We start from the raw sequence: 114,904 nt of genomic DNA, 5'->3' as shown, positions 1-114,904 counted from the left end.
ATGCCGCCGAGCGCGCCGGCTATCCGCGTTCGACAGCACGCGCCTTAGGTCCTTCTGATCGCCGCGCTGATGCGCGCCATTCCATCCACGAGGCGACGCCCGCGCGGTTGCGCAGGCAGGCGCAAGCGCAAGCCTTTGCGCGTGCGCCGCAGCAACGCCTACCATCGACGTTTTGCCGTTGCGGGAATTCTCGATGAAGCTGTGTCACGCCGTGCTGCCCCTGTGTCTGTTGGCCGCCTTGCCAACCCTTGCCGCCGCGCGCGGTTTCGATGTGCGCGACATGGTCGCGCTGGATCGGGTGTCCTCGCCCACGCTCAGCCCCGATGGCGGCGTGGTGGTGTTCGCCAAGCGCCAGGCCAAGACCGCCAATGGCAAGCCGGCCACCGGCCTGTGGATGCGCAACCTGCGTACCCGCGATTTGTCGCCGCCCAAGCGGCTCACCCCGGAAGGCTGGAACGTCAACAGCCCGGCGCTGTCGCCCGATGGCAAGACGGTGTACTTCCTCAGCAGCAAATCCGGCAGCCAGCAGCTGTACGCACAGCCGCTGGCTGGCGGCACCCCGCAGCAACTCACCGCGTTTGCGGTGGACGTGGACAGCTACAAGCTTTCCCCAGACGGCAAGCGCATCGCCTTCAGTGCGGGCGTGTTTCAGGACTGCGGGTCGGACCTGGACTGCACCAAGAAAAAGCTCGCCAGCGTGAAGAATGCCAAGGCCAGCGGCGTGGTGTACGACCAGCTGTTCGTGCGCCATTGGGACACCTGGAACGATGGCCGTCGCAACACCTTGTTCGTCTCCGAGCTGCCCGCAACCGGCGCCAAACCGGTGGTCGGCGCCTCGGCGATCAGTGCCACGCTGGCCGGCGATGCGCCATCCAAGCCGTTCGGCGGCAACGACGATTACACCTGGTCGCCAGACGGTGCCAGCGTGGTCGCCAGCGTGCGCATCCCGCAACCGCATGGCCCAGAGGCCGGTAAGAACGCCAAGGCCGCCACCAAGCCGACCGGCAACGACGAGCCGTGGCAGACCAACTTCGACCTGTATCGCCTGGATGCGGCCGGCAAATCCGCGCCGGTCAATCTGACCGCCGCCAACCCGGCCTGGGATGCCGGCCCGGTATTCAGTGCCGATGGCAAGACGCTGTACTACCGCGCGATGAAACGCCCCGGCTTCGAGGCCGACCGCTTCGGCCTGATGGCGATGGACGTGGCCAGCGGCAAGACGCGCGAGATCGCGCCGAAGTGGGATCGCTCGGCCGGCGAAATCGTGCTGGGCGATAACGGCAGCAGCATCTATACCAGTGCCGACGACCTGGGCGAACACCCGCTGTTCAAGATCGACATCGCCAGCGGCGACGCGACCAAGCTGGTGGGCGAGGGCAGCGTGCATGCACCGACGCTGGCTGGCAACACGCTGGCGTTTACCCGCAACTCGCTCAAGAGCGGCGACCAGATCTTCGTCAGCGATGTGCAGGGCCAGAACCTGCGTGCCATCACCCAGACCGCTGGCGAGCAACTGCCCGACGTGCAGTTCGGCGACTACGAGCAGTTCCAGTTCAAGGGCTGGAACAACGACACCGTGTACGGCTATGTGGTCAAGCCGTACAACTACCAGGAGGGCAAGACCTACCCGGTGGCGTTCCTGATCCACGGCGGCCCGCAGGGCAGCTTCGGCAATGGCTGGAGCAACCGCTGGAACCCGCAGACCTACGCCGGCCAGGGCTATGCGGTGGTGATGATCGACTTCCACGGCTCCACCGGTTACGGCCAGGACTTTACCGATGCGATCAGCCAGCACTGGGGCGACCGCCCGCTGGAAGACTTGCAAAAAGGCTGGGCTGCCGCGCAGAAGCAGTACGGCTTTCTCAACGGCGACAAGGCCTGTGCGCTAGGTGCCAGCTATGGCGGCTACATGGTCTATTGGATGGCCGGGACGTGGCTCGATAAAGACGGGAACCACCCGTGGAAGTGCCTGGTCGATCACGACGGCGTATTCGACAACCGCACCATGGGCTACGCCACCGAAGAGTTGTGGTTTTCCGAGTGGGAAAACGGCGGCACCCCCTGGCAGAACCCGGCCGGCTACGAGAAGTTCAACCCGGTGCTGCACGTGGACAAGTGGAAGGTGCCGATGCTGGTGATCCATGGCCAGCAGGACTTCCGCATCCCGGTCGAACAAGGCCTGGCTGCGTTCACCGCGCTGCAGCGCAAGGGCATCGATTCCAAGTTCCTGTACTTCCCGGACGAGAACCATTGGGTACGCAAGCCGGACAACAGCATCCTGTGGCACGACACGGTCAACGGCTGGTTGAAGCAGCATATCGGCCAGTAATGCTTTAAAAAAACCGGCATGCCGCCTTGCCGCGGCGTGCCGGTTTTTTTGTGTCGCGAGCATCGACCTGCAGTAGGCGGATGCTGCTGGCGATCGACGATTGGGCAACTGCGTATCGTCCGGAAATGCGTCGTGTCGAGTTAGATCAGCCAATAAAGCGACCGTGCTCACCACCAGGCGGACGCGGCCGGTGCTAGGTGCTCGGTGCGGCATGTCCCGCTCGTCCGCTCCGGTTCCTGCGCGCCGTCCACACCTACCTGAAGGCTGCGCGCTCCGTTGTATTAGCCGCTTTTAGACAGCTGGAAATGGCGGTTGCTGCAGCGCTCGCTCAAGCAAACCGGTGTGCGGCCGATAAGCCCTCAGTCCAGCGTGCTTGTGATCTGCCGTTGGATAACCGGCGATGAAATGGCGGCTGATCGGGCGCCGGCACCATCGCCCTGGCGTCCTGTCGGCGTGTCAAAATAGCGCTTCTTTAACTTTTCCAATCCCTGCCAGGATCGCAAGGATCTTTCGCATGCGCACATTCGTCCGCCCTGCCGTCCTGGGGCTTGCCCTGATTTTCAGCCCTGCCTGGAGTGCCGCACCGCGGCCTGCGGCGACTGTGCCTGCACGCGCGCCGGTGGCAGCTGCGCCCGTCGCTGCCAACGCGACAGAGGCCGCCAACAGCGAGCTGCTGGTGCCGTTGCCGGCGAGCCTCAAGCCTGGCATGAGCTACCGTGCGTTTTCGCGGGCGATCGCCGAGCAGGGCTGGCAGCCGGTCGACCCGCTGGCAGCGGACAGCTGCATGGCCGCGGGCGATTGCGAAATCGAATTTGTCGCGTCCACGGCCGGCGCGCGTCTGCGCGTGCAGGTGGGGTCGCAATCGGGTGCGGCAGTGGTGCATACCTGGGCGGCGCGGCGCACGCCGGCCGATCGCATGGGCGCCACCAGCGCGTCCATCGATGCCCCGAAAGACGCCTCGGCTGCTGCAGTCACAGGCACCTTGGCCGAACAGCCGCGCTGAGCGCCTGCAAGCCAAGCGACAGGCGCGGCGTATCATGACGTTGCGCACCGGTGGTGTGTGCAGACGCTGGTGCGTCGCTACACCGCTGCGCCTCTCCTGGCCCCGAGTCCATCGCACTGCATGAATTCTCTCGCATGAAGAGCATCGATCCTGCCGATCTGGAAGCGTTGTTCGATGCCGTGCCGGACGTGCTGTTTTTCGTCAAGGACCGCGAGGGTCGCTACACCCACGTCAACCAGACCATGTTGCGGCGCCTGGGCCTGAAGTCGCGCAAGGAACTGATCGGCAAGCGTGTCGCCGAGGTCTACCCGAGCGGTCTCGGCACCAACTACGCCAATCAGGACGAGCAGGTGCTGGCCGGTGAGGTGATCGACAACCTGCTGGAACTGCACCTGTTCGCCAACCGCGAGCCGGGCTGGTGCCTTACCTGCAAACGTCCGCTGCTGGTCGACGGCAAGGTGCAAGGCATCATCGGCATCTCGCGCGATCTCGGCCCGCAGGACGGGCACGAATCGCAGTACGAAAAACTCCGGCTTGCGCTGGCGTATCTCAACGCCAATTACGCGCAGAACGTGCGCATGCAGGCATTGGTGGAGATCACCGGGTTTTCAATGTCCAAGCTGCAACGCTCGTTCCGCAAGGTGTTCCAGCTCACCCCGCAGCAGGTGCTGGCCAAGTTGCGTTTGCAGATGGCCATGCATTTGCTGCACGGAAAAAAGAGCTTGACCGAAATCGGCCATGCCTGCGGCTTCAGCGATCAGAGCGCGTTTGCGCGACAGTTCAAGCAAGCGGTGGGTATGACGCCGCGCGAGTACCGCGCGCTGGCGAGCACGACGCCGTTTCCTGCCGAACCGTCTTAGCGCATCTGACAAAACGACTGCTCAACAGCGGAGTTGGTCGAGCACGCGCTTGTCTTGCCGCTTGCGGGGTACTGCGTGAGTCCATCGAGCTCGAATTCCGGCGTCGTTGAGTGGAGACGGGTAACAGCCCTGTAAGTCGAGCGCGCGGTGCCCTTACCGCTTGCGGGACACGCCGTGAATCCGTCCGTGGAGGCTCCTTGGCGGCATCCATGCCGCCAAGGGTCCCGCAAGCGGCGAGGGCACCGCACCAGGAAGTTTGCAGGTGGCTTTGTTGAAAGCCCGCCTGTTGGTCGGCTTGCGAGGGGAGACGTTTATCGGCGGTTCCATTATCCGAACAGCGCGCGTCATGATCTTCTCCTGACCATGCACACCGACCATCTCGACGGGTCCTTGCCCGCTCACCGTTGCGGGACTATGCGGCATGGATGCCGCATAAGAGCCTCCAGGGATGGATTCACGGCGTGTCCCGCGGTGGTGGGCGGGCAAGGACCTTGCAGCCGAGCCGCAGATCGGCCGCGTTGTGCCTGATCTATCCGCAGTGTCTAGGACCCAGGGCAACACGCCCGACGCAATCGAGACTTCAAACCATGCAGCGCTTGGGCGCGATCAGAGACCTAAGCCAACGCTCTCAGTGAGTCGAGCGCACGGTGCTCTCATCGCTTGCGGGACATGCCATGCATCCGTTCCTGCAGGCTCCCTGGCGGCAAGACCTGCAAGCGATGAGGGCACTGCGCCAGCACGTTGGTGGGTGGCTGAATGAAAAGCTGGCTGTCCTGTCGGAGACGTTAGTTTACTGCTGGGGAAGAATTGCTGCGTGCAGAAGCGACGTGGGCGCGAAACGACGTAAACGTCGCTCGCGCCCAAGCCTGCGCAGGCTGTGCGGATGCGCTTACGCCAACAGGCGCACCTTCGGCTCGCGTGCCCACTGGCGGGTTTTTGCTGCTGCGATGAAGGCCTTGGTGTCGGCCGCGGGGACAATGCCTGGATCCTTGCCGACATTGCCGGCCTTGAGAAGCAGTTGCGCGCCGTCGTCGAAGGCAATCGCCTTCAGATGCGCCCAGGCATTGCTGACGAAGTCCAATGCCGCCGATTCGTTGGTCAGCAACTTCGCCGCTTCCGACGACAGCAGCACGGCCACGGCATCGAACACGATCGACGGCGTGCCCGCCAACTGGCCGTCGGCGGCCAACTGCTTGCCATCGCTGAGCTTGGCGCCGCCGCGTTTGGGCGCGACGATTTTTACTGTGGCGCCGGCTGCTTCGGCGGCCTTGCGCACGGCCTTGATCGCTGCGGCATCCGAACCGTCATGGATCAGAATGCCCACCGTGCGGCCCTGCAAGGTGTCCTTCATCTTGCCGATCAATTGCAGCGCGGGCGACAACGGCATGTCGGTTGGCGCAACCGCTGCCGGAGGTGCAGGCGGCAGCTTGGTCATGCCCATGCCGTCGGCCACGCGCTGCGCCAGTGCCGGGTCGACATGACGCAGATGACCCACGATGGCCTCGCGCACGTGCGCGGTGTCGACCTTGGACAGTTCAAACACCAGCGCCGAGGCCAGATGCGCCTGTTCCGGTGCGCTCTGGCTGCGGTAGAACAAGCGTGCCTGGCTGTAATGATCGGCAAAACTCTCTGCGCGCACGCGGCTCTTTGCGCCATCTTCGGCAGGCGTTGCATGGCTGGGGAATCCACGCGGCGCTTCGCGCGGCGCGTCGGCCTGCAGCGAGCTGGGTTCGTAGGCGACGCGGCCCTTCGGCACACCCATCTGCATATGCCCGTCGCGCTGATTGTTGGCGAACGGGCATTTGGGTGCGTTGATCGGAATCTGATGGAAATTCGGCCCGCCCAGACGGCTCAGCTGCGTATCCAGATACGAGAACAGCCGGCCCTGCAGCAACGGGTCGTTGCTGAAATCGATGCCCGGAACGATGTTGGCCGGGCAGTACGCCACCTGTTCGGTTTCGGCAAAGAAGTTGTCCGGCCAGCGGTCCAGCACCATGCGGCCGACGATCTGCAGCGGCACCAGCTCTTCCGGAATGACCTTTGTCGAATCCAGATGGTCGAACGGAAACGCCTCGGCCTCCGCTTCGGTAAACAGCTGCACGCCAAGCTCCCACTCGGGGAAGTCGCCGTTTTGAATCGACTCGAACAGATCGCGGCGCTGGAAATCCGGGTCTGCACCTGCCAGCTTCACTGCCTCGTCCCAGATGGTCGATTGCAGGCCCAGCTTCGGGCGCCAATGAAATTTGACGAAGGTGCTGTCGCCGGCCGCGTTGAGGAAGCGGAAGCTGTGAATGCCGAAGCCTTCGATCATGCGCAGCGAGCGTGGGATGGTGCGGTCGCTCATCGCCCACATGATCATGTGCATCGATTCGGGGGTGAGCGAGATGAAATCCCAGAACGTGTCATGCGCACTGGCAGCCTGCGGAAAGCCGCGGTCCGGCTCCATCTTCACCGCATGGATCAGGTCCGGGAACTTCATCGCGTCCTGGATGAAGAACACCGGGATGTTGTTGCCCACCAGATCCCAGTTGCCTTCCTTGGTGTAGAACTTGACCGCAAACCCACGCACATCGCGCGGCGTGTCCACCGAGCCGGCGCCACCTGCAACGGTCGAAAAACGCGTAAACAATGGCGTCTTTTCGCCCACTTCGGTGAAGAGCTTGGCGGTGGTGTACCGACTCAGGGATTTGGTCAACTCGAAGTAGCCATGCGCGGCGCTGCCGCGTGCATGCACGATGCGCTCGGGGATGCGCTCGTGATCGAAGTGGGTGATCTTCTCGCGCAGGATGAAGTCTTCCAGCAACGTCGGCCCGCGCGGCGTGGCGCGTAGCGAGTTCTGGTTATCGCCAACCGGGATGCCCTGGTTGGTGGTCAGTTGCGGATGCGAGCCGCCGGCTTTCTGATGCAGTTCGTCACCAGTGCCGCGCAGTTCCTGCGCGCTGGCGGAACTGCCGACAGAAGGAACCTGTGCGGCTTTACTTGGGGACTTGTCCATGGGGGACTCCACGTTGGCGGGCTGGGGTGCTAGCGATCCAACCGAGCCTGGGAGTGGCGCCGTTAAATGGGTGTGTCTACATGCGAACGAACACTCACACGCTTGGGTCGCGCAACGCAAAGCGTGCGCTACCGCGCGCTGTGCAATGCCAACTCAACCACACGCATGATGCGAACACCGCCGCATACGCAATATGCATGTGCTTGCGTGTGGTGTCGGAACTACAGCAGATCCAGCGGCTGTCTGCGCGTTGGCGGCGGGAACGCGCGATCCAGTGCGGCAAGGTCCTGCGCATCCAGCTGCAACGTGCACGCCGCAGCGTTTTCACGCACGTGTGCGGGCGTACCCGATTCGGGGATGGCGATCACCCGGCCGCTGCGGATCGCCCAAGCCAATGCGACTGCCGTGGCTGCCACGCCATGCCGTGCACCGATGGCATGCAATACCGGGTGATCGAGCAATGCGCGGCTGCCCAGTGGCGAGTACGCCATCACCGTCACTTCATGGGCGGCGCACCACGGCAGCAGATCGAATTCGATACCGCGGCTGCCGGCGTGATACAGCACCTGATTGATCAGGCAGCGCTGCCCGCCATCGATGCGCCACAGGTCCTGCATGTCGTCCACATCGAAATTCGACACGCCCCAGTCGCGGATCTTGCCGGCGTCGCGCAAAGCTTCGAACGCAGCGACCACTTCGGCAAGATCGCTACCGCCGCGCCAATGCAGCAGATACAGATCCAGGGTGCGCACGCCAAGCCGCTGCAGGCTGGCTTCGCAGGCACGCGCAATGCCGCGCGCGCTCGCATTGCTCGGCAACACCTTGGACACCAGGTACGGTGGCTGTGCGCTGTCGATGGCCTGGCCAATCAACTGTTCGGAACGGCCGTTGCCGTACATCTCGGCGGTGTCGATCAGCCGCATGCCCAGCTGCTGACCGGTCTGCAACGCCTCGATCTCCTGCGGCGATGGATGCCGGCCCTGGCCCAGGTTCCAGGAGCCCAGGCCAAGCGCTGCGACGCGACGCCCGGTGCGCAGCAGCACCTCGGGGCAGGGGGATGACGTGGATGTGGACATGGAGCACTCCCGTAACGTTGATTGCGTGTCACTGAGCGAAGCCGGTACGTGTGGCACGTCGCCTCTGCGTCATCGGCTCGCTTCGCTGCATCTAGGACACGCTCATCGTTGACCATCGCGTGTGAGGCCCGGCTGATGCTGTTGCGAACGCGCAGGCAGCGGAGCTGCAGCGGCCTGCGCATGCGCATGTGCATCCCAGAACGCGCAGCGGTGCCGCTGTACGAAGTCGGGTGTGGCACCGATCCTGTGTGGCGACACCGTCAATGGTGTGTCGCCATCGAAGCGCGGCCACGGTGGTCGCCCACCGCCATTGGGATCGCCAGTGCGGGCGAACGCGCCCCAATAGTCCTGCAAGGTGTTGGAAAACGCCTGTTGCGCGGCACTGAACTGCGGGTCGCCACTGAGCACCCAGGGGCGCTGAAACAGATATACCAATTCTGAGGCGTGATATGCGCCCAAGGGGCGCGAGAACGGCAAGCGCCACAGGCCGTACGGCGCCTGCGGGTCGTCGAACTCATAGGCATACACCGCAGCATGCGTGCGCAACGCCTGCCCAAGCCGGCGCGTGGGGCAGGCGAGGCCGCCGTCGGTGACGATGTCGGCAAACGCTTCCCAGCGTGACTGCGCCGCGACATCTGCGTAGTGCGCCATGATCGGTGCCGGTGCCGCATACATGCGCTGGATGCGCGCTTCATAACCGCTGCGCAGCGTGAGCTTGCCGATGTAGGACAGCAGTTGGGCGAACAGGCGTCCTTCATCGCGGTTGCTGCCGATCAGGACCGGGACCTGCGCATGCTGCACGTTGGCAATCGCTTCGGCAGGCATTACCGGCAGCACATCGCCGCCGGCCATCGGCGCCCAGGCATCGTTGCCGGTCAAGCCGCGGCGCTGCGGTGTTGCATCGGCCAACGCCTCTGCAGGCAGTGTGCGCAGGCACGCGGCCACATCGCTTGCCCCCTCGCAGCCAAGCGTCTGTGCCATGCGCGTACCGCCGCGCTCGGCCTCGGCGCGCGTCACGCTCGAATCGGATGCAAGGCAGCTACCGCTCTGCAGAATCGCGCGCTGAAACAGGCCGCGCGCGCCTGGCGATGCGAGCTGGTAACAGATGCTCCACGCGCCGGCGGATTCACCGAACACGGTGACGTTGTGCGCATCGCCCCCGAAGGCGGCGATATTGCGTTGCACCCAGCGCAATGCGGCCTGTTGATCCAGCAGTGCATACGCGCCTTCGCCTTGGCCACGCAGACTCGGATGCGCGAAGAATCCGAAGACGCCCAGCCGATAGTTGGGTGCCACCACGATCACATTCTGCCGCGCCGCCAATGCACTCAGGTCGTAGTCGGCATTGCTGCCCAGCTCCAATGCTCCACCGTAGATCCACACCATGACCGCGCGCGGGTGCGCGGGCGCAGGGCCGGGCGGTGCGTAGATATTCAGCGTGAGGCAGTCTTCGGAGACCTGCTTTTGCCCGAAGCGATAGTGCGGCAGGCAGGCGGGCCCGGCCCGTGTTGCATCGCGAACATCCTTCCAGGCCGCTGCCGGTTGCGGTGCACGGAAGCGCAACGCGCCCACCGGCTGCGCGGCGAACGGCACGCCCAAAAACGCCTTGCCGTGTGCGCTGGCCACACCGCGCACCGCACCGGTATCGGTGCGTACCACCTCACCGCGCGCATCGGGCGCATGCACCAGGGCTGGAACCTCACCGGGACGACGTGGCGCGCAGCCGAGTAGCAGGGTGGCTGCCAACAGCAAGGTGCCAAGATGTTTCAGTTCAAGCATGCGCAAGGGGCTGCCATGTTGGGAGGCGTTCGCCATCATGCCTATTACACGTGTAGGCGAGGCAAATACACGCGCGAAATAAGTGCGCGGCATGCGTCGGTCGCTGCGATCGGCGATGGCTTCGAAGCGAGATATTGCTTACCCACACGCTCTGCAAGTGCAGGTTCAATGAATGCTAGTAGCTCCAGCAGCGGCTCCGGTAGCGTCGGTGTCGCTGCCGGTATGTCGATACGGCGCGATCACTGGCAGTGCTGCAACCGGTACTCGGTCGTCATCAATGTCACCCCTCTCGTGCATCTGGCTCGCATCGCAGGACGCAATAAAAAAACCCGGCCGTCTTACCGGCCGGGTTTGATGGTGACCGCGTCTGCAACGTTGCTCAGACCTCGGCATCTTCCTTGTACGCATCCACCGGTATGCAGGCGCACATCACGTTCTTGTCGCCATAGACGTTGTCCACGCGTGCCACCGGCGGCCAGTACTTCTGCTGCTTGAGGCTGGGCAGCGGGAAGGCGGCCAGCTCACGCGGGTAGGCATGGGTCCACTCGCTGGCCGACACCTGCGTGGCGGTGTGCGGGGCGTGCTTGAGCGGGTTGTCGTCGCGGTCCAGGCGGCCGTCTTCGATGGCGCTGATCTCTTCGCGGATCTGGATCATCGCGTCGATGAAACGGTCCAGCTCGTGCTGCGATTCGCTTTCGGTCGGCTCCACCATCAAGGTGCCGGCGACCGGGAAGCTCAACGTCGGCGCGTGGAAGCCGAAGTCGATCAAACGCTTGGCGATGTCTTCGGCGCCGATGCCGCTGGTCTTTTCCAGCGGCCGCACATCCAGGATGCACTCGTGCGCCACCAGGCCATTACGGCCGGTGTACAGCGTCTTGTAATGCGGTGCCAGCCGCTTGGCGATGTAGTTGGCGTTGAGCAATGCCACCTGCGTGGCCTTGCGCAACCCGCCACCGCCCATCATGGTCACGTACATCCAGCTGATCGGCAGGATGGAGGCCGAGCCATAGCTGGCCGCGCTGACCATGCCCACATCGCCTTCGCCGAACTTGGATCCGCTGCCATGGATGGCAGCTGTTTGATTCTCGCCGGCACGGACGCTGGCAATAGGAAGCGTCTTGGGCAAAAACGGCGCCAGATGCGATTTGACCGCACACGGGCCCACGCCCGGGCCGCCGCCGCCGTGCGGGATGCAGAAGGTCTTGTGCAGATTGAGGTGCGACACATCCGAGCCCCACTTGCCGGGCTTGGCCACGCCGACCAGGGCATTCATGTTGGCGCCGTCGGTGTAGACCTGGCCGCCATGCGCATGCACCGCTTCGCAGATCGCCACCACGTCTTCTTCGAACACGCCGTGCGTGGACGGGTAGGTGATCATCAGCGCGGCCAGACGATCGGAATACTTCTCCGCCTTGGCGCGGATGTCTTCGACATCGACGTTGCCGTTGGCATCGCACTTGGTGACCACCACCGTCATGCCGCACATCTGTGCAGAGGCCGGGTTGGTGCCATGCGCCGATTCGGGAATCAGGCAGATGTCGCGATGCGCCTCGCCACGCGAACGGTGATAGGCGCGGATCGCCAGCAGGCCGGCGTATTCGCCCTGCGCGCCGGAATTGGGCTGCAGGCTCACCGCGTCGTAGCCGGTGCACTCGACCAGCATCGCTTCGAGTTCCTCGATCAGCTGCGCATAGCCGGCCGATTGTTCTGCCGGCGCCAGCGGATGGATCGCGCCGAATTCCGGCCAGGTCACCGGGATCATTTCGGCGGTGGCGTTGAGCTTCATGGTGCAGCTGCCCAGCGGGATCATGGTGCGATCCATCGCCAGATCCTTGTCGGCCAGCGAGCGCATGTAGCGCAGCAGTTCGTGTTCGCTGTGATGGGTGTTGAATACCGGGTGTGTCATGAACGCGCTGGTGCGCAGCAGGCCTTGCGGCAACGCATCGGCAGTGACGGCATCCAGCGCATCGATATCCGCCTGGGCACCGAACAACTGCGCCAGCGCCACCACATCGGCGCGCGTGCTGGTTTCGTCCAGGCTGATGCCCACCGCTTCGCTGTCGATCGCACGCAGGTTGATGCCGGCCGCGCGCGCACGTGCATGGATGGCATCGGCATCGATCGTCTTGACGTGCAGCGTGTCGAAGAAATGCTCGCCGACGCTCACGCCAGCGCTACGCAGCGCGGCAGCCAGGATCGCGGCCAGACGATGGGTGCGACGGGCAATGCGGGTCAGGCCATCGGGGCCGTGGTAGACCGCGTACATCGAGGCCATCACTGCCAGCAGTACCTGCGCGGTGCAGATGTTGGAAGTGGCCTTTTCGCGGCGGATATGTTGCTCGCGGGTCTGCAGGGTCAAGCGATACGCGGGGTTGCCGGCGGCATCGATCGATACGCCGATCAAGCGGCCCGGCATCGAGCGCTTGTACGCATCGCGGCAAGCCATGAATGCCGCATGCGGACCGCCAAATCCGAACGGCACGCCAAAACGCTGCGAGTTGCCGACCACGATGTCCGCACCCCATTCGCCGGGCGCGGCGATCAGGGTCAGCGCCAACAGATCGGTGGCCACCGCCACCAGGCCGCCCTGCGCATGCACCGCATCGGCCAGCGCGGCGTGGCCGCCGATGGTGTCGAAGTGAAGCCGGCCGAAGCTGTCCGGGTACTGCAGCAGCACGCCGAAACACTCGGCCTGCAATGCTTCGTCCAGGGTGCCGACGCGCAACACGATGCCCAGCGGCTCGGCGCGCGTGCGCAACAGTTCCAGCGTCTGCGGATGCACCGCGTCGTGCACGAAGAAGATGTCGGATTTGGATTTGGCCGAACGCTTGGCCAGCGTCATCGCTTCGGCCGCAGCGGTGGCTTCGTCCAGCAACGAGGCGTTGGCGATCTGCATGCCGGTCAGATCCGCGCACAGGGTCTGGAAGTTGATCAACGCTTCCATGCGGCCCTGCGAAATCTCTGCCTGGTACGGCGTGTACGCGGTGTACCAGGCCGGGTTTTCCAGGATGTTGCGCAGAATGACCTTGGGCGTGTGGGTGCCGTAATAGCCCTGGCCGATAAAGGTGCGCTGCACCTGATTCTTGCTGGCGATGGCGCGAATCTTGGCCAGCGCTTCTTCTTCGGTGATCGACTCGGGCAGCGCCAGCGCAGCCGGCGACTTGATGTTGCCCGGCACGATGGCGTCGGTCAGCGCATCCAGCGAGGCGTGGCCGACCACGTCCAGCATCTGCGCGATTTCTGCGTCGTTGGGGCCGATGTGGCGTTCGACGAACGCGCTGTGGTGTTCGAGGTCGCGCAGGGAAGACGAGGTCTGGGACATGGCGGGCATCCGGGGCAGGGGGCAGACGAATGGTCGACACGCCCCCCGACCGGCCCGGCGCGCACGCGCACCACGGCCCGTCGCAGCGACGGTCTTCCTCGCGCCCCTCTGTCCTTTTGCCTGAGAGTTTAAAAACGCGGCCTGGCCATTGGCCTGCCTGCGTTCCGTGCCCCTTCGGCGCCGGCATCGGCCGGTCTCTCCAGAGTTGTACTGCGGATGGTATCGGGCCTGAGCGATTACGGGCTGTTGCGCCTTCGGCAGCGGCAGTGCCGCTTCTCCCACCGTGTTGCCTGGATAGTATAGCCAGCCCCCCACCGGTTGGCGAAGCGCCTTGCTGGCGCCACGTCGCCATGATGACTGGGCGAGTCGCCTCGCCCAGGTGTCCGGTTCGAGTTATCGGCCGCGGCTTGTCAACGGGGCGTTCCGGAGGCGGCAGCGCCTGCTTGCTGCTGGCCGTGAGCTGCGATCAGCCCTTGAGCGGGGGATGTGGCGGTTTTTTCGGGTCGTGACGCGTATTTGGGCCGGCCGGCGGGTAGTCGCCACCGCCCACATGTTTCCACAGACTCTTGTCCAGCGGCTCGATCCTGCCCTTGGATGCGGCTGTCTGCCGCAGCGAGACTGCGCCGTTGGCTTTTGCTTGGTTCGATAGGTTCATTAATCGACGTCCTCTCTGGTTGTGCCCTTCGTGTGCAGCGTCACGCCGCCCGAAGGGACGGCCGCGTGACCGCATCGGCCACGTCTTCGGTGGCCGGTGAGACGAGAGTGGTCGCTGGGCATCGCGGCGCGCGCCGACGATGTCGTGAGCCTTCACCCCAGCATCCACGGTTGCCAGGTGCCTGCAGGCTTGGCGCACGATGGCATGTGCTCGCGACCGAAGGTCGCATCCAGCAGGTGTGCTGCGGTTGCCAAGAGCGTGATGGCGATCGCAGCGCAAGTCGCCCAACGCACTACCCGATCGGCGGCATTCGCAAAGCGCAGCGCGTTTGCGCAACGCGTCCGCTGGGCTTGCCCTGCGCTATGCAACGCTGACTACCCGCGTCGCGCCGGCTTCCCGCCGCGAGCCCGAAGCAACCGACTGATCAGGACAACGCTGCGACGTGGATTACCATTTCATCTCCGGGTTGCCGCGTGCGGGCTCGTCGTTGCTGGCGGCGTTGCTGCGGCAGAACCCGCACGTGCACGCCGATGTCACCTCGCCGGTGGCGCGGCTTTATGCGGCCATGCTGATGGGCATGAGCGAGGAACATCCCTCCAATATCCAGATCGACGATGCGCAGCGCGTCCGCCTGATGCGCGCTGTGTTCGACGCCTACTACCAGGATCGCCAGGGCGTGCGCACGGTGTTGGACACCAACCGCGCCTGGTGCAGTCGCGTGGCGGGGCTGGCGACGCTGTTCCCGCACAGCCGCATCCTGTGTTGCGTGCGTGACGTCGGTTGGATCGTGGACAGTTTCGAACGGCTGGCGCAGGCCCAGCCGCTGCGCCTGTCGGCGCTGTTCGGTTACGACCCGGAGGACTCGGTGTCGATGCGCGCGGACCTGCTGGCCGGGTCGCGCGGCGTGGTGGGCTATGCGCTCGATGGACTGCGCCAGGCGTTCTACGGCGACCATGCCGATCGCCTGCTGCTGGTGCGCTACGAGACTCTGGCGCAGCGGCCGGCGCAGGCGATGGAACAGATCTATGCGTTCCTGCAGCTGCCCTTTTTCGCCCACGACTATGCCGGGGTCCAGGCCGAGTCGGCGCATTTCGATACCGCGCTGCAGAGTCCGGGGCTGCATCGGGTACGTTGTGGGGTGAGCTACGTGCCACGCCGCAGCGTGTTGCCGCCAGCGCTGTTCCATCAGCTGCAGCAACTGGTCTTCTGGGAGAGCGGGCCATCGCACGGAGCGCTGCTGGTATGAGCGACAGCGCGCCTTGCGAGCACGTGCGGGCGTGGCAGAGGCACCGCACTGCCCGCGCGCCGCGTGCCCGGCTGCGGTTGGTTGCGGCCGGATGACGTCGCTGTTTCGGCGCGAGGCGATGGACCACCGGCAACGCAGTGGGCTCGGGCCGGTGGTGCTTCGCCAGCATGGGCCGCTGCGTTGGTGCGTTGCAGTGCTGGTGGCGTCGGTGCTGCTCGTGGTGGTGGGATTCTTCAGCCTGGGATTTGCACGCAGCCAGACCTTGTATGGCGCGGTCATCCCGGCCGAGGGCATGATCGCGATCACCACCGCGCGCTCGGGAGTCGTGGTGCAGGTCGCCGTTGCGCAGGGACAGGTGGTCGCGGCGCACCAGTTGCTCTTCGTGGTGTCGTCCGAGCATCGCGATGATCAAGGGCGGCCGACGCAGCAGGCCGCCGAGGCGATGGCGCAGCTCAGGGCCCAGGCCCGCCTGCAGCAGCAGACGGCCGAGCAGGCCTTGGTCAGTCTGCGGGCCCGCCAACGCCTGCTCGATGCCCAACTCGGCTTGCTGCGCCACCGGCAGCAGTTGAGCCAACAGATCGAGCAGCGCTACCACACCGCGCTGACACGCGGTCTGGTCAGCCAGCAATTCGTGGACGAGAAGCAGGCCGACGTGTTCGACCAACGCGTGCGGACACTGGAACTGGAGCGCGAACGCAGCGCCCTGGCCGATGCGCTTGCGCAGGCGCAGGCCCAATTGGTGCAGATGCCGGTGGCCTTGCGTCAACAACTGGCGGTTGCGGGAGCCGTGCTGCAGGAGGACCGGCGTGCGGCGATCGAACAGGCGGCAGAATCGCGCTGGGAGGTGCGCGCACCGCGCGCCGGTCGTGTCGCGTTGCGGCCGCTGCAGCGCGGGCAGGCGGTCGGCCAAGGCCAACGGCTCGCCGATCTGCTGCCGATGTCCATCAGCAAGGAAATCGAGTTGTATGCGCCGTCCCGGGCCGCAGGGTTGATCGGGCCAGGGATGCAGGTGCAACTGCGGTTCGATGGCTTGCCCTACGAGCACTATGGTCAATTCGCCGGGCAGGTGGTCGAGATCGCCGCGGCACCGGAGCCCGCCAGTGGCGGCACGGCGTCGGCAAGCGAGCCGTTGTACCGCGTGCGGGTCCGCCTGGCCGGGGATGCGGCGACGCGGGCAGGACTTGCGGCGGTGCTGCGGCCAGGCATGCGTGTGCAGGGCACGCTCGCGTTGGAATGGCGGCGTTTTTCGCAGTGGGCGTTCGAGCCGTTGTTCAGCCTGCGAAACACGCTGCGATGAGCCGCTGGGTGGCGCAGTTGCGCAGAGTCTTGGGCGCGCGCGCGGTGCCGATGATCCTGCAGGGTCAGGTCGGTGAATGCGGGTTGGCGACCATGGCCATGGTCGCCCACTACCATGGTTGCCACATCGGTCTGGCCGAGTTGCGCCGCCGATTCCTGCTCTCGCGCCAGGGCACCAACCTGGCCACGCTGGTGACGATTGCGCAGGCGCTTGGGCTACAGGCGCGCGCCCTGCGGCTGGACATGGACGCGTTGGCGGACCTGCAACTGCCCTGCATCGTGCATTGGGACCTGAACCATTTTGTCGTGCTCACACGGGTGGGCGCGCGCCGTCTGCAGATCCACGATCCGGCCAGCGGGCCGTGCGCGTTGACGCCTGGCGAATTTGCCCGGCATTTTTCCGGGGTGGCGCTGGAATTGAGCCCGACCGCCGACTTCCGTGCGCAGCCTGCAGCGCCGCCAGTGGCGCTGTCCTCGTTGATCGGTCGCGTCCACGGGCTGGCGCGGTCGGCTTGGCAGGTGCTGGCGCTGGCATTGGCGCTGGAGGTGCTCAGTCTGGGGATGCCGTTCCAGCTGCAGTGGATTATCGATCAGGCGGTGCCGTCGGCCGACCGTGGGTTGATCCATGTCCTGGGTGCAGGGTTCCTGACGTTGGTCGTCCTGCAGTCGTGCATCAACTTGCTGCGGGGGTGGTTGATCGCCAGCTTCTCGGCGCAACTGGGCTTTCAATGGATGGGGCAGGTGTTTGCGCACCTGCTGGCGCTCCCGCTGGCGTATTTCGAGAAGCGTCATCTGGGCGGAATCCAGTCGCGCTTTGCCTCCATCGCGCAAGTACAGCGCACCTTGACCACCGGTTTTGCGCAGACGCTGGTCGATGGGGTGCTGGTGCTCGGTACCTTCGGCCTGATGCTGGTCTACAGCATTTCGCTCAGCGCAATCACCATGGCGGCGGTGGCGCTGTATGCGGCGACGCGCTTGCTCTGGCTTGGCCGGATGCGTGCGGCAGCCGCCGAGCAGCTGTTGTGGGACGCGCGGCAGCACACCCATCTGCTGGAGAGCGTACGTGGCATTCAGGGGGTGCGGCTGTTCGGTCGTCAGCATGTGCGGCGCATGGATTGGACCCACCTGCTTGCCGAGCAGACCAATGCACAGCTGCGCCTGGCGCATGGCGAGGTCTTCCAATCGGCGCTGAGGCTGTTGCTGTTCGGCGTCGAGCGGGTGTTGGTGATCTGGCTGGCCGCGTTCGCGATTCTGCGCGCCGAGCTCTCGCTCGGGATGCTGCTTGCCTTCATGGCCTATCGCGAGCAGTTCGCCACGCGCTTGTCCGAGCTGATCGACCGGCTTGTGGAGTTCCGCCTGCTGCGCGTTCATCTCGAACGCGTGGCCGACATTGTCCACCATCCGCGCGAGGCGGCCGAACAGCACGTGGACATGCCGCCATGGAGCGACACCGGCATCGAACTGTGCGGGATCGGCTTCCGCTACGCCGACGATATTCCTGCGGTGCTCGAAGACATTAGCCTGCGGATCGCCAGCGGTGAGTGCGTGGCCATCACCGGTCCGTCCGGGTGCGGCAAGACGACCTTGGTCAAGCTGATCCTCGGGTTGCTGCAACCCAGCGCCGGTCAGGTGAAGATTGGCGGGCGTCCGCTTAGCCCCGCAGCGTTGGCGCACTATCGGGCCATCGTTGGCACGGTGATGCAGGACGACCTGTTGTTTACCGGTTCGGTGGCCGAGAACATCAGCTTCTTCGACACGCAGCCGGACCAGGCCAACGTGGAACGCTGCGCACGCATCGCAGGCGTGCACCAGGAGGTGGAGCAGATGCCGCTCGGTTACGCCTCGCAGTTGAGCGACGCCAGCACGGGCCTGTCGGGTGGGCAGCGGCAGCGCGTCCTGCTTGCGCGCGCCCTGTACAAGTCGCCGCGGATCCTGGTCCTGGACGAGGCAACTAGCCATCTGGACGTCATGAACGAACGCCGCGTCAACAGCGCGATCCAGTCGATGCAGGTCACCCGGATCATCGTGGCGCATCGGCGCGAAACCGTGAGCATGGCCGCGCGCGTCATCACCCTGGAGCGCGGACAGGTGGTGAGCGATCAGCCCATCGCCGAGTGGCAGCGCCTGCAGGATCTGGCCGCAGCCGAGGTGCCGCGATAGCGGCCTGCCCATGGTCCTGCGATGGCATCGCGTGGCGATGGCGTGCGCCTCCGCCGCCCCCTGCGTGCGCTTGATCGACCGGCCGGACTGGCGGCAGGTCAAGCGTGGCGGCCTCGACCGCGCGTGCGTGCTCGTACGCCGTTCGACCCACTCGCCGGTCTCACGACGCGGCAATTGACGTAAAGTGGCGGCTCTTTTTGCACCCGTGCGCGCCGTTGCGGTCGTTGGCGACTGATGCCGTCGTCGGCGTGCTGGTGAGTCCTCCGGATACCGTTGCGCATGACCTCTGCTGGTGTTTCCACCCGTCGCATGGCGCTGCTGCTCGCCGGGCTGGCGATGTTCGGCCCGTTCTCCATCGACACCATCTTCCCGGCGTTCTCGCGGCTCAGCCGCAGCCTGGCGGTGGACCAGGTGGCGATCCAGCAGACCATCAGCGTCTACCTGCTGGCTTACGGCGTGATGAGCATCGCGCATGGGCCGCTCTCCGATGCCTGGGGCCGCAAGCGGGTGATTCTGGGCGGGCTGGTGTTGTTCATCGCCGGCTCGATCGGCTGCGCGCTGTCGCAGGATTTGCCCACGCTGCTGGCCTTCCGCGCGCTGCAGGGCCTGTCGGCGGGCGTTGGCATGATCGTCGGGCGGGCAGTGATCCGCGACCTGTTCCACGGCCCGGACGCGCAACGGCTGATGAGCCAGGTCTCGATGATCTTCGGCATCGCGCCGGCCATCGCGCCGATCATCGGCGGCTGGATCCTGCTCAGCGGTGCCGGCTGGCCGCTGATCTTCTGGTTTCTGGTGGTGTTCGGGCTGGTGCTGCTGATCGCGACGATGACTTGGCTGCCGGAAACCCACCCGGTGGAAGCGCGCACGCCGCTGCAGCTCAAGCGCCTGCTGCACGACTATGTGCGGATCGGCTTCAACCCGCGTTTTCAGCGCCTGGCGGCGGCCGGTGCGTTCAACTTCGCCGGCATTTTTTTGTACATCGCTTCGGCGCCGGTGCTGGTCATGCAGCACCTGCATCTGGGCGAAGGCGACTTTGCCTGGTTGTTCATTCCCACCATCGGCGGCATGACGCTGGGCTCGTTTTTGTCCGGGCGCATGGCCGGAAAGATGAACCCGGTGCGGCAGATCCGCATCGGCTTCATCTGCTGCGGCGTGGCCGCGCTCGCCAACCTCGGCTACACCTTGTCGGTGGCGCAGATCGCGTTGCCATGGGCGGTGCTGCCGATCTTTCTGGCCGGTGTCGGCATGGCGTTGATCTTCCCGATCCTGGCACTGGCGGTGCTGGACATGTACCCGCAGCAGCGCGGCCTGGCGTCGTCGCTGCAGGCCTTCACCCAGCTGATGACCAACACGGTGGTGGCCGGGGTGCTGTCGCCGCTGCTCAGTGAACACCCGCGGCACCTGGCGATCGGTATGACCGGTTTTTTCCTGCTGGGCTGGCTATTCTGGCGCTGGGAGCGCCGCAGCGGCCGCCGTCTGCGGCACCGCCAGGCCACCGAGGCAGTGCCTCTGGAGCCGGCCGACCATCTTTGACCCCACAGGAGCCCGCATGTCCACCGATTCCAAGTTGCGCCGCGATGCCCGCAAGCGTGCAACCGAGCGCCAGCGCAACCAGGCCGCCGCCAAGGCCACGGCCGAATCGCCGATCGAGGCGCATGCCGAGCTGCGCGACCAGCAACGCACACTGCTGGCCGGCATCGTCCGCCGCGACGGCGAATGGGTGCTGGGCATGGACGGCCGCATCGCTGGCGAAAGCACCAGCGCCGCGCAGGTGTTGACGCTGATCATGCGCGCCGCCGAACTGCACGAACGCCAGGGCACCCCCGTGCGCCTGACCTACTCGGACGCGCTGAAAGATGCCGCGCATGCCGAGGCCCAGGCCGATGGCATGGAGTTCGAGCAGTTCAAGGCCCGGTTGAGCGAGCGCTTGCAGAGTGGCGCCAAGCTCAACTGAGTCACCCGCGCAGCGTGCCTTCGCTGGCGCGCGGAGGTGCGCGGCGTTTTGGGCGGACACCGAGCGAGCTGCCGTGCCTGCCGCAAGGGTGTGCAGCAGGTAAGCCTTCGGTCTGGTGCGTCCGCGCTGCCCGGTAGATGGGTCGCGCATCATCGGCGGCTACCCATGCGCATCGTTCCCGATTCAGCACACGGGGCCAACTCAGGGGTTGGCCACACGTGTGATCGAACGCGTTCGATCTGGGGATTCAGGTGCAACCACCCGGCGCGTTCTCAGCGCGTCTGCGCCTGTCGCTGCGCTTCCTGCTGGGACACCTGCGACTGCGCAGCAGCATCGCGCTCCGTGCCGGGTTCCAGCGCCTGCAGACGCTGCAGGCTGGCGGCAACGGGCTCCTCCTGCACCGCCTTGGCGTCGAAGCTGCCGCGCAGATGCGCGGGCGAGTCGAGTGCTCCCTGCACCACAAAGCCACGCGCAGGATCGTTGCCAAGCACCACGTGATCGACCCGTTGCAAGCCATGCTCGCGTGCGGCCACCACCGCCCCCAAGGCCAGGCGTTCGCTGTCCATTCCTGCGGCTGGGCCGGGTGCGGCTTGCAGGCGCTCCACTGCCGCGGTGGATTGCTGCAGCAAGGCATGATCCGGGTGCGCTGGATCGCGCGGGTCCGGGAGCGCCGGGGTGGCGTCCGTCGGCCGTGGCAGGACGGTGGCATCGACACGCTGCAGCTGGCCGTCGTACGCGCCATCGGCACCGTCGGCGATACGCTGCAGCCGCTCGGCAAACCCATAAGGCGATCCACCCACGTTGCGGGCCATCGCGATCGCAAAATGCTCGGGCGACTGCGACGTGCCGTTGCGATCGCCGAGCAGCGAGGTCAGCGCGCTGCCGCCGATCTTGCTGGCGTCGGCGCTGGCTCGGGTCTGTTTCAGCAGCGCCTGCATCTGCACTTCGCTCAATTCCAGCGTGGTCTTCTGCCCTGGCGCGATCGCGCCGGTGCCCGTCATCTTGCCGTCCAACGCGCTGTTGAGCGTCTGCGCGATCGCCTTTTCTTCGCTGGCCTCGTTGCGTCCGCCCAGGCGTTGCAACCAGCCCGGCGCGGCCACATCGCCATCGATCTCGAAACGGTAGCTGCGCTGCTCCACGCGTTCGGCATCGTTGCCGTCGTATTGGCGCACGATCGTCAGCGGCACGTTGTCGCCGTACTGCAGCTGTTGCACCACGGTGTAGCCGTCCTGGCCCGGCGTGCTGATGCGCACCTGGCTGCCTTGGTTGCGGTTGCCGGCAACATCGGCGCTGAGCGGGCCCAGTTCCAGCTGCAGACGCTGCTGCGAGCTGAAATTGATGCGCTCCAGCGTCTGCATCTCATCGACACCGGGCACGCCCGGTGCAAGCTTGCCTTCGCGTACGAACTCGCCCATGGCCGCGCGCGCACGCGGATCGGCCAGATCGAACTGCGCGCTGTGCACTTGCGACTGGCCCAGGGAGTCTGCGCGCCCGAGCAGGGCCTGCGCCGGTCCGGCCTTGACGCCAAGCGCATTCACCGCCTCGATGGCCGCGTTCGGCCCGGTCACCACACGCACGTGGCGCTCGTCGACGCGTTCGATCATGTAGCTACGGCCGCTGGCTTCGGTGATCTTGCTCTGCGTGGCGAGCCCTCGCAGACTCGCCGAAGATTCGCGCTGCACAAAGGTTTGGGTGTCCATTACCGCACGTGCGCCGATCGGAAGGCTCTCCGGCTGCAGCGGATTGACCTGTCTGGCGGCTTCCAGCGGTTGATCGACACCGGGCAGGGTCAGTGCGTAGCGCATGCGCTGCCCGGTACTGGCGCCGGCCTCGATGCTTAGCTTGCTGTCGCCAAGCGTGGACTGCAGACGTTGTTGCTGGCCGGTCTGCGCGTCGGCTTCAAGGCTGAAGGTGGTGGTCTTTGCGTTGACATCGCTGAGACTGCCGGCGCTCAGCGAGCCGCCGCCACGCAGGCTGATCTCGCCCAGCGGCTGCGTCGGGCTGCCGCTGCTCTTCTGGCTGGTTTGCGCATACTTGGCCGACTGTTCTGCCGGGTTGACCGAGACGGTGCTGCTCCCAACTTTCGCGGCGTATTCGCTGTTGGAGCTGCTGTAGATCGGGTTGAATGCGCGATCGTTCGCGTCGTCGATGACCTGCTTGTTGCGGTCCACATCACGCGCGTCCGGGCCGGTGGAGGCGTTGCTCATTGGAATGCTTCCTGCATGCTGCGCCTGTGCAGCGGGCGCGCAGTATATCGCCGGCATTTCAGGCGTTTATCAAAGGAGTGTTATGCGGCGGCCTGGGTGATGGCCGTCGCATGCTGCAGGCACAGCGGCGCGTCAGTGCAATGCGGCAGGCGCAGGCGCGTTACTCGCGGCAGCAGGCGCAGTTGCTTGCCAGCCGCACAATTGGCCCTGATTCTGCTGCTTGAGCCATTCGCTCATCGGTGCGAAGTACTCCAGCATCGGGCCGGCGTCGAGTTTCTCGCTGCCGGTGAGTTCCTTCAGCGTGGTCTGCCAGGGCTGGCTCGATCCACGTTGCAACATCGACCAGAATTTCTGCCCTGCATCCTTGTTGCCGTAGAAGCTGCACTCATACAACGGGCCTTGATGCCCGGCCGCATCGCACAGGCCCTTGTAGAACTGAAACTGCAGGATATGCGCCAGAAAATAGCGCGTGTACGGCGTATTGCCCGGCACGTGATATTTGGCGCCGGCATCGAAGAAGTCTTCGCCGCGCGCGGTCACCGGCGCCACGCCCTGGTACTTGGCTTTGAGTTCCCACCAGGCCTGGTTGTAGCGCTCCGGCGGAATCGAGCCATCGAACACGCCCCAGCGCCAGCGGTCGATCATCAAGCCGAACGGCAGGAAGGCGACCTTACTCAAGGCCATGCGCATCTGCGAGTTGATCAACGCTTCGCGCCCGGCCTGCTGTTCGCCGACCATGCCGATCGACTGCAGATACTTCGGCGTCATCGCCAGCACGATGGTGTCGCCAATCGCTTCGTGGAAGCCGTCGTTGGCGCCGTTCTGAAACAGCGGCGGCAGCGGGTTGTAGGCCAGGTCGTAATAGATGTGGCCGAGCTCGTGATAGATGGTGGTGAAGTCTTCTTCGGTGGGCTTGATGCACATCTTGGTGCGCACATCGGCGCCGATGTTCTGGGTCGGCTCGCCGCCCATGTTCATGTCCCATGCGCTGGCATGACAGACCACATCGCGGTCCAGCGGTTTGATGAACTGCGAGCGTTGCCAATAGGTGTCGGGAAGCTTAGGCATGCCCAGCGAGGTGTAGAAATCCTGCGCGCGCTCGGTCATCTGTTTGGCGGTGCGCAGTTGCGCCTCGCGCTCGGCATTGAAGCGTGCCGCCGTCCCGCCGTCGCCACCGGTATTCCGCGCCAGTATCGCGCTCAGATTGCCCTGGTACTGCTTTTCCAACGCGGAGGTGATGTCCAGATCGCCGGCGCCGGGGTAGGGCTGTAGCAGATCCCACAGATTGCTCCAGTCCTGCTGCCACATATTGCCCATCAAATGCGCCGGCAACAGGCCGCCGGCCACTTCGCCCTTGTCCTTGCCGTACTGCGTATCGAGCTTGCCGCGCGCATAGCACTGCAGCTGCGCATACAGCGGTTTGACTTGCTCCCACAACCGGTCGGTCTCGCTGGCCAGTTGCGCCGGCGGCATGTCGTAGCCGCTGCGCCACATCACCCCGACATCGGCAAAGCCATTGCCGCGCGCGCCTTCGTTGGCCAGCTCGACAAAGCGCTGGTAGTCCTTGCGCATCGGCTGGGCGGTGCTATGCCAGCCCTGCCAGGCATCGAGTTGTTCGGTGTAGTCGCGGCTGCTGGCCAGCACCTGTTCCAGCTCACCGAGCTGGCGGCAGCGACGTTGTTCGCCGTCGCCCACGCAGTAACTCCCGGCGCCGTAGTCGCCTTCCATCTTGGCGGCGATGCGGGTGAGTTCTGCCAGTTTGGCCGGGTCGCGCGGCGCGGGCAGGGCGCTCATCAGTTTGAGCAGCTGCAGTGCGCGTGCGCTGTCTGCCGACATCGGCGTGCCGACGTAGTGTTTGGATTGTTCGATCCAGCGATCCAGCTGCGCCAGCGAACGCTCGTTGGCCTTGGCGGCCAGCAGCTGCGAGTCGCCGTTGATGTAGGTCGACGACAGCCACTGCGCGGCAGTGACTTCCGGGTAGGCGGCCTTGTACTCGGCGCTGATGCGTGCGACGAACTGGTCGGCGCTTTCGGCAGGCGCGGTGTTGGTCGCGGCGGGTTTGGCCGGTGTCGGGGCATCCTTGCGGCAGGCCGACAGCGATAACGTGCCGGCGGCCACAGCCAGTGCCAGCCACAGCAAACGAGGATTCACGGGTGGTCCTTGCAGTGAAGTCCGGCGAAGGCTAGAGCGCGCGAGGCTTCAGGGCAAGCAGTGTTTCAGGTCCAGCGGCGCCGCTGCGGATGCCACGCAGCGGCGACCGATCCCGTCCTTGGCGGTGCCATAACGCTCAGCCTTTCCCGGTGCACTGCGCAAATACATCGCGCTCGCGTGCATACACGCTGGTCTTGACCTGCATCAGGCCCAGTACCGAGGGAAACAGCGCGTCCTGGTCGGTGTATTGCCCGGCGCGGTGGCGCAGGCAGGTCTCATCCAGGCCACGGTCGCGCGCAAACTCCGGCGAGAACCACATCACCATCGGCACGTGGGTCTGCTCCTTCGGTGCGATGGCATACGGCACGCCATGCAGATACAGGCCCTTCTCGCCCAACGATTCGCCGTGATCGGAGAGATAGATCATCGCAGTGTCGTAGTCGGACAAGCCGCGCAATGTATGGATGGCCTGATTGAGGAAATGATCGGTATAGCCGATGGAATTGTCGTAGGCGTTGACGATGCTCTGGCGGCTGCAGCTGCCCAGGTCGGCGGTCTTGCATACCGGCTTGAAACGCTCGAACTGCGCCGGGTAGCGTTCGAAATAGCTGGGCCCGTGGCTGCCGAGTTGATGCAACACCACCACGCGGTCGCCGGGCTTGGCACGCACTTGCGCCGCCAGATCGCGCAACAGGATTTCGTCCATGCAACGGCCATCGGCGCACAGCTCCGGTGTGGTGGCATCGTCCAGCTTCTGGATCTCCAGCCCGTCGCACACGCCCTTGCAGCCAGACTGATTGTCGCGCCACAGCGTGGAGATGCCGGCGTGTTCAAGCACGTGCAGGAACGACTGGTGGCCGCGGATCATGTCTTCGTTGTAATCGCGGCGGCCGAACGGCGAGAACATGCAGGGCACCGACACTTCGGTGCTGGTGCCGCACGAATGCATGTCCGGGAAATTGATCACCCCTGCCTGCGCCAGCTCCGGCGTGGTCTGGCGCGCATAGCCGCTGAGGCCCCAATTCTGCGCACGTGCGGTTTCGCCCAGCACCAGCAGCAACAGACGCGGGCGGCTGCCAGCAGCGCGCGGGGTGGCGATGGCATCGTGTTCGATGGGTTGCTTGGGCGCGTGCTTGATCGGCGAATCGGACTTGAGGTTCTGGCGCAGTGCGACGATGTAGTTGATCGGCGTGGCCAGGTAACGCACTTCGCGGTGATTGCGCATCAACGCCGAAATATCCTGCGACGACAGCATGGTACCGGCGGCACCCACCACCGCCACCGCCAGCAAGAAGCCGACCCGCACCAGCAGCGACTTGACTGTGCTGCGTGCACGCAAGCGCGTACGCCACAGCAGCACGGTGGGAATCAGGAAGTAGCACACCAGCGGGAAAATCAGCCCCGGCGTGAGCAGCTCGCGCGATTCCTTGTGGTCGGTATGCAGCACGTTGCGCAGCATGTCCGCATCCAGATAGACGTTGTAGCTGTCCATGTAGTGCGCAGCCAGCGCGGTGGTGAACAGCAGCAGGGTCAGCAGCGGTTTGGCGTTCCATTGCCACACCAGCAGACCCAACAACAGCGCGTGCACGGCGACCAGCAGCGCCATCAATGAAATGGCAAACCCGATACTGCCCGGGTGCGTGGCCATTGCCGTGCGCCAGAACAGCTGATTGCATACCAGCGCAAAGAACAGGCTCGACAGCAACACCAGCGCTTCGGTCGACACGGTCGGCCGGGTACTCCATGTCAGCGCACGCGCGCTGGTGCGCCCGCGCGGTTCCGGTAACCAGGTGCTCATGCTGCATCCCCCGATGCCAACAGCGAATCAGACGCGCGATGCGGACGCGCCAGCATCACGCAGTACAAGGCCAGTGCCGTCAGCCAGCACACTGCCAGCGACCATACATCGTGCGAGAGGAAATGCGCGCCACGCAGTTGCTGCGCAACGCCGAAAATGAGACCTGCCACCAACCCTATCAACAAACCTGGGAAGCGCCACGCAGGACGCAGCGACAACGCACAGAAATACAGCGCGACCCACGCATACCCGGCACTGGCATGGCCGGCCGGAAAACAACCGGACGCGGCAATGCCCTGGCGCGATTCGAACAAGCCGATCATCGCCTGCGTGCCGCCATACCGGCTCAGATCCCACGGGCAATCCATCGCCGTCCACGACTTGAGCAACGACACCAGCGAGGTCGACAACGCGATCGATGCGGCCAGGTAGGTGAGCGGCCAACGCAGCACACGCAAACGCGGCTTGCACCAGGCAACCACCGCCAGGATTACGACGCTGACACCCGCAGCCGTGCTCAACCATTTGCCGACGCGATGGATCACGCCGCTGGTGAACCAGTGGTCCTTGAGCAGCCAATGCCCGCCTTCCAGCCGGTACAACGCATCGGCAATCCACTGGTCGCCGCCTGCGCCCATCAACAAGGCGCTGACCAACAGCACACCCGCCAGCGGCATCCACAGATGGCGAACGAAGAAACGCGCCTGCACATCACGGGCGGTGCGCGCCAGAACTGGCGCATGGACGGGAAGCGTGCTCATCAAGATGTCGGCCTGTGTCATTGCCCGGCATCTTCGAAACCCGGATGTCGGAGAGCGGTCGGACTGAAGTTGCTCAGTCGTTAACCGACTCCGAGCATTCAGTCTGTATCGCCATCGCTACCGGTTTGTTCGGTGTCGGACGCCGTGGTGATGCAACCGGCGTGCCACGCGGTGCCCGGCACCAATTGCCATTGATTGCGATTGGATTCGCCGATATCGATGCGTTGCGCCGGATCGATACATGCCGGTACAGCCTGCTTGAGCACGAATAACCAACGTTTTTCTGGCGCCTGCGCAAGCCACGGGCCTGCCTTGTCCCACTGTTGCTGCCAACTCGCCTTGAAGCCGAAGTCGGTCACCGCGCGGTCGGCCTGCAGCAGGTTCTGCTCGCGCCAGGCCAGCATGCCCAGCTCGGCATCCGGGCCGATACGCTGGCCGACGCGCTGCATCAGCCGCGCGGACGAACTGTAAGGGTCCAGCGCGGGCATCAAGCCCAGGCCGTACACGCTCCACAGCGCCGCGGTCATGACCACCACCGCGGTGCCCGCGCGGCGGCCGCGCGACCACGCCATCACTGCAAGGCCGACGATGCCAAGACCGATCAACCAGAACCCCACCGACTGCAACGACGCCAGCTCCATGCCGCGTTTCAACGCGGTGTTTTCGGCCCAATGCAGATGCAGCGCGATGCCGCCACCCAGAATCAGACCGGCGAGCGCAAGCAGCAGCACATAGCCGTTGAGCAGCACACGCACACCGCGACGGCGCAGCAGCCCGGCCAGCAACGGCGCCGCCGCCATGCACAGCGCGGGCAGCATCGGGAAGATATAGACCTCGCGCTTGCCTGGGCTGGCACTGAAAAACAGCAGCACCAGCACGCTCCACGCCAGCAGCAGCACATAGCGCGGGTCGCCGCGGCGCAGCCGGCGCCACCATGCCGGCAACAGCCACGGCAACAGCAGGCAGCCCGGCAGCCACAGCGTGGCGATCACCTGCAAGTAGTACCAGAACGGCTTGACGTGATGCCAGGCGTGCGCATAGCGCGTGCCGGTCTGCTTAAACAGCAACTCGTGCGCGTATGCATGCAACTGCGGGTTATCGCTATGCAGCAGGGCGATGCCCAGCGGCCCCAGCCAGACTGCAGTGCCAGCCAAAAATGCCGGCAGCACCAGCAACCAGCTGCGCCCGGTCTGCGCACGCGCCGGCAGCACGCTCCAATGCCGGCGCGGCAACGCCATCCATGGCAGCAACAGCAGCAGCGGCAGGAAGCCGACGCCCTTGGTCACCGTGCCGACGCCAGCGGCAAACAACCCCAGCGTCCACGCACGCCAATCCGGCCCGCGCAGCACATGCCGCAGCATCCCCCACAGCGACAGCGTGGTCAGCGCCACCAGCACCATGTCGATCTGCGCGCGCTTGGCCATGAGGCCGAACTGCAGCACCGCAAACAACGCCAGCACCGCGTAGCCGGCCACGCGCCGGTTCCACAGCCGGCGCGTCATGTCCCAGGTCAGCCACAGCGTTGCCAGCGCGGCCAGCAGCGAGGGCAACAGAAACGCGACAGACCAGTGCGGCACCAGCTCATAGCTTGCCGCCTGCAGCCACATGAACACCGGCGGCTTTTCTGCATACAGCTCGCTGCCACGGTGCGGCAGCAGCCAATGGCCGCTTTCGACCATGGTGCGTGCGGCCAGCACAAAGCGCGGCTCGTCCGGCGGATTGGGTTGGCGTAGCCCGAGCCCGGCCAGCAGGCTGACAACGATCAGCAGCAACGCGGCAAGCAGCGCGCGCCGACGAGGGAGAGAGGCAGAGCTGGCAGGCGACACGTGCATGCCCTGATTAAAAGGGGCAGAACGATAGCTGGCAAGCGGGTCGGAGTTTTGTCGGAACGCGCGCCGAGCCGCCTGGAGCGGTCGGGTTCGGCCCGGCTCGGTTAGGATGCGCACACCGTCCCTGTCGGGCTGTTCTGGAAACCGCCATGCGGCTGCTGGTCATCGAAGACAACCGCAACATGGTTGCCAACCTGTTCGACTATTTCGAAGCGCGCGGGCACACCCTGGACGCAGCGCCCGATGGCGTCACCGGCCTGCATCTGGCCACCACCCAGCAGTACGACGTGCTGGTGCTGGACTGGATGATGCCGCGCATGGACGGGCCGGAGGTGTTGCGCCGCCTGCGCGAGCAGCATCAGTCCGAACTGCCGGTGATCATGCTCACCGCGCGCGACGAATTGCCGGACAAGATCGCCGGCTTCCGCGCCGGTGCGGACGATTACCTGACCAAGCCGTTCGCGCTGCCCGAGCTCGAAGTGCGCATCGAGGCCTTGCTTGCGCGTGCCAATGGCCGCCGCCGCGGCAAGCTGTTGCAGGTGGCCGATCTGCGCCTGGATCTGGCCACCCTGGAGGCCACCCGCGACGGACAGGTGCTGCACCTGTACCCGGCCTGCCGCAAATTGCTGGAGGTGTTGATGCAGGCCAGCCCGGCCGCCGTCACCCGGCAGCGCCTGGAGCAATCGTTGTGGGGCGACGACCCGCCCGACGGCGACATGCTGCGCTCGCATATCTACGAGCTGCGTCGCAGCGTGGACGGCCCGTTCGCGCAGAAGCTGATCCATACCCTGCCACGGCTTGGCTACCGTTTGGCAGAACTCGATGGCGCCAGCGAACCGACGAGCAGCGATCGCGCCGATGGCTAAGCCGCGCCCGTTGGGACGTCGGGTCATGGTGTGGTTGTTCGGCTACACCTTGCTGATGACGTTGGCGGTGTTCGGCACCGCGCAATACCTGCACGAGCGCGCCGAGCATGGCGTGTGGCGCTCGCTGCTCAACTCGGAACTGGACAGCATCCTGGACAGCAGCGCGCAAAGTCCCGGTTATCACTGGCAGGATTCGGACACCTTGCGGTTGTATCGCCTCGATGGCAGCAAGCCCGTGCCGCCGGTGTTACGCACCTTGCATCCCGGCCTGCATGAGCGCGACGTCGATGGCCGCCCGAGCGCGTTGATGGTGCGCGACACGCCGCATGCGGGGCGCCTGGTGCTGGTGCTGGACATCACCGATTTCGAAGCGCTGGAAAAATTCCTCACCCGCTGGATGTTGGCCGCCGGCGTCGCGTTGATCGGCATCACCTTGCTGATGGGCGCCTATGCAATGGCCAGACTGGTGAGCCCGTTGGTGGAGCTGGCCCGTGACATCGGTGCGCTGCGCCCGGAACAGCGTGCGCAACAGGTGACGGTGGACGCGCAGGGCAGCGCCGAGCTGTACGTCATCGCCGATGCGCTCAACGATTATCTGGAGCGCAACGGCCAGTTCGTCGAGCGCGAGCGCGCCTTCATCGACAGCGCCAGCCACGAGCTACGCACGCCGATCGCGGTGATCGGCAATGCGGTGGAACTGGCGTTGGAGCAGCCCGGCACGCCGCCGGCGGTGCGCCACCAGTTGCAGCGCATCGCACAGACCAGCGCATCGGTGGAGCAACTGATCACCTTGTTGCTGGTGCTGGCAAAAGACCCAAGCCGGCTGGTGCGCAGCAGCGATACGTTGCGGCTGGATCATCTGATTCCGGACATCGTCGCCGACCACGCGCATCTGTGCGCAGACAAGGATCTGCAGCTGGTCATCGAGCCGTTGCCGCCGTGCAGCCTCACCGCGCCGGTCGCCATCGTACAGACCGCCATCGGCAATCTGCTGCGCAATGCGATCGAAAACAGCGACCGCGGCATCATCCGAATCGCGCTATCGGCGCCCGGCGTGGTGCGCATTGCCGACCCGGGCCACGGCATGACGCCGGAAGAAATCAGCGCGATCTACGCACGCCTGGCACGCGGCAATGCACGGCAAGGCAACGGCATCGGACTGGAGCTGATCGGCCGGCTGTGCGAACACCTGGGCTGGAAGCTCAGCCTGGAATCCGATGCAGGGCAGGGCACGGTCGCAACGCTGGATCTGTTCGGTGCCGTGGCCGCGATCGAGCCCCCACACGCATAGCCATCAGCGTGCGCACTGCCTGCATCGCAAGATGGTGCAGTGCACGGCGCACGTTGCGACGGCATGTTGATCGCGCACGGTGATCCGCAGGCACAGGCAGTCGTCCTTAGCCTGCACCCCAAGCCACGCAAGCGTCTTGCCCATTGGTAGGAGCCACAGCGCACACCGCGCCATCATGCAGCCAGCTCAGACCGGCAGCAGCCCGCGTTCGTGCAACCAGCGGCGCGCGTTCTCCGCATCCTGCTCGAACCAGGCACGGGTGGACCCCAGTCGATAGGTATAGCCCCAGGCATCCATGTCGGCCATCAGCCGCGCACTGCCCACGCCCGGTAACTGGTCGGCCAGCAGAATCTGCAGGTAACAGGTGGCGTCTTCCTCGTCCACCGAATCGGTGGCATCGGTATGTACGGCGGCACGTTTGTCGGTAGGCAGCACGATCAGGTGCCCGGCTTCATGCAGCATCGAATGCACCGGCGTGTCGTCGCGCACATAGACATCGCAGCCGATGATGCCCGCTTCCGGTTCGCCCCAGAAACTGCCTGGAATCGCTGCGCCCGCGTCCACGCGATGCAGGCGCAGGCCATACCGGCCCAGCAAGGCCGCCGGTGCGTCCAGGCCGATATCGGCCACGCACAGCACAGCGGAAGCATCGGATGCGGAAGCAGGATGTGGAATCACGCGCAGTGGCTCGCGGTCGGGCGCGCCGCAATGGCGCGCAGTGGGACAGAAACCAAAACGGCACCGTGCAAACACGGTACCGTCAGGAGGGCGATGCGGAGGCGCCACACAGCGCGCAAGCGTCTACGGGCTGCACGCTGGCGGCAACGACCGCATTACTTGTCGCCGTCTTCCGGCAGGGCGACTGAAATATCCAGTACGTCGTGCTCGCCGTCCTTGACCAGATCCACCCGCACCGCATCGGCGTCGATGTTGACGTACTTCTTGATCACTTCCAGCAATTCGCGCTGCAGCAGCGGCAGGTAATCCGGCCCGCCACGGTGGTTGCGCTCCTGCGCAATGATGATCTGCAGGCGGTTCTTGGCCGTCTCGGCGGTGTTTTTCTTGCTCTTGAGAAAATCGAGCAGGCCCATGATTAGCCTCCGAACAGCTTGCTGAAGAAGCCTTTCTTCTCCACGGATATGAATCGCATCGGGCGCTCTTCGCCCATGATGCGTGCGACCGCGTCGTCGTAGGCCTGGCCGGCCGGGGACTCGCCATCCAGGATCACCGGCTCGCCCTTGTTGGAGGCGTTGAGCACGTCGCCGGACTCGGGAATCACGCCGATGGCCTTGAGCCCCAGCACTTCTTCCACGTCGGTGATGCTGAGCATCTCGCCGCCTTCCACGCGGCCCGGGCTATAGCGGGTCAGCAACAGGAACGCCGGTACCGTCTTGCCTTCTTCGGCCTTGCGGGTCTTGGAATCGAGCAGGCCGATGATGCGGTCGGAGTCGCGCACCGAAGACACTTCCGGGTTCACCACCACTACGGCGCGGTCGGCGAAATACATCGACAGGAACGCGCCTTTTTCGATGCCGGCCGGCGAGTCGCAGACGATGTACTCGAAGCCGTCGGCGGCCAGGTCCTTGAGCACCTTTTCTACGCCGTCCTGGGTCAGCGCATCCTTGTCGCGGGTCTGCGAGGCAGCCAGCACGTACAGGTTGTCGAAGCGCTTGTCCTTGATCAGCGACTGCTTGAGCGTGGCTTCGCCATGCACGACGTTGACGAAGTCGTACACCACGCGCCGCTCGCAGCCCATGATCAGGTCCAGGTTGCGCAGACCGACGTCGAAGTCGATGACGGCGACCTTCTTGCCGCGCCGTGCCAGCCCGCAGGCCAGGCTCGCGCTGGTGGTGGTCTTGCCGACGCCGCCCTTGCCGGAGGTGACTACGATGATTTCAGCCAAAGGATTTCTCCGAATATTTCTGTGGTTGGGCCGCGTCAATCAAGCGCAGCGATCTTGATCTGATCCTGCTCCAGCCAGACCTGGACGGCCTTGCCACGCAGGTCCATGGGAACATCGTCCAGCACCTTGTAGTGGCCAGCGATGGCGACCAGTTCGGCGTGGAAGTCGCGGCAAAAGATGCGCGCGTCCGGGTTGCCCTGCGCGCCGGCCAGAGCGCGGCCACGCAGGGTACCGTAGATATGGATGCTGCCGTCGGCGATGACCTCCGCCCCGGCGCCGACCGTATTGAGTACGGTCAGGTCGCAGTTTTCCGCGTACAGCTGCTGACCCGAACGCACCGCATTGCGTTGCATGCGGCCCGGCGCCGGGCGCGCGGCCGGCGCTGCGGGTTCGGCGCGTGCCGGCGGCGGCGGTGGAGGCGGTGGGCTGACCGCGGTCGGCTCGTATTGCGCGCGAAATTTGGCCAGCAGCGGCACGCCAAGCTGCTGGGAGAGCAGGTCGATCTCGCTGGTGCCATAGGCCAGCGCCACCGGCAGCACGCCGGCATCGCGCAGGCCGTCCAGCAGCGCCTTGGCGGTGGCCACGTCCGGCACCTGCGACAGACCGCCAAAATCCAGGATCACCGCCGCCCGCCCGAACAGCTTGGGCGCACGGGTCACGCGCTCGCGCATTTCCTGCACCAGGCGCGGCACATCCAGCGTGCGCACGCGCAGGTTGGCGATGCCCACCTGGCCGATCTTGAGTTCGCCGGCCTGTTCAAAATCCACATTCACACTCGACACGCTCAGCTCCCCGTCGATGGGTTGTCGGTGGCGGCGGCATGCCGCGGCCGGCCGACCCACGGCAATTCTTCGGGCAACTTGCCGCCGTAGGTCTCCTTGACCCACGGATAGCTGCTCATGTCCTTCATCAGCATGCTCGCGCGCACCTCCACGTCGGGCATGGTGTTCTGGCCGACCTCGCGGAAGCCGAAGCTGCCATGGAACAGCAACGCCGCATCGGCGCCGTGGTCCAGGAACACTTCGCAGGCCAGCTGCGGGTAGCGCAGCTCGGTATAGCTCTGCACATCGGCATAGAACGCCCGCCCGACACCGCCGCCGCGACGGCGGCTGGCGACCACGATGCGGTCGATGTAGAAGAATTCCGGATGACGGTCCCGGAACCAGGCGAAGTTGCTGCTGTCATGGGCACTGCCGCTACCGAACCCGACCAGGAAACCGGCCAGGTTGCCGTCGCGCTCGGCGACGCGGAAATATTCGGCCTGCTCGTAGAAGCGTTGCAGCTTGTTTGAATCCAGCGGCAGGATCGCCAGTCCGGCATTGTTGTTCAGGGCCAGGACGGAATCGAGCTCGTGCTCGCGCACGTCGCGGATGACGATCGACATTGGGACTCCGTGGGGTAACGCTCTCGATCCGAAATCGGATCTGCGTCGGATTATTACATGCGTGGCCTGAAGCGGCGACCCGCCGCGTGCTCCCCGGCGCGCACGGCGCCTTCGCGCAGGGCAACGCAGATGCGCAAATCCGGCCGGGCCGGCAGGTGCGTGCAGGCGAACGCGTGCATGCATGACTTCCGGCAAGAGGGCAGCGGCGGCGCTTGGGCCTAAGATGCCAGCATGTTGGGATACCTCAGTCATACGCGCGTCCTGCGCTTCGCCGGCCTGTTCACCTGGGCGATGATCGCCATGCCGTTGGTGTTCATCTACTGGGCGCCTGCCGAAGATGGCGACCACCGCAGCGTGCTGGAGGCGGCCACGATGTCGGCGTTCTTCGTCGGCTTCGGTGTCAGCTATTTCTGGTTGACGCGCGGCTTGAGCAGTGGCGGTCATGCGCATTGGTACGACCGACTCATCCTGCTCTTGCTCACGGTCTGCGCGTTGGCGGTCAGCTATCTCACCCGAACCGGCCTCGGCAGTATCTTGATGATGGTGGCGGCCGGGGTGATCCCCTGGCTGTTGCCGCTACGTGTGGGCGTGGTGTGGCTGGTGCTGAGCCAACTGGCGGTGCTGCCGGTCTACCATCTGCTGCTGGGGTTCCCGGTCTCAGGCGCGCTGATGCAATCGCTGCTGTACGGCGGCTTTTCGATGTTCATCTTCGTCACCAGCCTGGTCGCCCGGCAGCAGACCGAGGCACGCGAAGAACAGCGCCGGCTCAACGCCGAACTGCGTGCCACCCGCGCGCTGCTGGCCGAAAGCGCGCGCATCAACGAGCGCACCCGCATCTCGCGCGAACTGCACGATCTGCTCGGTCACCATCTCACCGCGCTCAGCCTCAACCTGGAAGTGGCCGGTCACATCACCGAAGGCCAGGCGCAGGAACACGTGCGTCAGGCGCACACCCTGGCCAAGCTGCTGCTCACCGATGTGCGCGAGGCGGTCAGCCATTTGCGCGACAGCGGCGCCATCGATCTGGAGGCGGCGCTGCGCCCGCTGGTGACCCAGGTCCCCTCGCTGGACATCCACTTGGATATCGCCCAACCGCTGACCCTGGACGACCCCGAGCGTGCGCACGTGCTGCTGCGCTGCACCCAGGAGATCATCACCAACGCGGTGCGCCATGCCGGCGCGCGCAATCTGTGGATCCAGGTGCGACGCGACGCGGACACCGTGCTGATCGACGCCCGCGACGACGGCCATGGCGCCGATGCGGTGGCGCCAGGCAACGGCTTGCGCGGCATGCGTGAGCGGCTCAGCCAGTATGGTGGGAAGCTGGAAATCCAAACCCGGCGCGGCGACGGCTTCGGCCTGCGCATCTGCGTTCCAGGCGCGCCGGCACTGATGCCTGCGGCCGTTACTCAAGGAGTGTTCTGATGATCCGTGTGTGCCTGGTCGACGACCAAACCCTGGTGCGCCAGGGGATCCGCTCGCTGCTGGCGCTGGACAACGGCATCGAGGTGGTGGCCGAGGCCTCGGACGGCAAGCAGGCGGTGGAGCAGATTCCGCAGATCCAGCCGGACGTGGTGCTGATGGACATGCGCATGCCGGTGATGTCCGGCCTGGAAGCCCTGCAGATGCTCTCGCGCAACGGCACCCTGCCGCCGACCATCATCCTGACCACCTTCGACGACGACCAACTGGTGCTGGCCGGGCTCAAGGCCGGCGCCAAGGGCTATCTGCTCAAGGATGTCTCGCTGGAACAGCTGGTCGGCGCGATCCGTACCGTGGCCGACGGCGGCTCGCTGGTGCAGCCGGCGGTGACCCAGCGCCTGCTCTCGGGCCTGGAGCACATGCGCAACGAGTTCGTCAGCCTGGACCGGCCCGATCCGCTCACCGATCGCGAGACCGAGATCCTACGGTTGATGGCGAGTGGCTTTTCCAACAAGGAGATCGCCAATTCGCTGGGCGTGGCCGAGGGCACCATCAAGAATCACGTGTCCAACATCCTGTCCAAGTTGGGCGTGCGCGACCGCACCCGCGCGGTACTCAAGGCCTTCGAGCTGCAGCTGGTCTGATAGCAGGATGTCCCGCCCGGCGCAGCGCGCCGGGCGTTCGCGGGCGCGCAAGCCTGCGGCTTGCAGGCAGCGCCTGCTCACCCTGTCCAAGTTGGGCGTGCGCGACCGCACCCGCGCGGTACTCAAGGCCTTCGAGCTGCAGCTGGTCTGACGGCCGTGCTGTCGTAATGCGATGCCGGCGCGCAGCGATTGCTGCGTGACGCGGCATCGCGATCCTGCACGCACTCTGTTACGCAGTTGCGCCGCGCCGAATAGGACGGTGATACGGCCGTGCATACCTCTAACGGACGCGGCATCACACGCACGCAGCGCACGATGTGCATCATGACTGCGCGCAATCGGCGCAAACCCTTGCGCAGGCTGGGATTGCGCGGTTTCGCAACGGCGTTTCGCGCGCTGGATGACACCGCAAGACCGCGCTACCCGTCGCACAACTGAACATCTTTCTCGAAGCCTGCTAGGATGGTGGCTTCGCTTCACTCAACCCGGCCGTGGGATCGGCCCCGGAGACCTCCTGAATGACCCGTATTATCGAGTTCCTGATCGCCTTGGGGATCGTGGCTGGCTTGTTTGTCGTGGTGGGCTTGGTGTTGCCCTCGGAGCGGCAGATGTCCGAGAGTGTTGAGACCAACCGCAGAATGACGATTGTTTACGACACCGTGAACAGCTTCCGTCGTTTCAAGGATTGGAACCCGCTTGTGCTGCGTGACCCGAAGATTCAGCTGAAGCTGGCCGGCCCGGAAGAGGGCAAGGGTGCACGCGTCGAATACAGCTCCACCGAGGGCTATATCGGCAACGGCAGCTGGGAAATCAAAAACACCGTCAAGAACGAGCGTGTTGAGATCGCGATCGAAGATCCCACCAAGGGCTACGACAAGGTCACCAATTTCACTCTGGCTCCGACCGGCAAGAACAACAAGAACGTCAAGATCACCCAGGATTACAGCGTCAAATACGGCTGGAACCTGTTCGGTCGTTATGCCGGCTTGTATGTCAGCCGCCATGTGGGCGACGACCTGAAGCTGGGTCTGTCGCGTCTTGCAACCGCACTGGCCACCGTGCCGAACTTCGACTACCGCGCGCAGCTGGATGGCAAGCCGGTGTTGAGCGATCTCAAGATCGTCGATGTGCCGGCCGAGGACCTGCTGGTCGTCACCGCGGGCAACATTGATCGTGACAACGAGACGATCAAGAAGTCGATCAAGGACAACCAGGAGTGGATCAAGCGCGTGATGGACGCCAATGGCCTGGAAGCTGTTGGTCCGGTCCGGATCGTCACCACCGACTTTGCCAGCGACAAGTACGCGTTCGACGTCGTGCAGCCGGTCCGCAAGCGTGCCGGTGGCGCGCCGAAGGCCGATGCCAAGACCGACACCGCCAAGACCGATGCCAAGAAGGACGACGCAGCGGCTGCTGCGCCGGTCGATGCGACGCCGGTTGCCGCAACGGGCGAAGAGCTCAAGCTCAATATCCCGTCCGAAGCACCGGTGAAGTACGAGCGCACCAAGGCGCACCGTTCGGCATTTGCAACCTACGCAGGCCACATGGCCGGCCTGGATGCAGTGCGTAGCTCCCTGCGCGCCTGGGCTGCCACCAGCGGCAACGACGTGACCGAGCGTCCGTACGAGTCTTGGAAGGGAGGCGTGGACAAGTCGTTTACGCAGGACGGTACCTATGACGTCTACTGGGCCATCAAGTAATCGTTTCACCACGATGATCTGATCCAGACGAAAACGCGCCGCAGTCTTGCGGCGCGTTTTTTTTTGCGCCACGGCGCCGCAACGGAAAATGCCCGCATGTCTTTAATCGAACGTCGTAAGAAACATCCCTCGTTGCTGGCCTTTTGCGGCAGCTTGCTGGCCGCCGTCGCGGTGGGGTTGTCGGCCTATGCTTCGCACGGCGTGACCGACGCGCTGGTGCAGTCGCGGCTGCAGTTGGCAGCTCTGTACGCATTCGGCCATGGCGCTGTGCTGGTCGTGCTGGGCGCCACCGAAACGCGCGCGCTCGCGCGCGTCGGGTTGTATCTGTTATTGCTGGGCACGTTGCTGTTTGCCGGCAGCCTGGTCGGTGGCGCCTTGCTGCACTGGCCGACCAGCCTGGCACCGATCGGCGGGGTCGGCCTGATGCTGGGCTGGGTGGTGCTGGCGATCGGCGCATTGAGGCGTTGAGATGCCACGGCATGCCCGCGGATTCGATGTCGAGGCAGCGTTCGCGCAGTTGAGCCGGCGCGACCGCGCGCTGGGTGCGTGGATGAAGCGCATCGGCCCCATCGCCCCGCAGCCGGGCTGGCGCAAACCGTTCGACCCGGTGGACGCGTTGGCGCGTGCCATCCTGTTTCAGCAACTCAGCGGCAAGGCCGCATCCACGATCGTGGCGCGGGTGGAGGTGGCGATCGGATCGAGCCGGCTGCATGCCGACACCCTGGGAGGCGTGGACGATGCCGCCCTGCGAGCCTGCGGCGTGTCCGGCAACAAGGCGCTGGCACTGCGCGACCTTGCCCGGCGCGAAGCGCTGGGTGAAATCCCCTCGCTGCGCAAACTCGCCTTCATGGAAGACGACGCCATCGTCGAGGCCTTGGTGCCGGTACGCGGCATCGGCCGCTGGACGGTGGAGATGATGCTGATGTTCCGCCTGGGCCGCCCGGACCTGCTGCCCATCGACGACCTGGGCGTGCGCAAGGGCGCCCAGCGCGTGGACAAACAAGAGCAGATGCCCTCGCCCAAGGAGCTTGCCGAGCGCGGGCAGCGGTGGGGTCCGTACCGCACTTACGCCGCGTTTTATTTATGGAAGATCGCCGACTTCAGCGTCGCGACCAAGGTGCCGACCCCGCGCTCGCAGGAGTAGGCGCGCGCATCGCGCCGCACCTGATTGCGGCACGCATCAGGCCGCGTGCCACCGCCAATGCCAGGGTTCGTAGACGATGCCATGCGGGTTGTCGCGCGGATAACTCAAGCGATAGCCGAACTGGCCCGCGTGACTGCGCAGCCACGCAAACGCAGCGGTCGCCTCGAACGATTCTTCGGCCGGCGGTTCGCCCGGAGTGCCGATATCGAGTGCATCGCCGCTGTGGTGTTCGCTGAAGCCCGGTGCGGCATTGACCGCCAGAATCTGCTCCAGCGTCAGCCCGTGTGCGAACTTGCGTTCGAAGATGCCCAGTTGGTAATCGTGGCTGCGGTAGCCGGAGATCGCATCGAGCACGATGTCCGCACGCAGCGCAGCCGCACGCATCTGCTGCCACGCACGCACGGCACCCGCGCTGAGCCAGAGCGGCCGGCCGAAGCGATCGTGCCCGGCGAACTGCAACGTTGCCGGTTCGGCGATCAGGCGCAGGCCGGTCTGTTCTACATAGTCATCTGCACCAAGCCCGAGCTGTGTGAGGCGATGTTGCAAGCCGTCGACCGCAAGAACGCCCTCGTCGCCTGGGCTGGAACGCGCAGTGGCGCCCTGCAGCCGGTCCAGTGCCTCGTCCAGACCAGCTTCGCGCGCAAGTCGCGGCACCAGCGGCATCAGCCCGTGCGGCAGCTGCGCGGCCAGATAGCGCCCATCCCATTTGCGCCGCAGTAGCCAGTCGGCCTGCGCCAGTACGCGCGCATCGGCATTGCTGCGCGCGCGCATGATCGCGGCCGGCACCAGTTCGATGGCGGTGGTGTTGAGCAGCAGGGACAGTCTTGGGCGCATCGCGACAGGGTAGGGCTAAGCGCGTTGCGCGGCCAGTTGCTGTAGATCCTGCAGCAGCTGGCGCGGCTGTTCGGGACTGAGCACGAGCACGCTGCCGTCCTTCAGTGGGAGGGTCAGCACGCGGGCCGATTGGGTGATCAGATAGAACCCCGGGCCTGCCTGTCTGCTGCGGTAGTACCCGGAATGGAAACCCGGATAGCCAAAGCCCAACGACTTTCGGCCTGGCTTGAAGGCAGGGTGCTCGGCCAGATCGACCACGCGCGCCGTGTCCAGCCGCATCTGGTCGACAGGTACCTGCTTGGTGAACAGTGTCGAGCGCACGATCAAGCGGTCGTCCTGCAGTCGGATACCACGTCGCGCATGCGCGGCGGTGCAGCTCACTGCGATTGCCAGCAGCAATGCCAGGTGGGCGTACAGAGCGGCAGGATGTCCACTACGGACATTGTCCGCATGTACCACGACGATCACGCACGCGACAGCCAGCAACGGAAGCCATAGCCACAGCGCAAGCCCCCAGGGCGCGACCGGAGCGACGGCGTACTCGCGTCGGTGCGGTGGCTGGCGGTGACCGGTGTGTGCCGTGTGCTGTGCAACGTTGCCGTGGCGTTGGCCGGATCGCGTCGTCATCAGGCGTCCTCGATCGGCACCTGTGGCGTGACGCTTGGCAATACGTGTGGGCGCACGACAGCGAGCATGCCGGGGTTGTTCGGTAGGGCCGCCGCGACCTGGACGTCATCGCCGTTGACGGCGTGGAGACATGACAGCGATGCCGCGATGCTTCGCCCGTTGCAGCGCCTGCTCATGTCTGCGACTCCTTGTCGCCCTGCGGCTTCGGCAAGCGCCCTGCCTTGCGCAGCGCATCGCGCAACACGTATTCGATCTGCGCGTTGAGGCTGCGCAACTCGTCGTCGGACCAGCGCTGCACGGCAGCCAGCACATCGGCGTTGATGCGCAGCGGATAGGCCTTCTTTTCGCTCACTCGCGCTCACCGCGGCCGCTGTGGCGGCGCAGGTGCATGACCATCGAGACGATCACGACGTTGACGCCGATGATCATGCCGATCACCACCGCATAGATGCCGGCGCGGTTGTCGCCGGCCCAGTACAGGCAGGCAGCACCGATCAGGATCACCAGGCTGATCAGCGCCCAACGCAGGCCCAGGCCGCGTGCGCGGTCGTCGTCGTCCGCACCGATGGAGGCGGCGATCGCCAAGGCGGGCAAACCGGACAGAGCGACCACCAACGGCACCATGACATTCATTGTTTCACCTCAATAGAGCGAGCCGGCGTTGACCACCGGTTGGGTGCCGCGGTCGGAGCACAACACGGTCAGCAAGTTGCTGACCATATGCGCCTTGCGCTCTTCGTCCAACTGCACCACGCCGTTTTTCTGCAACTCGGCCAGTGCCATCTCCACCATGCCCACGGCGCCCGCAACAATGCGCGTGCGTGCGGCGATCACCGCATTGGCCTGCTGGCGCTGCAGCATGGCCTGGGCGATTTCCGGTGCATAGGCCAGGTGGCTGATGCGCGCTTCGATCACGTCCACGCCCGCCTGGGTCAGGCGTTCGTCCAGATGCCGCTTGAGCTGCTCACTGATTTCGGCCGGATGGCTGCGCAACGAAATCTGCCCGTCTTCATGCTGGTCGTAGGGATAGCTGGTGGCCATCGCGCGCAGCGCGGCTTCGGACTGGATATGCACGAAGCTTTCGTAATCGTCGACGTTGTAGACCGCCTCCGACCCGTCCATGACCTGCCACACGATCACGGCAGCAATTTCGATCGGGCTGCCATCCAGTTCGTTGACCTTGAGCCGGCCGCTTTCGAAATTGCGCACGCGCTGGCTGACCCGGCGTTTGGCGTAGAAGGGCACATTCCAGCGCAGGCCTGGGTCCTTGGCCGTGCCGACGTACTTGCCGAACAGGCTCAGCACCGCAGCCTGGTTCGGTTCCAGGGTGTAGAGGCCGGCGAGCATGAAGATGCATGCCGCGGCGACCAGGCCCGCTCCGACAAGCCCACCCGGCGTGATGCTGTTGCTGGCCATTGCCGTCAAGACGTACCAGGCTGCGCCGATGAGGCCGGCGCCGGCAACCAGGACGAGGGGGATGCCCGGCAATGAGCCAATCGGCTTCTCTTTCATGAGTGACTCTCCTTGGATGGCGAGGCAAGAAGATATCAAAGTGATATCAATCGATGCAAGGATGCCAACCGAAGTTATCCATGCCGGCCCGTTAGAATGGCCGCCCCTTCCCGAATCTGGACCCGCGCTCATGACTACTCTCGGCACGCCGTTATCGCCTTCCGCCACCCGGGTGCTGTTGCTGGGATCGGGCGAACTGGGCAAGGAAGTGGCGATCGAGCTGCAGCGCTTCGGGGTGGAAGTGATCGCGGCCGATCGCTATGCCAATGCCCCGGCGATGCAGGTGGCGCACCGCTCGCACGTGCTGGACATGCTCGATCCTGCCGCGCTGCGCGCGCTGATCGCCGCCGAGCAGCCACACCTGATCGTGCCGGAGATCGAAGCCATCCATACCGAAACCCTGGTGGCGCTGGAGCGCGATCAGGGCCAGCGCGTGATCCCCACCGCGCGCGCCGCACGCCTGACCATGGACCGCGAAGGCATCCGCCGCCTGGCTGCCGAAACCCTGGGCCTGCCGACCTCGCCGTATCGCTTTGTCGACACCGCTGCCGAGTACCGCGATGCGATCGCCGCGGTTGGCCTGCCGTGTGTGGTCAAACCGGTGATGTCGTCCTCGGGCAAAGGCCAGAGCACCTTGCGCAGCGAGGCCGACATCGATGCGGCCTGGGACTACGCGCAGACCGGTGGACGTGCCGGCGCCGGGCGTTGCATCGTCGAAGGCTTCATCGATTTCGATTACGAGATCACCTTGCTGACCGTGCGGCACGCGGGCGGCACCTCGTACTGCGACCCGATCGGCCACTGGCAGCAGGATGGCGACTACCGCGAAAGCTGGCAGCCGCAACCGATGTCGGCTGCCGCACTGCAGCGCTCGCAGGAGATTGCGAAAGCCATCACCGACGATCTGGGCGGCTGGGGATTGTTCGGCGTGGAGTTGTTCGTCAAGGGCGACGAGGTGTGGTTCAGCGAAGTCTCGCCGCGCCCGCACGACACCGGGCTGGTAACGTTGGTGTCGCAGGAGTTGAGCGAATTCGCGCTGCACGCCCGCGCGATCCTCGGCCTGCCGGTCGGTGCTGAAAACGGCGGCGTCATCCGTCAGAGCGGCCCATCGGCGTCCTGTGCGCTGCTTGCGCACGGTAATGGCGTGCCGGTGTTCGACAACGTTGCCGATGCATTGCGCGACCCGGACACCGCGCTGCGCTTGTTCGGCAAACCGCGCGTAGACGGCCACCGCCGTGTCGGCGTCACGTTGGCGCGTGCTGACAGCATCGATGCAGCACGCGAGAAAGCGCGTGTGGCGGCGGCAGCGTTGACGGTTCAGTTGAAAGACTGAGCAGTGCCTTGCTTGAAAGAATGCAGCTTGGTGCTGCACTTCTTTCGGAACGCCAGCTGCGGCATGTGCCGATGTGCTTGCCTCAACATTGATGGCTCGCTGTGCGAACGGTCACTCGCCGAAGCGCAGCTGTCTGCAGCTCGTTACAGGGCAGTCGCAAGCAATTCCTGTCTCCATGGCCCTGTCATCGCAGGCTCGGGTAGTAAGGCAAATTCCAGAACGCGACGTTACCAATCCCAACTCCCTAATCGCTCATCCCGGCTACAAACCAACATCCACCCACACCGCATGATGGTCGCTGCCATCGGCAATTGCCGCTTCCGGAACGGTGCTGGCCGGCCAGAAGATGCCGCTGCCGATCAGGGTGAACTGGCGCGACGGCAGCACGTAGTCCAGGCGCATGGTGCCGGCTTGCGGGCCGAAGTCACCGGTGACCTGGTGTGGGTCGCCGGTGTGCACGATGCCTTGCGCGGCGTAGTCGGCGGTCTTTTCCGGGCCGCCGTCGCTGCGCGGAGTGGGGTATTGCAGCACGCGCGGGTGATTGATCAGTGCGCGGATCGCGTCGTGGCGGCCGGCACCATCGATCGGATCGTTGTTCAGATCGCCCAGGATCACAAAGTGCGCATCGGCCGCCAGGCCGCCGCAGAGTCCCTTGTCATCGCATAGCCAGCGCTGGCTGTCGGCAGCGTTGTCCAGGTACGCACGCCACAGCGCGAGCTCGTCGTGGTTGCGTGCGGCGTTGCGTTTTTCCGCGCCGTCGAACACCGGCGGGGTCGGATGCGACACCAGCGCATGCACGACACCGAGCGGCGTGCGCACCGGCACGTCCCAATGCGATTTTGACGACAGGCGCAGCTGCAACCAGATCGCGTCGCTATAGAACGACCGCCCGGTACCCGGATCCAGCGGCCGCAGCGCACCCGGCAGCGCGCTCCATTTCAACAGTTGAAAACTGCGTACGGCCTGCGCATCGATCGGATACCGCGACAGCAGCAGCATCCCGTACTGACCAGGGTGCAGCCCGTAGCCCCAGGCATCGTTGCCACGCGAGCGGCCGTCGCCTCCGACGGTACCGTTGCTGTCCAGATCCAGGCCGCTCGGCACGCCGGTGTTGACCGGTGCCAGATAGCGATACGGATAGCGCAATGGTTCGCCGCCGCCCGGCTGGGCGACCTGCAGGTAGCGCTGCTGGAACAGATCGGCGGCGCGGTGCTCCGGGTCGAAATCGAATTCGTTGAGCAACACCAGATCCGGACGTACGCGCTGCAGTACCGCAGCGATCTTGCGTGCATGCGCGCTGTCGCCCTGCAGTTCGCGCACCAGGCCGCCGGCCTCGTCGGAGTACAGTGAGGTGTTGTAGGTGGCGATGCGCAGCTGTGTCGGCACTGGTTCGCCGGTGGCGTTATCGGCCGATGCCGGCGTGCGATGGGTGCAGGCGGCGCAGAGCGCGGTCAGCGCAAGCAGCAGGAGAGGTCTGATCATCGCGCGATTCTCGCATGCTGGATGCGACAGCCCGATGTCGCGCGCTGCGATTCACGGCGCCGATGCGGTCGGCGGCAGCCCGCGCCACTGGCGGCCGTCGTAGGCTTCCAGTGCGCTGAAACGGCGCTTGTAATTCATCTTTGCATGGCCGTCGATCCAGTAGCCCAGATACACATGCGCGCGTCGCTCGCGCTGAGCCCATTGAATCTGCTGCAGGATCGCAAAGGTGCCCAGGCCGCGCGCGGCCGCGTCAGGCGCGTAGAACGTGTACACCGCAGACAACGCATGCTCGGTAACGTCGGTGACCGCAACGGCGAGCAGCCGCCCCGGTGCATGCGCCACCGCCGGTTCACGAATCTCCAGAAACCGCCCATGCGACCAGCCGCCGATCAGGAACTGATCGAATTCGGTGCCGCCATGCTCGTCCATGCCGCCACCGGGATGCCGGGATTTGAGGTACTGGCGATACAGGGCGAGTTGCTCGTCGGTGCGTTGCGCTGCGACCACACGCACGACCAGATCCTGATTGCGGGCAAGGCAACGGCGTTGACTGCGATCGGGTCGAAATGCATCCACTGCAATGCGCACCGGCACGCACGCGCGGCAGCGTTCGCAATGCGGCCGGTACACCAGATCGCCGGAGCGACGAAACCCCCATGCCAATGCCTGCGGATAGATCGTGCCCAGACGCGGGTCATGCGGGTCCAGCACCAGATCGCGCGCACGACGCTCGGGCCAGTAGCCGCAGGCATGCTCGCCGGTCTGGAACAGGCGCAGGTCGTCGTGGGTGTCGGCGTGGATGGCCATGCGCGCAGGATAGCGCCTGTGCGTCGCAACAGCGGCGACTGTCCGCCGGATGAATACGCCAGGTGTGCGCGTCAACGTGCGCGCCGATGGCTCGTTGATGTGGGTGTTGGTGGCAGCGCACGGCCTCTCCGGATGCGCCACCCACGCGATGCGGCCCATGCAGGTGCCGCGTGTGGTTCCCACAATCAGGAGTTTCTCATGACGTCTCGCAAACCTTTCCTCGCCCTGGCCGTGCTGGCTGCGCTGTCCACCGGCGTCGTGTTCGCTGCCACTCCGCCTGCTGCCGGCGATGCGCCGCGTCCTGGCAAGCTCGACAGCAACAACGATGGCGTCATCGATCGTAGCGAAGCCGCCGCCGACCCAAAGCTGGCCGCGCAGTTCGACACGCTGGACACCAACAAGGATGGCAAGCTTTCGCGCGATGAGCGCCCGCGGCATCGCGGCCCGGGCCGTGAGGGACGTGGCGACTGGATGGCCAAATTCGACACCAACAAGGACGGCCGCATCAGCCGCGAGGAAGCCAAGGCCGACCCGAAGTTTGCCGCGCGCTTCGATCAGATGGACGTCAACAAGGACGGCTTTGTCGATCGCGCCGACCGTGAGCTACGTATGCAGCAGCATCGCGATGCGTGGTTTGCCAAGGCCGACACCGACAAGGACGGCAAGCTGAGCAAGGCCGAATTCGACGCCGCATCCAAGATGCGCGGCGAGCATGGTCCGCGTGGCCCGGGTGAGTACGGCGACCGTGGCGATCACGGCAAGCGTCCGATGCCGGCCAAGCCTGCTGCGGGTAACTGAGCATTGAAAGCGGAAAACAAAACGTAGCGAGCAGTCGTCAGGTGGGCGCGGACGGCGCGCTCAGAACCGGAGCGTGCGGGTGGTATGTGCAGATTCCGAGCACCGGCCCCGCGCGCGCCTGGCGGTAAGTACGGTAGTTCTGTGAGCTGTTCTTAGGTGGAGTGCAACTGGTTGAGTAGTGCAGTGGTGGGATGGCATCGCCGTCATGGCGATGACTCATTCGCAACAGGTAACAAGGCGCCGATCGACAAACGGCCTCCCGCGTCAGCAGGAGGCCGTTTTTTTTGTGTGCGTTGCCAGGTCGGCTAAACCCGGTGAGTCCACGCCACGTCACCGCAGCGCAGAAGCGCTCAGCGTGCCGGCTGAATCCGCACCCGCATTTCGTCGTCCTCCACCGGCGGCGTTGCGTCCGGTGCCGATTGCGATGCGGGCTGTGTTGCCGGTGCGACCGGCGCCGGTGCGCTGCGATGGCGCATCACCACAAACATGGCCACCGCACCGATCACCAGCAACAGCACCAGACGGATGCGCCAGGCCCAGCTGCGCGCGGTGGTGCTGGAGCCGTTTTCGCCTTCGCGGAAGGTGTATTCCACATTCGGCAGATCGCGGCGTGTGGTGTCGAGCAGGCGTGCATCGCGCAGCAGGTCGCGCGCACGCGGCTGGTCGTCGGCATGCACGATCCACACGGTGGGATACGCCTGCGCGTTGCCTTGCTCCAGGTAGCTGAACTGCCCGGTGCGCTTGCTCTCATACGAGCGCCCATTGCTCATGCGCACATCGATGCCCGCGTTACGCAATAGATCGGCCACGCCCTCGGCGGTTTCGATACGTTGACTGCTGAAGATCTTGCGCATGCTGGTGGAAACCGCCGTTGGGTCCGGAACAGATGGCGCCAGTGCTGCGCCGGTTCAAGATGAAAAGAAGGATGTCGGTAATGACTGTCGCTAAGTGGCTGCACGCGCGCCGGTGAGCTGGCCGGCGCGTCGTCGTAACAGCTTGCGTGCTGCGCGGCGAACCGGCCGCATGCCCACTACCTGCGCCATCGATTGATGAGTCTGCGACACGACAGCGCCACCCATCTGCGCCTAGCCCTTGGCCGGCACGGCAATCGCGCTGCCCTCGGGCACTACGCGGATCAGGCCTTCCTGCGTGGTGCTGGCCACCAGCACGCCATCGCGGGTGAAGAACTGCCCACGTGCCAGGCCGCGTGAGCCCTGCGCGGTGGGGCTGTCCAACGAGTACAGCAGCCAATCGTCGGTGCGGAAGGGGCGGTGGAACCACAGCGCATGGTCGAGCGAGGCCATCTGCACATTCGGCGTGTAATAACTGATGCCGTGCGGAAACGTGGAGGTGCCCAGCAACTGAAAATCCGAGGCGTAGGCCAGCAGCACCTGGTGCAGGCCGACATCGTCGCCGATCGGGTCGTTCAGACGCAGCCACATCTGCTGGAACGGTGGTCGCTTGGGTGGCTTGAGTTCGTCGCGCGGAAAGACGTGACGAAACTCGAACGGGCCACCGCGCGAGAGCCAGCGCTGCACCTTTGCCGGCAGGTTCGCCAGCACCTCCGGCGCAAGCGGTGCGGCCGGTTCGATGTCTTCCGGCGGCGGCACCACCGGCATTACTGACTGATGCTCGGCACCGTCTTCGTGCTCCTGAAACGAGGCCGCGCAGAAAAAGATCACCTTGCCGTGCTGGATCGCAGTGACCCGCCGGACCGAGAAACTGCCGCCATCGCGGGTGCGGTCGACGTCGTAGACGATCGGGTGGTCGATATTGCCGGCACGCAGAAAATAGGCATGCAGCGAATGCGCCTGGCGGCCGTTTTCCACCGTGGCCTGCGCGGCCGACAGGGCCTGGCCCAGCACCTGTCCACCGAACACGTACTTGGTGCCGATGTCGCGGCTCTGGCCGCGAAACAGATTGTCTTCCAGGCGCTCCAGCGACAGCAGACTGATCAGTTCGGAGACGACGGGTTCGGCGGTGGCGGACAAGGGGCTGGCCTGGGCGTGCGACGGACCACGATTATAGCGGGCCGCCTGCATGCCACCGTGCCAGGGGCGGACTCAAGCTTTTTGCAGCCGTGCGACCAGGCCCCGCAGTGCGGCCTGGGCATCGGGCGCGTACCAACCATCGACGAAGCGCTCCAGCTGGATCAACTCCGGCGCCAGCGCCGCGCGCAAATCCGCCCTGGCCACCGCGCGCGTGGCCAGCATCGGCTGCCGTGGCAGGTGCTGCAGCTCCTGCAGCCACGCCACCGCACGTGCGGTGACAAGTTCGCCGTCCACCAGCTCGTCCACCAGGCCGATCTGGGCGGCCTGTTCGGCGGGCAGCAATTGCCCGGAAATCAGCAAGCGTTCGGCGCGATGCGCGCCGACCACGCGGCGCAGCAGTCGCTGGATACCTTCCGGTGCCGCCAACCCCACCTGCACTTCGTTCAGGCCGATGGTGTAGGGCCGCGCGGTATCGGCGCTACGTGCCATCACCCGGTAATCGCAGCACAGCGCCAGCACGCAACCACCGGCCGGTGCATGGCCCCCGATCGCCGCCGCCACCGGTACCGGGCAATTGGCCAGCGCCTGCGCTGCCTCGAAGAAGGCCGTCCAGCTGGCCAGCAGCGCAGCGCGGTCGGTGCCATGCGACAGCAGGTACGGCACGTCCATGCCGCCGGAAAAAATGCGTTCGCTGCCCGACAGCACCACGCCGTCGACCGTAGCGTCCAGCTCCTGCACGGCCGCGCTCAGTGCCTGGCAGAGCGCGGTATCCAGTGCATTGACCGGCGGGCGGGCCAGACGGATTTCGCGAAGACGGCCGTGGTCGAGGATTTGGATGCTCATGCGAGGCTCCTGAAAGTCGGGCCATGATAGACGGCCGTCGCTGCATGCGGTGCGTACATGCAAGCGCGCTGCTGGTTCGGTGGTGCGTGTGGGCGCAGGCGCATTGCAGCATCAAGCGCACATGCGGAGCTAGCTATTTCACCAGGGCCGGGAAACGCGCAAGTAAAACGGCGGCTCCATAAAGAAGCCGCCGTGTGTCATTCAACCGCGTCTGTGCTGCGCGCGATCAGCTACTCGCTGCACGCACCGCATCCGGCAGCGCCGCGCTCTTGCCGGTCTGCGTATCGATCCACACCACCACCACGTTGCCGTCCGAATACAGCACGCCGTCATCCTTCTGGTCGACGATGCGATGGCCGATGGTGGTGCTTCTGCTGCCCAGGCGCTCGACAAACAACTCCACCGTGATGTCGTTGGGCCACACCAACGGGCGTTTGTAGTTGACATTGGTGGCGGCGACCACTGGCGCGATACGGTCGGTCATCGCCACGCCTTGTACGCCCAGCATCCAGCGCACGCGCGCCTCTTCCAGATACGAAATGTACTTGGCGTTGTTGACATGGCCCATGCTGTCCATGTCGCGCCAGCGCACGCTGATCGGGATGCGTGCCAGGATCTTGTGTTCGCTCATCAGCTTGCCTTCTTCTTTGCAGTCTTCTTGGTGGCGGACTTGGCGACCTTGGCCACCTTCTCCGGTTTGACCTTGCGCGGTGGGCGCGCATCCGGCTTGTTGGCCATTGCGGCCGGGCGGGTCTCGCGCGCCTTGACCGACGGCAGCATCTTGGCCAGGAACTGCCCGGTGTAGGACGCCTCGTGCGCGGCCACGTCTTCCGGTGTGCCCGACACCAGGATGGTGCCGCCACGATGGCCGCCTTCCGGACCCAGATCCACGATCCAGTCGGCAGTCTTGATCACATCCAGATTGTGTTCGATCACCACCACCGTGTTGCCCTCGTCGCGCAGCTTGTGCAGCACGCCGAGCAGCGCTTCGATGTCGTGGAAGTGCAGGCCGGTGGTCGGTTCGTCGAGGATGTACAAGGTGCGCCCGGTATCGCGGCGCGACAGTTCCTTGGACAGCTTCACACGCTGCGCTTCACCGCCGGACAACGTGGTCGCGCTCTGGCCCAGCTTGATGTAGCTCAGGCCCACATCGATCAGCGTTTCCAGCTTGCGCGCGATCGACGGTACTGGCTCGAACAAGCGCAGCGCGTCTTCGACGGTCATCTGCAACACGTCGCTGATGTTGAAACCCTTGTAACGGATCTCCAGCGTCTCGCGGTTATAGCGCTTGCCGTGGCAGACATCGCACGGCACATACACGTCGGGCAGGAAGTGCATCTCTACCTTGATCATGCCGTCGCCCTGGCACGCCTCGCAGCGGCCGCCACGCACGTTGAAGCTGAAACGCCCCGGCGAATAGCCGCGCGCACGCGATTCGGGCACCTGGGCGAACAGCTCGCGCAGCGGGGTGAACATGCCGGTGTAGGTCGCCGGATTGGAGCGCGGCGTGCGCCCGATCGGCGACTGGTCGATATCCACGACCTTGTCGAACAGGTCCAGATTTTCCACTTCGCGATGCGGTGCCACCGTATGCGAGGCGCCGTTGATCTCGTTGGCGGCCAGCGTGAACAAGGTATCGTTGATCAGCGTCGACTTGCCCGAGCCGGACACGCCGGTGATGCAGGTCAACAGGCCGGCCGGAATGTCCAGGTCGACGTTCTTGAGGTTGTTGCCGGTGGCCCCACGTAGATGCAGCATCATCTTCGGGTTGGGCTTGTGGCGCTGCTTGGGAATCTCGATGCGGCGCTTGCCGGACAGGTATTGGCCGGTCAGCGAGCGTGGCGACTCCAGAATGTCCTGCAGCGTGCCCTGTGCGCAGATTTCGCCACCGTGCACGCCGGCACCGGGGCCGATGTCCAGTACGTGATCGGCCAGCCGGATCGCGTCTTCGTCATGCTCGACAACGATTACCGTATTGCCCAGGTCGCGCAATCGCGTCAGCGTGCCGAGCAGGCGTTCGTTGTCGCGCTGATGCAGGCCGATCGACGGCTCATCCAGTACGTACATCACCCCGACCAGGCCGGCGCCGATCTGGCTGGCCAGACGGATGCGCTGCGCTTCGCCGCCAGACAAGGTGTCGGCCTTGCGCTCCAGGGTGAGGTAATCCAGGCCGACATCGACCAGGAAGCCCAGCCGCTCGCCGATCTCCTTGACGATCTTGGCCGCGATCTCGCCGCGCCAGCCCGGCAGCGACAAGCCGCGGAAGAAGTTCAGCGCTTCATTGACCGGCAGCACCACCAGTTCCGGCAGCGGGCGGTCGGCCACAAACACGTTGCGCGCAGCGCGATTCAGGCGTGTGCCGTTGCAGGCAGGGCAGGGCTGCTGGCTGACGTACTTGGTCAGCTCTTCGCGCACGGCCGGCGATTCGGTCTCGCGGTAGCGCCGTTCCAGATTCGGCAGGATGCCTTCGAAGCGATGCTTGCGCGTGGTGCGCCCGCCCGCATCGGTGAAGTAGGTGAAGCTGATCACCTCATCGCCGCTGCCGAACAAGACCGCCTGGCGCACCTTGGCCGGCAGCGTGTTCCACACCGCATCCACGTCGAACTTGTAGTGCTTGGCCAGCGAGGCGATCAGCTGGAAATAATAGGCATTGCGCCGATCCCAACCACGTACCGCACCCGCAGACAACGACAGTTCCGGATGTACCACCACCCGGTCCGGGTCGAAGAATTCGGCCACGCCCAGGCCATCGCAACTGGGGCAGGCGCCCACCGGTGCGTTGAACGAAAACAGGCGCGGTTCCAGCTCCGGCAGCGAGTAATCGCAGACCGGGCAGCTGTACTTGGACGAGAACAGATGCGGGGCTGCGGCCGGGTCGTCCAGCGACTGCACCGCCACCATGCCTTCGCCGAGCTTGAGCGCGGTTTCGAAACTTTCCGCCAGCCGCTGCTTGATATCTTCGCGCGGACGGAAACGGTCGATCACCGCTTCGATGGTGTGCTTCTGGCGCAGCGCCAGTGCCGGCACCGCATCGATCTCGTACAACTCGCCATCCACGCGCACGCGCACGAAGCCCTGCGCACGCAGTTGTTCGAACACCTGCGCATGCTCGCCCTTGCGGTCGCGGATCACCGGCGCCAGCAGCATGTAGCGCTGCTCCTGATCCTGGGTGAGCATGTGGTCGACCATCTGGCTGACGGTCTGCGCTTCCAGCGGGAAACCGTGATCCGGGCAACGCGGCTGGCCCACGCGTGCATACAGCAGGCGCAGGTAGTCGTAGATCTCGGTGATCGTGCCCACGGTGGAGCGCGGGTTGTGCGAGGTGGACTTTTGTTCGATCGAAATCGCCGGGGATAGGCCTTCGATATGGTCCAGGTCCGGCTTTTCCATCACGCTGAGGAACTGGCGCGCATACGCCGACAGCGACTCGACGTAGCGGCGCTGGCCCTCCGCATAAATGGTGTCGAACGCCAACGACGACTTGCCCGAGCCGGACAAGCCGGTGATCACGATCAGTTTGTCGCGAGGCAGGTCGAGGTCGATGTTCTTGAGGTTGTGCGTCCGCGCGCCGCGGATGCGGATGAAATCCATCGCCATGGGGGATCCGATGTCGGGCCGGCGAACCGGCAGTGGTGCGAGCGTGCTCAGCAGGAATGAGTGGCAGTCGATCAGCCTACCCGCCGACCTAGGTGAGGGCAATTGCCCCAAATGCCAGTCTGACCGGACCGTTGTGGCGGCCGGATGATGCGTTGCACCTGCCCGATTCGGGTGCGCGACGGCAGAACTGCTTGCCGGTTGACCCGAAACCCGCTAAGCCAGTACAATCCCGTTCCTGTCTGCCCTAGGGCACGTCAGTGCGACCATAATAACTACAGAGGAAAACCTGGTCATGTACGCAGTTCTGGTAACCGGCGGTAAGCAATACCGCGTCGCGCAGGGCGAAACGCTCCGCGTGGAAAAGCTCGAAGTCGAAGCAGGCAACGAGATCAAGTTTGACACCATCCTGATGCTGGGCGATAGCGATGGCATCAAGCTGGGCGATGCGCTGAAGGGCGCCTCGGTCACCGCCAAGGTTGTGGCCCATGGCCGCGCCGACAAGGTGCGCATCATCAAGTTCCGTCGCCGCAAGCACCACATGAAGCGTCAGGGACACCGTCAGTACTACACCGAAATCGAGATCACCGGCATCGCCGGTGGCGACAAGAAGTAAGGAGAACCAGTCATGGCACATAAAAAGGGCGTAGGTTCCTCGCGCAACGGTCGCGATTCCAACCCGAAGTACCTCGGCGTCAAGATCTTCGGTGGCCAGGCCATCGGCGCCGGCAACATCATCGTGCGTCAGCGCGGCACCCAGTTCCACCCGGGCGCTGGCGTCGGCCTGGGCCGCGACCACACGCTGTTTGCGCTGGTCAACGGCAAGGTCGAGTTCTCGGTCAAGGGTGCGAAGAAGCGTCGTACCGTCAGCGTGGTTGCCGAGGCGTAATCGCCCGCTCCATGCAGGCCAGTTCACAGCCGCGCCAGCGCGGTTGCGAACGACACGGAGAGCCCCGCTTCGGCGGGGTTTTTCGTTTGACGGCTGGGAATCGGGAATGGGGAATGGGAATCGGAAAAGCCGGCTCCTAACTCCGTTTCGCTCTCTGCTGTCGTGCCGGTGAGTGCGCTCGCTGGCAGGAGTCACGCCGCTCTTCTATGGCCGATTCCCCATTCCCTATTCCCAATTCCCGGTTGTAAGCTCATGAAGTTAGTCGACGAAGCAGAAATCCTGGTGACCGCCGGTAATGGCGGCAATGGCTGTGTCGGCTTTCGCCGCGAGAAGTTCATTCCGCTTGGCGGGCCCGATGGTGGCGACGGCGGTGCCGGCGGCAGCGTCTGGATCGTCGCCGACGAGAACGTCAACACCCTGGTCGACTTCCGTCATGAGCGCACCTTCAAGGCGCAGCGCGGCGAGAACGGCATGGGCCGCCAGGCCTATGGCAAGGGTGGCGAGGATCGCGTCATCGTGGTGCCGGTCGGCACCATGGTCGTCAATGTGCAGACCGATGAAGTGATCGGCGACCTCACCCAGCACGGCGATCGCCTGCTGGTCGCCAAGGGCGGCAAGGGCGGCCTTGGCAACATGCATTTCAAAAGCTCGGTCAACCGTGCGCCGCGCCAGTCCACCACCGGTGAGGAAGGCGAAGAGCGCCTGCTCAAGCTGGAGCTCAAGCTGCTGGCCGATGTCGGCCTGCTGGGCTTCCCCAACGCCGGCAAGAGCACGTTGATCCGCGCGGTGTCCTCGGCAACGCCCAAGGTGGCCGACTATCCGTTCACCACGCTGTATCCGAATCTGGGTGTGGTCAGCGTCGAGGCCTACCGCAGCTTTGTGATCGCCGACGTGCCGGGCCTGATCGAAGGTGCCGCCGATGGCGCCGGCCTGGGCACGCAGTTCCTGCGCCATTTGCAGCGCACGCGCCTGCTGCTGCATCTGGTGGATATTTCGCCGATGGACGGGGGTGTGGATGCGTCGCCGGTGGATCAGGTGCGCACCATCGAGCGCGAGCTGGAGCGCCACGACCCCGAGCTGCTGAAGAAGCCGCGTTGGCTGGTGCTCAACAAGGCCGACCTGATGTTCGAGGACGAGGCGCGTGCCGCCGCCGAAACCATCGTGGCCGAGCTGGGCTGGACCGCGCCGTGGTACCTGGTGTCCGCGCTGGGGCGCGATGGCACCTTCCCGATCATGAAGGACGTCATGGCATTCTTCGACCGCCAGCGCGAGGACGAGCTCGAGGCGCGCAATGCGGGCTGAGTGCACGGACAGGCACACAAAAAACCCGGCCGAGGCCGGGTTTTTCTGTGCTACCGGAAGTCAGGCTTCCGGCGACGTCGCAGCTGATCGCTTACGCGGCCTTGATGGCCTTGATGCGAGCGGTCAGGCGGCTCTTGTGACGCGCAGCCTTGTTCTTGTGAATCAGGCCACGGGCGCTGAAACGGTCGAGGATGGGCTGAGCAACGGCGAAAGCAGCTTCGGCGCCTGCAGCATCGTTGGCGTCAAGGGCCTTGATCACCTTCTTGACGGCGGTGCGCAGCATCGAACGCTGGCCCGTGTTGCGCTCGTTGCGCACGACGGTCTGCTTGGCGCGCTTCTTGGCGGACTTGATATTGGCCACGGTGGTGGGTTCCTGAAAAATCGGTATGGTGGAAAAAGCAAGCGGGAAAGTATGATGGGCTTAGTTATGTACGTCAAGTCAGTTGTCAAGAGGGAGGCTGCGTGAGCAAGCCTGGCATGTTGAGGGGCCTGCTCTCATTCAGCAGTATGACCATGGTGTCGCGGGTGCTGGGACTGGTGCGCGACCAAGTCATCACCACCACCTTCGGCACCAACGCGGTGACCGATGCCTTTTGGGTGGCCTTCCGGGTACCCAATTTCCTGCGCCGGCTCTTTGCCGAAGGGTCCTTCGCCACCGCGTTCGTGCCGGTGTTCACCGAGGTCAAGGAAACCCGTCCGCACGCCGAGCTGCGCGAGTTGATGGCGCGCGTGGCCGGCACCCTGGGTGGAACGCTACTGCTGGTCACCGCGCTTGCGCTGATCTTCGCGCCGGCGCTGGCCACGCTGTTTTCCAGCGGGGTCGATACGGATCCGGCCAAGCATGGCCTGCTGGTGGATCTGTTTCGTCTGACGTTCCCGTTCCTGCTCTTCGTCTCGCTGACCGCGCTGGCGGGCGGGGCGCTGAACAGTTTTCAGAAGTTCGCCATGCCGGCGCTGACTCCGGTGATCCTCAACCTGTGCATGATCGCCGGCGCCGTGTGGCTGGCGCCGAAGCTGGGTGGTACGCCGGAGAAGCAGATCATCGCGCTGGGCTGGGCGGTGCTGGCGGCAGGCATGCTGCAGTTGTTGTTCCAGCTGCCTTCGCTGAAAGGCATCAACCTGCTGACCCTGCCGCGCTGGGGCTGGCGACATCCAGGGGTGCGCAAGGTGCTGACCCTGATGGTGCCGACCCTGTTTGGCTCATCGATCGCGCAGATCAACCTGCTGCTGGACACCGTCATCGCGGCCAAGCTGACCGATGGCTCGCAGTCGTGGCTGTCGCTGGCCGACCGCTTCCTGGAACTGCCGCTGGGCGTGTTCGGGGTGGCGCTGGGCACGGTGATCCTGCCGGCGCTGGCGCGCCATCACGTCAAGACCGACCGCGCGGCGTTTTCTGGTGCGTTGGACTGGGGCTTCCGCACCACGCTGTTGATTGCGATGCCGGCAATGTTCGGATTGCTGCTGCTGGCCGAGCCCCTGGTGGCGACCTTGTTCCAGTATCGGCAGTTCACTGCCTTCGATACGCGGATGACCGCGATGTCGGTCTATGGCCTGAGCTTCGGTCTGCCGGCCTACGCCATGCTCAAGGTGGTGCTGCCGGCGTTCTACGCCCGCCAGGACACCCGCACCCCGGTGCGTGCCGGCGTGGCGGCGCTGATCGCCAACATGGTGTTCAATTTCGCGTTGCTGGCGGTGGTCTACCAGATCATGGTGCCGCCCGAACTCAAGGCGCAGGGCGTAATGCAGGCGCTGGGCAAGCAGCCTGGCCTGCACCTGGCGCTGGGCATAGCGAGCGCGCTGTCGAGTTATCTCAACCTGGGTTTGCTGTGGTACTGGCTCGGCAAGTCCGGGGTGTACCAGCGCCGGCCGGGGTGGGGCGGCTATGCAGCGCGCCTGCTGCTGGCATGCGCGGCGATGGTGACAGTGCTGTTGGGCCTGCTGTGGTGGCTGCCATCGTTCACCGTGATGGAGAAGTGGGATCGTATCGGTTGGTTGGCGGTGCTGGTCGGCAGTGGCGGGCTGACCTATGTGGTCGCGCAACTGGCGTTGGGCTTGCGGCCGCGGCATCTGCGCGAGAGCTGAGTCGCGGATGCCGAACACTGTAGTGGTCCCTGGCGAGCGCCGCTGATGTCTGCGCTCTTCAAGGGCCGCGCAGTCGTGGAAGCTCCGCCGCGGTCTTTGCCGACGGTGCGGCTGGGGGGCGATTGTCGGCCGCCGCCCGCCAAGGCCGCGTGTGCTGGTGACGCTGCGCGTGCCGGGCCCCTGCCCATGCGGCTTGACAGGCACGGCTATACTTACAGGTTATGTATCAGCGAGGGTCGGCCGCCAGGTCGGCATCTGTTTGGATCGAGGAATGAGCAGGCTGTTTAGAGACGTCGAGGGCGGGACGCTGTTCCCGCACGGAAGCGTGGTCTGCATCGGCGCCTTCGATGGCCTGCACCTGGGGCATCGGACGTTGGTGCAGCACGCCATCGCGCGTGCGCGTGCGTTGGGCGTGCCAGCGGTGGCGTTGAGCTTCGAGCCGCTGCCGCGCGAATTTTTCGCCCCGGCCGCGCCGCCGCCGCGGCTGACCCTGGCGCGCGCCAAGATCGAAGGCCTGTACGACTTCGGTGCCGACAGCGTTGGCCTGATCCGTTTCGACGGCCGCTTGTCGGCCATGCCTGCAGAAGAGTTCGTGCGCCTGGCGCTGGTGGGTCGGCTGTGTGCGCGCGAAGTGTGGATCGGCCCGGAGTTCCGGTTCGGCCATCGGCGTGGCGGCGATACCGCATTGCTGCATGCGTTGGGTGAGCAGCATGGATTTGCGGCTGGCGAAATCGCGCCGGTGCACCTGCATGGCGAACGGATTTCTGCCACGCGCATTCGCGAGCTGCTGGGCACCGGCGAGTTCGTGCATGCCGGCGAACTGCTCGGCCGCCCGTATACCATCGGTGGGCGGGTGGTGCGCGGCAAACAACTGGGGCGCACGCTGGGCTACCCGACTGCCAATCTGCGGTTTCCGCGCACTCCTGCGTTATCGGGCATCTATGCGACCTGGGTGCATGGCGTGGCCGAGCGGCCGTGGCCATCGGTGTCCAGCTTCGGAACGCGGCCCACCGTGGCCGGTGTGGAGCCGTTGCTGGAAGCGCACCTGTTCGATTTTCAGGGCGATTTGTATGGCCGGCATATCGAAGTCGAATTCGTCGCCAAGCTGCGCGACGAAGAAAAGTTCGATGGGCTCGATGCGCTCACCGTGCAGATGCACCGCGATGCCGAGCAGGCGCGCGCCGTGCTCAAGGCGAGCCCTTCGCGACTGCCTGCTGCCGATGAAAGCGTTGCACGCTCCGCCGGTCTTTCCATGCAGGGGCAACACGGCGGTTCTTCGCGCCGCTTGGCAGAGGCAGACGCCGTCGATGCCACTCCCTCGCAACATCCCCGTCCATCACCTCATGCAGCGCAACGGTAGATTCCTGTGACCCACGACTACAAAGCCACTCTCCATCTGCCTGCGACGGAATTCCCGATGCGCGGCGACCTGCCCAAGCGCGAGCCGGCGATGCTGGACCGCTGGGAGCGCGAGGGGCTGTATGCGCAGCTGCGCGCCAACGCGGCAGGGCGCCCGTTGTTCGTGCTGCACGACGGTCCGCCGTATGCCAATGGCCAGATCCATCTGGGCCACGCGGTCAACAAGATCCTCAAGGACATCATCGTCAAGTCGAAGTATCTGGCTGGCTTCGATGCGCCGTACATCCCCGGCTGGGACTGTCACGGCCTGCCGATCGAGATCGCGATCGAAAAGAAATACGGCAAGGTCGGCGTCAAGCTCGACGCGGCCGAGTTCCGTCAGAAGTGCCGCGAATACGCGACCGAGCAGATCGATCTGCAGCGGCGCGACTTCAAGCGCCTGGGCGTGGTCGGCGATTGGGACAACCCGTACAAGACGCTGGATTTCCGCTTCGAAGCCAACGAAATCCGCGCGCTGGCCAAAGTGGTCGATAACGGCCATCTGACCCGCGGCGTCAAGCCGGTGCATTGGTGCTTCGATTGCGGCTCGGCGCTGGCCGAGGCCGAGATCGAATACGCCGACAAGGTGTCGCCGACCGTGGATGTGGCCTATCCGGCGCGCGATCCGGCGGCGGTCGCTGCTGCGTTCGGCGCCAGCCTGCCGGCAGGCACCAGCGTGGCGGTGCCGATCTGGACCACCACGCCGTGGACGCTGCCGGCATCTCTGGCAGTGAGCCTGGGCGCAGAGCTCGATTACGTGCTGGTCGAAGGCCCGGCCGATCGCGGTCAGCCGCGCTGGCTGGTGGTGGCCGAAGCCCTGGCGGCCAGGGTGCTGACGCGCTATGGCGTGGACGACGTGACGGTGCATGGCCATGCCAAGGGCGCCGTGCTGGACCAGATGCTCCTCAATCACCCCTTCTATGCCGAGCGCGAGATCCCGCTGCTGCTGGGCGAGCACGTCTCTGCCGAGGAAGGCACCGGCGCCGTGCATACCGCGCCCGGTCATGGTCAGGAGGACTATCAGGTGTCCAAGCAGTACGGCCTGCTGGAGCGCTACACCGCCGCGCAGATCAATCCGGTGGACGGGCGTGGTGTGTATCTGCCCTCCACGCCGCCGCTGGGCGACACCGTGCTGGCCGGTCTGCATATCTGGAAGGCCAACGACATCATCATCGAGGCGCTGCGCGACACCGGCGTGTTGCTGGCGGCGAGCAAGATGGAGCATAGCTACCCGCATTGCTGGCGCCACAAGACGCCGATCGCGTTCCGCGCCACGCCGCAGTGGTTCATCTCGATGGAGCAGGCCAACCTGCGCGCCGATGCGCTCAAGGCCATCGAGCAGGTGACCTGGTACCCGGCGTGGGGCCAGGCGCGCATCGCCGGCATGGTCGAAGGCCGCCCGGACTGGACCATCTCGCGCCAGCGCACCTGGGGCGTGCCGATCGCCTTGTTCGTGCACCGCGAAACCGGAGAGCCGCATCCGCGCAGCACCGAACTGCTGCGCCAGGTGGCCGACCGCGTAGAGCTGGGCGGCGTGGACGTGTGGTACACGCTGGACGCGGCCGAACTGCTGGGCGATGAAGCGGCCGACTACGACAAGATCACCGACATCCTGGATGTGTGGTTCGACTCCGGCGTGACGCATGAGGCAGTGCTGGTCGACCGCGGCCTGCCCAAACCGGCCGATCTGTATCTGGAAGGCTCCGACCAGCACCGCGGCTGGTTCCAGTCCTCGCTGCTGAGCGGCGTGGCGATGGACAAGGCGGCGCCCTACAAGCAGTGCCTCACCCATGGCTTCACCGTGGACGAGCACGGCCGCAAGATGTCCAAGTCAGACAAAAACGGGATCGAGCCGCAGGAGATCATCAAGACCCTGGGCGCGGATATCCTGCGCCTGTGGATCGCATCGGCCGATTACAGCAGCGAAATGTCGCTGTCGCAGGAGATCCTCAAGCGCAACGCTGATGCGTATCGCCGTCTGCGCAATACCGCGCGCTTCCTGCTCGGCAATCTGCATGGCTTCGACCCGCTGCAGCATCTGGTGGCGCTGGACGACATGGTGCTGCTGGACCGCTGGATCGTGCATCGCGCGCATGAGCTGCAGGAAAAGATCGTCGCCGCCTATGCGCGCTACGACTTCGCCGAGATCGTGCAGGCGCTGCTGAATTTCTGCAGCGTGGACCTTGGCTCGTTGTACCTGGACGTCACCAAGGACCGTCTGTACACGATGGCCGAAGACGCGCGCGGTCGCCGCTCGGCGCAGAGCGCGATGTATCACGTGGCCGAAGCGTTCGTGCGCTGGGTGGCGCCGGTGCTGACCTTTACTGCCGAAGAGTTGTGGGCGTATCTGCCGGGCGAGCATGTCGGCAACGTGTTGTTCGCTACCTGGTACGACGGGCTGGCGCCGCTGCCTGCCGCTGCCGCGCTGACCAGTGCGGATGTCGACAAGTTGCTGGCCCTGCGCGAGCAGGTGTCCAAGGTGCTGGAGCCGATGCGTGCCAATGGCGCCATCGGTGCGGCGCTGGAAGCGGAGATCACCGTGGCCGCCGATGCGCAGACCGCCGCGCGCTGGCAGCCACTGGCCGAGGAACTGCGCTTTCTGTTCATCAGTGGCGACGTCACCGTGACCGCGGCCAGTACCGACGACATCTTCGTCAGCGCGCAGCCGACCACCAAGGCCAAGTGCGTGCGCTGCTGGCACCACCAGGCCAGCGTGGGCAGCGATGCGCGTCACCCGGAGCTGTGCAGCCGTTGCGTCAGCAATATCGAAGGCCCTGGCGAGGATCGTCGCTGGTTCTAGCGTCGCTGGTTCTGATGTCGTGATTGCTTCTCCCGCGAGCGGGAGTCCGTTTCAATACACCTTCTCCCGCGAGCGGGAGAAGGTGGCGCGCAGCGCCGGATGAGGGTCGTACCGGCGCATCCGGCGGTGCTTGCCGATTTGCCCGTCGGGCAGCTTCTCCCGAGCCCGGGAGTAGCAACAGCTAAGGTGATTCCATGACCGCAAGACCCAAACCCTCTGCTTTGATCTGGCTCGTGCTGTCGGCTGTCGTAATCGGCCTGGACCAGTGGAGCAAGGCCTGGGTGCTGTCCAGCCTGCCCGAGTACACCCCGGTGCCGGTCATCGACGGCTTCTGGAACTGGTACCGCACCTATAACACCGGCGCTGCCTTCAGCTTTTTGAGCGATGCCGGCGGCTGGCAGCTGTGGTTCTTCACCGCGTTGGCGGTGGGCATCAGCGGCCTGCTGGCGTTCTGGCTGTCGCGCACCGCGCGCGGCGAATGGCGTAGTGCGCTGCCGTATGCGCTGGTGATCGGCGGGGCGATCGGCAATGTGATCGACCGGCTGCTGCATGGCCACGTGGTCGATTTCATCCAGTGGTACATCGGCAGCCACACCTGGCCGTCATTCAATATCGCCGACTCGGCCATTGTGGGCGGTGCCATCGGGATTGCGCTGTTCGGGCTGTTCGACAAGGGCGGCAAGCGCGAGCCGGGAATCGGGAATCGCCCCTGAAGCCCGGCTACCGATGCGTGCCGCTTGGTCCGACCCCTCTTTCTCCATTCCCGTAGAATGCCCGCCATGGATGTCCTGCTCGCCAATCCCCGTGGTTTTTGCGCCGGTGTCGACCGCGCGATCGAGATCGTCAAGCGCGCGATCGAGACGCTGGGTGCGCCGATCTATGTACGTCACGAAGTGGTGCATAACCGTTTCGTGGTCGACGACCTCAAGCAACGCGGCGCGATCTTCGTCGAAGAGCTCGACGAGGTGCCCGATAACGCCACGGTGATCTTCAGCGCGCACGGCGTCTCGCAGGCGGTGCGTCAGGAGGCCGAGCGCCGTGGCTTGAAGGTGTTCGACGCCACCTGCCCGCTGGTGACCAAGGTGCATTTCGAGGTCGCGCGGCATTGCCGGGCCGGCCGCGATGTGGTGCTGATCGGCCATGCCGGGCACCCTGAAGTGGAAGGCACCATGGGGCAGTGGAGCCGCGAGCGTGGCCCGGGCACGATCTACCTGGTCGAAGATATCGAGCAGGTCGCCACGCTGCAGATCAATCAGCCGGAAAACCTCGCTTACACGACCCAGACCACGCTGTCGGTCGACGACACCATGGGCATCATCGAGGCGCTGCGCGCGCGCTACCCGGCGATGCAGGGTCCGCGTCACGACGACATCTGCTACGCCACCCAGAACCGCCAGGACGCAGTGCGCGATCTGGCGCGCCAGTGCGACCTGGTGCTGGTGGTCGGCTCGCCCAATAGCTCCAATTCCAACCGGCTGAGCGAACTCGCCCGCCGCGACGGGGTGGAGTCGTACCTGATCGACAACGCCAGCGAGATCGATCCGGCCTGGGTTGTCGGCAAGCAGCACATCGGCCTTACCGCCGGCGCTTCCGCACCGCAGGTGCTGGTGGATGGCGTGCTGGCGCGGTTGCGCGAGCTGGGCGCTGGCACTGTGTCCGAGCTGGAAGGTGAGCCCGAATCGATGGTGTTCGCACTGCCCAAGGAGCTGCGGCTGCGTCTGGTCAGCTGACTGCGCGTCGTTGCCCAACGTCGGTCGGGCAGGGTGGGCAGCGTCTGGATGCCGTCAGATAATGGTTCTGACCACACGCAGGCCGCCGGCCACTGCGGCGATTGACCAGCCCCCGGCTCCGCTCCTACAATGCACGGCTCGCCGGAATAGCTCAGTTGGTAGAGCGGCGCATTCGTAATGCGTAGGTCGTAGGTTCGATTCCTATTTCCGGCACCATCGCGTCAGTACTGGGTCGGCCCTTGGTCGGCCCAGTTGCGTTTTTGACGTCTGCAAGCGGATTTCACGCTTTTGTCGCATGCAGTGCAGTGCGACTGCAGCCAGCCACGACGGCCGGCATGGCCTCCATCTTTAGCTTGCGCTGCGCTGCGACAACATGTCGCACGATTTTGCGCGCATTTATTGCGGCAGATCATTGCCAATGGGTTTCGTGCAGGTGCAGCAAAGATTAAAATTGCTGCGCTAACCCGTGACTTCGGTCTGCGCGGGCCCGCCTTCAACAAGAAGGGCACCGTCGGACATCTCCTTCGCTGGAGACGAAGCGCGGCTGGCGTTCCTTCGCACTTGGATCGACCGATGATTCCGCTGAAACATCTCGGGCGTTTACTTCGTCCAGGTCTGATGTTGCCGTTCCTGCTGTTGGCAGGCTGCAACTCGGCCATCCTCAATCCGAAAGGCCAGATCGGCCACGACGAGAAGCAACTGCTGATCACCTCCGTGGTGCTGATGCTGATCGTGGTCATCCCGGTGATCGTGATGACGATTGCGTTTGCGTGGAAATACCGCGCATCCAACACGAAGGCGCGCTACGAGCCGGATTGGTCGCACTCCACCGCCATCGAAGTGGTGGTGTGGTCGATCCCGTGCGTGATCATCCTGGTGCTGGCGGTGCTGACCTGGCGCTCGTCGCATGCGCTGGACCCGTACCGTCCGCTGGATTCGGACGTCAAGCCGATCAACATCGAAGCGGTGTCGCTGGACTGGAAGTGGATGTTCATCTACCCGGATCAGAACATCGCCACCGTCAACGAGATCGCGTTCCCGGTGCACACGCCGCTGAACTTCAAGATCACCTCCGATACGGTGATGAACTCGTTCTTCATTCCGCACCTGGGCACCATGATCTACGCGATGGCGGGCATGGAAACCAAGCTGCATCTGGTGGCCGACGAGCCCGGCGAATACTTCGGCCTGTCGACCAACTACAGCGGTCACGGCTTCTCGAAGATGAGCTTCAAGGCGCATGCGGTCGATCAGGCCGGCTTCGACGCGTGGGTGGCCAAGGTCAAGGCATCGCCGACGTCCTTGAATGCCGCCGAATATCAGGTGTTGGCTGCCAGTCGCAACGACAAAGAACAGTATCCGGTCACCTACTACTCGTCGGTGCAGGACGGCATGTTCCGGTCGCTGGTCGACAAATACATGAATGGTCCGGGCCATAGCAAGGGCCATGGCGACCATGAGGCATCGGCTGCAGAGCCGGTCGCCATGTGCACTTCTGGAGACAAGTGATGCTAGGCAAACTTACCATCGAGGCGGTTCCGTACCACGAGCCGATCATCATGATCGCGCTGGGTGGTGCAGGCCTGCTCGGCCTGCTCATCGCGGGCGCCATCACCAAGTACAAGCTGTGGGGCTACCTGTGGAAGGAGTGGTTCACCTCGGTGGATCACAAGCGCATCGGCGTGATGTACATCATCGTGGCGCTGGTCATGTTGCTGCGCGGTTTTGCCGATGCGGCCATGATGCGTACCCAGCAGGCATTGGCGGGTAACGGTGGCGAAGGCGTGCTGCCTCCGCACCATTACGACCAGATCTTTACCGCGCATGGCGTGATCATGATCTTCTTCATGGCCATGCCGTTCATGACTGGCCTGTTGAACCTGATCGTGCCGCTGCAGATCGGTGCACGCGACGTGGCGTTTCCGTTCCTGAACTCGCTGAGCTTCTGGCTGTTCGTGGCCGGCGCAGCGTTGATCAACATTTCGCTCGGCGTCGGTGAATTCGCGCAGACCGGTTGGCTGGCGTATCCGCCGTTGTCTGGGCTGGAATACAGTCCAGGGGTCGGTGTCGATTACTACATCTGGGCGTTGCAGGTCTCGGGCTTAGGCACGTTGCTGACCGGCGTGAACTTCTTCGTGACGATCATGCGGATGCGCGCGCCAGGCATGACCCTGATGCGCATGCCGATCTTCACCTGGACTGCGTTGATCACCAACATCCTGATCATCGCTGCATTCCCGATCCTGACCGTGGCGCTGGCGCTGCTGGGTGCCGACCGTTACCTGGGCACGCACTTCTTCACCAACGACGGTGGCGGCAACGCCATGATGTACGTCAACCTGATCTGGATCTGGGGTCACCCGGAGGTCTACATCCTGATCCTGCCGGCGTTCGGCATCTTCTCCGAGTTGATCGCCACCTACAGCCGCAAGCGGTTGTTCGGTTACACCTCGATGGTCTACGCCACCTCGTGCATCGGTGTGCTGTCGTTCGTGGTGTGGTTGCACCACTTCTTCACCATGGGCTCGGGTGCCAACGTCAATGCCTTCTTCGGCATCACGACGATGATCATCTCGATTCCGACCGGCGTGAAGATCTTCAACTGGCTGTTCACCATGTTCCGCGGTCGCGTGCACATGACCTCGCCGGTGCTGTGGACGATCGGCTTCATCATCACCTTCACCATCGGCGGCATGACCGGCGTGATGCTGGCGATTCCGGCCGTGGATTTCGTGCTGCACAACAGCCTGTTCCTGATCGCGCACTTCCATAACGTGATCATCGGCGGCGTGGTGTTCGGTTACCTGGCAGGTCTGACCTACTGGTTCCCGAAGGCGTTCGGCTTCAAGCTCAACGAGAAGATCGGCAAGGCCTCGTTCTGGTGCTGGATCATCGGCTTCTTCGTGGCTTTCATGCCGCTGTACGTGCTCGGCTTCATGGGCATGACCCGTCGCATGAACACCTACAACCATCCCGAGTGGGCGCCGTGGCTGTATGTCGCTGCGGTGGGTGCTGCGATCATCGGCATGGGCATCTTCCTGAATCTGGTGCAGATCGCGTACAGCGTGTGGAAGCGCAAGGAGCACATGGACTACACGGGCGATCCGTGGGATGGCCGTACGCTGGAGTGGGCAACCTCTTCGCCGCCGCCGTTCTACAACTTCGCCGTGCTGCCGCACATCGACGACCGCGATCAGTTCTGGGCCGACAAGCAGAACGGCAAGGGCTGGGTGCGTCCGTCCAAGTACGAAGCCATCCACATGCCGCGTAACACCGGTGCAGGTGTGTATATCGGTGCCTTCAGCGTGCTGATGGGCTTCGGTCTGATCTGGCACATCTGGTGGCTGGCCATCCTCGGCCTGGTGGGCATGATCGGTAGCTTCATCGTGCGCACCTTCGATGACGACATCGATTACTGGGTGCCGGCCGATGAAGTGGAGCGCATCGAAAACGCGCGCTTCGCCCTGCTCGAACAGCAACAGGCGGCGCAGGCCGCGAAGGTGGTATGACCATGGCTTCCTCGACCACGCTTGACCACGCCGCCCACGCGGGCGGCCACGATCACGACCACGAGCATCACGACGGCGGTGGCAACACCGTCTTCGGGTTCTGGGTCTATCTGATGAGCGACTGCTTGCTGTTTGCCGGTCTGTTCGCCACCTATGCGGTGCTCTCCGGCGCCACGGTGGACGGGCCGACCGCCAAGGAGCTGTTCGATCTGAAGTTCGTGTTGGTGGAAACCTTCCTGCTGCTCTTCAGCAGCTTGAGCTTCGGCTTCGCGATGATCTCTGCGCACAAGCGCAGCATGACCGGCCTGTATGGCTGGCTGGGCGTGACCGCGCTGCTGGGTATCGGCTTTCTGTGCATGGAAGTCTGGGAGTTCAACCACCTGATCCATGAAGGTGCCGGCCCGGGGCGCAGCGCGTTCCTGTCCGCCTTCTTCACCCTGGTCGGAACCCACGGTTTGCACGTGGCGTCGGGCCTGTTGTGGATGGCAGTGCTGGTGATTCAGATCTCCAAGAACGGCCTGACTGCGCGCAACAGCACGCGTCTGGCCTGCCTGAGCCTGTTCTGGCACTTCCTGGACATCATCTGGATCGGTGTGTTCACCGTCGTCTATCTGCTGGGAGCGCTGTAATGGCCAATCACCACCACACCGAGACCGCGGCCGATGCGCATGCCGGCGGTTTGAAGTCCTACCTGATCGGCTTCGTCATGGCCGTCATCCTTACCGTCATCCCGTTTGCGATGGTGATGAGCGGGGCGTTCTCCAAGGGCGTCACCATCGTCGTGATCTCGGTCATGGCTGCGGTGCAGATGCTGGTGCACATGGTGTACTTCCTGCATATGGATCGCACGCCCGAGCAGCGCTCCAACGTGCAGGTGGGCCTGTTCTCGCTGCTGATCATCGGCATCGTGATCGTCGGTTCGCTGTGGGTGCTGCACAACATGAACGTCAACATGATGCATTGAGACGGCGCCACGCCGGATCGCGTCATGCTGTTATGAAGAAAGCCGCCAGCGATTGGCGGCTTTTTTTTGCGCATGAATTTGCCTGCGGCATGACCAATGGCATACGGGGAAGCCGTGGTGGGCGCTTAGCATCGTGGGCTTGCCTGTTCCAGGTCACCCGCGGAGTTGCGATGAAGATGCCCACCCTGTTGTCCGTGTCGTTGCTGGCAGCGCTGTCGTTGCCCGCCGCCGCGCAAACCGCGCCGCCGCAGGACGTGCCGTTCGACGGCACCTTGAAGATCGACGTCGATGCCACCGACCTGGCGCACCGCATCTTCAAGGTCAAGACCACCATGCCGGCAAAGCCCGGCCCGATGACGCTGCTGTATCCGCAGTGGATTCCCGGCAATCATTCGCCCACCGGCCCGATCGACAAGCTGGCCGGTCTGGTGATCAAGGTCGATGGCAAGGTAGTGCCGTGGAAGCGCGACCAGTTCGATGTGTACGCCTTCACCGTGGACGTACCGCAGGGTGCCACCGAGCTGGTGGCCGAGTTCAAGTTCCTCTCGCCGCAGGCCCCTAACCAGGGCCGCGTGATGATGACTCCGGAGATGCTCAACCTGCAGTGGAACACCACGGCGCTGTATCCGGCCGGCGTCTTCGCACGCAACATCAAGGCGCAGGCCAGCGTGACGCTGCCAGCCGGCTGGAGCTATGCCACGGCGCTGGAAACCGACCGCCGCGTCGGCGACACCGTGACCTTCAAGCCGATCGATTTCGACGACCTGGTCGATTCGCCGATGTTCGCCGGCAAGTACTACAAGCGCGTGGAGCTAAGCGCCGGCAAGCAGCCGGTCTACCTCAACGTGTTCGCCGACGAAGCCAAGTCGCTGGAGGCCAAGCCCGAGCAGATCAAGGCGCATGCTTCGCTGGTGCAGCAGATGGACAAGCTCTACGGCGCGCGCCATTTCGATCACTACGAATTCCTGCTGGCGCTGACCAAGAAGTTGGGCGGCATCGGCCTGGAGCATCACCGCTCCAGCGAAAACAGCGGTGTGCCCACTTACTTCACCGAGTGGGACAAGAGTTGGACCGGGCGCGACCTGCTCGCACACGAGTTCAATCATTCGTGGAACGGCAAGTACCGCCGCGGCGCCGATCTGGCCACGCCCAACTTCAACGTGCCGATGGGCGACAGCCTGCTGTGGCTGTACGAGGGCCAGACCCAGTTCTGGGGCGAAGTGATGGCCGCACGTTCGGGCCTGTGGACGCAGGATCAGGCGCGCGAGATGCTGGCCGGCGTGGCGGCAAGCTACGAGCGCGGTCGCCCCGGCATGGCCTGGCGCACGGTGCAGGACACCACCAACGACCCGACCATGTCGATGCGCCGTCCCAAGGCATACCGCAGCTATCAGATGGCCGAAGACTATTATTCCGGCGGCCAGATGATGTGGCTGGAAGTGGACAGCAAGCTGCGCGCGCTGACCAACAACAAGCGCTCCATCGACGATTTCGGCAAGGCGTTCTTCGGCATGAAGAACGGCGATTGGGACGTCAATCCGTACACCTTCGACGACATTGTCGCCACGCTCAACGGCGTGGCCGCCTACGACTGGGCCAGCCTGTTGCGCAGCCGCATGGACGGGCATGGTTCCTTGAACGGCGGCATCGAAGCCAATGGCTGGAAGCTGGTCTACAACGAGGAGCCGAATCTGGCCACCAAGGCCGACGAGAGCGATGACAAGGATGCCAGCCTGACCTATTCGCTTGGACTGTCTTTGAAAGCCTCGGGCGATATCAGCGATGTGTTGTGGGACGGCCCGGCCTTCAACGCCGGCTTGATCGTCGGCAATACGATCGTGGCGGTCAACGGCCGCGCCTTCAGCAGTGAGGTGATCAAGGACGCCATCAAGGCAGCCAAGGGCACCACCGCGCCTATCGAGTTGCTGGTCAAACGCCTGGATCGTTACGACACCGTGCGCATCGATTACCACGGCGGTCTGCTGTATCCGCATCTGGAACGCATCGCCGGCAAGCCTGACCGTTTGAGCGAGCTGTATAAAGCCAAGTAAGTGACTGACGTGCGTGCGTCAGCGTGCATGTCGCCAACGCAGCCGCAGGGTCGACGGACGTCGATCCTGCGGCTTTTTTATGGCTGCAGAATCAGAATTCCCTGATCGCGTGCCGGCCGCGCGATGCAGCGCCGTCGCGCATGCTGAGACCGTCAGCCACTATCCTGTCGCATCAACGACAACAGGCAAGACGACGATGGCGAAGGCGAAGACGGCCTATGTCTGCGGCGAGTGCGGCGCTGAGTACACCAAATGGCAGGGGCAATGCACCGAATGCGGTGTGTGGAATACGCTCAGCGAAATCGTGCTGGAAAGTGCCACCCCTGGCGGTAAGGCCTCGCCGGCGGCGTCGCGTCGCAGTGGTTGGGCCGGCAAGACCGAGGCACCCAAGATCACCGCGCTCAAGGATGTGCAGCAGTCCGAACAGGCGCGCGTGTCCACCGGCATCGGCGAGTTCGATCGCGTGCTGGGCGGTGGCCTGGTCGAAGGTGCGGTGGTGCTGATCGGCGGCGACCCGGGGATCGGCAAGTCGACGCTGCTGTTGCAGGCGCTGGCCAGCATGGCCTCAACGCTGCCGGTGCTGTACGTCACCGGCGAGGAATCGCTGGCGCAGGTAGCCGGCCGCGCGGTGCGGCTGGATCTGCCGCTGGAAGGGCTGAACGCCCTGGCCGAAACCGGCATCGAAAACATCCTGCAGCACGCCAGCGTGGCGCGGCCGAAACTGATCGTGGCCGACTCGGTACAGACCCTGTGGACCGAATCGCTGACCGCAGCGCCTGGGTCGGTCAGCCAGGTGCGCGAGAGCGCGGCGCGGCTGGTGCGCTATGCCAAGGAGACCGGTACGGCCGTGTTCCTGGTCGGGCATGTGACCAAGGAAGGCGGCATCGCTGGCCCGCGCGTGCTCGAGCACATGGTCGATGCGGTGCTGTATTTCGAAGGCGAGAGCGGCAGCCGGTTCCGCCTGTTGCGCGCGTTCAAGAACCGCTTCGGCGCGGTCAACGAGCTGGGCGTGTTCGCGATGGGCGAGAAGGGCCTCAAGGAGGTCTCCAACCCGTCGGCGATCTTCCTGTCTGGCGGCAGCACCCAGCAGCCCGGCAGCTGCGTCATGGTGACCCGCGAAGGCACCCGGCCGCTGATGGTGGAGGTGCAGGCGCTGGTGGATGCCTCGCCACTGTCCAATCCACGCCGGGTGGCGGTGGGATTGGAGCAGAACCGGCTTGCGATGTTGTTGGCGGTGCTGCATCGGCATGGCGGCATCGTGGTGGGCGACCAGGACGTGTTCGTCAACGTGGTCGGCGGCATTCGGGTGCAGGAGACCGCGGCCGATCTGCCGGTGTTGCTGGCGGTGCTGTCCTCGCTGCGCGACCGGCCGTTGTCCGAGAAGACGATTGCCTTTGGCGAAGTCGGGTTGTCCGGCGAGATCCGTCCGGTACCCAATGGCGAGGACCGTCTGAAGGAAGCCGCCACCCATGGCTTCAAGCGCGCGATCGTGCCGCGTGCCAACGCACCTAAGACGGCCAGCATCAAGGGGATGGAGATCATCGCGGTGGAGCGGCTGAGCCAGGCGCTGGAGGCCGCGGCCGACTGAGGCATGCGGGGCAGACTGCTGGCCGAGCTGACCGAGCGCCTGCCCGCAGGTGGAACTGCCCAACTTCGCCATCGCTTAACGGACTCTACCGAAGCGGGCAACCGTTTGTCGGCTGATCGCGGCAATTTGTATTCGAGTGTGAAGAAAACGTTTTCACCAGAGTGCAGCTATGGCACCATGCGCGGCCCGTTGCACTGTGCATCGGATCACAAACACCGCTGACTGCTCGTACTGGAGAACCACGATGGAATGGATGTTGTTGCCGCTCAAGCGTTACGCCGACTTCGAAGGTCGCTCGCGTCGCAAGGAATACTGGATGTTCATGCTGCTGCAGGTGATCGTTCTGGTGGTGCTGGGCATCATGTTTGGTATCGCAGCGGCGGTGATGGGGGGCGAAAACGGCCCCGGTCCGCTGGCATGGGTGGTCGGTGCCATCATGGCGATCTTCGTGTTGGCGCTGATCGTGCCCAGCATTGCCGTGACCGTGCGCCGGCTGCACGACCAGGGCAAGTCGGGCTGGTTCTACCTGATCAGCTTCGTGCCTTACGTCGGCGGGTTTATCGTGCTCGTGTTCATGTGCCTGGAAGGCACGCCGGGCCCGAACCAGTACGGCGAGAGCCCGAAGCAGTGATCGCTTCGCACAAAGTGGATTGAACGATGGCGCAGGGCTTTCCTGCGCCATCGTCGTTTAGGTGGTTTGGAGCGGCTGGCAACGCGTCGCGTGCGCTCGTGAGGTGTGCATAGACCTCACGCCGGAGCCGCATTGCAAGCGCGCTATCTCACGATTTCGCTTGCAGCCAGCCCAGGGCGAGCCATCTGGCGTGTGGCAGATCGAGCACTTCGCATCCCAGCATGGACATGCAACGTGTCGCATCTGCATCAAGCCGGCTCCTGCCTGGCGACGACGCAGGCGTTCTGTTGGCAGCTCTTGGTTTCTGCAGCGGGCGAGATGCTCCGGTGCAGCGCCTCATCGCAATCGGTTGTAAGGTTGCCTGTGTCAGGCGTCTGTTGCTCATGCAACTGGGGCGAAAAGCATTCTAAAGATCGCAAGTTGCTTCGACCGGCTGTTTGCCAACTTGGCGGAGTGCATGAACAGCGGACCGGTCTGGATTTACTATTCGCAGCCTGAGCTGCAGCCGATCCCCACTTTAGTTGATTCAACTTGGTTAAGTTGAACTAAATAGTTCGATAATGGACTTAATTGGGTGATTCAAACGCGCTGAAACCGGCAAGTGGCGGGCGCATGGCGCCATGGTAAGCCGGCGCAGGCCGCTAGCGTCACGATCGGCAACGCACTTACTTCGATAAGTGCATTGCTCTGGATTAGATCACTGCCCAATTATCGCTCAGCAAGCGGCCGCGTGGTTTCCGGCGCTGGGACTTGCGCTTTTGCCCAGCGTCAGCGGGTCCTTGTTCTGTAACGCAAGCTCCAGCTTGTAGCCATGCGAATACACGGTTCTGATGCGGACCACTCCGCTGTGGTTGCACAGCTGCAATTTTTTGCGCAGCTTGTAGATGTGCTGCTCCATGGTGCGGTCGGTGAACTCGGTGTGGCTGCCCCAGACCGCCTTGGCAAGCTGGCAGCGGCGGAAACAGACGCCGGGGCTGGAAAACAGCAGCCAGGCAATCGAGAACTCGCGTGCGGTGAGCACGATCGGCTTGCCGTGCAGGTAAACCGTGTTTTCTTCGCGGATCAGCTGGTACGGGCCGACGGTGAGGTGTTGCGATTCCTGGCAGGTCTCGGCGGCGGGAGAGATCGCCAATGCCGCCCGCACCTGCAGTTCGCAAGAGTTGAATGGTAGCGCTAACACTTCCTGCGCACCCGCTTGGTACCAGGCCAGGATGTCGTCGGGGCAGTCGAACCGCCCCAGCACGATCAGCGGTGTGGGATGGCCACTGTGGCAGCGATGCCAGGCCAGGACCGAGCTATCGTCCGAAGCGACGCAGCTTGCATCGAATATCAGCAGGTCGCAGGGCGAATGCCGCAAGCAGCGCAACAGCTCCAGCTCATCGGAAAACACCGCCAATTGGGGTGCCAACGAGGCCAGGCTCGCGTTGACCTGCGATGTCAGACGGGCGTCCTGGGTCAACAGGAACGCCGACCCATGCTTGCCGGGAGAGGAGGCGGGCATCATCCGGCCTTCCCATGACGGCACACGTACCAGTCGTGTGTGGGATGCCGGTGACGGGCGGCAGGCGCCGCTACAAAATCCACAGATAGAGATAAGTGCATTGCCATACCATCCGGCTGCGAAGGGGGGGAGGGTCTGACCGAGGTCGGACGAATGGTATGTACCATTCCCGCGGTAGAAAGTTTCATTGCCGCGTACTTTTCTTCGGGTTTGGGTCCGCGCGCTTTAACTTGCGCTCATCTACACGTCACCGAGCTCTTACGCATTGGGTATGTGGGTGTGCGTATCTACGCATATGCAGACAGCGTGCCTGGACATGTTTGTTGGCGCGGTGCGCGGAAATTGGTTGGAAAGGTCTAGACCAAGGTATTGCGATTACGGCGAGCGCTGCGCTCGCAGGGAATAGGTCAAGCGAGCAGGTAACACGAAAGTTACTTTGGTTATGAGTCGGGCGTGTGCGCAGCAGCGTGGCCACGGTCGGTCCATCGTGCTTACCGCAATTGAGCCAAATACCCCAAAATCTGCGTTCAGGCCGTGCGTTGGCAGACGTTGCCTGAAGACGCCGCGCTTGCCTGGTGATGCCGCAACCGCAACCAGCGTCCAGACGGTGGGGAATGTCCATCGCTGGACACTGCATGCGCTGTGCAAAATGGAATGCCGCATATGCAAAACGCACGGCGGAAGTATTGGAAGATAGAGTGAGATTTTTTGATTTTTGCGGTGCTCGCAGGTGGGAAATTCCATTGGATCCGCTGCATACAATCGTTTGCGCCAGCGAGACCGGCGCATGTTTGTTTTTGCTCGCCCCCCTCAGAGAGAGCCCGGCATGATCCTTTCAACCTACTTCGCAGCGATTTCTGCGTTGTCTTACGCAGATTGTCTTCCTACCTATACAAGCAGGATGCTGGTTGGTGCCTGGCCGCAAGGTCTGCAACATCTTCAACAACGCCGTGATGGCCAGGCAACGCCCGACGGCCCCGACGATGAGGTCAGCCTGCTGGGAGCCAGCGGCGATGCCTTGTTGATTCTCGAATACCAGGAAGAGGCCGAAGACGCCTACCGCCAAGCATTGAAGGCAATGCGCGGCCATCAGCGGCAGCTGCGGCTGCTCTCGTGCCGCAATACCGCCTGGTTGATGCTGAGCCAGCGGCGTTTGAGCGCGGCCCTGAACTGCTTTGCGCAGCTTGCGATGGACCGCGACACACCGGCCTGCCTGTGTGGCGAAGGTCTGCTAGGCAAGGCGCTGACCCACTTCCACCTCGGCCAGAGCACCTTGGCCCTGCAGACGTTGGAACGTGCGCGCGAGGCGCTGTCCGAGCTGGAAACCGGTGCGTCCGACTGGTTGCGCATCGCCACCGCGCTGCGTCTGGACATGATTGCCCAGCTGCGTATCCGTCGCGCCGACCGCATGAGCGACCATGTGTTCTGGCAGGCCACGCTGCGCCAGGAAGATGCGGCGCATGCCTTCGAGCCCAGCGAACTGCGTGCCTGCATCGCCGATCTGGCCGAAAGCATGCCGGTGCTGGCACAGCGGATGCGGCATGTCCGCAACCTGCTGCGGATCGCTGGTGGCGATACTTTTGGGTTCGACGCGCAGATCGATGCGCTGCCGGCCGCGGCAACCGGTTGCCCGCCCTGCGCGCGCCAGGATGCGCAGGTGGAGCTGGCGCTGGCCGCACTGGCAGTTGGCCGCGCCGATCTGGCCGAGCGTGCCCTGGCCGGTGCCGGCCGTCACCATGCGCCGCGCTGGAACCTGGAGTTCGAGTACTGCCAGGCCAAGATCAGCCAGGCGCTAGGCCGGACCGAACAGGCCCTGCTGCTGTACAACCGCTACGCGCTGGGCGCGGTGCAATGCCTGCGCAGCGAAGTGCAGGCGCCACGCCTGCTGGAAAGCGGCACCCCGGCGCACGTCAGCGACGATATCTCCGCGCGCCTGCCGGCCAAGTACCGCCGTGCCTACGGTTACATGATCACCAACGCGCACCGCTCGGACCTGTCGATCAACGAAGTAGCCGCCCAGATCGGAGTGACCGGGCGCGCGTTGCAGCAGGCATTCAAGTCGGCCACCGGGCTGTCCCCGACCCAGGTGCTGCGGCGTTACCGCATGCAGAGCATCCGCGACGAGTTGCTGGCCGAAGGCGGTTGCGGCAGCGTGTTGCAGGCGGCCAGCCGTTGGGGCGTTGGCAGCCGTTCAGCGCTGGCCAAAGGCTACCGCCAGCATTTCAATGAGGCACCGATGGAGACCCTGCAACGCTAGTCCACAGCGCCACGGCCCGGCATGCACGCCGGGCCGTGGCGCATCGTTTCCAACGGCCCGATTCAGGCGCAGTCCGCCGTAGGAACGCAGCTGTACGCACGCTGGAGCAGAAGCCGAAGTGAGACGTGCGTCCAGGAAGGCTTGCGGCTATCCTTGCTGGCTCGCACTGCCACCCAGGAGGCGCGTCCGAGGATGGGCGTGGCCGCCAAGGAAACGACGACGATCATGCAAGATCACATCTCCGAGGCGACGGACGCCTCACAGATCCGCCGCGCCGGCGTCGATCTCAATGGACTGATGTCCGTTCTCAGCAAACACTTATACTCCACACCAGTGGTCGCGCTGCGCGAGCTGGTGCAGAACGCGCACGACTCGATCCTGCGGCGCCGCTTGGAACAGCCCGATTGGCAAGGCGAATCGCGCATCCATGTGCATGGCGATCCGGCCCAGGGCATCGTGCGCATCACCGATACCGGTGCCGGGCTCACCCAGCAGGAAATCCACGATTTTCTGGCCACCGTGGGCGTGGGTTACACCCGTGGGCTGCGTCAGGGTGGGCACGAAGACAGCGGCCTGATCGGGATGTTCGGGTTGGGTTTTTTGTCGGCCTTCGTGCTGGCGCGGCGCGTTACCGTGCGCACCACCTCGTACCAGAACCCGACGTTGGGCCATTGCTACATCTCCAGCAATGCCGAGCACTACACGGTCAGCCCGATCCCGGCGCGCGCGCAGGTGGGCACCGAGGTGGTGCTGGAACTGCACGACCAGTATCTGGCACTGGCGCATGACGCGCGCCTGCACGAGATCCTGTCGCGCTACTGCGCGTTGTTGCGCGAGCCGATCTGGGTCGGTGCCGATGCGCAGCCGATCAATCCAGAGCCGCCACCGTGGCGCATGGACGATGCGGTACCGTTGCATCCGGTGCAGGCATGGCGTCGGCAACGCGAGTTTGCGGCGCGCTTCGAACGCAATTTCGAGCCGCTGTGCTGCATGCCGGTACGCGCCGCCGACGGCAGCGATGCGGTCGGCCTGTTGTGGGTGCAGGACGGCGCCACCTACGGCACCAGCGATAACCGCAATCTGTCGGTTTTCCTTCGTGGCATGTTGCTGGACGACAATGCGCGCGAATTGCTGCCGCCATGGGCCGGTTTCATCGGCGGGGTGATCGAATCCAACCGTTTGACGCCGACCGCGAGCCGCGAGGATCTGCAGCGCGATGCGGTGTATAGCTCGGTGCAGCACGCCTTGTCCGAAGCCCTGGTGCAGGGCCTGGCGGAGGTGGCGCGGCAACAGCCCGAAGCCTGGCGTCGCATCCTGTTGCGGCATAACGAGGCCTTGCTGGGTGCAGCGCTGTGCGATGAGCGCTTGTTTGACCTGCTACTGGAACATGTGCGCGTGCCGACCTCGCAAGGCGACCTGCCGGCGCAGCAGCTACCGGCACGTGGCGCGGTGCACGTGATCCTGGACAGCGACAGCGGTTTCGAAGAAATGCTGTTCCGTGCGATGGGCGTGCCGGTGGCGTACGGAAACCGCTACGCGGTAGTGCCGTTTCTGCGTCGCTGGGCGCAGGCCAAGGGCGTGCGCCTGGTCGAGCTGGGCACCGAGCATGGCAACCGCCAGTTGTTCCATCTCGATACGTTGCCGGCCGACGAACTGGCGTGGCTGGAACAGCATCTGGGCGATGGCGAGGCATTGGTTCCGGCGCGTTTCAGCCCCGAAGAGCTACCGCTGGTGGTGGTGCCCGACCGCGAGGCGGAACTCAAACGCCGGCTGGAGCAAGACGAAAACGACAAGCGTGTGTCCACTGCAGCGCTACGGCTGGCGCGGCAGTTCACCGCGCGGATCGAAGCGCGTCAAACCCAGCGGCTGTATCTCAATCTCGACAATCCTGCGCTGCAGGCATTGCTGGCCGCACAGCGTGCCGGCAACCCGCAGGCCGCGGTCGCCGCACGCTTGCTGCGCTCGCTCAAGGTGATCGTGTCTGCGCAAGGACGCGCGCAGCCGCAGACCGGCGGCGCCGAATCGGGCGGTTCGGATCTCAACAAGGCGTTCGGCGATTTTGCTGATGCCGTGACCCAATTGCTGGCGCGCTGAGCGCTGCATACGAGGAACAACGCAATGGAAATCTGGAACTGGGTGGAGAAGCTGCAGGATGATCTGGGCGAAGCCGGGCAGCCGCAAAATGCGCAGCTGCTGACGCGCCTGACCGACCATATCTGCGATCTGCAGATCGAGCGTGCCGAAGCGCTGTTGCCCGAGGCGCGTGCGCTGGGCAAGACGCTGGCCAACCCCTGGCTGGAAGTGTTTGTCGGCCATTGGGAAATGCGCAACCGGGTCGGCAATCTGTGCGAAGGCGAGCGCGCGCTGGGCGATGCGGTGGCGCTGTTCGAGCGCGCGCATCGCGCCGATGCGGTGGAGTGCCCGCAATCGGTGTGTGTCACCCAGGATCTGGCGGCCTGCTACGCCAACATCGATGGCCCGGGCTGGGTGCAAGAGCGCATCGAAGTCTGCGATGAAACCCTGGGCCGCATCGACCCGAGTTGGTCGTGCTACCAGTGCCTGAGCTGCGAAAAAGCCGATGCCTTGCTCGACGATGGCCGTGGCGATGCGGCGCTGAGCTATCTGGAGCAGCAGTCGAAGACCATCGTGGCGCACGGCGGCCAGATCTACGACGGCGTGCCGGACATGCGGATCTCGATCCTGCTGTCGTTGGGACGCGCAGCCGATGCCCTGGCGCTGATCGAACAGCGCGAAGTCGAGGCCGCGCGCGAGGGCGCGGAGTGGGCCAACTGCAGTCAACCGCGTCGCCTGCAGAAGGCGCGTGCGCTGGCGCTGTTGCAGCGCGATGAAGAAGCCATGGATGCATTGCTGCCGTGGCGCGAAGTGGCGCCACGCTATCGCCTGCATTGGTTGCGCGCGGTGGCGGTGCTGGCCTCGCGCACGCCCGAGCGCAACACCTGGGACCTGGGCAGCCGCCTGCAGGTGATGTTGGATCATTACGCGCAGGTCGGTGCGCATCGCATCCTGATCGAGGCCGCCGAACTCGCGATCGATCTGGCGCTGCAGCGCGGTGCGGTATGGACCGCACGCCGGCATCTGACGCTTGCGCGTGCGCATGTGCCCAAGTTGCGGCAGGACCGTGGCGCTACCCAAGCGTTGGATGGCTGGGCTGCGCGCATCGCATCCGCATCGGCGGGCGAAGATGCACCGGTGCCGGCCGCGCAATTGCTGGAATGGTTGAACGCGCAGGGCGACGATGCGGTGCGCAATCCCGAGCGCGAAGCGCAATGGTTGCTGCAGGCGGTGGCCGAGCTGCCGGACGATGCCGAGCTAGTCGATACCGCGGCATCCGCATTGAGCGCCTGCGCCGCAGACGAGCAAGCGATTGCGCTGCTGTGGGCGTTCGTGGAGCGGCATGCCGACCGCGAAACCAGCCCCACCTTCCGCCTGATGAATCTGTTGCTGGGCCGTGGCGATGACGCCGGTGTACGCCGTCTGGCGTTGCTGTATCGGCCGCAGGTACCGGTGGTGGCGTTGTGGTGCGAGGCCCAGCTTGCGCAGCGGTTGGCCGATTGGCCGGCGCTGGAACAGGCATGCACGGCGCTGCTGGAGCTGTCGCCCGGCTCGCATGGTGCGCGCGGGCTGCTGGCGCGCATGTACCTCAATACAGGCCGTTTTGCCGAGGCGGCCGATGTCTACCGCCAACTGATCGCGCTGATGGACGAGCCGCGTTCGGCGCATTGGGACCATATGACCGCCGCCAGTGCCGCGCAGGATTGGGATGCCGTGCGTACCTCTGCTGCCGCGATCGGCATGGAGTTGAGCAGCACCAGTGGCGTTGTCGAAGAAGACTGGGGTTGGGTGATCGTACGGTGTGTAGACGACGGCGAAGTGGCCGAGTACTACGCACGCCGCACCGGCCCGGTGACCGCGCGCATCATCGAAAACGCACCGGCCCATCGCCGTCAGCATGTGGGCGACTGGGTGGTGTTCGATGCGGACCTGTTGTATCCGGCACCGGAGGACGAGGCCGAGCGCGCGCGCTTCGTGCCGACCTATGCGCAGGTGCATGTGCTGCAAACCGGCGGCTATGGCAGCAGCTGGCTGGTGGACGGTGTACACCCCGGCGACGAGGTGATCGAGGCGATGCGCACGGATATGGAGACACGCGGCTGGAAGATGTGGCTGCATAGTCGCGACGACTATCGCGTGGTCGACCCGGATCATCCGGATGCGTTCGACCCGGAGGATGCAACGTCCGGACTGCCGGGCGTGCTGTTCACCGTGGCGCTTCCGGAGAACGTCGCGCCGCAGGAACTGCATCGCGTGCTGCGATGTACGACTTCGCGCTGGTCGCATCCGATGTGCTGGCTGCGGCTGGCCGAAGCCTGCGAGCAGGACACCCGCCCGCATCTGGAAGCGGTTGAGCGTTACGGGCTTTAAGGCGGCGTGACGCCGCAGGGATTGGGAATTCGGGATCGGCGTGCTGTGTTGCACGCCGTCCGTACCGTCGGCGGGGACGTGCGAAGGTGCGTTGATTGCCGCGCGTGCAACGATTGCAGTAGGGTGGGGCACATCGTTCGTCTGAGCAATACGTTGCCGCGTTCGCGGCAACGCAGTCCGTGTTCGATCAGCTGCGGTTGCCTTGGCGTTCCAGCCAATGCGCGAATGATGGCGGCAGCTTGCTGAAGCCCGCGTTGCGCTCCACAGGCCCACGCCTATGCGTTTGACTCACGCGAAGGCGAGTGTCTTCGATCGCACCGCAATGGCGCCAGGCGCGCTTTTCAGGCGCGTGCGCTCACCCGCATGACCTGTGCGACAACGCAGCGGGCGCTGCAATGCTGCGACATGCAGCTTCTGAGCAGCCGGCACGAGTCCTTGCTCAGATACACGCACCGGTAACCACTGACGCACGCGTACTTGCCGCCTGCGGATGTTCGATACCAAACAGCCCACTGCCTGCAGCTGGCCCCCAATCCCGATCGCCAATCCCAACGACGTGTCCCGGCGCACGTTCGGTACTTGCGCGGCAATGTCAAACTGCAGGCGGTAGCGTCCTCTGACCGCTACAGGTTTGGTTGCTGGTTGCCGAAACTGAATTGCTTTACTCTGCTGCGCATCGGCGTAGGGCGCGCGCCGCGCCGCCCAAGGCGCAGTCCAGCCCGCATGCCAGCTTCTCTTCTTATCTTCTTTGGCGGGTGATCTCATGGTGGCATTGCAGCAGCGCTCGATCGACGCGATCCGTGGCCAGGAAGCCGCGTTGTTGGCTGCGTGGTTGGGCTCAGGCCTCGGCAACGATGCGCGCATTTCTACGCAGGATCTGCAGGCCCAGGGCGCGGACTTCCTGCGGTTGCTGGCCGCCGCGTTGAAGGGCGATGGCAGCAGTCTGGAGAGCGCCGAGTGGAGCGAGGTGCGTCGCTTCCTGGAGAACCTGTCGCGCGACCGCGCCACCCGCGGCTTCGATTCGCAGGAAACCGCCAACTTCATTTTTTCGCTCAAGCGCGTGTTGTTCGAGCTGGTGCAGCGCGAATACGCCAATACTCCGGAAGACCTCGCACAGCAGCTGTGGGCGCTGTCCGAACTGCTGGACCGCCTGGGCCTGTATACCGTCAAGGCATTTCAGAAGACCCGCGAAGACATCATCGCGCGCCAGCAGGAAGAGATGCTCGAGCTGTCCACCCCGGTGGTCAAATTATGGGAAGGCGTGTTGGCGCTGCCGATGATCGGCACGCTGGATTCGCAGCGCACCCAGGTGGTGATGGAATCGCTGCTGCAGCGCATTGTCGATACCGGCTCGGAGATCGCCATCATCGACATCACCGGCGTGCCCACCGTGGACACGCTGGTCGCGCAGCATTTGCTCAAGACCGTCACCGCGATCCGGCTGATGGGCGCCGACGCCATCATCAGCGGCGTGCGCCCGCAGATTGCGCAGACCATCGTGCACCTGGGGCTGGATCTGCAGGGCATCGTGACCAAGGCCAACCTGGCCGATGCGTTGGCACTGGCGCTCAAGCGCACCGGCGTGATCGTGAGCAAGGCGCTCTGACATGGAGCGCATCCCGATCCTGCGGATGGGCAATCTGTTGCTGGTCACCATCCAGGTGGACATGCACGACCAGCTCGCGCTGCAGCTACAGGAAGATCTGTCGGAAAAGATCAGCCTCACCTCCGCGCGTGGTGTGCTGATCGACATCTCCGCACTGGATATCGTCGACTCGTTCATCGGCCGCATGATCAGCACCATCTCCGGGCTGGCGACGCTGATGGGCGCCCGCACCGTGGTGGTGGGCATGCAACCGGCGGTGGCGATCACCCTGGTGGAACTGGGGCTGACCTTGCCGTCGGTGCGCACGGCGCTCGATGTCGAACGCGGCATGCGGCTGTTGCAGCAACCCGACCCCGCATCATGACCACCGGCTCGCAACCGGTCCGCACCGAGCAGGACGTGGTGCTGGCGCGTCAGACGGTGCGCAAGCTGGTGGTGCAATGCGGCCTGCGCCTGGTCGACCAGACCAAGCTGGTCACCGCCGCCAGCGAGCTGGCGCGCAACACCGTGATCTACGGTGGTGGTGGCGACATGGACTGGGCGCTGGTGGAAAGCGGCATCCGCAAGGGCGTGCAGCTGACCTTCCGCGACGAAGGCCCGGGCATCCCCAATCTGGATCTGGCACTCACCGACGGCTGGACCTCCGGCAGCGGGTTGGGGCTGGGCCTGTCCGGCAGCCGGCGGCTGGTGGACGACTTTGTGCTGGACACTGCGGCCGGCAAGGGCACGCGCATTACCATCACCAAATGGAAGTGAATGTTGCCGGTGCACTTACCCAGGTCATCCGCGTCGAAGAAGTGACACAGGTGGGGCAGGTGCGCCGCGATGCGGTGGCGCTTGCGCAAGCCAGTGGCTTCGACGAAGGCGCCTGCGGCCGCGTTGCGCTGGTCGCGACCGAGCTGTGTACCAATCTGCTCAACCACGCTGGCGGCGGGCAGATCCAGCTGTGCAGCGTGGCCGGTCGCCACGGCATCGGCGTGGAGCTGTGTGCGCTCGATCACGGCCCGGGCTTCGTGCTCGCCGATTGCCTGCCTGATGGCTATTCCACCGGCAGCACGCCCGGCAATGGCTTGGGCGCGGTGCGGCGGCATGCGGCGCTGCTGGATGCCTATTCGGACCGCACCGGTGCGGTGGTGCTGGCGCGCGTCTATGCCGATGCAAACACCACGCCCGATCTGCCGTATGGCGCCATCCGGCTGCCGCTGCATAGCGAAGTGGTGTGCGGCGATGCCTGGCATCTGGCGATCGATACGCAGCACGTCACCGTCACCCTGATCGATGGGCTGGGCCACGGTCCGGGCGCGGCCGATGCCGCCGATGCCGGCACCCGCGTTGCCGCCACTGCCAGTGGCGAACCCGACGCACTTCTCGCGCTGCTGCATGCCGGCATGACCGGCAGCCGTGGCGGCGCGACCGCGGTGATGCAGTTCGACGCCAGCAGCGGGCAGGTGCGCTTTGCCGGCGTCGGCAACATCGCCGCAGCCTTGTGCGACGGCGATGGTGTGCGCGGCATGCCCTCGCATCCGGGCATCGTCGGCGTGCAGTTTCGTAGCGCCAGGCCGTTCGATTTTCCGCAGGCCGCAGGCAAACTGTTGGTCATGCACAGCGACGGCCTGCAGACGCGCTGGAACCTGCGCGATCACGCCGGGCTGTTGTCGCGCCATCCACGCATCATTGCGGCCGTGCTGCTACGCGATTACGCGCGCGGCCGCGACGATGCGTGCGTTTTCGTCATGCGCCTGGGAGGCATGCAATGAACGCATCCGATGCAGGGCCGGGCAGCGATCCGATGACCGAACTTGCGACCCTGCGCGAGCAGAATCAGGCGCTGCGCGAGGAACTGGAAGAAACCAACCAGGGCGTGCTGGCGTTGTATGCCGAGCTCGACCAGCAGGCCGAACAGCTGCGCGAGGTGTCCGAGCTCAAGAGCCGCTTCCTGTCGTACATGAGTCATGAGTTCCGCACCCCGTTGGGCTCGATCCTGAGCATCACCCGGCTGCTGGAAGACGGCATGGACGGGCCGCTCAACGACGAGCAACTCAAGCAGGTGCGCTTTGTCAGCGCGTCGGCACGCGAACTCACCGACATGGTCGACGACCTGCTGGATCTGGCCAAGATCGAAGCCGGGCGGGTGACCATTTCGCCGGGCTGGTTCGACTTGATGGACCTGTTCGCAGCGTTGCGAGGCATGTTTCGCCCGCTGACCGATGTGGGCACCACCACGCTGATCTTCGAAGATCCGCCGGTGCTGCCGATGCTCTACACCGACGACAAGAAACTGGCGCAGATCCTGCGCAACTTCATTTCCAATGCGCTCAAATTCACCCCGCACGGCCACGTGCGCGTGCTGGCGCAGATGGAAGGCGACGACCACGTGCGCTTCAGCGTGCAGGACACCGGTATCGGCATCGCGCCCGAGCTTCACGACGCCTTGTTCGAGGATTTTGTACAGGTGGATTCGCCGCTACAGAAGCGCCTGACCGGCACCGGGCTGGGGTTGGCGATCTGCAAGCGGTTTGCCGAATTGCTTGGCGGACGGGTGGGCATCAACAGCGTGGTCGGGCAGGGTTCGGAATTTTTCGTGGTCCTGCCGGTGACGTTGGCAGCGGAGAAGGCACTTGAGCAGTAAGCAGCACATTCTGGTCGTCGACGACAACGCGGTGACGCGCTATTCGGTGCGGCGCGTGCTCGAGCATCACCGCTTTGTGGTCGAAGAAGCCGGCACCGGCACCGAAGGCCTGAACAAGCTGGCCACGCAGACCTTTGCCGGCGTGGTGCTGGACGTCAACCTGCCGGACATGAGCGGCTTCGACATCGTGCGTAGCCTGCGCGCCGAGCCGCGCACCGCCTTGCTGCCGGTGGTGCACGTGTCGGCGGCCTCGATCGCCACCGGCGACATGATCACCGGTCTGGATGCCGGCGCCGATGCGTACCTGATCCATCCGGTCGACCCCAATGTGCTGGTCGCCACGCTGCGCACGCTGTTGCGCGCGCGCAATGCCGAAGACGCGTTGCGGGTCAGCGAGGCCCGCTTCCGCGAGATCTTCGAGCACATCAGCGCGCCGATCGCCGTGGTCGATGCCGCGCTGCACACCCATGAACGCAACGCGGCGTTTCAGCGCCTGATCGGCGACGCGACGCCGGGCGATGCAATCCACGCTGCGGGGCTGGATCAAACGGCTACCGTGCAGGCGCTGACCAGCGCATTGGGGCAGCGCGAGCGCTGGAGCGGCACGCTGTCGATCCTGCGCGACGGCAAGCTGTGCGAGACCGAATGGCGGGTGTCGCCGTACCGCGAGCCGGATCTGGGCCTGCTGATGGTGGAAGACGTCACCGAGCGGCGCGAGCGCGAGCGCGAGCAGCGCCAGGAACTGGATACCGCCACCACCGAACTGGCGCACCAGATCGCCGAACGCCAGCGCACCGAAATCCAGCTGTTGCAGGCGCAAAAGATGGAAGCGCTGGGTAAGCTCACCGGCGGCATCGCGCACGATTTCAATAACCTGTTGACCAGCATCATTTCCGGCCTGGACATGATCCAGCTAGCAGTGGAATCCAACCGGATCGAGCGCGTGCCGCGCCTGGCCGAGATTGCCACCGGTTCTGCGCATCGTGCTGCAGCGCTGACCCAGCGCATGCTCGCCTTTGCGCGCAAGCAATCGCTGGATGCGCAGCCATTCGACGTCAATCTGCGCGTGCGTTCGCTGGAAGACATGCTGCAACGCTCGATCGGCGAGAACATCGCCCTGGAGCTGGAACTTGCCGATGCCTCGCTGGTGGCCATTGCCGATGCCAACCAGCTCGAGAACGTGGTGCTCAATCTGGTGATCAACGCCCGCGATGCATTGCGCGGGCAGGGCACTATCCGCGTGCAGACCGCCGCCTACGTTGCGCACAACGATCCGGAACTGGACGATGGCGAGTACGTGGCAGTCAACGTGATCGACAATGGCAGCGGCATCGAGCCGGCCATCCTCAACCAGGTGTTCGAGCCGTTTTTCACCACCAAACCCATCGGCGAAGGGACTGGCCTGGGCTTGTCGATGACCTATGGCTTTGCGCGCCAATCCGGCGGTACTGCGCGTATCACCAGTGCGATCGGCCAGGGCACCACGGTGGCGTTGTTGCTGCCGCGGGGGCTGTCGGCAAGTGCGTTGCCGCCGGCAGCGGCGCCGACCACGCCACGGGCGCGCAACGCGCGCATTTTGTTGGTGGACGATACCGACGTGGTGCGCATGATGGTGAGCGAAGTGCTCAGCGACGCCGGGTATGAGGTGATCGAAGCCGAAGATGCCATTGGCGCGTTGGAGCAATTACGCACCGATGTGCAGATCGATCTGCTGGTGTCCGACGTCGGCCTGCCGGGCATGAACGGGCGCGACATGGCCGACGTGGCGCGCACGCTGCGTCCGGGGCTGCCGATTCTGTTCATCACCGGCTACGCCGAAAACGCCATTACACGGCAGGAGTTCCTGGCCGACGGCATGGCCTTGCTGCCCAAGCCCTTCAGCCTCAACGATCTGCTCAATACGGTGGGGCAGATGCTCGACAGCAGCGCGCTGGCGCGCGCGTAAAGCACAGTGATTTGCATGTTGGTGTGGGTGGATGCTACGTCGGATACGACGACGCTGCGGCACGACGTTGCTGTTGCGGCACTGGATGCGATAAGTCGCATCCGCAGTAACGCGTTCGATCAGACCTGCGCCAGGCGCAGACACCGCAAGCAATAGTGCGCGCTGGTTTTCGCGTGTACTGCATGGAACTGATTGCGCGGCAGGGCGGTGTACGCGTGCCGGCAGTCAACGCAAATACGCGTACGGCCCGAACGTTGCTCCCAGAAAGCCGCCGGCCGTCTCGGTGCTGAGCAGTGTGGCGTCGCCCTGTTCGAGCAGCGTCTGCCACTGGCCGCTGCCCACTGCGTAATCCACATGCACCCGCGCGCCATCCAGCGCAAAGCGCAGCTGCACCGGTTGCGTTGCATCGGGCAGCGGTGCACGTGCCAGCACGGTGCCAATGCTTGGGTCCTGCAGGCCGGCGCGGCGATATAGCACCACCGACGCGCCGGCTTCATCGCGCACCAGCATGGCTGCCAGAAAGTGGCTTTCCTTGGCCACCAGCGCAAGGCCGGCCTGTTCGCCGGCCGCCAGCGCGCTGCCATCGACACTGGCCGCCAGCGTGGCGTGGTGATGTTGCAGGCGATGGCCCAGATACGCAGGTTGGCCGCGGCCGATGTCGCCCAGCGCGACCTGCGACGGGGTGATGCGCAACCCCTGCGGGCCGGGCTGGTACCACGGCTGGGTGGGCGGGTGGATGGTCATCCATTGCATCGGCACGCGCGCTTCCTGGAAGCGCTCGCTCCATTGCATCGGGCCGCTGGTGGGCAGGGTCTGGGTGCCACTCGGCAATGCCGGGCGCGTGGCCACCGGCGGCACAGCGCTGCCATGCGGCACTACCTGCGGCCAGCCGTCGCGCCATTGCACCGGCAACAAGAAGGTTTCGCGGCCAAGCGCGTAGTGGTTGCCTTGATATGGGCGGGTACCCAGGAACACCGCCCACCAGCTGCCGTCCTTGAGCTCGACGAACTGTGCGTGCCCGGTGGAGGTGATCGGTGCGCTGCGGCTCGGGTCCAGGTCGTGCTGGGTCAGCACCGGATTGCCGCTCCAGGGCTCGTAGGGGCCGGTGATCTGGCGGCTGCGGTAGATCATCTGCGCATGCTGCTCGCCGGTGCCGCCTTCGGCCGCGGTGAGGTAGTAATAGCCATCGCGGCGGAACAGATGCGGGCCCTCGATGTGCTCGGGATTGGTGGCCGGTTGAAAGCCCGAATCCACGATCGCCTGACGGGTGCCGACCAACTTCATGCGGGTCAGGTCCAGCTGCTGCAGCCAGATGGCGCGGTGTCCGTCGTAGCGCAGTTTGCCGGCGGGCACATCGTTGTTGACCAGCCAGGCGCTGCCGTCGTCATCGAAGAACAGCGACGGGTCGATGCCCTTGGCGTCGAGCCAGATCGGGTCGGACCACGGCCCGGCCGGATCGGTGGCGGTGATCAGGAAGTTGCCGCCATCGCAGTAAAAACAGGTGTTGGCGATGTAGAAGGTGCCGTCGTGGTGGCTGATGCTGGCGGCGAACAGGCCACGGGTCAGTTCGTCGCGGCCGTAGTCGATCTGGTCGGCGCGATCGATCGCGTTGCCGATCTGGTTCCAGTGCACCAGATCGCTGCTCTTGAACACGGGCAGGCCGGGAAAATAGCCGAACGTGGAATTGACCAGATAAAAGTCGTCGCCGACCCTGATCGCGGACGGGTCCGGATAAAACCCGGCCACTACCGGATTGCGGTACTGCGCCTCGGTCGGCAACGGGCCGCCGTCATCGCCCTGGTAATCCACCTGGGTTATCAGTGCGCTGCCGGCGTAGGCCAGCTGACAACTCATGGCGGCCATCAGGCCCAGCATCCATCCGATTGGTTTCACGACAGTTCCCCCGATGCGCGCCACTGGCGTAGCGCCAGCTTCGCGGCAGCATGACAGCTCGCCGCCGGGCAGGGCATGCCGTTTTGCCATGCCGCACGCGTGTGATGGCATGGCTGTGCGCAACCTGGCCGATGGGCGCTGATCGGCACGCCTGCCACTTCGCTGCAACATTGCTGACATATCGTGCGCGCGGCGCCATGCGGCGCCCCCTTCTGGCAGACCCATGCCGAACGGACTCATCTTCGTGTCGTTACCCAAGGATCAACCCGCATGTCGTTGTACTCGTCTGTCTCTCCGTCGCTGAGGTCCGTTGTTGCGCATCTGGATGCGCGTGCACCGCAACGTACGCCGCTGGCACGCGCCTGCGCCTGTCTGCTGCTCGCCTCGATGGCCGCTGCCGCATCGGCCCAGCAAGCGCCGGCCAGCCAGGGCGAGGGCAGCCCCACCGCGCTGGACGCGGTCACCGTCACCGCCGAGCACCGCGAGCAGAACCTGCAGGAGGTGCCAGTGTCGGTGGGCGTGGTGCAGGGCGCGGCGATGCGCGAGTACACCGCCGGCGGCGACGACACCTTGCTGGCACTGTCCGGCCGCGTGCCGGGCTTCTACGCCGAGACCACGACCGGGCGCATCTTCCCGCGCTTCTATATTCGTGGCCTGGGCAATATCGACTTCTATCTGGGGGCTTCGCAGCCGGTGTCCATCATCCAGGACGATGTGGTGCTGGAGCACGTGGTACTCAAATCCAACCCGGTCTATGACGTGGACCAGGTCGAGGTGCTGCGCGGCCCGCAGGGCACCTTGTTCGGCCGCAACACCACCGCCGGCATCGTCAAGTTCGACACCGTCAAGCCCGGCGATACCTATACCGGCCGCGTCGACGCCAGCTACGGCAGCTACAACACGGTGTCGCTGGATGGCGGCTTCGGCGGGCCGATCAACGATGTGCTGTCGTTCCGGGTGTCGGCGTTGTACCAGCACCGCGACGACTGGGTGGACAACACCTTTGCCGGCAGCAGCGCCGATGGCACGCGCACCCCGCGCAAGGACGCGATGGGCGGCTACAACGACCGCAATGCGCGCCTGCAGGTGCTGCTCAAACCCAACGATGCGTTCTCGCTGCTGGGCTCGGTGCACACCCGCGACTACGACGGCACCTCCACGCTGTTCTTGCGCAATGCGGTGACGCGCGGCAGCGACAAGGTCGACGTGCCGCGCGACCGCGTGGCCTACGACGAAGCGACAACCCGCAGGCCTACAAGACCGATGGCGGCTCGATCAAGGCGATCTACGATTTCGGCGGCGTTTCGCTGACCTCGATCACCGCTTACGAAACCACCTCCGGCTACAGCCGTGGCGACACCGATGGCGGCGCAGCGGCCAACTACCCGGTCAATGGCGTGCCGAACGGGTTCGGCCAATCGATGGGGCAGATTCGCGACCTGGATCAGTACACCCAGGAACTGCGCCTGGCCAGCGAAGGCGACGACGCGCTGCAATGGCAGATGGGCGCGTTCTATTTCGATGGCCGCGATACCACCGATTTTTATCAGCGTGCGTACTTCCTGCGCACTGCCGCGCGCAATCCCAACAACTGGGTGCGGCTGCGCAACACCAATACCTCGTGGGCCGGCTTCGGTCAGCTCAGCTACAAGGCCACCGATGCGCTGACGCTGACCGCCGGCATCCGCCAGACCAAGGACACCAAGGAAACCCGTCTGCTCAAGACCGCCGACACCGCGGCCGGCGCGGTGACCTACCGCGGCCGTCGCGATGTGCGCATGTCCGACACCCAGCCCAGCTGGGATTTGAGCGCGATGTATGAACTCAACCCGGACCTGAGCGTGTATGCACGCGTGGCACGCGGTTTCCGCGGCCCCACCATCCAGGGCCGCAGTGCGGTGTTCAACTCGGACTTCACCACCGCCGATTCGGAAACCATCCTGTCGTGGGAAGCCGGCATCAAGAGCAGCCTGTTCCAGAACCGGCTACGCCTGAATGTCAGCGGCTTCACCTACACCGTCGATGATATCCAGCTCAACGGCAACGATTCGGACGGCAACGGCGTGCTGTTCAATGCCGACAAGGCCAAGGCCTACGGTCTGGAAGCAGACCTGGATTGGCGCCCGATCTCCAACCTGTCGCTGACCGCGGGCCTGAGCCTGTTGCATAGCGAAATCGACGACAAACGCGTGTTTGCGCAGGCCTGCGCGCTCAATGGCGTGGTGGTGTGCACGGTCAACGACCCCACCATCCGCGTCGGCGCCAACACCTTCGCGCAGATCGACGGCAACCCGCTGCCCAACGCGCCCAAGTACAACCTCAACCTGGCCGCACGCTACGACATCCCGATGGGCAACGATGGCGCCTTCTTCGTGTCCACCGACTGGAACAAGCAGGGCGAGACCAGCTTTGTGCTGTACGACTCCACCGAGTTCCGTGCCGACGGCAACTTCGAAGGTGGCCTCAAGCTTGGCTACACCGGCGGCTACGGTGCATGGGAAGTGGCGGCATTCGCGCGTAACATCACCAACGAAAAGAACGTCAAGGGCGTGATCGAAAACTACATGGCGGCGGTGTACAACGAGCCGCGCATCGTGGGCGTGTCGGTCAACGTCAACTGGCAGTGATCGCCAGCTGATCCTCGGGGTGCGGCGTCCGCGTCGTCGCCGTGCCTGTATCGACGAAGGCCAGCTGCGTGCATGCGCAGCTGGCTTTTTATCAGCGGCTATCGAGCACCGAGCGCACCCAGCTGACGATCTGCGCGCTGCTGACCGCGCCGGAATGACGGCCGATCTCATGCCCGCCGCGGATGACCAGCAGGGTGGGGATGCTGCGGATGCCAAAGCGCGTGCCCAGTGCAGGATGCAGATCGGTATCCACCTTGGCCAGCCGCACCTGCGGCTCCAGCGTCGCGGCGGCGGCTGCAAATTGCGGTGCCATGCTCAGGCACGGCGCGCACCACGGCGCCCAGAAATCCACCACCAGCGGTAGCTCGCTGCGCACGGCGTGCTTGTCGAAATCCGCCGCCGACAAGGTCACCGGCGCCCTCAGAAACAGCGGCCGATGGCAACTGCCGCAGTTTGACGCATCGTGCAGGCGTGCGCGCGCAACGCGGTTCATGGCAGCGCAGTTCGGGCAGGCGATCAGCAACGGTGCGTCGGTCATGCGGTGGTCTCCGGTGGGCAGGCAATGCAGTCGCGACGCCCGGACATCACTGACGGCACATGCGGCTGCATGTGGTCAGTGTAGCGACCACGGCAGAAGGCCCTGTATCGGGAGGCCGGCCGCCGCGCATGATGCCTGCGGCGGCCAGGCGACAGCGCGCGGCAACCGCGCGTTGCTTCGCTCAGGCCGATTGCCCAAGCGTCACGATCGGGACAAAGCCGCCGTAGATCATGCGTTTGCCATCGAAGGGCATCGGGTTGACGGCCGGGTCCATGCGCGGGTCGTCCATCATCTTGCGCATGCCCGCATCGCGGGTGGCCTTGTCCGGCCATTCGATCCACGAAAACACCACGACCTCGTCGTCGGTGGCATCGACTGCGCGCTGAAAGTCGGTCCATTGGCCCCGCTGCACGTCGTCGCCCCAGCACTCCATCACGCGCAGTGCGCCGTACTCCATGATGACCGCATCGCCCATGCTGGCGTGCTCCTGAAACGCATCCTTGTTGGCCTTGGGCACGGCAAGGACAAACCCATCGACATACGACATAACCGCCTCCGCTGACATGACGCACGGCGTGCGCCTGATGATGACGAACAGATGTTGGTGCGATCGAAGAACGTGGAGAGCCGTGTTCCGGCGCGTGGCGCCAAGGCATCGACCGGAGCATACGGTGCATTTCGGTCACTGGCACTGCTCGCGCTCGCATGACCCCAACGGCTGCGGTTGAGTCCGGCGATGCGCTACAGGGCGCGCCGATGACGTGCGATCCACGTTGGATGCGCGCGCCAGATGCGATTGCGATGCTGCAACGCTCAGATGGGCTGGTGGTGCGGGGTGCACCTGCGCCTGCGCCGGGCATTGCGCGGGCGGCTCGCCGCACAGCGCAGCGTGGCCGCATGCGTTGTCGAAGGCCGCCAGTGCGTTGCCTGGCCGCCTGCGCGTGCTGCGATCATGCAGCCAGGTTGTGCCGCCGCAGTCTGGCTTCGAACACCACATCGCCGTCTTCGTTGCGTGCCTGCAGCGTGCCGCCGTGCGCCTTGACGAACTGATCGGCGATGAACAACCCAAGCCCCAGCCCCTGGCTGGCATGGAAGCTGGCCTTGAACGGTTCGAACAGGCGCGGCATCAGGCTGTCGGGGATGTGCCCGGTGTTGCGGACCGACAGCCGCAGCACGTCGCGCTCGCGGCCGTCCAGATGCACTTGCACCGGATGACTGCCGCCATGCAGCACCGCATTGCCGACCAGGTTGGACACCACCTGCGCCAGCCGGTCGCCGTCGCCGTCGCCGTCCAGGTCGCCCTCGGTGCGCAGGTCGATGGTGGTGTGCGGGTTGGCCTGCGCCACCTCGCCGACCACGCTGTGCGCCACCTCGCCCAGATTGCAGGGGCCGAACTGCATCGACAGCCCATCGGTGCGCAGCCGCGAGAAATCCAGCAATTGTTCGACCATGCGCGCCATGCGTCGCGCGCTGTTTTCCAGGTGTTCGAGCGTGCGTGCGGCCGAGCCGCCGCCATCGATGTCCAGGCTCAGTTTGTCTGCGCACAACAGGATCACCGACAGCGGCGTGCGCAAATCGTGGGTGAGCACCGCCATCATGGTTTCGTTGAGCGTGAGCGCGCGTTCCAGCGAGGCATTGCGCGCCTTGAGCAGCCGGCGCTGCTGGTGCAACTCGATAAACACATTGACCTTGCTCAGGATCACGTGCGGCTCGATCGGCTTGTGCAAAAAATCCACTGCACCGCTTTCGTAGCCCTGGAACGCGCGCATCGGATCGTTCGGCGAGGCGGTCAGGAAGATGATCGGTACATGCCGGGTGCGCTGCGAGCCGCGCATCAACTCCGCCAGCGAAAAGCCGTCCATTTCCGGCATCTGCACGTCGAGCAGGGCCAGCGCCACATCGTGTTCGAGCAGCAGCTCCAGCGCTTGCGCACCGGAGGATGCGCACAGCACCTGGATGCCGTCGCGCTGCAGCAGCGCTTCCATCGCCACCAGATTCTGCGGCATATCGTCCACGATCAGGAGCTTGGCGGGTTCATCGCCGTGCGCAGCAAGGCTGGTCGTGGTGAGATTCATGGGTGAAAGACTTCCAGTCGGTTGCAGATCGCCTGCAGGGTCAGCACCGCATCGGCACCGGCGTGGGCAAGGGCAGAGGCGGGCATCAGTGGAGACGCGGCATCATCGGGCAGCTGGATCCAGGCAGTGCCGCCTGCTGCGCGCACTGCGGCCACGCCGGCACTGCCATCGCTGCTGGCGCCGGTGAGCAGGATCGCCAACAGACGCTCGGCAAACACGTCCGCAGCCGATTCGAACAAGGGGTCGATCGCCGGACGCGAGAACAGCACTGGCGCATCCATCGACAGGGCCAGGCTGTCGCGGGTTTCCACCAGCAGGTGATAGTCGGGTGGGGCAATGGTCACGGTGCCAGCGCGCAATGGCTGCTTGTCGTCCGCCTCGCGCACCGTTAGCGCGCAACGCGCATCCATCAGCTCGGCCAGATGGCTGGTGCGGTCGCGCGGCAGATGCAGCACCACCAGCACCGGCATCGGCAGATCGGCGGGCAGGTGGGACAACAGCGCCTGCAGCGCCATCACGCCACCGGCGGAGGCGCCGATCACGATGGCGTCGAACTGCCGGTGCGCAGGCGTGCTGCTCATGCTGCCTTCCGATAGAGGCGTTGTTCGCGTGCGCAGGTTTCAAAGGCCTGCGCATGTGCGCCGAATTGCAGCGATTCCTTGCTGCCCAGTCCCAGAAAACCGCGGTGCACCAGGGCGTCGAAGAACAGGCCCACGGCACGGTCCTGCAGGCCGCGGTTGAAATAAATCAGCACATTGCGGCACGACACCAGATGCACTTCGGAGAACACCGTATCGGTGGCCAGGCTGTGATCGGCGAATACGATATTGCGCTTCAAGCGGCGGTCGAACACCGCACCGTCGTAGGCAGTGGTGTAGTAGTCCGACAACGACCCACGGCCGCCGGCATCCAGATAGTTGCGGCTGAACTGTGCGATGCGATCGATGCCGTACGCGCCGGCTTCGGCCATGTTCAACGCTTCGGGATTGATGTCGGTGGCGTAGATGACGGCCTTTTCCAGCAAGCCTTCTTCGTGCAGCAGGATCGCCAGCGACCAGACCTCTTCGCCGGTGCTGCAGCCGGCCACCCACAACTTGATCGACGGATAGGTGCGCAACACCGGCACCGCATGCTCCCGCAGCACGCGAAAGTACGCCGGGTCGCGAAACATCTCCGACACCTGCACGGTGAAGAACTGCATCGCCTGCGCAAACGTCTCCGGTTCGTGCAGCAGCCGATGCTGCAAATCGGCCACGCGGGCGCACTCGAAACGCGCCATGGCATGGCGCATGCGCCGCCGTAACGACGACACCGCGTAATCGCGAAAATCGTAGTGATAGCGCTGGTACACCGCTTCCAGCAGCACCCGCAACTCCAGATCGAACAGTTCCACCGGCGTCATTGCCGCGAGCACCAGACCCGGCACAGCGACACCAGCTTGTCCACGTCGATGGGCTTGGCGATGTAGTCGTTGGCACCGGCTTCCAGGCAGCGTTCGCGGTCGTCGGCCATGGCCTTGGCGGTCAGCGCGATGATGGGCAGATCCTGCCACTGGCGATTGGCGCGGATCTCGCGCATCGCAGTGATGCCATCCATCTCCGGCATCATGATGTCCATCAGTACCAGGTCCACCTCGCGCTCGGCCAGGCGTTCCAGTGCTTCGCGGCCATTGCGTGCGATCTCCAGGGTCACGCCCAGCGGTTCGAGCACGCTGGACAGCGCAAAGATGTTGCGTACGTCGTCTTCGGCCAGCAGCACGGTGGCGCCGTCGAGCACCGCATCGCGGCGACGTGCTTCGCGCAGCAAGCGTTGCTGGTCGCTGGGCAGCGAGGCTTCCACGCTGTGCAGGAACAGCGTGACTTCGTCGAGCAGGCGTTCGGGCGAGCGCACGCCCTTGATGATGATGCTCTTGGAATACCGGCGTAGGCGCTGTTCTTCGTCGCGGGTGAGCGCACGGCCGGTGTAGACGATCACCGGCGGGAATGCGACGGCGTCGTTGCCGGCCATGCGTTCGAGCAGGTCGTAGCCGCTGCCGTCGGGCAAGGTGAGATCGGTGACCATGCAGTCGAAGGTGGAGCCGGCCAACTGCGCCATCGCCTCGGCGATGCTGCCCACCGCAACGATGTCCAATTGGTCGCGCGCCAACAGCAACTGCAGGTTTTCGCGCAAGGCGCTGTCGTCTTCGACGATGAGCAGGCGACGCACCGCACGCGCGTTGGTGTCTTCCAGTTGACGGATCGCACCGGCCAGCAACTCGCGCGTTGCCGGCTTGATCAGATAGCCCACCGCACCCAGTTCCAGTGCGATCTGGCTGCGTTCCAGTGCAGACACCACGTGCACCGGGATGTGACGGGTGGCGGGATCGCGCTTGAGGCGTTCGAGCACGCTCAGGCCGGAGGCATCGGGCAAGCCGATGTCGAGCAGGATGCCGCTGGGGCGCAACTCGGCGGCCAGTCGCAGCGCTTCTTCGGCGCTGGGTGCGACCACGCAATCGAAGTCCAGCTCGTGCGCCAGGTCCACCAGGGCCTGCGCAAAGCGAGTGTCGTCTTCTACCGCCAGGATCAGCCGGCCGGGACGAGTGCGCTGATCGCGGTCGTCCTGCGCGCGTTGCTGTGGCGCCGCGTTGGGTGCAGGAATCGGCAGCGGCACTTCAGCGGAGACAACGCCGGGGTGCTCGCCAGGCCGCGGTGTCATCGTCATGCCGGTGTGGTGACGCGATAGCGCGGGCGCGTTGACTGCACTTGACGTCGATGTCGGCGTCGATGTCGCTTCGGCGGCGCGCATCGCTTCTGCCGGTGCACCGTCGGTCGGCAATTCCAGGGTGAAGCAACTGCCGCGCCCGGGTTCGCTGTCCACGCTGATGCTGCCGCCCATGCGTTGTGCCAGGTCGCGCGAGATCGACAAGCCCAGGCCGGTGCCGCCATAGCGACGCCGTGTGCTGCCATCGGCCTGACGGAACGCTTCGAAGATCACATCGGTCTGTTCGCGTGCGATGCCGATGCCGGTGTCGTCGACCTTGAATAGCACCCGTCCTGGTGCGCTCGCCTGGATCGACAGACTTACCGTGCCGCGTTCGGTGAACTTGATCGCGTTGGCCAGCAGGTTCTTGAGGATCTGCTGCAGACGCTGGTTGTCGACCACCAGTTGCGTCGGTGCGTCGGCCTCGGTGCCGATCTCCAGGGTCAGGCCCTTCTGTCGCGCCAGCGGTTCAAAGGTGTCGCGCAGTCGCTGCAGTACCGAGCTGGTGGCGACGGTGTCGTCGGTCAGTTCCACGTGACCGGCTTCGATCTTGGACAGATCCAGGATGTCGTTGATCAGCGCCAGCAGATCGTTGTTGGACGACAGAATGGCCTGCGCGTATTTCACTTGGTCGGCGCTGAGCGTGCCGTCCTTGTTGTCGGCAAGCAGCTTGGCCAGGATCAGCGCACTGTTGAGCGGCGTGCGCAGTTCGTGCGACATGTTGGCCAGAAATTCCGACTTGTAGCGCGAGGCGGTGGCCAGTTCGTTGCCATTGCGCACCAGCTGGCCTTGCGCGACCAGCAGCGCCTGCTTCTGCGCTTCCAGCGCCTGGGTACGTTCTTCCAGCTGCACATTGGTCTGTTCCAACTCGGCCTGCTGCTGTTCCAGATCGCTTTGCGATTGCTGCAGGCTGCGGCTCTGTTCTTCCAGTTCTTCGTTGGCCACGCGCAGTTCTTCCTGCTGCGTCTGCAGTTCTTCGCTCTGCCGCTGGGTTTCTTCCAGCAAGGTCACCAACTGCGCGCGCAGCAGCGCGGTGCGCAGCGCCAGGCCGATGTTCTCGCCGCAACGCGCCAGCAACTCTTCCTCGCGGGTGCCGGATATCTGCGCGTCGCTCACCCGGCCGAGTTCCAGCAGGCCGATCACCCGGCCATCGGCGGTCACCGGGGCCAGCAGCAATTCCTGGCAGGCGCTCTGGCCCAGGCCGGAGGCGATCTGCAGATGCCCGGCATCCACACCACGCACGCGGCGCACCGTGCCACGCTGCAACACCTCACCCCATTGGCCCGCATTGCTGGGCAGCGTCTTGGGCATGTCGACCGGCAGCGCCGCGCCGCCGGTGAGCCGCAGGCGCTCGCCCTCCACGCGGTACAGCGCGCCGACCTGCGCATCCAGCGTGTCGCACAGGGCGCGTAGCGCGGCATTGGCCAGGTCTTCCGGGCTTTGATCGCCGCGCAGGCTGGCTTCGAGCGTGTTCTCTGCCTGCTGCAGCCACAACGCCACTTCGGCCTGACGACGCGCGCGGATCGCCTGCGTCACCACCAGGGCCATCGCCAGAAACGACACGCCGCCAGTGCTGCGGTTGATCGACGAGAAGCTCGAATTGGTACTGGGTGGCGCCAGATGGAAGCCGATCGCCAGCAGCGCGCACGACAGCACTGCCACCACCAGCGGCGCCTGCGGCCGGTTCTGAAACACCGTCACGCCCACTGCCATGAAGTAGGTCAGCCACACCGCATAGCCCAGCGGCGTGACCAGTTCCACGCCCAGCGTGCCAGCCATCAAGGCCCCCGCGATGACCCAGATCCAGCGGTCGCGTGTGGTCGAGATGTTCTGCATGAGGCACGCGCACCGAACGGGGAGGGGGGGGCATGGTAGCCGATAACTTTCACGCGCCAATCGCCGGGTTTTTGACGCTTTTCCGGCCGGGTTGGCTTGCACGCAACCTTCACGGCGACGTCACTATGGTCGCGCGCTTTTCCGGGGGAAACATCGCGCGATGGAGACGGAAACGCCCATCGACAGTGCAGGGCCGCTGTCGCACGACAGCCGGCAGTGCCAGCTGTTGGTGCAAAGCGTCTCCGACTACGCGATTTATATGCTCGACACCGGCGGGTATGTGCGCAGCTGGAATCCCGGTGGAGAGCGTATCAAGGGCTACTTCGCCGCCGAAGTGCTCGGTTCGCATTTTTCGCGTTTTTATCTGCCCGAAGATGCGCAGCGCGACGAGCCGATGCAGAACCTGGATATCGCCAGACGCCAGGGGCGTCTTGCCGTGGAAGGCTGGCGCGTACGCAAGGACGGCAGCCGCTTCTGGGCCAGCGTGGTGATCGAGCCAGTGCTCGAATTCGGCGTGCTTGTCGGGTTCGCCAAGATCACCCGCGATGTCACCGACCGCCATGCGGCGCAACATCTGCTGCAGCAGACCCAGCACGCGCTATTGCAGTCGCAGAAAGTCGAGGCGTTGGGGCGGTTGACGCTGGGCATGGCGCACGACTTCAACAACCTGCTGACGGTGATGGTGACCAGCCTGGATCTGATTGCGCTACGCGCCGGCGACGATGCGCGCACGCGCATGCTGGTGGAAACGGCGCAAACCGCGGTGGATCGCGGCACCTTGCTGACACGCCAGCTGCTCGCCTTCGCCCGTGGGCAGCGCCTGGTTCCGGAGCGGCATGCCGCCAACGCGGTGGTGACGCGCACGCTCGAGCTGTTGCGTCGCGCCTGCCCGGCCGGAGTCGTACTGTCGCTGGACTTTGCCGATGCGCTGCCGGATGTGCGCGTGGACCCCAGCCAGCTGGAAGCGGCGCTGCTCAATCTGGTGTTCAATAGTTGCGATGCGCTGCCGGCCGGTGGCGCCATCGCGGTGATCACCGCCGTACAGCAGCGTGTTGCACCGTCGGCGCCGCATGGGGCAACGCGCAGCTACGTCAGCATTGCGGTGCGCGATAATGGCCCAGGCATGTCGGCACAGGTGGCGCAATGCGCCAGCGAGCCGTTTTTCACCACCAAGGATGTCGGCAAGGGCTCCGGCCTGGGATTGAGCCAGGTCTATGGCTTTGCGTCCCAATCCGGTGGTTTCGTCGATCTGGAAACCGCACCTGGGTGCGGCACCACCGTCACCCTGTTTCTCCCGGCCATCGAGGAGGCCGAGCATGACTGAACCCCTGCGTCTGTTGATGGTGGAAGATCAAGAAGAGTTGCGCGAGTTGATCGGCGAGGCGCTGCGCGATGCGGGCATCACCGTCGACACCGCCGACGATGCGCAAGACGCCCTGCACATGCTGCGCGACAGCGGCCCCTACGATGTGGTGTTCAGCGATATCCGCATGCCCAACGGCATGTCGGGGATCGAACTGAGCGAGAAGGTGGCGCAGTTGTTGCCGCAGGCGCGCGTCATCCTGGCATCGGGCTTTGCGAAGGCGCAGCTGCCGCCGCTGCCGGCAGGCGTCGACTTCCTGCCCAAGCCCTATCGCCTGCGTCAGCTCATCGACCTGTTGAAAGGCGACGCAGCCAACGCCTGAGCGCTGGCTGCGGGTAAGTGTCCGCAGCGGCCTCAACGGCTCTGGTAGTAGACCTTGTCGATGGCGATCTCCACTGGCGTTGCCGGCGGATCGGCCACCAGCATGAAAGGCTGCTTGACCGCCTGCAGATCCAGGTCGTAGAACGCACTGAAGGGAATACTCACCTCGTGCCACGCGCCATCGCGCACCAGGCCGTACTGGTTGCCGCCGGCCGCAAAATCCACCCAGCTGTCGCCGAAGCTGGTGTTGATGCCGATCTTGAATGTCGACGCGGTGGTGGTCTTTACCTGCAGCTTGAGCGCACCGCCGGCGTAGGCGGCCAGATTGCGGTAATCGCTCTGTATTCCCAGTCCATACCAGGCCCCCGCGTTGGCGCGATACGCCATGACATTGGAACCTTCGAACGGCGCCTGCGCGATCGGGGTGAGGTTGTTCCACAGATACAGTTCGGCATCCTGGCCGAAGGTCAATCGCGCGCTGGTATCGGCCTGGTCGGTGAACACGCCAAAGCGTCCGGCCGGCATGGCGTGTTGGCTGCCCACATACAATTGCGAACCGGGGTTTTGATACAGGCGGATGTAATCGATCTCCATCTTGCCCGGCAGCGGTGCGGTCACCGCGGCCGGTGAGGTTACCCCGGTATAGGTGCCACCCACCGCCAGATTGAGCAGCAGATACTGCTGCTGATGGAACTCGTGCAACGAGGCACCTTCGATATTGGAAATCGCAAATTCGAAGTACTGCTGCCCGTCGATCGAGATGCGGATGAACTGCGGGTCCCAGGTCATGCGGTACACATGGAAATCGGTGTGCAGATTCACCGGGCTGGTGTAGCTGGTGTCGTAGTCGGCCTGCGCGCCGTTGTAGTCCCAGTGTACCGCCGCACCGATACGGCGATTGGCAGTGCCGTTGGCGATCGCCGCAGCCATGCCGGCTTCCATCAGATCGATTTCGCCACGCCCGGGCCACACGCCGATGGTGCCCAGCATCCAGTACGCCGGCCATAGCCCATTGCCGACCACCGGCGTCTTGATGCGCGCTTCGAGCGTGCCGTAGGTGAAATGCATGCGGCCTTCGGTCTTGAGCCGTGCCGAGGTGAACGGCATGCCGCCGAATGCTTCGCGGCGCGCCTCGATGACCAGCCGGCCGTTTTCGATACGCGCGTTGTCGGGGCGACTGGTGTAGTACTGCATCTCGCCATTGCCCCAGCCGCACAAGCCGATCTGACACCCGTTGCCGACGTCGTACGTCCACTTGGTGCCGTCGATGGACGGCCCGTTGAAGTTGTCTTCCCACACCAGGGTCTGCGCCTGCGCGCAAGGTGCCAGTGCGATGCCCAGCACAACAGCGAACTGCAGGGTGACGCTGCGTACGACGCTCATGCGTAACTCCAACGATGGACGGTGTCCGTGGAGGAGCGACGCTGCGCATCACTTAGTTCAGAGTCAAAGAAATTTTTCGAAGTGTTTCCGTTTCGTTGTGTTCATTACGGAATAGTCAATTATTAGTATGACGCCGGTCGCAAACGTCGGCTGCTGCATGTTGCGTGGCAGCACCCTTGCAGCGATCGCAAAGAACGGGAGGCTGGCGTTGCCTCGCCGATGCACGTTTGTGCGTGTCTCGGGCACCCCCTAGTGGTGTCGAGGACGATGGAAACGCTTGCAGCGGATGCATGACATCCGCGCGTCGTACGCGCAGGCAGCGCCGCGCGACGTCGATGCACGCCTGTGTCAATCACCAGTAGTGCATGTGCCGGCGCTGCTCAATGCCGCGCGTGCACGGTCCACGCAACCAGGCGGATCACCAACGGCCGCACCACCAGCACGCAGCAAAACGCGGTGGGCATCGCCACACGGTAGGCGTCCAGTACGCGCCATCCGAACCCTGGGGCCAGGCCGGTGTTGGCGCCGGTAATCACGATGCACATCAGCAGCGCCATGATCGCGGCCATGTAGAACGCGAACACGAACGGGGTGGCGCGTACGCCGAGCTTCCAGCGTGAGCGTGCCACTGCGGAGGAGGGTGGCGATGACGACATACGGTGGCCTCGATGGCCGCGAACCAGCGGCGTAGGGCAACTGTAGGACGCGCGTCGCAGGCCGGGTAGATCGCGTAACCTTGCGGCTTACGTAAGTAAATCTTACGAATTGCTTGGGAATGCCTACTCAATAAATGAATATTCTTCAGTCGATTCGCAGTTTTGTCAGCACCGTGGATGCCGGCAGTATTGCCGGTGGAGCCAAGTTGCTGGGCGTCAGCGCCGCCGCGGTCAGCCAGAACATCGCGCGGCTGGAGCAGTACCTGGGTGTGCGCCTGTTGCATCGGACTACCCGCAGCCTGGCGCTGACCGAGCGCGGCGCGCTGTACTTCGACCACGTGCGGCAACTGGAGCGCGACCTGGAGCGCGCGCGGCAGTTGGTGGCCGGCCCCCGGCAGGCGCCGGCGGGGCGATTACGCGTTGCCAGCACTGCTGCATTCGCGCGCCATGTGCTCGCACCGATGCTGCCTGCGCTGCGTCAGCAGTATCCGCAGCTGGAGATCGAACTGCTGTGCACCGACCGTGTGGTGCAGCATGCGCAGGAAAGCGTGGATGTCAGTTTGCGGATCGAAGCGCAGCTCGAAGACGGCCTGGTCGCGCGCTGCATCGCGCAGGTGCCGTTCGTGGTGTGCGCTGCGCCCGAGTATCTGGCCCGTTGCGGCCTGCCCAAGCACCCGGACGAGCTCAAGTATCACGACTGTCTGTTGCTGCGCTACCCGGTGGACGGGCGCCTTCTGCGTTGGAACTTCGTGCGCGACGGCGTGCGTTTTCAGCCGCAGCTAAGTCAGGCGATGGTGAGCGACGATGTCGATGCGCTGGCCACCATGGCTGCGGCCGGCGGTGGCATCACCCGCCTGGCCGCCTTCGTAGTGCAACCCTACCTGCAGCGCGGGCAGTTGCAAGCACTATTCGTGCCCGACGGTAGTGACGCGACGCAGCCGGCCGTCGAGCCATTGCGGCTGTTTTTCTGCGTGGCCGACCGCCGCGACTTCACCCCGAAGGTGCGCGCCTTCATGGCGCACCTACTCGAACGCTTGCCGCCAGAGTGGCGCGTCGCCGAGCCGGACGTGCTTCCGATATCGGCGCCTACATCGGTCTAGATCGGTCAACCAAACGTAGCGAGCGGCGGCCAGGCGCTTGTGGATGACGCACTCACTCTGAGTGCGCGCATTACCTAATGGTTCCGAGCGCCTGCATCGCCTGCGTGGTGGTCGCGCCGTCGCTTGTTACGCGCTCTTGACGCGATAACTTCGCGATAGCGCGCTCACTGCAGCTCGAGCATCACCACCGAGTGCGCAGGCAGCGCGACCGTCAATACTTTCGCCTGCAGACGGGCGCCGTTGAATGGCTTCGGTTCGACGACGCGTGGCTGCACAAAGGTGTTGTGGGCAGTGATCGCCGGCGCGGTCAGAATCTTTCCGTCAACGCGGCGTGCAGACAGCCCTTGCACGTCTACGCTGACACTTGCCGCGGCAGTTGCATCCAGGTTGGTCAGCGCGACATACACATGCCCGTCCTTCGCCTTGACTGCCGAGCCGTGCACCGCCGGCACATGCGTGTTGCCGTGGCGGTATTCGGGGGTCTGCAGCTGCAGTGGCAGGTGCGTGGCGTCTTGAAAGGGCTTGTAGAGCGCAAACACGTGGTAGGTCGGCGTGAGCACCATCTTGTCGCCATCGGTGAGGATCATCGCCTGCAACACGTTGACCATCTGCGCGATGTTGGCCATGCGCACGCGTTCGGCATGCGTGCTGAAGATATCGATGTTCAGCGATGCCACCAGTGCATCGCGCAGGCTGTTTTGTTGATGTAGAAATCCAGGGTTTGCATCGGGCAAGCCTGCATACCAGGTGCCCCATTCGTCGACCACCAGCGCAACTTTCTTGCCTGGGTCGTATTTGTCCATGATCGCGCTGTGCTTGGTGATTAGCTCGTCCATCACCAGCGTGCGCGACAGCGTGTCGATCCAGGCGCTCTCGTCGAAGTCGGTCGACGAAGCACGCGGTGGCCAGCCACCGGGGACGGTGTAGTAATGCAGGCTCAGTCCGTCCATCAGCGTGCCGGCCTCACGCATCATCACCTCGGTCCAGTGGTAGTCGTCATTGTTGGGGCCGGGCGCGATCTTGAGCAGCGGCTGATTGGCCGGCGCCTTGACGAAGGTCTGGTAGCGCCGATACACGTCGGCCGCGTATTCCACCCGCATATTGCCGCCGCATCCCCACAGCTCGTTGCCCACACCGAAGTAGGGCACCTGCCAGGGCGTATCGCGGCCGTTGGCGCGGCGCGCGTTGGCCAGGCTGGAGCGGGTGGGCGCGGTCATGTATTCGGTCCACTGCGCAATCTCGTCCGGCGCCGCATTGCCCACGTTGCCGGCGATATAGGCCTGGGTGCCGAGCAACTCGGTGAAGTCCATGAACTCGTGAGTGCCGAACCGGTTCGACTCTTCCACGCCGCCCCAATGCGTATTGACGCGGATCGGGCGTTTGGCCGGGTTGCCGACGCCATCGCGCCAGTGGTATTCGTCGGCAAAGCAGCCACCCGGCCAGCGGATGTTCGGCACTGCGATCGTCTTCAAAGCGGCCACCACATCGTTGCGATAGCCACGCGTATTGGGAATCGGAGAGTCTTCGCCGACCCACACTCCTCCATAGATGCCGGTGCCCAGATGCTCGGCAAACTGACCAAAGAGCTGCCGCGAGACCTGTGCGCCTGGTTGGTCCGCACGCAGCGTCCCGGTCACCTTGACCTCGGCCGCCGACACGCTGCACACGCCGGTCGCCAGGGCGGCCGCAACGACGGTCTGCGTCAGCCGTTTGCATGAAGTCCGCAACGCGAGGGAAATCCACTGCATCGGCTTGGCGCTCCTGTGTTGGTCGTCGGGGTTGGTCACGCGCTGCAGCAACAGCGCTGCGCTAGCGTAGTGCGTGGGGCCGTCGCTTGTCGTGCTGCAGCGCGAGCGATGCAGGCGGACACGGCGTCATGTACCGAGATGCGCTGCAGACTCCGTGCCGCCGAGATGTGCGCAAGGGCATGGTCGGCAGCTACGCGACACCGCTATGCTCGCCAGCTTCCATCAGTGGCGGGGCGATTCATGCAGCGCGTTTTCGGGCAGTTGCCAGACGGTGTCGAGGTCCACGCGCTTACCCTGCGCAGCGATGCCGGGTTGGAGGCCGAGGTGCTGACCTATGGCGGCATCCTGCATGCGCTGCGGCTGACCACCGCACATGGCGTGGTGCCGTTGCTGCTGACCTTACCGGATCTGCCCGCTTACGCCGCCGATGGCGACAGCCTCAACATCCTGGTCGGCCGCTTCGGCAATCGCATCGCCGGTGCGCGTTACACATTGGATGGCGTCACCCACACGCTGGCGGCCAACGAAGGGCGCAACCAGTTGCACGGTGGATTGCGCGGCTTCGGGCGGCGTGTGTGGCGCGTGCTGGAGCAGGCACCGGATCAGGTGCTGCTCGGCTACGACTCGCCCGATGGCGAAGAAGGCTATCCCGGCAATCTGCAGGTACGTGCGCGCTTGCAACTGGAAGGACGCAAGCTGCAGCTGGACTTCGAGGCGCAGTGCGATGCCGCCACCGCGTTGAATCTCACACATCACCCGTACTTCAACCTGTCCGGCGACCCGCATCACCGCGCCGCCGCGCAGGTGCTGCGCGTGCCGGCCGATCGCTATCTGCCGGTGGATGCCGAATCGATTCCGACCGGCGAAATCGCGTCCGTTGCCGGTACACCGTTCGATTTCCGCACTCCTGCGGCATTGGCCGACAACACCGATGCTAGGCATCCGCAAGTGATCCTCGGCAAAGGCTACGACCAATGCCTGGTACTGGCAGCCGACGCCGATTGCGTTGCCGAGCTGTACTCGCCGCACAGTGGCGTAGCGCTACGCATCACCAGCGATGCACCGGCGGTGCAACTCTACGAAGGCCAGCATCTGGACGCCCATCATCCCGGCCTGGGCCGCGGCGTGTGTCTGGAGCCGCAGGACTACCCGGATGCGCCCAATCACCCCAACTTCCCGTCGACAATCCTGCGGCCCGGCGAGATCTACCGCCGCCTTATCGTCTATCGCTTCGCCAACCCTGGCCCGGACCAATCGTGGGCCGTGGTCAGTGTGGCGCTGGATGCGTGAGGGTTGGCGTCGAAGGAATGGGGTGCGATTGAGCTGCGCAGCCGCTGCCTGAAAAGGGGCGGAAATCCAGCGTGCCGTCCCGCCCCGATGACATGCGGCACAGCTCCACGCCCACCGCCATCAACGCGGCCCCAGCACCAGCTCGATCACGAACTTGCTGCCGAAGAACGACAGCACCAGCAACGCCATCGCGGTCAGCGTCCAGTGCACCGCCTTGGTGCCGCGCCAGCCGTTGCGCCAGCGGCCGACCAGCAACGCACCGAACACGATCCACGACAGGATGCTGAGCACGGTCTTGTGCAACAGCCGCTGCGCCAGGAAGTCCTGCACGAACAGCAGCCCGGTCAGCAGGGTCAGGCTCAGCAACACGAAGCCGACCGCGATCGTGCGAAACAGCAAGGTTTCCAGCTCGGTCAACGGCGGTAGCGCACGCAGCCAGGTATGGAAGTCGCGCCGCCGCAGCGCACGCTCCTGCAGCCACAGCATGATCGCCAGCAATGCGGCGATGCCCAGGGTGGCGTAGGCCAGCAAGGCCATCCAGGCGTGCAACTCCAGCCGCCAGCCCAGATCCGCGCTAGGTTCGTGGCCGTAGGCGTGATAACTGGCCAGCAGGATCGCCGACAGCGGAAACACCACCACGCCCACCGCCGCCATGCGCCCGCGGCCACCGAACACCGCCGTCAGCGCGGCCATGCCCAGGCCGCACAGCGACAGTGCCGCAAAGAAATGCATGTCCGGCCCGCCGGCGGTGCGGAACGCCACCAGCACGTGATACCCGGCGTGCAGCGCCACCGCCGCCAGCGCCGGTGCCAGCCAGCGCGCAGGGGCCTGATTGCCATCGCGCAGCACCGCCTGGGTGAGCAGCGCCGTGGCCAGCAGATACAAGGCGAACGCGATGAGAACGATTGTCATCGTGGAAGTTTCGCATATTGCGGCGGGGAGTCGGGATTGGTGATTCGGGATTCGACACATGGGCGCCGAAGGCCGCAGCGGAGCTCGGGCATCAGGCCTGGCGCCGGGTATCGAATCCGAAACGCCGAAGGGGTGAGCGGTGCCGGGGCGGGCGCTTGGCCTGTGCCGCTATAATCGGTGCCCGTTTCCCCTTACGCGGTCCTTTGCGCATGTTCGAGTCCCTAACCCAACGTCTCTCCGGCACCATGGAGCGCCTGCGCGGACGCGGCCGCCTGACCGAGGAAAACATCCGCGAAGCCACCCGTGAAGTGCGCATCGCACTGCTCGAAGCCGATGTCGCATTGCCGGTGGTGCAGGCGCTGATCGAGCGCATCAAGGTGCGTGCGGTCGGCCAGGAAGTGCTCAAGTCGCTGACCCCGGGCCAGGCGCTGATCAAGATCGTGCGCGACGAGCTGACCGCCGTGATGGGCGCCGCCGCTGCCGACCTCAACCTCAACGTGCCGGCGCCGGCCATCATCCTGATGGCCGGCCTGCAGGGTGCGGGTAAGACCACCACGGTCGGCAAGCTCGCCAAGCACCTGAAGGAAAAGCGTAAGAAAAAGGTCATGGTGGTCTCTGCCGACGTCTATCGCCCGGCCGCGATCGAGCAGCTCAAGACCCTGGCTGAACAGGTCGGCGTGCTGTTCTTCCCCTCCGATGCCTCGCAGAAGCCGGTCGACATCGTGCGCGCCGCCATCAGCGACGCGCGCAAGTCCTTCGCCGACGTGCTGCTGGTCGATACCGCCGGCCGTCTGGCGATCGATCAAGCGATGATGGACGAGATCAAGGCCTTGCACGCCGCGATCAACCCCACCGAAACCCTGTTCGTTGTCGATGCCATGACCGGCCAGGACGCCGCCAACACGGCCAAGGCGTTCGGCGAAGCGCTGCCGCTGACCGGCGTGGTGCTGACCAAGACCGACGGCGACGCTCGCGGTGGTGCGGCGCTGAGCGTGCGCTATATCACCGGCAAGCCGATCAAGTTCGTCGGTACCGGCGAAAAGACCGACGGCCTGGACGTGTTCCATCCGGACCGTGTGGCCAGCCGCATCCTGGACATGGGCGACGTGCTGTCGCTGGTGGAGCAGGTCGAGCACAGCGTCGATCAGGAAAAAGCCGCCAAGCTCGCCGCCAAGGTCGCCAAGGGCAAGAAGTTCGACCTCAACGACATGAAAGAGCAGCTCGAGCAGATGCAGAACATGGGTGGCATCCATGGGTTGATGGACAAGCTGCCGGGCATGGGCCAGATCCCGGACAACGTCAAGCAGCAGGTCACCGGCAAGGAAGTGCCGCGCATGATCGCCATCATCAATTCGATGACCAAGAAAGAGCGCCGCAACCCGGCCTTGCTCAACGGCTCGCGCCGCGCCCGCATCGCGCGTGGCTCGGGCATGTTGCCGGCCGACGTCAACAAGCTGATGAAGCAGTACCAGCAGATGGAAAAGATGATGGGCAAGCTGGCCGGCGGCGGCATGAAGGGCCTGATGCGCAACATGAAGGGCATGATGGGCGCCATGGGCGGCCGCGGCGGCATGCCGTTCCGTTGAGTTCAGTGATGCGCTGACGCGGCCGGTGCGACGCCGCACTGGCCCTGCGCTTGCAATGTAGGGTGTCGCGCAGATGCAGATGCAGGTGCGATTGCATGGATGCAGTCAGGGGTCCATGTCAAACGCTGCGTGGGTCGAGGGCGCGGTGCCCTCACCGCTCGCGGGACACGCCGTCAACCCATCCCTGGGGGCTCGGTGGCGGCATCCATGCCGCCACACGGTCCGGCAATCGGCGAGGACACAGCACCAGAGAGTTTGCTGGCTGCTTTACTCAACGCCATGCATCCCGACCATCCAGACTGGTCCTTGCCTGCCTACCGTCGCGTAATAGCTGACAAGGACGTCCTTGCAGCGTGTCCCGCGATGGTGGGCGGGCAAGGGCCCTGCAGCCAGGCAGTAGATCAGCCCGCCTGCAGTACACTGGCGTGAAGTAGTTTTGTCGGCGGCTCTTAGTCGAGGTAACCATGACCGAAAGCCGTATGTATCCCGCCCAGGACGACGCTGCGATGTTGGCGGCGTATGCCGATGCACGCGCGACGTTCAAGTTTTTCTGGCGTGAGCTGTCCTGGGAATATCGTCGGATCGTGCCGGCGTTGTCCCTGGCAGCGATCAAATTGCCGTTTGCCACCGACGCATCCGCGGTTGGTGCGCCGTCGCACGAGCACATGTGGGTATCGGACGTGCAGTTCGATGGCGAGCAGCTGTCCGGCAGCCTGCTCAACGACCCGGCATGGATCTCGGAGCTGGCCGCCGGCGACGCTGTCTCTGCGCCGATCGGCGAACTGGAAGACTGGATGTACGTCATCGACGGGCTGGCTTACGGCGGCCACACCATCGATGCGATGCGTCGCGCGATGCCGCAGGACGAACGCGCCGAACACGATGCCGCGTGGGGCCTGGATTTCGGTGGTCCGGGTGCCGTGCGCCTGGTGCCTGCGCGCGTGAAGGAGCGCAAAGGCGGCTTGTTCGGCAAGATGTTCGGCAGCAAACAGGCTCAGTCCACCGCAGCGCAGCAGGACCCATCCCAGTGCGAGCATCCGATGAGCGAGAACATGGGCGCCAAGTTCGATCAAGGCCTGCGCGATCAGCCCGACATGGTGCATTTCCGCGACGACGCTGGCTGGACGCTGTTGCAGCGCGATGCCCTGGCCGGTAATTATCAGCCGGTCTCGCTGCTGCTCAAGCACGGCGCGGATGCGTCGCTACGCACGCCCTCGGGAAACACCGCGCTGGACCTGGCGCGGCAGATGCAGTGGCCCAGGATCGTGCAACTGCTTGAAGGCTATCGCTGAGGGTGTCATGACACAGTCGCTCGCGTTGGATGGCCCGTACTCAAACATCGCCCCTTTCTGCGAGCGCTTTGGCTTGCGCGTCCCCATCCTGCTCAGCCCCATGGCCGGCGCCTGCCCGGTGCCGTTGTCGGTCGCTGTCGCCAATGCGGGTGGCATGGGCGCGATGGGGGCAGTGTTGTCGCAGCCGCAGGACATCGTGGCGTGGATTGCCGCATTTGGTGAAGCGAGTGCCGGGCCTGCGCAGGTCAATCTGTGGATTCCCGATCCGGCCCCGGCGCGCGATGCAGATGCGGAAGCACGCCTGCGCGGGTTTCTTGCGCAGTGGGGTCCGCCGGTGGCCGAGACCGCAGGCGATGCCACCCCAGCCGACTTCGATGCGCAGTTCGATGCCTTGCTCGCTGCCCGCCCGGCGGTGGCGTCCTCGATCATGGGCCTGTTCCGGCCCGACCAAGTTGCGGGGCTGAAGGCGGCCGGCATCGCCTGGTTCGCCTGCGCCACCACCCTGGACGAAGCGCGTGCGGCGCAGGCTGCCGGTGCCGACGCGGTGGTTGCGCAAGGGGCTGAAGCCGGCGGCCATCGCGGCGCGTTCGATGCCAGCCAAGCAGCGCAGCAGATGACCGGGTTGTTTGCGTTGCTGCCGCGGCTTGTCGATGGGCTGCAGATTCCGGTCATCGCTGCTGGTGGTATCGCCGCTGCGCGCGGCATTGCCGCGGCGCTGACGCTGGGCGCCAGCGCGGTGCAGATCGGCACCGGCCTGCTGCGCACGCCCGAAGCGGCGCTGCCCGATGCGTGGGCCGATGCCCTGGCTGCCGCCGAGCCGGAGCACACCCAGCCAACCCGCGCGTTTTCCGGGCGCCTGGGGCGGGCGTTGCTCACACCCTACGTGCGCGCCGCCACTGCACCGGATGCACCGCCGCCTGCGCCGTATCCGGTGCAGCGCGGCTTGACTGCAGCGATGCGCCAGGCAGCGACGCGCGACAATCATTTGGCATCGATGCAGGCCTGGGCGGGCCAATCCGCATGGATGGCGCCAGCGCAGCCGGCCGGTGAACTGGTCACGCAGTGGTGGACGCAGGTGCAGGCACTGTTATGTCGCTGATCTTCTGCAACGGCGCGTCGGCAAGCGCGCAACAGCTCGGTGCTGCGGCGCTGACCAACTACGGCCACTTCACCACACTGCAGGTGCGCGACGGCGCCACGCTGGGGCTGGACCTGCATCTGCAGCGCCTGCAGGAAGGCAGCCGCGCATTGTTCGGCCAGGAACTGGAAACTGACCAGTTGCGGGCGCAATTGCACGCTGCGCTGGTGGCGTCGGCCATGGCCGATGCCAGTCTGCGCGTCACCGTGTTCGCGCCCGACTACGATTTCCGCGACCCGTTGCGCGAGGTCGCACTGGATGTGCTGGTCGCCATCTCGCCGCCGGCGGACATGCCCGAGACCGGGCTGCGCGTGCAGGTCACCGATTACGTACGCGAGCGGCCGGAACTCAAGCATGTCGGCACGTTTCCGCTACTGCATCTGCGCCGTCTGGCCATGCAGGCCGACCATGACGATGTGGTGCTGCAGGACCGCCAGGGCAGGGTGCTGGAGGGGGCGTTCTGGAATCTGGGGCTGTGGGAACGCGGCGGGGTGGTCTGGCCGCAAGGGGCGTCGCTGTTGGGCACCCGGCAGCAGTTGCTGCAATCCGGCCTGAAAACGCTGGGCGTCACGCAGGTCAGTCGCCCGGTGGAGCTGAGCGAGCTGGACCGCTTCGATGGCGCATTCGCCTGTAATGCGCGTGGGCAGCAGGCCATCGTGGCGTTGGGGCCGGCACGTTGGGGGCCGCATGCCGCGCAGTTGCCGCTGCTGGAGCGGGCCCTGCAAACCCATGCCTGGCAAGCGATCTGAGCGATCTGGTGTGCCGGCGCCGGCTGACTTGGCTTCGCTGCCGGAGCCCGCTATAATCGCCGGCTTACCGCGCCACTCTGGCGACTGGGCAACTTAGGAAAACGACACCATGGTCAAGATTCGACTGACCCGCGGCGGCGCCAAGAAGCGTCCGTTCTACCACATCATCGTGACCGACGTGCGCAGCGCGCGCGACGGCCGCAACATCGAGCGTCTGGGTTACTACAACCCGGTTGCACAGGGCGCAGAACCGCGCATCGTGCTGGACGTCGCACGCGTCGACCATTGGGTCGGCCAGGGCGCGCAGCTGACCGACAAGGTGCGTAACCTGTATCGCGAAGCATCCAAGTCCCAGGCCGCTGCGGCCTGATCTTGAGGGCCGGGCGTCGCCGCCTGGCCCAGAGTCGACGTAGATGAAGCCGACCGAGCGCCGCATCCTGTTAGGCAGGGTTGTCGGCGCTTTTGGTGTCAAGGGCGAGCTCAAGCTCGAATCCTGGACCGAGCCGCGCAGTGCGATCTTTCGGTATCAGCCGTGGATCGTGCGTTCGCCATCGGGGCAGGAAACGGTCGTGAGCGGGGTGCGTGGGCGCGACCAGGGCAAGAACCTGATCGCGGTGTTCCCGGACGTGACCGACCGCGATACGGTCGAGGCCATGCACGGGACCGAAATCTACGTCGCCCGCAGCGTCTTGCCGCCACCAAAGCCCGACGAGTATTACTGGGTGGATCTGGAAGAATTGCAGGTGGAAACCGTCGAGGGCATCAAGCTCGGGACGGTGTCGCATCTGTTTTCCACAGGGTCCAACGATGTGGTCGTGGTGCGCGGCGATCGCGAGCGGCTGATCCCGTTCGTGCTGCCGGAGTTCGTCAAATCGGTGGACTTCGAGGCCAATCTGATCGTGGTCGACTGGGATCCGGATTTCTGATCGAAGCGGTGTCTCGGCTTCGCTCTTGCTCTACCCATTCCCCACTCCCGATTCCCGATTCTTAAGTGCGCATCGACGTCATCAGCCTGTTCCCCGAGTTCATCGCGCAATGCGCGGCGTTCGGTGTGGTCGGGCGGGCGCAGGAGCGTGGCTTGCTGGAGCTGCACGGCTGGAATCCGCGCGACCATGCGCAGGGCAATTACCGCCGGGTGGACGACCGCCCGTTCGGTGGTGGGCCCGGCATGGTGATGTTGATCGAGCCATTGCGGGCTTGTCTGGACGCGGTGCAAGCCGCCGATCCGCAGCCGGCGCCGGTGATCTACCTCAGCCCGCAGGGGCGGCCGCTCACCCAGCCGCGCGCGCGCGAGCTGGCGCAGTTGCCGCGCATGATCTTGTTGTGCGGGCGCTATGAAGGCGTGGACGAGCGCTTCCTGGCGCAAGCGGTGGATATGGAAATCTCCATCGGCGACTACGTGTTGTCCGGTGGTGAGTTGGGCGCTGCAGTCCTTGTGGATGTGGTGACGCGGTTGCAGGACGGTGTGTTGAACGACGCCGAATCTGCCGCGCAGGACAGTTTCGAGGGCCCGCAAGGCCTACTGGATTGCCCGCACTACAGCCATCCGTCGACCCATGCCTGGGGCGATGTACCGGACGTGTTGCGTTCGGGTAACCACGCCGCCATCGCGCGCTGGCGCCGGCAGCAGTCGCTGGGCCGGACCTGGTTGCGTCGCCCGGACCTGGTGGATGAGGCCGGGTTGGACAAGAACGATCGCCGTCTGTTGGACGAGTTTCGCCGCGAACTCGCCCCAAGCGACGATAAACCCGGTAACGAGAAATAAGGGCTCACCCCTAGCTCTTGCAAGATTGATTGGGGTACAATATGCGGCTTGCTGGCCAGCCTTGCGTCTGGCCCTCTTTACGAACCTCGAGCAATCGCCGTGCGGCGACTGCCGGTCCAATATCACCAGACACGCGGTGCCCATCATGAGCAAACTCAACAAGACCATCCTGGCTGACTTCGAAGCCGCCCAGATTCAGCGCAAGCTGCCGGAATTCAACCAGGGCGACACCGTTGTGGTGAACGTCAAGGTGAAGGAAGGCAACCGCGAGCGCGTCCAGGCCTATGAGGGCGTCGTGATCGGTACCAAGAATGCCGGCCTGAACTCCGCTTTCACCGTGCGCAAGATCTCGCACGGCTTCGGCGTCGAGCGCGTGTTCCAGACCCACAGCGCCATCATCGACTCGGTCGAAGTGAAGCGCCGCGGTAAGGTCCGCGCCGGCAAGCTGTACTACCTGCGTGGTCTGGAAGGCAAGGCTGCCCGCATCAAGGAAGATCTGGCCGCTGCTGCACAGGCCAAGGCTGCTCGCCAGGCTGCTGCCAAGGCCGAGTAAGCCACACTGGCAGGTCGTTGATCTGCCACTGCCAGACGGCCGCCTTCGGGCGGCCGTTTGCGTTTGTGGAATGGGAAATGTCGACCGCGCTCAGGGTAGGCGTTTTCTATGGTGCGCTCAGTGGGCGATGCGCTGATGTTGATGCCATCGCAGTAGCGGATTGCGCGCTGTGCAGATCGCCAGCCGTCATCGACGTAGATGGATCGACGCAGATGCAAGGCATCTCGCCGCATCCGGTCCCTGGAGTGGATGCATGTCGGCAAACACTCGCATGTCGATCCACTCTATGCGTCTGGGACATAGGGTCCGCGCGACGGATGCAGCAACTCACGGATCTGCTCACGCACGGCGCTGTAAACCGCTGCACTGTTTCAGGCAAGGCCAAGTGCAGGGCAGATGCTGCTTGATCGTCAGGATGT

At 64.8% G+C, this 114,904-nt stretch carries 94 protein-coding genes, 1 tRNA gene, 2 other RNA genes, 2 pseudogenes and 1 riboswitch; of the genes and pseudogenes, 57 read left to right on the top strand and 42 right to left on the bottom strand.

The window, feature by feature from the left end:
- Positions 1–193: 193 nt before the first annotated feature.
- The 4 genes from XdyCFBP7245_RS02265 to XdyCFBP7245_RS02250 all read left to right on the top strand — a co-directional run bounded on the left by XdyCFBP7245_RS02265 (position 194) and on the right by XdyCFBP7245_RS02250 (position 4,192).
- Entirely contained in the window at positions 194–2,329 is a 2,136-nt protein-coding gene (locus XdyCFBP7245_RS02265) for an alpha/beta hydrolase family protein (RefSeq protein WP_104614178.1), read from the top strand.
- A 211-nt stretch (positions 2,330–2,540) separates the two neighbouring features.
- A non-coding RNA gene (locus tag XdyCFBP7245_RS02260) (sX9 sRNA) lies at positions 2,541–2,616 on the top strand.
- A 227-nt stretch (positions 2,617–2,843) separates the two neighbouring features.
- Positions 2,844–3,332: a hypothetical protein gene (locus XdyCFBP7245_RS02255; protein WP_104614177.1), complete on the top strand. Its 489-nt coding sequence runs from the start codon at positions 2,844–2,846 to the stop codon at positions 3,330–3,332.
- A 134-nt stretch (positions 3,333–3,466) separates the two neighbouring features.
- Entirely contained in the window at positions 3,467–4,192 is a 726-nt protein-coding gene (locus tag XdyCFBP7245_RS02250) for an AraC family transcriptional regulator (protein WP_104614176.1), read from the top strand.
- Between the two features lie 889 nt (positions 4,193–5,081).
- On the opposite strand, the gene XdyCFBP7245_RS02240 is transcribed toward XdyCFBP7245_RS02250, so the two are convergent.
- The 5 genes from XdyCFBP7245_RS02240 to raxX all read right to left on the bottom strand — a co-directional run bounded on the left by XdyCFBP7245_RS02240 (position 5,082) and on the right by raxX (position 14,019).
- Complete coding sequence (locus XdyCFBP7245_RS02240; protein ID WP_104614174.1) at positions 5,082–7,187, bottom strand: catalase; 2,106 nt, start codon at positions 7,185–7,187, stop codon at positions 5,082–5,084.
- A 221-nt stretch (positions 7,188–7,408) separates the two neighbouring features.
- Positions 7,409–8,263, bottom strand: a complete 855-nt coding sequence (locus XdyCFBP7245_RS02235; protein WP_104614173.1) for an aldo/keto reductase — start codon at positions 8,261–8,263, stop codon at positions 7,409–7,411.
- Positions 8,264–8,365: 102 nt separating this feature from the next.
- On the bottom strand, positions 8,366–10,042 hold the full coding sequence (locus XdyCFBP7245_RS02230) for a carboxylesterase/lipase family protein (protein WP_104614172.1): 1,677 nt from the start codon (positions 10,040–10,042) through the stop codon (positions 8,366–8,368).
- A 379-nt stretch (positions 10,043–10,421) separates the two neighbouring features.
- Complete coding sequence (gene gcvP, locus XdyCFBP7245_RS02225) at positions 10,422–13,364, bottom strand: aminomethyl-transferring glycine dehydrogenase (RefSeq protein ID WP_104614250.1); 2,943 nt, start codon at positions 13,362–13,364, stop codon at positions 10,422–10,424.
- Positions 13,365–13,462: 98 nt separating this feature from the next.
- Positions 13,463–13,577: riboswitch (glycine riboswitch) on the bottom strand.
- A gap of 253 nt (positions 13,578–13,830) precedes the next feature.
- The gene (gene raxX / locus XdyCFBP7245_RS02220; RefSeq protein WP_104614171.1) at positions 13,831–14,019 is read right to left on the bottom strand and encodes a RaxX family RiPP; all 189 of its coding nucleotides are present in this window, start codon (positions 14,017–14,019) and stop codon (positions 13,831–13,833) included.
- A gap of 442 nt (positions 14,020–14,461) precedes the next feature.
- Between raxX and raxST the strand changes: the two genes are divergently transcribed.
- From raxST to XdyCFBP7245_RS02195, 5 genes are all read left to right on the top strand, one after another.
- Positions 14,462–15,265, top strand: a complete 804-nt coding sequence (raxST, locus tag XdyCFBP7245_RS02215) for a RiPP modification sulfotransferase RaxST (RefSeq protein WP_104614170.1) — start codon at positions 14,462–14,464, stop codon at positions 15,263–15,265.
- Positions 15,266–15,356: 91 nt separating this feature from the next.
- Complete coding sequence (locus XdyCFBP7245_RS02210; protein ID WP_211287623.1) at positions 15,357–16,562, top strand: HlyD family secretion protein; 1,206 nt, start codon at positions 15,357–15,359, stop codon at positions 16,560–16,562.
- A complete protein-coding gene (raxB, locus tag XdyCFBP7245_RS02205) occupies positions 16,559–18,721 on the top strand; it encodes a peptidase domain-containing ABC transporter RaxB (protein ID WP_104614168.1) in 2,163 nt (720 codons plus the stop codon). Before XdyCFBP7245_RS02210 ends, raxB begins: the two co-directional genes overlap by 4 nt.
- A 279-nt stretch (positions 18,722–19,000) precedes the next feature.
- Entirely contained in the window at positions 19,001–20,254 is a 1,254-nt protein-coding gene (locus XdyCFBP7245_RS02200) for a multidrug effflux MFS transporter (RefSeq protein WP_104614249.1), read from the top strand.
- A 16-nt stretch (positions 20,255–20,270) separates the two neighbouring features.
- Positions 20,271–20,675, top strand: a complete 405-nt coding sequence (locus XdyCFBP7245_RS02195; protein WP_104614167.1) for a hypothetical protein — start codon at positions 20,271–20,273, stop codon at positions 20,673–20,675.
- 272 nt (positions 20,676–20,947) lie between these two features.
- On the opposite strand, the gene XdyCFBP7245_RS02190 is transcribed toward XdyCFBP7245_RS02195, so the two are convergent.
- From XdyCFBP7245_RS02190 to XdyCFBP7245_RS02170, 5 genes are all read right to left on the bottom strand, one after another.
- Positions 20,948–22,882, bottom strand: coding sequence for an XVIPCD domain-containing protein (locus XdyCFBP7245_RS02190; RefSeq protein WP_104614166.1), 1,935 nt, complete (start codon positions 22,880–22,882; stop codon positions 20,948–20,950).
- A gap of 132 nt (positions 22,883–23,014) precedes the next feature.
- A complete protein-coding gene (locus tag XdyCFBP7245_RS02185) occupies positions 23,015–25,033 on the bottom strand; it encodes a M2 family metallopeptidase (protein ID WP_104614165.1) in 2,019 nt (672 codons plus the stop codon).
- Between the two features lie 136 nt (positions 25,034–25,169).
- Positions 25,170–26,831 carry a phosphoethanolamine transferase gene (locus XdyCFBP7245_RS02180; protein WP_104614164.1) on the bottom strand — a complete coding sequence of 554 codons (1,662 nt, stop codon included), beginning with the start codon at positions 26,829–26,831 and terminating at the stop codon, positions 25,170–25,172.
- Positions 26,828–27,592 carry a phosphatase PAP2 family protein gene (locus XdyCFBP7245_RS02175; RefSeq protein ID WP_104614248.1) on the bottom strand — a complete coding sequence of 255 codons (765 nt, stop codon included), beginning with the start codon at positions 27,590–27,592 and terminating at the stop codon, positions 26,828–26,830. The genes XdyCFBP7245_RS02180 and XdyCFBP7245_RS02175 overlap by 4 nt, the downstream gene beginning before the upstream one ends.
- A 98-nt stretch (positions 27,593–27,690) precedes the next feature.
- Positions 27,691–29,424 carry an ArnT family glycosyltransferase gene (locus XdyCFBP7245_RS02170; RefSeq protein ID WP_104614163.1) on the bottom strand — a complete coding sequence of 578 codons (1,734 nt, stop codon included), beginning with the start codon at positions 29,422–29,424 and terminating at the stop codon, positions 27,691–27,693.
- A 146-nt stretch (positions 29,425–29,570) separates the two neighbouring features.
- Here XdyCFBP7245_RS02170 and XdyCFBP7245_RS02165 point away from each other — a divergent pair, with 146 nt between their 5' ends.
- Together XdyCFBP7245_RS02165 and XdyCFBP7245_RS02160 are read left to right on the top strand one after the other, a co-directional pair.
- On the top strand, positions 29,571–30,287 hold the full coding sequence (locus XdyCFBP7245_RS02165) for a response regulator transcription factor (RefSeq protein WP_104614162.1): 717 nt from the start codon (positions 29,571–29,573) through the stop codon (positions 30,285–30,287).
- Positions 30,280–31,578: a sensor histidine kinase gene (locus tag XdyCFBP7245_RS02160; protein WP_104614161.1), complete on the top strand. Its 1,299-nt coding sequence runs from the start codon at positions 30,280–30,282 to the stop codon at positions 31,576–31,578. Before XdyCFBP7245_RS02165 ends, XdyCFBP7245_RS02160 begins: the two co-directional genes overlap by 8 nt.
- 186 nt (positions 31,579–31,764) lie before the next feature.
- Here XdyCFBP7245_RS02160 and XdyCFBP7245_RS02155 read toward each other — a convergent pair whose 3' ends face one another.
- The 5 genes from XdyCFBP7245_RS02155 to XdyCFBP7245_RS02135 all read right to left on the bottom strand — a co-directional run bounded on the left by XdyCFBP7245_RS02155 (position 31,765) and on the right by XdyCFBP7245_RS02135 (position 34,865).
- Positions 31,765–32,256 carry a hypothetical protein gene (locus tag XdyCFBP7245_RS02155; protein ID WP_170068448.1) on the bottom strand — a complete coding sequence of 164 codons (492 nt, stop codon included), beginning with the start codon at positions 32,254–32,256 and terminating at the stop codon, positions 31,765–31,767.
- A gap of 155 nt (positions 32,257–32,411) precedes the next feature.
- Positions 32,412–32,669 carry a cell division topological specificity factor MinE gene (gene minE / locus XdyCFBP7245_RS02150; protein WP_005994583.1) on the bottom strand — a complete coding sequence of 86 codons (258 nt, stop codon included), beginning with the start codon at positions 32,667–32,669 and terminating at the stop codon, positions 32,412–32,414.
- Between the two features lie 2 nt (positions 32,670–32,671).
- Entirely contained in the window at positions 32,672–33,481 is an 810-nt protein-coding gene (minD, locus tag XdyCFBP7245_RS02145; RefSeq protein ID WP_055845610.1) for a septum site-determining protein MinD, read from the bottom strand.
- 35 nt (positions 33,482–33,516) lie between these two features.
- Positions 33,517–34,263 (bottom strand): septum site-determining protein MinC, encoded by a 747-nt coding sequence (minC, locus tag XdyCFBP7245_RS02140; protein WP_104614160.1) that lies wholly within the window; start codon positions 34,261–34,263, stop codon positions 33,517–33,519.
- A 2-nt stretch (positions 34,264–34,265) separates the two neighbouring features.
- Positions 34,266–34,865 carry a GNAT family N-acetyltransferase gene (locus XdyCFBP7245_RS02135; RefSeq protein ID WP_055845605.1) on the bottom strand — a complete coding sequence of 200 codons (600 nt, stop codon included), beginning with the start codon at positions 34,863–34,865 and terminating at the stop codon, positions 34,266–34,268.
- Positions 34,866–35,096: 231 nt separating this feature from the next.
- Between XdyCFBP7245_RS02135 and XdyCFBP7245_RS02130 the strand changes: the two genes are divergently transcribed.
- The 6 genes and pseudogenes from XdyCFBP7245_RS02130 to XdyCFBP7245_RS02105 all read left to right on the top strand — a co-directional run bounded on the left by XdyCFBP7245_RS02130 (position 35,097) and on the right by XdyCFBP7245_RS02105 (position 39,775).
- The gene (locus XdyCFBP7245_RS02130; RefSeq protein ID WP_104614159.1) at positions 35,097–36,290 is read left to right on the top strand and encodes a sensor histidine kinase; all 1,194 of its coding nucleotides are present in this window, start codon (positions 35,097–35,099) and stop codon (positions 36,288–36,290) included.
- A complete protein-coding gene (locus XdyCFBP7245_RS02125) occupies positions 36,290–36,931 on the top strand; it encodes a response regulator (protein ID WP_005990002.1) in 642 nt (213 codons plus the stop codon). The genes XdyCFBP7245_RS02130 and XdyCFBP7245_RS02125 overlap by 1 nt, the downstream gene beginning before the upstream one ends.
- Before the next feature lie 82 nt (positions 36,932–37,013).
- Positions 37,014–37,082 (top strand): annotated as a pseudogene (locus tag XdyCFBP7245_RS24400) (DNA-binding response regulator); the annotation flags it as partial.
- Positions 37,083–37,449: 367 nt separating this feature from the next.
- Positions 37,450–38,631, top strand: coding sequence for a polyketide cyclase (locus XdyCFBP7245_RS02115; RefSeq protein ID WP_104614157.1), 1,182 nt, complete (start codon positions 37,450–37,452; stop codon positions 38,629–38,631).
- Positions 38,632–38,727: 96 nt separating this feature from the next.
- Complete coding sequence (locus tag XdyCFBP7245_RS02110; protein WP_170068446.1) at positions 38,728–39,099, top strand: DUF423 domain-containing protein; 372 nt, start codon at positions 38,728–38,730, stop codon at positions 39,097–39,099.
- Between the two features lies 1 nt (position 39,100).
- Positions 39,101–39,775 (top strand): DNA-3-methyladenine glycosylase family protein, encoded by a 675-nt coding sequence (locus XdyCFBP7245_RS02105; RefSeq protein ID WP_104614155.1) that lies wholly within the window; start codon positions 39,101–39,103, stop codon positions 39,773–39,775.
- A gap of 36 nt (positions 39,776–39,811) precedes the next feature.
- Here XdyCFBP7245_RS02105 and XdyCFBP7245_RS02100 read toward each other — a convergent pair whose 3' ends face one another.
- The 5 genes from XdyCFBP7245_RS02100 to XdyCFBP7245_RS02080 form a co-directional block, all read right to left on the bottom strand.
- A complete protein-coding gene (locus tag XdyCFBP7245_RS02100) occupies positions 39,812–40,609 on the bottom strand; it encodes a M15 family metallopeptidase (RefSeq protein ID WP_104614154.1) in 798 nt (265 codons plus the stop codon).
- Positions 40,610–40,624: 15 nt separating this feature from the next.
- A complete protein-coding gene (locus tag XdyCFBP7245_RS02095; RefSeq protein WP_104614153.1) occupies positions 40,625–41,236 on the bottom strand; it encodes a PH domain-containing protein in 612 nt (203 codons plus the stop codon).
- Positions 41,237–41,408: 172 nt separating this feature from the next.
- Positions 41,409–41,588, bottom strand: coding sequence for a type II toxin-antitoxin system antitoxin (locus XdyCFBP7245_RS02090; protein ID WP_104614152.1), 180 nt, complete (start codon positions 41,586–41,588; stop codon positions 41,409–41,411).
- On the bottom strand, positions 41,585–41,869 hold the full coding sequence (locus tag XdyCFBP7245_RS02085; RefSeq protein WP_104614151.1) for a hypothetical protein: 285 nt from the start codon (positions 41,867–41,869) through the stop codon (positions 41,585–41,587). Before XdyCFBP7245_RS02085 ends, XdyCFBP7245_RS02090 begins: the two co-directional genes overlap by 4 nt.
- Before the next feature lie 9 nt (positions 41,870–41,878).
- Positions 41,879–42,748, bottom strand: coding sequence for an SPFH domain-containing protein (locus XdyCFBP7245_RS02080; protein ID WP_104614150.1), 870 nt, complete (start codon positions 42,746–42,748; stop codon positions 41,879–41,881).
- 130 nt (positions 42,749–42,878) lie between these two features.
- On the opposite strand from XdyCFBP7245_RS02080, the gene purT reads away from it, so the two are divergent.
- Positions 42,879–44,081 carry a formate-dependent phosphoribosylglycinamide formyltransferase gene (gene purT / locus XdyCFBP7245_RS02075; protein ID WP_104614149.1) on the top strand — a complete coding sequence of 401 codons (1,203 nt, stop codon included), beginning with the start codon at positions 42,879–42,881 and terminating at the stop codon, positions 44,079–44,081.
- Between the two features lie 261 nt (positions 44,082–44,342).
- Here the strand turns inward: purT and XdyCFBP7245_RS02070 are convergent, their stop codons facing one another.
- Both XdyCFBP7245_RS02070 and XdyCFBP7245_RS02065 read right to left on the bottom strand, forming a co-directional pair.
- Positions 44,343–45,593, bottom strand: coding sequence for an endonuclease/exonuclease/phosphatase family protein (locus tag XdyCFBP7245_RS02070; protein WP_386261162.1), 1,251 nt, complete (start codon positions 45,591–45,593; stop codon positions 44,343–44,345).
- A gap of 21 nt (positions 45,594–45,614) precedes the next feature.
- Complete coding sequence (locus XdyCFBP7245_RS02065) at positions 45,615–46,529, bottom strand: arginyltransferase (RefSeq protein WP_104614147.1); 915 nt, start codon at positions 46,527–46,529, stop codon at positions 45,615–45,617.
- A 39-nt stretch (positions 46,530–46,568) separates the two neighbouring features.
- On the opposite strand from XdyCFBP7245_RS02065, the gene XdyCFBP7245_RS02060 reads away from it, so the two are divergent.
- Positions 46,569–47,168 (top strand): EF-hand domain-containing protein, encoded by a 600-nt coding sequence (locus XdyCFBP7245_RS02060; RefSeq protein ID WP_104614146.1) that lies wholly within the window; start codon positions 46,569–46,571, stop codon positions 47,166–47,168.
- Between the two features lie 11 nt (positions 47,169–47,179).
- Here the strand turns inward: XdyCFBP7245_RS02060 and XdyCFBP7245_RS02055 are convergent.
- The 6 genes from XdyCFBP7245_RS02055 to uvrA all read right to left on the bottom strand — a co-directional run bounded on the left by XdyCFBP7245_RS02055 (position 47,180) and on the right by uvrA (position 53,599).
- A non-coding RNA gene (locus tag XdyCFBP7245_RS02055) (sX9 sRNA) lies at positions 47,180–47,256 on the bottom strand.
- Between the two features lie 262 nt (positions 47,257–47,518).
- Positions 47,519–48,022 (bottom strand): putative signal transducing protein, encoded by a 504-nt coding sequence (locus tag XdyCFBP7245_RS02050; RefSeq protein WP_104614145.1) that lies wholly within the window; start codon positions 48,020–48,022, stop codon positions 47,519–47,521.
- 231 nt (positions 48,023–48,253) lie between these two features.
- Complete coding sequence (gene tesB / locus XdyCFBP7245_RS02045; protein WP_055845560.1) at positions 48,254–49,159, bottom strand: acyl-CoA thioesterase II; 906 nt, start codon at positions 49,157–49,159, stop codon at positions 48,254–48,256.
- A 72-nt stretch (positions 49,160–49,231) separates the two neighbouring features.
- Complete coding sequence (locus XdyCFBP7245_RS02040) at positions 49,232–50,002, bottom strand: enoyl-CoA hydratase/isomerase family protein (protein WP_104614144.1); 771 nt, start codon at positions 50,000–50,002, stop codon at positions 49,232–49,234.
- Between the two features lie 226 nt (positions 50,003–50,228).
- The gene (locus tag XdyCFBP7245_RS02035; RefSeq protein ID WP_158255498.1) at positions 50,229–50,633 is read right to left on the bottom strand and encodes an acyl-CoA thioesterase; all 405 of its coding nucleotides are present in this window, start codon (positions 50,631–50,633) and stop codon (positions 50,229–50,231) included.
- Positions 50,633–53,599, bottom strand: a complete 2,967-nt coding sequence (gene uvrA, locus XdyCFBP7245_RS02030; protein ID WP_104614142.1) for an excinuclease ABC subunit UvrA — start codon at positions 53,597–53,599, stop codon at positions 50,633–50,635. The genes XdyCFBP7245_RS02035 and uvrA overlap by 1 nt, the downstream gene beginning before the upstream one ends.
- 292 nt (positions 53,600–53,891) lie before the next feature.
- On the opposite strand from uvrA, the gene rplU reads away from it, so the two are divergent.
- The 3 genes from rplU to obgE all read left to right on the top strand — a co-directional run bounded on the left by rplU (position 53,892) and on the right by obgE (position 55,787).
- Positions 53,892–54,212 carry a 50S ribosomal protein L21 gene (gene rplU, locus XdyCFBP7245_RS02025; RefSeq protein ID WP_005989959.1) on the top strand — a complete coding sequence of 107 codons (321 nt, stop codon included), beginning with the start codon at positions 53,892–53,894 and terminating at the stop codon, positions 54,210–54,212.
- Positions 54,213–54,224: 12 nt separating this feature from the next.
- Entirely contained in the window at positions 54,225–54,485 is a 261-nt protein-coding gene (rpmA, locus tag XdyCFBP7245_RS02020) for a 50S ribosomal protein L27 (RefSeq protein WP_104614141.1), read from the top strand.
- A 252-nt stretch (positions 54,486–54,737) separates the two neighbouring features.
- Complete coding sequence (obgE, locus tag XdyCFBP7245_RS02015; RefSeq protein ID WP_104614140.1) at positions 54,738–55,787, top strand: GTPase ObgE; 1,050 nt, start codon at positions 54,738–54,740, stop codon at positions 55,785–55,787.
- A gap of 91 nt (positions 55,788–55,878) precedes the next feature.
- On the opposite strand, the gene rpsT is transcribed toward obgE, so the two are convergent.
- A complete protein-coding gene (gene rpsT, locus XdyCFBP7245_RS02010) occupies positions 55,879–56,148 on the bottom strand; it encodes a 30S ribosomal protein S20 (protein WP_002807888.1) in 270 nt (89 codons plus the stop codon).
- Between the two features lie 116 nt (positions 56,149–56,264).
- Here rpsT and murJ point away from each other — a divergent pair, with 116 nt between their 5' ends.
- From murJ to XdyCFBP7245_RS01945, 13 genes are all read left to right on the top strand, one after another.
- Complete coding sequence (gene murJ / locus XdyCFBP7245_RS02005) at positions 56,265–57,869, top strand: murein biosynthesis integral membrane protein MurJ (RefSeq protein ID WP_104614139.1); 1,605 nt, start codon at positions 56,265–56,267, stop codon at positions 57,867–57,869.
- A 271-nt stretch (positions 57,870–58,140) separates the two neighbouring features.
- Entirely contained in the window at positions 58,141–59,229 is a 1,089-nt protein-coding gene (locus XdyCFBP7245_RS02000) for a bifunctional riboflavin kinase/FAD synthetase (protein WP_104614138.1), read from the top strand.
- 6 nt (positions 59,230–59,235) lie between these two features.
- The gene (gene ileS / locus XdyCFBP7245_RS01995; RefSeq protein ID WP_104614137.1) at positions 59,236–62,067 is read left to right on the top strand and encodes an isoleucine--tRNA ligase; all 2,832 of its coding nucleotides are present in this window, start codon (positions 59,236–59,238) and stop codon (positions 62,065–62,067) included.
- A gap of 194 nt (positions 62,068–62,261) precedes the next feature.
- Positions 62,262–62,780 carry a signal peptidase II gene (lspA, locus tag XdyCFBP7245_RS01990; protein WP_104614136.1) on the top strand — a complete coding sequence of 173 codons (519 nt, stop codon included), beginning with the start codon at positions 62,262–62,264 and terminating at the stop codon, positions 62,778–62,780.
- Positions 62,781–62,846: 66 nt separating this feature from the next.
- A complete protein-coding gene (gene ispH / locus XdyCFBP7245_RS01985; RefSeq protein WP_104614246.1) occupies positions 62,847–63,797 on the top strand; it encodes a 4-hydroxy-3-methylbut-2-enyl diphosphate reductase in 951 nt (316 codons plus the stop codon).
- Between the two features lie 140 nt (positions 63,798–63,937).
- Positions 63,938–64,013: transfer RNA gene (locus XdyCFBP7245_RS01980), tRNA-Thr, on the top strand.
- 357 nt (positions 64,014–64,370) lie between these two features.
- Entirely contained in the window at positions 64,371–65,306 is a 936-nt protein-coding gene (cyoA, locus tag XdyCFBP7245_RS01975) for a ubiquinol oxidase subunit II (RefSeq protein WP_104614135.1), read from the top strand.
- On the top strand, positions 65,306–67,306 hold the full coding sequence (gene cyoB / locus XdyCFBP7245_RS01970; protein WP_104614134.1) for a cytochrome o ubiquinol oxidase subunit I: 2,001 nt from the start codon (positions 65,306–65,308) through the stop codon (positions 67,304–67,306). Before cyoA ends, cyoB begins: the two co-directional genes overlap by 1 nt.
- Positions 67,303–67,935, top strand: a complete 633-nt coding sequence (cyoC, locus tag XdyCFBP7245_RS01965) for a cytochrome o ubiquinol oxidase subunit III (protein WP_181112921.1) — start codon at positions 67,303–67,305, stop codon at positions 67,933–67,935. The genes cyoB and cyoC overlap by 4 nt, the downstream gene beginning before the upstream one ends.
- Positions 67,935–68,270 (top strand): cytochrome o ubiquinol oxidase subunit IV, encoded by a 336-nt coding sequence (gene cyoD / locus XdyCFBP7245_RS01960; protein WP_005989936.1) that lies wholly within the window; start codon positions 67,935–67,937, stop codon positions 68,268–68,270. The genes cyoC and cyoD overlap by 1 nt, the downstream gene beginning before the upstream one ends.
- A gap of 170 nt (positions 68,271–68,440) precedes the next feature.
- The gene (locus XdyCFBP7245_RS01955) at positions 68,441–70,321 is read left to right on the top strand and encodes a M61 family metallopeptidase (protein ID WP_158255497.1); all 1,881 of its coding nucleotides are present in this window, start codon (positions 68,441–68,443) and stop codon (positions 70,319–70,321) included.
- Positions 70,322–70,517: 196 nt separating this feature from the next.
- A complete protein-coding gene (gene radA / locus XdyCFBP7245_RS01950; protein WP_055845525.1) occupies positions 70,518–71,909 on the top strand; it encodes a DNA repair protein RadA in 1,392 nt (463 codons plus the stop codon).
- 244 nt (positions 71,910–72,153) lie between these two features.
- On the top strand, positions 72,154–72,540 hold the full coding sequence (locus tag XdyCFBP7245_RS01945) for a DUF805 domain-containing protein (protein WP_104614133.1): 387 nt from the start codon (positions 72,154–72,156) through the stop codon (positions 72,538–72,540).
- A 715-nt stretch (positions 72,541–73,255) separates the two neighbouring features.
- Here XdyCFBP7245_RS01945 and XdyCFBP7245_RS01940 read toward each other — a convergent pair.
- The gene (locus XdyCFBP7245_RS01940) at positions 73,256–74,044 is read right to left on the bottom strand and encodes a winged helix-turn-helix transcriptional regulator (RefSeq protein ID WP_104614132.1); all 789 of its coding nucleotides are present in this window, start codon (positions 74,042–74,044) and stop codon (positions 73,256–73,258) included.
- An 898-nt stretch (positions 74,045–74,942) separates the two neighbouring features.
- Between XdyCFBP7245_RS01940 and XdyCFBP7245_RS01935 the strand changes: the two genes are divergently transcribed.
- The 3 genes from XdyCFBP7245_RS01935 to XdyCFBP7245_RS01925 all read left to right on the top strand — a co-directional run bounded on the left by XdyCFBP7245_RS01935 (position 74,943) and on the right by XdyCFBP7245_RS01925 (position 80,741).
- On the top strand, positions 74,943–76,298 hold the full coding sequence (locus tag XdyCFBP7245_RS01935; protein WP_211287622.1) for a helix-turn-helix transcriptional regulator: 1,356 nt from the start codon (positions 74,943–74,945) through the stop codon (positions 76,296–76,298).
- Between the two features lie 225 nt (positions 76,299–76,523).
- Positions 76,524–78,392: an ATP-binding protein gene (locus XdyCFBP7245_RS01930; protein WP_104614244.1), complete on the top strand. Its 1,869-nt coding sequence runs from the start codon at positions 76,524–76,526 to the stop codon at positions 78,390–78,392.
- 24 nt (positions 78,393–78,416) lie between these two features.
- Positions 78,417–80,741 (top strand): tetratricopeptide repeat protein, encoded by a 2,325-nt coding sequence (locus tag XdyCFBP7245_RS01925; protein ID WP_104614130.1) that lies wholly within the window; start codon positions 78,417–78,419, stop codon positions 80,739–80,741.
- Between the two features lie 288 nt (positions 80,742–81,029).
- Here XdyCFBP7245_RS01925 and XdyCFBP7245_RS23660 read toward each other — a convergent pair whose 3' ends face one another.
- Positions 81,030–81,506: a hypothetical protein gene (locus XdyCFBP7245_RS23660; RefSeq protein ID WP_146091636.1), complete on the bottom strand. Its 477-nt coding sequence runs from the start codon at positions 81,504–81,506 to the stop codon at positions 81,030–81,032.
- Between XdyCFBP7245_RS23660 and XdyCFBP7245_RS01920 the strand changes: the two genes are divergently transcribed.
- Genes XdyCFBP7245_RS01920 through XdyCFBP7245_RS01895 form a run of 6 tightly spaced genes read left to right on the top strand, consistent with a single transcriptional unit; the run spans position 81,505 to position 86,921 of the window.
- On the top strand, positions 81,505–82,347 hold the full coding sequence (locus XdyCFBP7245_RS01920; protein WP_104614243.1) for an STAS domain-containing protein: 843 nt from the start codon (positions 81,505–81,507) through the stop codon (positions 82,345–82,347). The genes XdyCFBP7245_RS23660 and XdyCFBP7245_RS01920 overlap by 2 nt on opposite strands.
- 1 nt (position 82,348) lies before the next feature.
- Positions 82,349–82,711, top strand: coding sequence for an STAS domain-containing protein (locus XdyCFBP7245_RS01915; protein WP_104614129.1), 363 nt, complete (start codon positions 82,349–82,351; stop codon positions 82,709–82,711).
- Entirely contained in the window at positions 82,708–83,103 is a 396-nt protein-coding gene (locus tag XdyCFBP7245_RS01910; RefSeq protein ID WP_104614128.1) for an ATP-binding protein, read from the top strand. The genes XdyCFBP7245_RS01915 and XdyCFBP7245_RS01910 overlap by 4 nt, the downstream gene beginning before the upstream one ends.
- A complete protein-coding gene (locus XdyCFBP7245_RS01905) occupies positions 83,094–84,104 on the top strand; it encodes an ATP-binding protein (protein WP_104614127.1) in 1,011 nt (336 codons plus the stop codon). Before XdyCFBP7245_RS01910 ends, XdyCFBP7245_RS01905 begins: the two co-directional genes overlap by 10 nt.
- A complete protein-coding gene (locus tag XdyCFBP7245_RS01900; RefSeq protein ID WP_104614126.1) occupies positions 84,101–84,976 on the top strand; it encodes a sensor histidine kinase in 876 nt (291 codons plus the stop codon). Before XdyCFBP7245_RS01905 ends, XdyCFBP7245_RS01900 begins: the two co-directional genes overlap by 4 nt.
- Positions 84,966–86,921 carry a response regulator gene (locus XdyCFBP7245_RS01895; RefSeq protein ID WP_104614125.1) on the top strand — a complete coding sequence of 652 codons (1,956 nt, stop codon included), beginning with the start codon at positions 84,966–84,968 and terminating at the stop codon, positions 86,919–86,921. The genes XdyCFBP7245_RS01900 and XdyCFBP7245_RS01895 overlap by 11 nt, the downstream gene beginning before the upstream one ends.
- A gap of 225 nt (positions 86,922–87,146) precedes the next feature.
- Here the strand turns inward: XdyCFBP7245_RS01895 and XdyCFBP7245_RS01890 are convergent, their stop codons facing one another.
- The gene (locus tag XdyCFBP7245_RS01890) at positions 87,147–88,796 is read right to left on the bottom strand and encodes a glycoside hydrolase family 43 protein (RefSeq protein WP_104614124.1); all 1,650 of its coding nucleotides are present in this window, start codon (positions 88,794–88,796) and stop codon (positions 87,147–87,149) included.
- Positions 88,797–89,084: 288 nt separating this feature from the next.
- On the opposite strand from XdyCFBP7245_RS01890, the pseudogene XdyCFBP7245_RS01885 reads away from it, so the two are divergent.
- Positions 89,085–91,441 (top strand): annotated as a pseudogene (locus XdyCFBP7245_RS01885) (TonB-dependent receptor).
- A gap of 91 nt (positions 91,442–91,532) precedes the next feature.
- Here the strand turns inward: XdyCFBP7245_RS01885 and trxC are convergent.
- The 6 genes from trxC to XdyCFBP7245_RS01855 all read right to left on the bottom strand — a co-directional run bounded on the left by trxC (position 91,533) and on the right by XdyCFBP7245_RS01855 (position 98,629).
- Positions 91,533–91,979 (bottom strand): thioredoxin TrxC, encoded by a 447-nt coding sequence (gene trxC / locus XdyCFBP7245_RS01880; protein WP_104614123.1) that lies wholly within the window; start codon positions 91,977–91,979, stop codon positions 91,533–91,535.
- 181 nt (positions 91,980–92,160) lie between these two features.
- Complete coding sequence (locus XdyCFBP7245_RS01875) at positions 92,161–92,526, bottom strand: DUF1428 domain-containing protein (protein ID WP_104614122.1); 366 nt, start codon at positions 92,524–92,526, stop codon at positions 92,161–92,163.
- Between the two features lie 403 nt (positions 92,527–92,929).
- A complete protein-coding gene (locus XdyCFBP7245_RS01870; RefSeq protein ID WP_104614121.1) occupies positions 92,930–94,054 on the bottom strand; it encodes a hybrid sensor histidine kinase/response regulator in 1,125 nt (374 codons plus the stop codon).
- Positions 94,051–94,635, bottom strand: a complete 585-nt coding sequence (locus tag XdyCFBP7245_RS01865) for a chemotaxis protein CheB (RefSeq protein WP_104614120.1) — start codon at positions 94,633–94,635, stop codon at positions 94,051–94,053. The genes XdyCFBP7245_RS01870 and XdyCFBP7245_RS01865 overlap by 4 nt, the downstream gene beginning before the upstream one ends.
- Positions 94,632–95,480, bottom strand: coding sequence for a CheR family methyltransferase (locus XdyCFBP7245_RS01860; protein ID WP_193552536.1), 849 nt, complete (start codon positions 95,478–95,480; stop codon positions 94,632–94,634). The genes XdyCFBP7245_RS01865 and XdyCFBP7245_RS01860 overlap by 4 nt, the downstream gene beginning before the upstream one ends.
- On the bottom strand, positions 95,453–98,629 hold the full coding sequence (locus tag XdyCFBP7245_RS01855) for a response regulator (RefSeq protein ID WP_104614119.1): 3,177 nt from the start codon (positions 98,627–98,629) through the stop codon (positions 95,453–95,455). The genes XdyCFBP7245_RS01860 and XdyCFBP7245_RS01855 overlap by 28 nt, the downstream gene beginning before the upstream one ends.
- A gap of 160 nt (positions 98,630–98,789) precedes the next feature.
- Between XdyCFBP7245_RS01855 and XdyCFBP7245_RS01850 the strand changes: the two genes are divergently transcribed.
- Positions 98,790–99,953, top strand: a complete 1,164-nt coding sequence (locus tag XdyCFBP7245_RS01850; RefSeq protein WP_104614118.1) for a PAS domain S-box protein — start codon at positions 98,790–98,792, stop codon at positions 99,951–99,953.
- Entirely contained in the window at positions 99,946–100,314 is a 369-nt protein-coding gene (locus tag XdyCFBP7245_RS01845; RefSeq protein ID WP_104614117.1) for a response regulator, read from the top strand. Before XdyCFBP7245_RS01850 ends, XdyCFBP7245_RS01845 begins: the two co-directional genes overlap by 8 nt.
- 32 nt (positions 100,315–100,346) lie before the next feature.
- Here the strand turns inward: XdyCFBP7245_RS01845 and XdyCFBP7245_RS01840 are convergent, their stop codons facing one another.
- The gene (locus tag XdyCFBP7245_RS01840; protein WP_104614116.1) at positions 100,347–101,696 is read right to left on the bottom strand and encodes a glycoside hydrolase family 16 protein; all 1,350 of its coding nucleotides are present in this window, start codon (positions 101,694–101,696) and stop codon (positions 100,347–100,349) included.
- A 380-nt stretch (positions 101,697–102,076) separates the two neighbouring features.
- Positions 102,077–102,352, bottom strand: coding sequence for a DUF2798 domain-containing protein (locus XdyCFBP7245_RS01830; RefSeq protein ID WP_104614114.1), 276 nt, complete (start codon positions 102,350–102,352; stop codon positions 102,077–102,079).
- 134 nt (positions 102,353–102,486) lie between these two features.
- Between XdyCFBP7245_RS01830 and XdyCFBP7245_RS01825 the strand changes: the two genes are divergently transcribed.
- Positions 102,487–103,452: a LysR family transcriptional regulator gene (locus tag XdyCFBP7245_RS01825; protein WP_104614113.1), complete on the top strand. Its 966-nt coding sequence runs from the start codon at positions 102,487–102,489 to the stop codon at positions 103,450–103,452.
- A gap of 164 nt (positions 103,453–103,616) precedes the next feature.
- Here XdyCFBP7245_RS01825 and XdyCFBP7245_RS01820 read toward each other — a convergent pair whose 3' ends face one another.
- The gene (locus XdyCFBP7245_RS01820) at positions 103,617–105,200 is read right to left on the bottom strand and encodes an alpha-N-arabinofuranosidase (RefSeq protein WP_170068444.1); all 1,584 of its coding nucleotides are present in this window, start codon (positions 105,198–105,200) and stop codon (positions 103,617–103,619) included.
- A gap of 240 nt (positions 105,201–105,440) precedes the next feature.
- Between XdyCFBP7245_RS01820 and XdyCFBP7245_RS01815 the strand changes: the two genes are divergently transcribed.
- Complete coding sequence (locus tag XdyCFBP7245_RS01815) at positions 105,441–106,490, top strand: aldose epimerase family protein (RefSeq protein ID WP_104614112.1); 1,050 nt, start codon at positions 105,441–105,443, stop codon at positions 106,488–106,490.
- A gap of 120 nt (positions 106,491–106,610) precedes the next feature.
- Here XdyCFBP7245_RS01815 and XdyCFBP7245_RS01810 read toward each other — a convergent pair whose 3' ends face one another.
- A complete protein-coding gene (locus XdyCFBP7245_RS01810; protein ID WP_104614111.1) occupies positions 106,611–107,402 on the bottom strand; it encodes a cytochrome C assembly family protein in 792 nt (263 codons plus the stop codon).
- Between the two features lie 209 nt (positions 107,403–107,611).
- Between XdyCFBP7245_RS01810 and ffh the strand changes: the two genes are divergently transcribed.
- From ffh to rplS, 8 genes are all read left to right on the top strand, one after another.
- Positions 107,612–108,988: a signal recognition particle protein gene (ffh, locus tag XdyCFBP7245_RS01805; protein ID WP_104614110.1), complete on the top strand. Its 1,377-nt coding sequence runs from the start codon at positions 107,612–107,614 to the stop codon at positions 108,986–108,988.
- Positions 108,989–109,452: 464 nt separating this feature from the next.
- Positions 109,453–110,280, top strand: a complete 828-nt coding sequence (locus XdyCFBP7245_RS01795; RefSeq protein WP_104614109.1) for a DUF2314 domain-containing protein — start codon at positions 109,453–109,455, stop codon at positions 110,278–110,280.
- 7 nt (positions 110,281–110,287) lie between these two features.
- On the top strand, positions 110,288–111,379 hold the full coding sequence (locus XdyCFBP7245_RS01790) for an NAD(P)H-dependent flavin oxidoreductase (protein WP_104614108.1): 1,092 nt from the start codon (positions 110,288–110,290) through the stop codon (positions 111,377–111,379).
- The gene (locus tag XdyCFBP7245_RS01785; protein WP_104614107.1) at positions 111,370–112,167 is read left to right on the top strand and encodes an aminotransferase class IV family protein; all 798 of its coding nucleotides are present in this window, start codon (positions 111,370–111,372) and stop codon (positions 112,165–112,167) included. Before XdyCFBP7245_RS01790 ends, XdyCFBP7245_RS01785 begins: the two co-directional genes overlap by 10 nt.
- Before the next feature lie 109 nt (positions 112,168–112,276).
- Entirely contained in the window at positions 112,277–112,537 is a 261-nt protein-coding gene (rpsP, locus tag XdyCFBP7245_RS01780) for a 30S ribosomal protein S16 (RefSeq protein ID WP_005989876.1), read from the top strand.
- 43 nt (positions 112,538–112,580) lie between these two features.
- Complete coding sequence (gene rimM / locus XdyCFBP7245_RS01775) at positions 112,581–113,093, top strand: ribosome maturation factor RimM (RefSeq protein ID WP_104614106.1); 513 nt, start codon at positions 112,581–112,583, stop codon at positions 113,091–113,093.
- A 65-nt stretch (positions 113,094–113,158) separates the two neighbouring features.
- Complete coding sequence (trmD, locus tag XdyCFBP7245_RS01770; protein WP_104614105.1) at positions 113,159–113,932, top strand: tRNA (guanosine(37)-N1)-methyltransferase TrmD; 774 nt, start codon at positions 113,159–113,161, stop codon at positions 113,930–113,932.
- A 145-nt stretch (positions 113,933–114,077) separates the two neighbouring features.
- Complete coding sequence (rplS, locus tag XdyCFBP7245_RS01765) at positions 114,078–114,485, top strand: 50S ribosomal protein L19 (protein WP_005989873.1); 408 nt, start codon at positions 114,078–114,080, stop codon at positions 114,483–114,485.
- The last annotated feature ends 419 nt before the right edge of the window (positions 114,486–114,904 follow it).

The sequence above is a fragment of the Xanthomonas dyei genome, assembly GCF_002939865.1.
Taxonomy (GTDB): Bacteria; Pseudomonadota; Gammaproteobacteria; order Xanthomonadales; family Xanthomonadaceae; genus Xanthomonas; species Xanthomonas dyei.
The sequence above is the reverse complement of the archived record's forward strand: the minus strand, read 5'-3'. Positions and strand labels throughout refer to the sequence as shown.

Excerpts from the sequence above, each read along its gene's own strand:
- XdyCFBP7245_RS02265 (WP_104614178.1), top strand. The coding sequence starts at position 194 with ATGAAGCTGTGTCACGCCGTGCTGCCCCTGTGTCTGTTGGCCGCCTTG.
- XdyCFBP7245_RS02255 (WP_104614177.1), top strand. The coding sequence starts at position 2,844 with ATGCGCACATTCGTCCGCCCTGCCGTCCTGGGGCTTGCCCTGATTTTC.
- XdyCFBP7245_RS02250 (WP_104614176.1), top strand. The coding sequence starts at position 3,467 with ATGAAGAGCATCGATCCTGCCGATCTGGAAGCGTTGTTCGATGCCGTG.
- XdyCFBP7245_RS02240 (WP_104614174.1), bottom strand. The coding sequence starts at position 7,187 with ATGGACAAGTCCCCAAGTAAAGCCGCACAGGTTCCTTCTGTCGGCAGT.
- XdyCFBP7245_RS02235 (WP_104614173.1), bottom strand. The coding sequence starts at position 8,263 with ATGTCCACATCCACGTCATCCCCCTGCCCCGAGGTGCTGCTGCGCACC.
- XdyCFBP7245_RS02230 (WP_104614172.1), bottom strand. The coding sequence starts at position 10,042 with ATGCTTGAACTGAAACATCTTGGCACCTTGCTGTTGGCAGCCACCCTG.
- gcvP (WP_104614250.1), bottom strand. The coding sequence starts at position 13,364 with ATGTCCCAGACCTCGTCTTCCCTGCGCGACCTCGAACACCACAGCGCG.
- raxX (WP_104614171.1), bottom strand. The coding sequence starts at position 14,019 with ATGAACCTATCGAACCAAGCAAAAGCCAACGGCGCAGTCTCGCTGCGG.
- XdyCFBP7245_RS02210 (WP_211287623.1), top strand. The coding sequence starts at position 15,357 with ATGACGTCGCTGTTTCGGCGCGAGGCGATGGACCACCGGCAACGCAGT.
- raxB (WP_104614168.1), top strand. The coding sequence starts at position 16,559 with ATGAGCCGCTGGGTGGCGCAGTTGCGCAGAGTCTTGGGCGCGCGCGCG.
- XdyCFBP7245_RS02200 (WP_104614249.1), top strand. The coding sequence starts at position 19,001 with ATGACCTCTGCTGGTGTTTCCACCCGTCGCATGGCGCTGCTGCTCGCC.
- XdyCFBP7245_RS02195 (WP_104614167.1), top strand. The coding sequence starts at position 20,271 with ATGTCCACCGATTCCAAGTTGCGCCGCGATGCCCGCAAGCGTGCAACC.
- XdyCFBP7245_RS02190 (WP_104614166.1), bottom strand. The coding sequence starts at position 22,882 with ATGAGCAACGCCTCCACCGGCCCGGACGCGCGTGATGTGGACCGCAAC.
- XdyCFBP7245_RS02180 (WP_104614164.1), bottom strand. The coding sequence starts at position 26,831 with ATGAGCACCTGGTTACCGGAACCGCGCGGGCGCACCAGCGCGCGTGCG.
- XdyCFBP7245_RS02175 (WP_104614248.1), bottom strand. The coding sequence starts at position 27,592 with ATGAGCACGCTTCCCGTCCATGCGCCAGTTCTGGCGCGCACCGCCCGT.
- XdyCFBP7245_RS02170 (WP_104614163.1), bottom strand. The coding sequence starts at position 29,424 with ATGCACGTGTCGCCTGCCAGCTCTGCCTCTCTCCCTCGTCGGCGCGCG.
- XdyCFBP7245_RS02165 (WP_104614162.1), top strand. The coding sequence starts at position 29,571 with ATGCGGCTGCTGGTCATCGAAGACAACCGCAACATGGTTGCCAACCTG.
- XdyCFBP7245_RS02160 (WP_104614161.1), top strand. The coding sequence starts at position 30,280 with ATGGCTAAGCCGCGCCCGTTGGGACGTCGGGTCATGGTGTGGTTGTTC.
- minE (WP_005994583.1), bottom strand. The coding sequence starts at position 32,669 with ATGGGCCTGCTCGATTTTCTCAAGAGCAAGAAAAACACCGCCGAGACG.
- XdyCFBP7245_RS02135 (WP_055845605.1), bottom strand. The coding sequence starts at position 34,865 with ATGTCGATCGTCATCCGCGACGTGCGCGAGCACGAGCTCGATTCCGTC.
- XdyCFBP7245_RS02130 (WP_104614159.1), top strand. The coding sequence starts at position 35,097 with ATGTTGGGATACCTCAGTCATACGCGCGTCCTGCGCTTCGCCGGCCTG.
- XdyCFBP7245_RS02125 (WP_005990002.1), top strand. The coding sequence starts at position 36,290 with ATGATCCGTGTGTGCCTGGTCGACGACCAAACCCTGGTGCGCCAGGGG.
- XdyCFBP7245_RS02115 (WP_104614157.1), top strand. The coding sequence starts at position 37,450 with ATGACCCGTATTATCGAGTTCCTGATCGCCTTGGGGATCGTGGCTGGC.
- XdyCFBP7245_RS02110 (WP_170068446.1), top strand. The coding sequence starts at position 38,728 with ATGTCTTTAATCGAACGTCGTAAGAAACATCCCTCGTTGCTGGCCTTT.
- XdyCFBP7245_RS02105 (WP_104614155.1), top strand. The coding sequence starts at position 39,101 with ATGCCACGGCATGCCCGCGGATTCGATGTCGAGGCAGCGTTCGCGCAG.
- XdyCFBP7245_RS02100 (WP_104614154.1), bottom strand. The coding sequence starts at position 40,609 with ATGCGCCCAAGACTGTCCCTGCTGCTCAACACCACCGCCATCGAACTG.
- XdyCFBP7245_RS02095 (WP_104614153.1), bottom strand. The coding sequence starts at position 41,236 with ATGACGACGCGATCCGGCCAACGCCACGGCAACGTTGCACAGCACACG.
- XdyCFBP7245_RS02085 (WP_104614151.1), bottom strand. The coding sequence starts at position 41,869 with ATGAATGTCATGGTGCCGTTGGTGGTCGCTCTGTCCGGTTTGCCCGCC.
- XdyCFBP7245_RS02080 (WP_104614150.1), bottom strand. The coding sequence starts at position 42,748 with ATGAAAGAGAAGCCGATTGGCTCATTGCCGGGCATCCCCCTCGTCCTG.
- purT (WP_104614149.1), top strand. The coding sequence starts at position 42,879 with ATGACTACTCTCGGCACGCCGTTATCGCCTTCCGCCACCCGGGTGCTG.
- XdyCFBP7245_RS02065 (WP_104614147.1), bottom strand. The coding sequence starts at position 46,529 with ATGGGCCGCATCGCGTGGGTGGCGCATCCGGAGAGGCCGTGCGCTGCC.
- XdyCFBP7245_RS02060 (WP_104614146.1), top strand. The coding sequence starts at position 46,569 with ATGACGTCTCGCAAACCTTTCCTCGCCCTGGCCGTGCTGGCTGCGCTG.
- XdyCFBP7245_RS02050 (WP_104614145.1), bottom strand. The coding sequence starts at position 48,022 with ATGCGCAAGATCTTCAGCAGTCAACGTATCGAAACCGCCGAGGGCGTG.
- XdyCFBP7245_RS02040 (WP_104614144.1), bottom strand. The coding sequence starts at position 50,002 with ATGAGCATCCAAATCCTCGACCACGGCCGTCTTCGCGAAATCCGTCTG.
- XdyCFBP7245_RS02035 (WP_158255498.1), bottom strand. The coding sequence starts at position 50,633 with ATGAGCGAACACAAGATCCTGGCACGCATCCCGATCAGCGTGCGCTGG.
- uvrA (WP_104614142.1), bottom strand. The coding sequence starts at position 53,599 with ATGGCGATGGATTTCATCCGCATCCGCGGCGCGCGGACGCACAACCTC.
- rplU (WP_005989959.1), top strand. The coding sequence starts at position 53,892 with ATGTACGCAGTTCTGGTAACCGGCGGTAAGCAATACCGCGTCGCGCAG.
- rpmA (WP_104614141.1), top strand. The coding sequence starts at position 54,225 with ATGGCACATAAAAAGGGCGTAGGTTCCTCGCGCAACGGTCGCGATTCC.
- obgE (WP_104614140.1), top strand. The coding sequence starts at position 54,738 with ATGAAGTTAGTCGACGAAGCAGAAATCCTGGTGACCGCCGGTAATGGC.
- murJ (WP_104614139.1), top strand. The coding sequence starts at position 56,265 with ATGTTGAGGGGCCTGCTCTCATTCAGCAGTATGACCATGGTGTCGCGG.
- XdyCFBP7245_RS02000 (WP_104614138.1), top strand. The coding sequence starts at position 58,141 with ATGAGCAGGCTGTTTAGAGACGTCGAGGGCGGGACGCTGTTCCCGCAC.
- lspA (WP_104614136.1), top strand. The coding sequence starts at position 62,262 with ATGACCGCAAGACCCAAACCCTCTGCTTTGATCTGGCTCGTGCTGTCG.
- ispH (WP_104614246.1), top strand. The coding sequence starts at position 62,847 with ATGGATGTCCTGCTCGCCAATCCCCGTGGTTTTTGCGCCGGTGTCGAC.
- cyoA (WP_104614135.1), top strand. The coding sequence starts at position 64,371 with ATGATTCCGCTGAAACATCTCGGGCGTTTACTTCGTCCAGGTCTGATG.
- cyoB (WP_104614134.1), top strand. The coding sequence starts at position 65,306 with ATGCTAGGCAAACTTACCATCGAGGCGGTTCCGTACCACGAGCCGATC.
- cyoC (WP_181112921.1), top strand. The coding sequence starts at position 67,303 with ATGACCATGGCTTCCTCGACCACGCTTGACCACGCCGCCCACGCGGGC.
- cyoD (WP_005989936.1), top strand. The coding sequence starts at position 67,935 with ATGGCCAATCACCACCACACCGAGACCGCGGCCGATGCGCATGCCGGC.
- XdyCFBP7245_RS01955 (WP_158255497.1), top strand. The coding sequence starts at position 68,441 with ATGAAGATGCCCACCCTGTTGTCCGTGTCGTTGCTGGCAGCGCTGTCG.
- radA (WP_055845525.1), top strand. The coding sequence starts at position 70,518 with ATGGCGAAGGCGAAGACGGCCTATGTCTGCGGCGAGTGCGGCGCTGAG.
- XdyCFBP7245_RS01945 (WP_104614133.1), top strand. The coding sequence starts at position 72,154 with ATGGAATGGATGTTGTTGCCGCTCAAGCGTTACGCCGACTTCGAAGGT.
- XdyCFBP7245_RS01940 (WP_104614132.1), bottom strand. The coding sequence starts at position 74,044 with ATGATGCCCGCCTCCTCTCCCGGCAAGCATGGGTCGGCGTTCCTGTTG.
- XdyCFBP7245_RS01935 (WP_211287622.1), top strand. The coding sequence starts at position 74,943 with ATGCTGGTTGGTGCCTGGCCGCAAGGTCTGCAACATCTTCAACAACGC.
- XdyCFBP7245_RS01930 (WP_104614244.1), top strand. The coding sequence starts at position 76,524 with ATGCAAGATCACATCTCCGAGGCGACGGACGCCTCACAGATCCGCCGC.
- XdyCFBP7245_RS01925 (WP_104614130.1), top strand. The coding sequence starts at position 78,417 with ATGGAAATCTGGAACTGGGTGGAGAAGCTGCAGGATGATCTGGGCGAA.
- XdyCFBP7245_RS01920 (WP_104614243.1), top strand. The coding sequence starts at position 81,505 with ATGGTGGCATTGCAGCAGCGCTCGATCGACGCGATCCGTGGCCAGGAA.
- XdyCFBP7245_RS23660 (WP_146091636.1), bottom strand. The coding sequence starts at position 81,506 with ATGAGATCACCCGCCAAAGAAGATAAGAAGAGAAGCTGGCATGCGGGC.
- XdyCFBP7245_RS01915 (WP_104614129.1), top strand. The coding sequence starts at position 82,349 with ATGGAGCGCATCCCGATCCTGCGGATGGGCAATCTGTTGCTGGTCACC.
- XdyCFBP7245_RS01910 (WP_104614128.1), top strand. The coding sequence starts at position 82,708 with ATGACCACCGGCTCGCAACCGGTCCGCACCGAGCAGGACGTGGTGCTG.
- XdyCFBP7245_RS01905 (WP_104614127.1), top strand. The coding sequence starts at position 83,094 with ATGGAAGTGAATGTTGCCGGTGCACTTACCCAGGTCATCCGCGTCGAA.
- XdyCFBP7245_RS01900 (WP_104614126.1), top strand. The coding sequence starts at position 84,101 with ATGAACGCATCCGATGCAGGGCCGGGCAGCGATCCGATGACCGAACTT.
- XdyCFBP7245_RS01890 (WP_104614124.1), bottom strand. The coding sequence starts at position 88,796 with ATGCTGGGCCTGATGGCCGCCATGAGTTGTCAGCTGGCCTACGCCGGC.
- trxC (WP_104614123.1), bottom strand. The coding sequence starts at position 91,979 with ATGACCGACGCACCGTTGCTGATCGCCTGCCCGAACTGCGCTGCCATG.
- XdyCFBP7245_RS01875 (WP_104614122.1), bottom strand. The coding sequence starts at position 92,526 with ATGTCGTATGTCGATGGGTTTGTCCTTGCCGTGCCCAAGGCCAACAAG.
- XdyCFBP7245_RS01870 (WP_104614121.1), bottom strand. The coding sequence starts at position 94,054 with ATGAATCTCACCACGACCAGCCTTGCTGCGCACGGCGATGAACCCGCC.
- XdyCFBP7245_RS01865 (WP_104614120.1), bottom strand. The coding sequence starts at position 94,635 with ATGAGCAGCACGCCTGCGCACCGGCAGTTCGACGCCATCGTGATCGGC.
- XdyCFBP7245_RS01855 (WP_104614119.1), bottom strand. The coding sequence starts at position 98,629 with ATGCAGAACATCTCGACCACACGCGACCGCTGGATCTGGGTCATCGCG.
- XdyCFBP7245_RS01850 (WP_104614118.1), top strand. The coding sequence starts at position 98,790 with ATGGAGACGGAAACGCCCATCGACAGTGCAGGGCCGCTGTCGCACGAC.
- XdyCFBP7245_RS01845 (WP_104614117.1), top strand. The coding sequence starts at position 99,946 with ATGACTGAACCCCTGCGTCTGTTGATGGTGGAAGATCAAGAAGAGTTG.
- XdyCFBP7245_RS01840 (WP_104614116.1), bottom strand. The coding sequence starts at position 101,696 with ATGAGCGTCGTACGCAGCGTCACCCTGCAGTTCGCTGTTGTGCTGGGC.
- XdyCFBP7245_RS01830 (WP_104614114.1), bottom strand. The coding sequence starts at position 102,352 with ATGTCGTCATCGCCACCCTCCTCCGCAGTGGCACGCTCACGCTGGAAG.
- XdyCFBP7245_RS01825 (WP_104614113.1), top strand. The coding sequence starts at position 102,487 with ATGAATATTCTTCAGTCGATTCGCAGTTTTGTCAGCACCGTGGATGCC.
- XdyCFBP7245_RS01820 (WP_170068444.1), bottom strand. The coding sequence starts at position 105,200 with ATGCAGTGGATTTCCCTCGCGTTGCGGACTTCATGCAAACGGCTGACG.
- XdyCFBP7245_RS01815 (WP_104614112.1), top strand. The coding sequence starts at position 105,441 with ATGCAGCGCGTTTTCGGGCAGTTGCCAGACGGTGTCGAGGTCCACGCG.
- XdyCFBP7245_RS01810 (WP_104614111.1), bottom strand. The coding sequence starts at position 107,402 with ATGACAATCGTTCTCATCGCGTTCGCCTTGTATCTGCTGGCCACGGCG.
- ffh (WP_104614110.1), top strand. The coding sequence starts at position 107,612 with ATGTTCGAGTCCCTAACCCAACGTCTCTCCGGCACCATGGAGCGCCTG.
- XdyCFBP7245_RS01795 (WP_104614109.1), top strand. The coding sequence starts at position 109,453 with ATGACCGAAAGCCGTATGTATCCCGCCCAGGACGACGCTGCGATGTTG.
- XdyCFBP7245_RS01790 (WP_104614108.1), top strand. The coding sequence starts at position 110,288 with ATGACACAGTCGCTCGCGTTGGATGGCCCGTACTCAAACATCGCCCCT.
- XdyCFBP7245_RS01785 (WP_104614107.1), top strand. The coding sequence starts at position 111,370 with ATGTCGCTGATCTTCTGCAACGGCGCGTCGGCAAGCGCGCAACAGCTC.
- rpsP (WP_005989876.1), top strand. The coding sequence starts at position 112,277 with ATGGTCAAGATTCGACTGACCCGCGGCGGCGCCAAGAAGCGTCCGTTC.
- rimM (WP_104614106.1), top strand. The coding sequence starts at position 112,581 with ATGAAGCCGACCGAGCGCCGCATCCTGTTAGGCAGGGTTGTCGGCGCT.
- rplS (WP_005989873.1), top strand. The coding sequence starts at position 114,078 with ATGAGCAAACTCAACAAGACCATCCTGGCTGACTTCGAAGCCGCCCAG.